Source organism: Mucilaginibacter ginsenosidivorax, assembly GCF_007971525.1.
GTDB classification, from domain to species: domain Bacteria; phylum Bacteroidota; class Bacteroidia; order Sphingobacteriales; family Sphingobacteriaceae; genus Mucilaginibacter; species Mucilaginibacter ginsenosidivorax.
This window is the reverse complement of the sequence record NZ_CP042437.1, coordinates 801,217-916,559: the sequence shown is the minus strand read 5'-3', so window position 1 is coordinate 916,559 and position 115,343 is coordinate 801,217. Positions and strand designations below refer to the sequence as shown.

The following is a 115,343-nucleotide window of genomic DNA, read 5'->3' as shown; positions in this document are numbered from 1 at the left end:
GATATGCGCAAAGCCATTCAGAACGAACGCCGTATTGAGCTGGCATTTGAGGAGCACCGCTTTTGGGATGTGCGCCGCTGGAAAATAGCCGACCAAACCGACAACATTCAAACCTACGGTATGGAGGTTGACCGCAATAATGCATCGGTTACTTATAAAACCTTCCCGGTGCGCAAGCGCAACTTCCGCACGGCTATGTACCTGTGGCCTTTCCCGCAAACGGAGGTAGCCAAATCGCCTGAGATGTTACAAAACCCGGGGTATTGATCACCATTATAAGATAAAAAGCAAATGAAAAAGAATAATATAATGCAACAGTGCGGCTTTTTGCTGGTAGCGATAGCGGCTATTTTGATGGCATCATGCAAAGCCGAAAAGGTATTGCCGGTAAAAGAATCTATCAAAGATATCACGGGCAGCTGGCAGGTGATCAGGGCAACCCGCAACGGCACCGAGCTTACCACCCTTATCGATTTTACCAAATTCAGGGTAAACTTTAAAGATGGCGGCTATACCATTGAAAACCCGCTGCCTTTTTTGGTAAATGCCAACGGCAAATTCTCGCTCGACGATCCGGAATATCCGTTTAAAATAACGTTTACGGCAACCGGGGGCACCGCTGTATCAACACCATTCAATTACCCTATTGTGAATGGCAAAAGGCAGCTGAGCATCACTTTTAGCCCGGGCTGCCCAAACAACAGCTATGTGTACGTACTGCAAAAAGTTAACTAACCATAAACCATAACATACTAATACAACAGATTTTATGAGATCATACTTACATATAAAAGGTAAAGGTTTATGGAAGTTTTGTGCCTTAACTGCCCTGGCTATTGTGCTGGCCTGCTGCGGCGAGGTGATAACCAGCGTTGACCAGCCTGCAACTGCAACAGCAGGGTCTACAATGACGGTAACTGTTCACCTATCTATACCAACCGCTGCAGATGGCGGCCCAGACTACCTGGTGTTTGGCTTTTTGGTCCCTAAAGGATGGAAAGCGGCACAAAATACCGTTGTAACCTACTCCGGCGCGCAGGGCAGCGGCAACATGACGCTGATACCCGAAGGAACCTTAGGCAAAAACGGAAACGGCCTTACCTGGACAGCCTACATGAAAAAAACTTTCCAGATAGGTGGTAACCTTATTGACGATATGGAATGGGTGGCTTATCAATCAGATAAAGCATATTCGCACACCGGCGGGCTTGAATTTAAGGGCGATATCACCATTAAAACAAAAGTGGCTGCCGATAATAATAACTACCTGGTAAAATTAGGCTACACCATTACCGATACCGGCCACGGCTTTACCAGCGATCAGTTTGGTACCTATTACAGCGAAGTGGTAACACCCTGCTTTGAAGTTACAGGCGGCACCGGCGACCTGATTGATTTTTGCAATCCGCAGCTTACCACTGTTAACCCGCCAAAATCGTTAGATAATGACATCATTACTTTAACTTTTGATGGTACTGTTGTTAACACACCGCTAAACAACGCTACCGAAACTTACCTGTGCGCTACCGCTTATACCAGCGATGGTAAAACCATCAGCGTTTGCGAGCAAACCGATAAAACCAAAATGATACAGGCGGTGCCAAACAGTAAAAAGTACCAGCTAACGTTTTGGCCCAAATCGTTTTTTAATACTACGGCCGCGCAAACCATCACCAAAATAGAGTATTTCATTACCGATAAAACAGGCACGGCAAAGGTTGGCTATGGTAACACACTGGCGCCGTTTGTTTACACTTTTAAGTGCTCGTAACCAATTATAATACAAAAGGATGCTGAATTAATCTTGTTTTAAAATAACAGGTTGAGGTAGCTGCTAAAACGATATTTAATTATTGCCAACAATTTAAATCTTATACTATGGCTTATTGCTACTTAAAGAAATGCTTTACAGGTTTCGTCATATTGATGCTTATGCTGGTAAAAACCGGGTACGCAGCTATGCAGGATACCACAGGCAGGGGTAGTACCCATCCTGGTTGGGTAAGCGGGGTTGTACTTGATGAATATGCCAACCCTTTAAACGGGGTTAAGGTAATGATAAAAGGTAAAACCGATGCCAGCTTTACCGATAAAGACGGTCGCTTCGAGATTAACGCTGCCACCGGCGACAAGCTGGTATTTACGATGCTTAACTATTACACCAGCGAAGTAAAGATCAGCAGTAAAAGCCCTGTCACCATAAGATTGCTTGATACCTATTTAAAAGCGCCCGAAACGATAAACGTATTATACGGCACAAAAAAGGCATTTGCAAACCTGGGGTCGGTCGCCGCCATTTATACCAACCAGCTTACAACTACACCGGCATCGTTGTATACCTATGCATTGCCGGGGCAACTGCCAGGCTTGTATACGCAGCAATACAGTGGTTTTGCCAGCCCGCAAACCAGCACCCAAACCGTGGCCGATTTTATTGGCAACGTGGTGCAGCACAACAATTACTCGGCAAATGATAATACCGAAATAGGTTTATCGCTGCGCGGACAAACGCCTATAACCATCATTGATGGGGTACAGCGCGAAATCTCTTCTATCGATCCGGAAAGTATCGAATCTGTATCGGTTTTAAAGGATGCCTTGTCAAACATTTTGCTGGGCATCAACAGCTCGCGCGGCGTTTTACTGATCACTACCAAACATGGCCAGGCAGGTGCGCCCCGCATTTCGTTTACGGCCGAAGCAGGTTCGCAGCATCCCCTGGATCTGCCGAAACCACTGCCGGCCTACCAGTATGCTTATTTATATAACGAAGCGCTGCAAAACGATGGCAAGCCAACTATTTACACCGCCGATGACTTTAACGCCTACCGCAACCATACCGATCCTGCTCATCATCCGGATGTAAACTGGTTTAATACCTTGCTGCGTAACAGTTCGCCAATTAGCAGCTACAAACTGAATGTTAACGGCGGCAGCAGCGTGGCGCAATACAGTGTGTCGTTAAACTATATGGATCAGCAGGGCATGTTTAAAACCTCGCCGGCTGCAACGTATAATACCAATAACGAACTTAGCCGCTACATTATCAATTCCGATTTGAGTGTAAACGTTACCAAAAAGTTTACGGTTGATTTGCAATTGTTTGGCCGTATTCAACAGGCCACTCAGCCGGGAACAGGCTACTCGGGCATCTTGAACACATTGTACAATACGCCAAACAACGCTTACCCCGTTTATAACCCTAACGGATCATTCGGCGGTACTACCTTGTTTACCAATAACCTGTTATCGCAATCGCAGTTTTCGGGCTACCAGCGCACCAACAGTAACGATGTAATGGCCAACCTCGATCTTAATTACGATTTAAGCAGCGTAACAAAAGGCCTCTCGGTAAAACTAAAGGGCAACCTGGCTTTTGAATCGCAGGGCCTGGTAAACCGGTCGCTGCAAAACAATACCTATTTGCTTAACAAAGATAGTTCATACTCGGCAGTGGGTACACCAATATCGCAATCAAACGGCTTTGCCACGGTATCAAGCGCCCGTTATTCTTTTGCGCAGGCCGCTTTAAATTACGAGAGACAGTTTGGAAAAGGCACCGTAAGCGGCATGTTATTGTACGATACCCGGTCGGTTGTTTTAAATTATGACTTATCTGGCGTTACCACCAACAGGGCGGCCAAATTGGGCTACAACTACGATGGCAAATACTTTATTGAAGCATCGGCCAATAGTAGCGGCTACAACAGGTATCCGCCCGGTAACCAGTATGGCATGTTTTACGCGGTTGGCTTAGGCTGGCAAATGGGGCAGGAGCGCTTTATAAAAGATATTAGCTGGATAAGCTCATGGAAATGGCGCGCTACTTATGGCAAAACCGGCAACGCCAATGTTGATAATTTTGGCTACTATAACTTTTTGCAAACCTACGGTACGTCAATCGGCTACCCGTATACACTGGGTACTGCCCGCAGCGTAATTCAAAGCTATAATGAAAATACCCTGGCCAACCCTTACATCCGTTGGGAAAACGCCAAAAAACTGGATATTGGTACCGATATCTCCCTGTTTAAAGATCATTTTAAAATTACTGCCGATTACTTTCATGACAGGTACTACGACCTGTTACAAACCCGCGGTAATAGCATAGCCTTGTTAGGAACCACCTACTCGGCGGAGAATATTGGTGTGAAGTTGTATAAAGGTACCGAGCTTACCTTAACCTACCAGGACCACGTCGGTAATTTAAATTACTTTATTACCGGTAATGCAACCCGCCAAACATCAACCAATGTATTCAGCGATGAAGAGCCCGCGCCGTATCCATGGTTAAGGCACACCGGCTTATCAAACGATGTGATATTTGGCTATACTGCTTTGGGTTTCTTTAAAAACGCGCAGGATGCGGCCGCCAGCGCCACCACAGTGGGCTACACGCCACAGGCAGGAGATGTAAAATACAAAGATCTTAACGGCGACCACGTTATTAACCAGTTTGATCAATCGGCTATAGCCAATACCAAACCTTTAATTTATTACGGCTTATCGTTTGGTGTTAACTATAAAGGTTTTAGTGTAAGCGTAATTATGCAGGGCGTTACCAACCACCAGATTATTTACAACAACAACCTGGTAAATGGCTTTGCAGGCATTGGTCCGTTTGGTAACATTTACTCGGGCCAGGGCTATGACGCCTTAACCGGAAGGTGGACACCAGAAACCGCCGATATAGCTACCCTGCCGCGCTTATCATCAACCGGCAATGTTAACAATGGTTTGCTATCAACATTGTATATCCGGTCGGCAAATTACATGAGGCTTAAAAATGCCGAAGTGGGATACAGCCTGCCGCTGGAGTGGGCACGCAAATTAAGATTATCGGGCATCAGGGTATTTGCCAATGGCGAAAACCTGTACACATTTTACGGCTACAAAGGCGTGGATCCGGAAGTGTATGGTTTGGCATACCCCATACAGCGCGTGTTTAATGCAGGTATAAACATTAAGCTTTAATTATTGGCCAACATTAAAATTATGATCATGAAGAGAATTAAAAATATACACATAGCGGCCGTACTTATTTTGGTAATACTGGCAGGATGTAAAAAATATGAGCAATTTCCGGTTGATAAGGTAGGCATTCAATACGTGTTTGATCCTAAGGATTCCTTAGGCAGCAGCGCGCAGGAATTTTTGTATGGCATTTACCCGGTAATGAAAAGCGGGCATAACCGGGTAGGCGGCGATTACCTGGATGCCGCATCTGACGATGCTATGTCATCGGCATCGGGGCCAACAAACCAGGTAACCATTTTGGGTACCGCCGCATACAACTCATACACCATTCCTGCCGATGAAAACCTTTGGGCATACTATTATGCAGGCATCCGCAAGGCCAATATTTTTGTGAATAACATTGGCGTAGTGCCGGTGATGGCCAAATACAAAGGCTATTCGCAAAAGTACGTGTGGAAAAGCGAGGCCCGTTTTTTAAGGGCGCTGTTTTACTTTGAACTGGTAAAACGTTATGGCGGTGTGCCGTTGCTTGGCGATAAAGTATTTACCATAAGCGATAACGTATCGCTGCCCCGTAACTCATTTGCCGATTGCATTAAATACATTACAAGCGAATGCGATGCCATTAAAGATACATTGCTAACCGCCCCGGTTGATAACCCAAATGCCGACGCGCACCGGGTAACCAAGGGCGCCGCGCTGGCCTTAAAGGCAAGGGTGTTATTATACGCCGCCAGCCCCTTATTTAACGGCGGTAACATTGATGCCGCAAACCCGCTTACCGGTTATACCGATAATAGTTTGGCCCGCTGGGCAGCTGCATCGGCGGCGGCAAAGGATGTCATGAACCTGGGCGCTTACTCGTTGCCTAATGATTTTAAGGGTGTGTTTTTGAACCAGAATAATAGCGAAATGATACTGATAAGGCAAACGGGTTCTGATAACGCGATTGAAACCGCCAATGCGCCGATAGGTTTCCCGGGCGCGGCTGCCAAAGGCCAAACCAGCCCAAGCCAGCAACTGGTAGATGCTTTCCCGATGAGTAACGGCCTGGCTATTACCGACCCGGCATCTGGCTACGACAGCAATAACCCCTACGCCAACCGCGACCCGCGACTTGGTTATACCGTGTTTTATAATGGCGCCCGCTGGCTTAACAGCGACCTGCAACTTTATGAGGGTGGCCAAAGTAAGCCAAATACCAGCCTGCAACAAACCAAAACAGGCTACTACATGCGCAAATTTATGGGTAACGAAGAAAACGCGAACAGTTTCCAGGGCCATAACGCCGATTGGCTGGTGATACGCTATGCAGATGTGATATTAGGGCATGCCGAGGCGGAAAACGAAGTAAATGGCGCTACCAGCGATGTTTATAACGATATGATCAGCATTCGCAAGCGGGCAGGCATTGCAGCCGGCGGCAATGGCCTATACGGCTTAAAAGCAGGTATGACCAAAGATGAGATGCGCGATGCCATCCACAACGAACGCCGGATAGAATTTGCCTTTGAAGAGAGCCGCTACTGGGATATCCGCCGCTGGAAAACAGCCGATGTGGTCATGAACCAGCCATTGAAAGGTATGTCTATCAATAAAATAGGATCGAGCTTAACCTATAATATAGTTACAGCGCTGGATACCAAATTTAACCAGCCTGCTATGTACCTGTACCCTATACCCTACGATGAAGTGTTAAAGAACCCGAATATGAAACAAAATCCCGGATGGTAATCCTTCAATCAATTTAACCAAATTAATTAAGCAGTTATGAGAAAATTCATACTTTTCTTTCAAATAATAATAGCCATGCTCCCGGTGGTGGTATTTGCGCAAAACAAAACCGTAACCGGTACCGTGCGCGACCTTACCGGCGCTTTGCCGGGCGCATCAGTGGTTGAAAAAGGATTGCCAACCAACGGGGTAATTACCAATGGCAACGGTAAATTTAGCCTTATACTTAAAGGGCAGTCAAACACTATCATTGTTAAATTCATCGGTTATATACCGCAGGCCTATACGTTTAAGGATGGCAACACAGCCGATATTATCCTGCAAACCAACAGCAACGGTTTAGATGAGGTTGCAGTAGTAGGTTATGGCAAAAGATCGAGGCCTACCAATACCGGCGCTGTAAGTTCCATTTCGGCGGCTGATATACGTACTGTGCCAACGGCTAACGTGCAGAATGCTTTAACCGGTAAATTGCCGGGCTTTTTCTCGCAGCAGGCATCGGGCCAGCCGGGTAAAGATGCATCTGACTTTTATATCCGTGGCGTAAGTTCATTAAACCCCGCAGGTAACCAGCCCTTAATTATTGTTGATGATATTCAGTATAGTTACGACCAGCTGCAGCAGATCAACGTAAACGAAATTGAAAGTATCTCGATATTAAAAGATGCCTCAACCACGGCTATTTACGGTATTAAAGGTGCCAATGGTGTATTGGTGGTAACTACCCGTCGTGGTAAAAGCGGAGCGCCAAAAGTAAATTTAAGGGTCGAGACCGGCTTGCAGGCGCCTACCAAAACGCCAACCTTTTTAGATTCATACAACTCGGCAGTATTAATTAACGAAGCCTACGGTAACGATGGGCTTAACAAACCATTCACGCAGGCAGATATTGACCATTTTAAGGCCGGCGACGACCCTTACGGGCACCCGGATGTCGACTGGTATAACAAAATATTCAAGAAAAATACCTACCAGGCCAATACCAACCTGGATATATCGGGCGGTAACAACGCGCTTAAGTATTTTATCTCTGGTGGTATCCTGAAACAAAATGGATTGGTGCGTGACTTTGCCGATCCGCAGAGTTTGGTAAACACCAACTATTATTTCAACAGGTATAACTTCCGCTCCAATCTCGATTTAAAAGCCAACAAAACGTTAGACCTTCGTTTAGATGTAACCACCCGTTTTTCTGACTTGAATCAGCCTTATAACGAGAATGCCGTGGGCGAGATCTATAATTTTACCAAAGAGACGCCATTTACCGCGCCCTACATCAACCCCAATGGTTCGTACTCTTATGCTTACTCGCCGTTTAACCCCGAGCATTTGCCAACGCTGAATGCCAGGCTGGCAACCGGTGGCTACCAGCACTCGCGCCGTACCGACTTTAACTTCCTGTTCGGTGCTACCCAGAAACTGGATGCGTTAACCGAAGGTTTATCATTAACCGGCAGGGTTGCTTACTCCAGCATTGAGCAGTTTACCAAGCAAATTTTTAATGGCGGTATCCCGGCTTATCACTTTGATCCAACAACTAATCAATATGCTTTAAGGCCGGGTGCCACTTATGTATATACACCTTACGCGCTTACGGGTAATACTGATATCAACAGCAACAACTATGATGTACAGCTATATGCCAACTACGATCATAATTTTAGCAACTCGCACCATGTAACCGGCTTGCTGTTGTTTAACCAAACATCACAAACCTACAATGCGCAGTCGCTGCTGGATGCCTCGCTGGTTGCGGTGCCGCAAAAATTCCAGGGCATATCCGGCAAGTTAGGGTACGATTATAAGCAGAAATACCTGTTGGAGTTTAATATTGCTTACAACGGTACCGATAGGTTTGCAGCCAATCACCGGTTTGGGTATTTCCCGGCTATAAGCGTAGGGTACAACCTGGTGAAAGAGAAGTTTTTTACTGATAAGTTCCCGGTGTTTAGCCTGTTCAAAATAAGAGGTAGCTATGGCCTGGTAGGCTCAGATGCTGCGCCAGGTAACCGGTACGTGTACAACCAGGTTTATAAACAGGGCGGTGGCTATTATTTTAACGAAACGCCACAGGGCTACGGCACTATTTACGAAGATGCCCTTAGTAATCCCAATGTAGTTTGGGAGCGCGCCAAAAAAACCGACGTAGGTTTGGATATGAACTTATTTAACGATAAGATCTCGGCCACTATCGACTTTTTCCACGATATCCGCTACGATCAGCTGATTGTTCCGGGTAGTGTGCCCGAAATTATTGGTGTAGCCTTACCAGCGGTAAACATTGGTAAAACCCGCAACCAGGGTTTCGACGGGCAGATATCATACCACAGTACATTAGGAAAAGTACAATACAATGTAGGCCTGGTATTTTCATACGCCAAAAACAAAATTCTGTTCCAAGATGAGGCATCGCCTGCCTATCCGTGGCTGGCTTCAACCGGCAAACCAATAGGGCAGCAGTTTGGCTACCATTACCTGGGTTACTACACGGCTAATGATATATCGGCCATCAACGCCTACCAGGCCGCTCACGGCGGATCAAACGCGGGTAACCCTATAGCCGTGCCCGATAACGGCCTGCCGCTGCAACCCGGCGACCTGCGTTACCAGGATTTGAACGGCGATGGTATCATCAATGTGTTTGATAAACGTGCAATTGGCAATCCTAATTTGCCTAATACATCGCTGGGCTTGTCGTTGCAGGCGGTGTATAAAGGGTTTAGCATCAGTGCGCTGTTTGCCGGTTCGTTTAACTATAGCTTCGCGGTGCTGGGCACCGGTATCGAGCCGTTTCAGAGCCAGTTTCAGCCCATCCACCAGGAACGCTGGACACCGGCAACTGCAGGTACCGCCAACTTCCCGAGGTTAACCACCAACCCTACATCGGTTAACAGCCCTACATCTTACTTCTCGGATTACTGGCTTATTAACGCGCATTATATCCGCTTAAAAACAATTGACGTGGGTTACCAGCTGCCTACCAAATTGCTGCCATTTAAAATTAATAATGCCCGTATTTACTTAAGCGCATACAACCTGTTTACATGGACAAACTTTAAAAAATACCAGCAGGATCCTGAGGTAGCCACCAATACCGCAGGCGACGCATACATTAACCAACGGGTGCTTAATATTGGTATCCAGGCCGGGTTTTAACAATGAGGGGTGGGGCATGTCGGCGAAGACTCACCCCGACTCGGCTACGCCCGTCGGCCCTCTCTCCAACTTCGTTGCAAAGAGGGCTTGAAAAAAATATGTTGATACCCTCTTTGCGGCGCAGCCGGAGAGAGGGTCGGCCAGCGCAGCGTAGCCGGGGTGAGTAGTGGCCGGTGTGCAATCTGCCGCCATGATATATCCAATTTTCCTGTCATCCTGAGGCACGAAGGATCTATCGGCTGTGCATGACCGATAGAAAAGTTCGCGAATAGATGCTTCGTTCCTCAGCATGACAGCCTTTTATTTTGGTTATGGAATCATTTAATAAGTAAATTAGTGCAATGTTTCCAACTATAGGCCACCTCATTTATTACCTGTTCGGCATCAATTTTACGTTTCCTGTTCAAACGCTGGGCTTGTTTGTGGCATTGTCTTTTTTGTTATCGTATATTGTATTTAGCTCGGAGTTTAAACGGTACGAAGCCCTGGGCAAGATTAAAGCGTTTACCCGTAACGTAGTGGTAGGAGAACGGGCATCTGTTGCCGAAATCGGTATCAACTCCATTCTCGGCTTTTTATTAGGCTTCAAGGCCTTTGGGGCTATGTTTAACTATACGGTGTTTAGCGCCAATCCGCAAGGGTACCTGCTGTCGCTTAAAGGCAACCTGGTTATGGCCATACTCACCGGTGCTGTATTTGGTTTATGGGTTTATGTAGATAAAAAGGAAAAGGAGCTGGAACAGCCTAAAGTCGAGGTGCAAACGGTTCATCTTTACCAGCTGATGGGGCTTATTGTTTTTTCGGTAGGTTTTTTTGGCTTTATTGGCGCCAAGTTATTTGACACGGTAGAACATTGGAGCAATTTCAGGTACGACCCTATGGGGACCTTATTCAACGTGCGCGGCTTTTCTTACTACGGGGGATTGATATTTGGCGCTTTAACTTACCTGTACATTGGCCATAAAAAAGGCATGAAGCTGGTGCATTTGGCCGACATCGGTTCGCCGGGTATGATGCTGGCTTATGGCATTGGCCGTATAGGTTGCCAGCTTGCCGGCGATGGCGACTGGGGTATTGCCAATAACCATCCTAAGCCGGGTTTTATACCAGGGTGGATGTGGTCGTTCACCTATCCGCACAATGCCATTAACGCGGGCCTTCCAATACCAGATTGTGCCGGCAATTATTGCAACCAACTGGTACATGGCGTTTATCCCACACCCTTTTACGAGGCTACTATATGCCTGCTTTTTTTTGCGCTGATGTGGGTGTTCAGGAATAAGATTATTAAACCCGGTTTCATGTTCTTTTTATACCTTATGCTCAACGGCGGCGAAAGGTTTTTGATCGAACTGATCCGCATTAACCCCAAATATCAAATTTGGGGAATGAACTTTACCCAGGCCGGCTACATTGGTTTATTAATGGTAATTGGCGGCCTGGTTGGCTTTGTATGTTTAATTATAAAAACTAAAAAAACGGGCAAGCTACAGCCCGCAACGTAGGTTGTAAACCGTATTAATCGAATTACTATATGAGAAAATTTGCAGTTATCACCTTGTTTTTTTGCATTGCAGCAAATCTGCAAACTATAGCACAAACCAATGGTAAAACGGTAAACCTTACCGATCTTAATTTCACTGTTGAGGCGGCACCCGAATGGAGCAGCCTGCTAAAGCGAGAAGCAGGTTGGTTTGGAGGCGACGGGATTTATACTATCCCGTTAAACGGAGTAGAAAATAAGCAGGCGAAGGTCAGCGACAAGATCCTGTTTATTTTCAGCGATTCGATGATTGGCAAAATAGAAAACGGTACCATGGTGCCGGGCTTTAAAATGATCCATAATTCGGTGGCCGCTCTCACTGGCAACCAGCCTGCCGATGCCCAAATGAAGTTTGCCTGGGATACCGATAAGGCAGGCGCCGCCGAATCCTTGTTCATTCCGCATACTGCCCAAACCGCCGCGGGCGATTACTATTGGCTTGGCGATGGTTTTGTAAACCAGGAATTGAATAATGCCATTTATATTTTTGGCTACCGGGTACGTAATGTTGGCACTGGTGCCTTCGGGTTCAGGGAGGTTGGCAACACGCTGATAAAAATTCCCGCAAGATCGCAGCCGCCGTATAAAGACCTTAAGCAAATGGATACGCCCTTTTACCTCACGGATGCAAAAGGTGATATCGGGTCGTTCGGGGCCGGTATTTATGTAAATACCACAAAAGCCGGCGCACCTAAACCCGATGGTTACGTTTACGTTTACGGGGTGCGCGGCATCGGCAAAAATTTGATGGTGGCCCGCGTGTTACCTAAAGATTTTGAAAAGTTTGACAGGTGGACTTTTTACGATGGCGCCAACTGGATAAAAGACATGAACAAGGTAGCCGATGTTACCAATAGTGTATCTAATGAGCTAAGCCTCACCGCGCTGCCTGACGGTCGTTATGCCCTCATTTTCCAGGTAGGAGGGATGAGTACCAATGTGGGTATGCGGATAGGTGCGACACCGTACGGCCCTTTTGGCCCGGTAATAAAGATATGGGATTGCAAACCCGACCTGGAAGAGAAAACCTTTGTAGTTTACAACGCCAAAGCACATCCAAGCCTATCCGCCCCCGGCGAACTGCTGATTAGCTATAACATTAACTCTGTTGATTTTATCCCCGATTTGATGAAGAAGCCCAACCTGTACAGGCCAAGGTTTATCAGGATGAAGATTAGTAGCAAGTAGTTAGTATCAAGTATCAAGATTTTTAAAATCTACTGTCCCCTTAATTATTAAGATGGCCGCAACGCAAGCAAACATGGTTAACAAAGGTTAACATAATTTTGATTTATTTTCACTTAAGTGTTTTTAATCAGTTTGTTAAGTGTAAAACATGGTTAACATGTGTTAACCATGTTTTACAGTCGCTTCAGGGTTTCTCCAATGCTATTAAGTTAAGCGTTTCAACCCCGTAGGGGTATAACATTTGTAGAAAAAATAGAAAATAATGCTCCGTGCCGTAGGTACGGAACTTATGTGGCGTACCTACGGCACGCAAAAATTGTTAAATTACAAAGTGCTACAAATGTTTTTCTCCGATGGAGCAACTTGTCAATCCCTTAACTTAATAGCATTGGAGAGACCCCGCGGGGACGAGAAAACTCAAAGCATACGTTGTGAAAAATATTTAAAACGTAAAATCGTATTTCTATCCCGGATAAAAATAAAGCAAAACAACTTTCATTCTTGCTACTTGCAACTCAAAAGTATATATTCGCTAAATCAATTTAGCTAACCCAAATGAAAAAATTCTTACTGTTTGCCGGCATCATCATGCTGTGCAGTTTTCAAACTAAAAAGCCAACCAAAGTGGTATTCTTTGGCGATTCCATTACCGAGTATGCGGTGCAGCCCAACGGTTTTATCACGCTGATTCAGCAACGCCTTAAAGCCGAAAAAAAGGAGCAGGATTATGAAGTTGCCGGGGCAGGTATTGGCGGTAATAAGATATATGATTTGTACCTCCGCTATGAAGATGATGTATTAACCAAAAATCCAGATGTGGTAGTAATTTGGGTAGGGGTGAACGATGTATGGCACAAGCGCATGTTTGGTACCGGTACCGATTGGGATAAGTTTGGCCGTTTTTACACCGCGCTTATCAAAAAATTACAGGCAAAAAACATCAAAGTGCTTATATGCACCCCTGCCAGCGTAGGCGAGAAAACCGATTACAGCAATGAACTTGACGGCGACCTGAACAGATACTCCAACATCATCCGCGACCTGGCCAAACAGAACAATTGCGACCTTTTTGATTTCCGCACCCTGTTTCATGATTATAACGTTAAAAATAACCCCACCAACAAAGGCGAAGGCATCCTGACCAAAGATGGCGTGCACCTGAACGACGAGGGGAATAAATTTGTGGCCGATTTGTTTTATAAAACCTTATTCAAATAGAATAAGGTTTTTAATTAATCTTTTGCTAAATCGATTTATTAATTATATTTGCTTATCAAATGCCGATATCCATCACCGGTATAAACCACATTATATACACCAAATGAAAATACGGTTACTTACATGCGTTCCGGCGCTTTTATGGGCCAGCGCGCTGTTTGCGCAAAACGATAACCTGGTTAAATACGTAAACACCCGCCAGGGTACCAACACCAAGTATGAGTTTAGTTACGGTAACACTTACCCCGCCACGGCGCTGCCTTTTGGCATGAACACCTGGACGGCCCAAACCGGTAAAAACGGCGACGGATGGAAGTACCAGTATTTTGAGAATACCATCCGTGGTTTCCAGCAATCGCACCAGTGCAGTTCATGGGTTAATGATTATGCCGTGTTTTCGTTGATGCCTGTAACCGGCAATTTGGTGGTTAATGAGGATAAACGCGCTGCCGGCTTTAAACACGAAAACGAAACGGCCCAACCCAGCTACTACAAAGTAAAACTGGATAACAATATCACCACCGAAATGACGCCTACCGAACGCGGTGCACATTTACGCTTCAGCTTCCCTAAGGGGCAAGGCGCTTACCTGGTGCTGGATGGCTACACCAAAATGAGCATGGTGAAGATAATACCAGCCGAACGTAAGATCATAGGCTGGGTTAACAATTGCCGCTGGGCGCCGCAGGGTTTTAAAAATTACTTTGTAATAACCTTTGATAAACCCTTTGCTGCTTACGGTACCTGGGAAAACAAAAAAGATCAGCTATCGCCCAAAAACTTAACTGCCGAAGGCGATGGCGTTGGCGCTTACCTCAAATTTAAGGATGGCGAAACGGTGCAGGCCAAAGTAGCATCATCCTACATCAGCCCCGAACAGGCCGAACTTACCATGCAAACCGAATTGGGTAAATACAAAAATTTCGACGATACCCGCAAAGCGGCAGATGCGGTTTGGAATACGCTGCTTGGCCGCATGAAAATTGAAGGCGCTACCGAGGATGATAAGGCCACCTTTTACAGCTGTTTGTACCATGCCAACCTGTTCTCGCACCAGTTTTTTGAGTACGGTAAAGATGGTAAGCCGTATTACTACAGTCCGTACGATGGTAAAACGCATGAGGGTTTTATGTATACCGATAATGGCTTTTGGGATACCTTCAGGGCGCAGTTTCCGCTGAATACCATCATCCATCCCAAAATGCAGGGGCAGTATGTGCAAGCCCTGTTAGATGCCCAGCAGCAATGCGGCTGGCTGCCGGCCTGGTCGTTCCCCGCCGAAACAGGGGGGATGCTCGGCAACCACTCCATATCGTTATTGACGGATGCCTGGGTTAAGGGAATCCGCACTTTTGATCCAAAGCAGGCTTTGGCAGCTTACTACCACGAGGCTACCAACAAAGGCCCGTGGGGCAGCGCTAACGGCAGGCCCGGCTGGAAAGAGTATTTTGCCGATGGGTACGTGCCTTACACACCGCAAACCTTAGGTTCAACCGCCTGGACACTGGAATTTGCTTATGATGATTTTTGCGGCTACCAGTTGGCCAAACAAACAGGTAATGCCTACTATGAAAACGTATTTGGCCGGCAGATGTACAATTACAAAAACCTGTTCGACCCTAAAACGCGCTTCATGCGGGCCAAAGATGCCAAAGGCAATTGGATAGAGCCTTTTGACCCGATGGATTGGGGCGGCCCCTATACCGAAGGCAATGCCTGGCACTGGACCTGGTCGGTTTTCCAGGATGTACAGGGACTGATTAACCTGATGGGCGGCGACAAGAATTTTACCGATAAGATCGATTCTGTATTTACCGAGCCCGGCACTATTAAAGTAGGCGGCTACGGCCAGGTAATTCACGAGATGACCGAAATGGCCGCCTTTAAAATGGGCCAGTACGCTCAGGGTAACGAGCCTATTCATCACCTGTTGTACCTATATAACTACGCCGGCCAGCCATGGAAAGCCCAGCAGCACCTGCGCGAGGTGATGGATAAAATGTACAACGCCGGCGAAAACGGCTACCCCGGCGATGAGGACGAAGGCCAGATGTCGTCGTGGTATGTGCTAAGCGCGGCGGGTATTTACAGCGTTTGCCCGGGTACTGATGAGTATGTAATAGGCAGCCCCGCCTTTAAAAAAATGACCATCACGCTGGAGGACGGTAAAAAGTTCATCATCGAAGCCAATAACAACAGCAAGCAAAACGTGTACATCCAATCTGCAACGCTCAACGGCAAGCCTTATACACACAATTTTATTAAACACAGCGATATTATGGCCGGCGGTATCCTCCGCTTTGAAATGGGCGATAAGCCCAACACCACCCGCGGCCTTGCAGCTGAGGATAAACCGTTTTCGCTTTCAAAAAATATATCAAACTAAATGGAAATGAACGTTATTATTTCGTGTTTAACCACGGTGTTTTGTGTTGTTGAGTTGGGTGGGCTTGTCAGTCTGAGCCTGTCGAAAACTCGTGCGCAGAGGCTCTTGCCCGCGTGTTTCGACAAGTTATCCCTTACATGTTGGGGTTTACCCAAACATTTCGGTTGAACGCAGGCTACGACTCACCCGGTCGAGGCTGCTCCCGTCGGCCCCTCTCTCCGGCTGCGCCGCAAAGAGGGTAAACCCATTTTTCGGCCCCTCTATGCGCGAAGCGGAGAGAGGGGCCGACGGGAGCAGCCTCGTCGGGGTGAGTCGACTCGCCGACATGCGATATATTATTTTCAAACTAAACATCACCTCATAATGCCATTTAATCTTTCCCCCTTTTTAAAGCGATCAATGTTCATAATCTGTGTTGCCGCCTGCACCCAGGCGTCGGCACAAAATATAACTTACCTCGGCAGTGCCAACCCGCAAACCAGCTGGAAAGTAAAAGCCCAGGCCGATGTAGGCGCCGATAGCGCCAATATGTACAAACCCGGTTTCGATGCAGGCAGTTGGGTTAAAGGCGTGGTACCGGGTACCGTTTTTAATGCCTACGTGGTTGCCGGGCTGGAGAAAGATCCCAACTTTGGCGATAATATTTACAAGGTTGATAAAGCTAAATACGACCGCAACTTTTGGTACCGTACCGAATTTAACATCCCGGCAAGTTATACTAAAGAAAAGATCTGGCTAAACTTTAAGGGGATCAACCGCAAGGCTGAGATCTACCTGAATGGCAAACAAATTGGTGTTTTGGATGGCTTTATGCAGCGCGGTAATTTTGATGTTACCGGGTTGGTGAGTAAAAACACTGCTAACGTTTTAGCCGTATTGGTGTACTGCCCGGTTAACCCCTTGGTTAATTATGCAAGCCCAACCTACATCCCCTCGGCCAGCTGGGATTGGATGCCTTATGTACCAGGATTAAATTCGGGCATAACTGATAAGGTATATTTGAGCAATACGGGTAGTATCACCTTGCAGGATCCCTGGATCCGCACCGATTTGCCCACCAACGCGCGGGCCGATGTCTCGGTAGCGGTCGGTGTAAAAAACAGTACATCCAAATTTCAAACCGGGTTGTTAACAGGCACTATTCAGCCGGGCAATATCGAGTTTTCGCAAAAGGTGTTTGTGGGGGCCAACACCACCTCTGAAATTAAACTGGATAAAAAACGCTTTGAGCAGTTAGCCATCAACAGCCCCAAACTATGGTGGCCAAACGGCTATGGTGAGCCGAATTTATACACCTGCAAGCTAAGCCTTAAACTGGGCGACGAGGTATCTGATAGCCAGAACATCAAATTCGGCATCAAAAAATATAGTTACGATACCGTTGGCAATGTGCTGCATGTTTTTGTGAACGGAACCAAAGTATTTTTAAAAGGCGGTAACTGGGGCATGGCCGAGTACATGCTGCGCTGCCGCGGCAACGAGTACGATACCAAGCTAAAGCTGCACCGCGAAATGAATTTCAACATTGTGCGCAATTGGATAGGATCGACCACCGACGATGAATTTTATGATGCCTGTGATAAATACGGCATGATGATCTGGGACGATTTTTGGCTCAACTCTATCCCCAACCTGCCTAATGATGTCAATAATTTTAATGTTAACGCGATAGAGAAAATTAAACGTTTCCGCAATCACCCATCTATTGCCATCTGGTGCGGCGATAACGAGGGCACACCCATGCCGCCATTAAACGGCTGGCTGGCCGAAGATATCAGCAATTACGACGGGGGCGACAGGCGTTATCAACCCAATTCGCACGCCGGCAGCTTAACCGGCAGCGGCCCTTGGACTAACTTTGATCCCCGCTGGTATTTCAGCCGGTTCCCGAATGGTTTTGGCGGATCGCCAGGCTGGGGCCTCCGCAGCGAGATTGGTACTGCTGTTTTTACCAATTACGACAGCTTTAAAAAATTTATCCCTAAGGATAAACTATGGCCCCGCAACGAGATGTGGAACCTGCATTTCTTTGGTCCATCGGCAGGCAATGCCGGGCCGGATAGGTATGATGATGGTATTAATAAGCGCTATGGCACAGCAACAGGTATCCAGGATTATTGCCGCAAGGCGCAGCTGCTCAACATAGAAACCAATAAGGCCATGTACGAGGGCTGGGAAGATAACATGTGGGAAGATGCATCGGGCATCATGACCTGGATGAGCCAATCGGCCTACCCATCGCTGGTATGGCAAACCTACGATTATTATTACGACCTCACGGGGGCTTACTGGGGTGCTAAAAAAGCCTGTGAGCCCCTGCATATCCAATGGAATCCGGTAAATAACTCGGTTAAGGTAATTAACACCACAGGTAGTAATGTGAATGACCTGACGGCCGAAGTGGCCATTTATAACACCGACGGGAGTCCTGTGAGTGACTACCATCAAACCAAACAGGTAGATGCCATTGCCAACGCGGCGGTAAACTGCTTTACCATCAACTTTAAAGAGGAACACAACAATTTAGCCCTGAACAAACCTACAGTAGCATCATCGTTTGAAAATATGGAGGCCACTTTGGCTACCGACGGCAACAGCGGAAGCCGCTGGGCCAGCAGGCAAAACGATAATGAGTGGATTTATGTTGACCTGGGCAGCGAGCAGGTAGTGAATGGCGTAAAACTGAACTGGGAAGAAGCTTACGGCAAAGCATTCAAGATACAGGTATCAAACGATGCCAAACAATGGCGCGATGTGTATGATACCGAAGATGGCCACACCGGCGTACAGCAGCTTACGTTCGACGAAACCAAAGCCCGCTATGTAAAAATGCAGGGCATACACCGCGGCTCGGGCTGGGGCTACTCGCTTTGGGATTTTGAAGTGTATGGCGGCGAGCCCAAAAGCAACGGTTTAAGCGAAGTGCATTTTATTAAACTGAAACTAACCGATAAAGCCGGTAAACTGGTATCAGATAACTTTTACTGGCGCGGCAACAAGCGTACCGATTTTACCGCGCTTAACAGCCTGCCCAAAGTAAACCTGAAAGTAACCTCGAAAATAACTAAGGCCGATGGTAAATACTATATCAATGCCACTATTACCAACCCGGCATCATCCCCGGCGGCAGCATTTGCTATACGGGCACAGGCAGTGAGGAAAAGCAATTGCGAGCAGATATTACCTGCCTTGATGAACGATAACTATTTTAGTTTGATGCGGGGCGAGTCGAAAAGTATTAAAATAGAGTTTGACGCCGATGTATTGGGTAACGATAGCCCTGTATTATTGGTACAGCCTTATAACGATGCTATTAAAGCAGAGTAAATGTTAGCATGCTTTCAATTTCATAAAAAAATAAGATTTTAAAATAAATCGATTTACTGCTGTGGAATTTAAAACATTTCGATTAATTTGAGGCCGCCAATTGAAAAACCGATTAAACCCATATAATGAGCAACACCGCTAAATTTACCGAACGCAAGTACCTTGTAGTTTTAATATTCGTAACCTCGCTATTTTTCCTTTGGGGCTTGGCTATGACGCTTGGAGATACTTTAAATCAACATTTTCAAAGTGTTTTGCACATATCAAAATCAAGATCGGCATATGTCCAATTATCGCTTTTTGGCGCATATGCTGTAATGGGCATTCCTGCCGGTTTGTTTATGAAAAAGTTTGGCTATAAGAACGGAGTGCTTTTAGGCCTAAGTTTATATGCGATAGGTGCTTTTTTGTTTATCCCGGCCGCAAATGCAGAATCGTTTACCTTTTTCAGATTCGCACTATTTATTTTAGCATGCGGCCTCGCTACACTTGAAACAGTAGCCCATCCGTTTGTTGCCTCATTAGGCGATCAAAGAACCAGCGATCAGCGGATCAACTTTTCGCAATTTTTTAATGGGGTAGGGGGAATTATAGCACCATTTATAGGTGGATATTTTATTTTGAGAGGAGGGCAGGAACACTCCAACGATTTGATTGCAGTTAAAAACCTCTACACAATAATTGGAGTGGTCATTGCCCTGATTGCTGTTGCGTTTTCCTTTTTAAAAGTGCCTGTACTTGCTGATCCTCATGTTGAGATAGATGATTCTTATGCAGTTGCTGGAGCAGAGAATATTGAGAGGAAACTTTTTCAGCACAAGCATTTTGTATTTGCCGCTGTTGCACAATTTTTTAATGTCTGCGCACAAGGGGGGACATGGGCTTACTTTATTAACTATGGCCATAACATTATGGGTTATAAATCATCAGATGCAAGTTACTTTTTTGGGGTAAGCATCTTTATGATGGTCTTAGGCCGTTTGATTGGTACACTTTTAATGCGTTATGTATGGTCGCCAAACAAGGTGTTGTGGATTTTTGCACTTTGTAATATTATTATGTGTTTAATTGTTGCTCAACATTTAGGAGTTACGTCGTTTATAGCATTAGTTATGATTAACTTCTTCTTCAGCATCATGTTTCCTACCATCTTCAGCCTCGGCTTAAAAGATATGGGGGGCAAAACCCAACAGGCCTCTTCGTTTATCGTAATGGGAGTTGTAGGCGGGGGTGTTTTTCCATTGTTAATGGGCCGCATAGCAGACCATAACGTTGCTACTGCATATTATTTGCCTATTATTTGTTACCTTGTTATATTTGCGTTTGGTTTTAGCTATCCAAAATTAAATAAGCGGTCGGCATAGCCAATTTCATTTGTACTTTTCGGGCAAATCCTTTCCAGTTAATCGATTTACTAACAAAATAAATCGATTAACTTTTGGCTAAACTCATATAATTTAATATATTCCCCGATATTTGAAATAACTAATATAAACGGGTGAAAAAGAAATTATCTATCGTTGACATCGCGAACGCGTTAAACGTATCAAAAACTACGATATCATTTATTTTAAACGGCCGGGCCCAGGAAAAACGTATAGGTGCCGACCTGGTTGAAAAAGTGATGAAATATGTGGCCGAAGTAGGGTATAAGCCAAACTCCCTGGCCAAAAGTTTACGAACCGGCAAATCAAATACCATTGGGTTGATGGTGGAAGATATCTCAAACCCCTTCTTTGCCAGTATAGCGCGCCTGATTGAAGACCGTGCCTACAAAAACGGCTACAAAATTATTTATTGCAGTACCGATAATGATACCAGCAAAACCCAGGACCTGATCAACATGTTTCGCGACAGGCATGTAGATGGCTACATTATGGCTCCGCCTGAGGGGATAGAAGAGGATATCGAATCATTGATAAAAGATGGGATGCCCGTGGTTTTATTCGACAGGCACCTGCCCGGCGTTAAAACCGATGTTATTGAGGTTGATAATCTTTTCAGTACCTATAATGCCACCAGGCATTTAATGGATCAAGGCTTCAAAAATATAGCCTTTGTAACCTTTGCATCGCACCAAACCCAAATGATGGATAGGGTAAGGGGTTACCAGGACGCTATGAAAAGCAACGGACTTAGGCCAACGATTGTGAAAGAGATCGTCTTTAACCAGGATGAAGAGCAGATTATGGGCCCGCTTCGCGATTTCTTTAAAGGCAATCCCGACGTAGATGCCATCCTTTTCGGCACCAACCACATCGGCACCTGCGGATTAAAGATCATGCACGAAATGGGCCTTAAGGCACCCACCGATATAGCTGTTATCTCCTTTGATGATTACGATGTGTTTAAACTTCACTCGCCGCCTATAACAGCCATAGCGCAACCCGTGGAGGAAATAGCCGATAATGTGATAACCGTATTATTAGAAAAACTGAACGACCGCTCATCATCGCCTAAGCTGCAATCGATTATCTTGAAAACGGATTTAAAAATCAGGAACTCGTCGCTAAAAAACGCCATCTGAATTTTACCGCACCATCAATAAAATATAATCGTTTTTAAGATTTCGGCGGCGATTTCTATGATATAATTGCATTGAACGATATCGCGTCTGATACTAAGTCAGTAATTTTTATCGCGCAAAGAGCGCATAGCGATTGACCTAAGGATTTAATGTAGTGCAAGCGTTTCAAAATCCCCTCTCAAGAGGGGGCGCGACGGGAAAGAGCGGGGCAGGGGTGTGTTATGCAAGCGACAAGCCCGAGTAGAATAACACACCCCTCCACCCCTCTCAAGAGCTACTGTGTACACATCTCTCTAAGTAAAGAAAATTGTCATTTCGATAGAGCATGCGTGGGGTTGTGCGGCAGAGCGAAAGAGAAATCTTATACGATTTGTATCGCACCGCGCAGGTTCGCAGGCATGTCGTATAGGATTTCTCCTCACGCCAACACTCAAAGCCCTCCCCGGTTCGTTCGAAATGACATTTTTTTTATTATTGGTACGTTTCCAAAAGATGTGTACACGCAGTAGCTCTCAAGAGGAGAATCGCACATTCCCCCAGCTTATGAACAGTTTATTCCTTAAGTTACTGTCTTTGCGCAAAATAAGCCTCCTTTTTTTACTCCCTTTTCTACTTTAAATGTTTAAAGGCGATTGGCTCAGTTCAATGGTTAGCGGCAACGGTTTTCCTTCCAAAAATATAATTTATTGCTAAAACGATTTATTTTGCTTTTTATGCGGTAAATGTATATTATTGTTCAACCAATCAGATAAACCATAATGAAACTTTTTTTTGTTACCATAGTATTTGCCCTGGGCTTATTGCCGGCAAAGTACGCCGTTGCGCAATCGTCGGTTAGCAATGCCGCCCCAAGGCAATGGAATGCAGCCTGGATAGCTTTGCCTGGCGACAATGGCATAAACTACGGCATTTATTACTTTCGTAAAAACATTGATATTGCAGGTAAGCCGGCAACTTTCATCGTGCACATATCGGCAGATAACCGCTATAAATTGTATGTTAATGGCAAGCTGGTATCATTAGGGCCGGCCCGGGGCGATACCTATTATTGGAATTATGAAACGGTTGATCTGGCACCGTACCTGTCGGCAGGGAAAAACACCATAGCCGCGCTTGTTTGGAATGAGGCCCAATACAGCCCCGCGGCGCAAATAAGCGTACGCACAGGCTTTATTTTACAGGGTAATTCGGCAAAGGAAGAGGTTTTAAACACCAACAATACCTGGAAGTGCATGCGCGATATAGGGCATCAGCCTGTACCGGGGTATTTTTTTGCTGCCAGCAGGGGAGAGATGGTAGATATGCGACAGGCCGTTAAAGGCGACTGGACAGCTGCGGATTATGATGACAGCGCCTGGTTTGCTGCAGGTAAGGTGGCCGACGGCAGGCTTAAAGGCACAGCCTGGGGTATTGAATGGGCGTTGGTGCCATCGTCGCTGCCGCCAAGGGAAATGACCTACCAGCGGCTTGTTCAATTACGAAGAGCAGATGGTGTAACCGTTGCGCCGGGCTTTCCGGAAAAAAAGACGCCGTTAACCATTCCCGCAAATACTACGGCTACCCTGGTGCTCGATCAAACTTTTGAAACAAATGCCTATGTAACGTTGAATTTTAGCGGCGGCAAGGATGCAGGCATATCGCTTGGCTACGCCGAATCGCTTTACGCCAAAGGCAGCAAGGGCGTTATTAAAGGTAACCGGAATGAGGTAGCGGGCAAGGAGTTTGTAGCAAGGATAGACAGCCTGATTGGCGATGGCAGCCAGGGGCAGTCATTCACAACGCTTAATTTTCGCACGTATCGTTATATCAGGCTTATCGTACAAACTAAAAACGACCCGCTGGTAGTTGATGACCTGTTCGGCACCTTCACGGGTTATCCTTTTAAACGCATATCGGTACTGAATACAGATAATGCCGAAATGAAGCAGATGCTGGATATTGGCTGGCGCACCGTAAGGCTTAATGCCTGGGAAACTTATACCGACTGCCCGTATTACGAGCAGCTGCAATACATTGGCGATACGCGTATACAGGCCATGATATCGTACTACAACACCAGCGATAACCGGCTGGCGCGCAATGCGCTTAACCAGATGGACCACTCGCGCTTACCCGAAGGCGTAACCGCCAGTTGCTACCCATCAAGAGGCACGCAGGTTATATCCACGTTCTCCTTATGGTATATCTGCATGTTGCATGATTACTGGATGTACCGCGGCGATAACGATTTTATTAGGAATAAGCTGCAGGGCGAACGGGGCGTACTCGATTTTTTCAGTAAATACCAGCAGGCCGATGGCTCGTTAAAAGATACCCCGTACTGGGCGTTTGTTGATTGGGCCGGTAACATGTGGGGCGAGGTGAAAGGTAAAGATGGCAGCGCCGCAATTTATGACCTGCAACTGTTATGGGCATACCAATGGGCGGCAGACATGGAAGCCAAAATAGGTTTGCATGACTATGCCGTTTTATACAACAAAAAGGCCGCCCAGTTAAAGGCTACCATACAAAGCAAATACTGGGACGCCGGCAGAAAATTGTATGCCGATACAAAGGAAAGAAAAGGTTTTTCGCAGCATGTTAATGCGTTGGCCATACTTACCGGCATGGTGAGCAACGCCAACATACCCGCAGTGGCTAAAGGATTACTTAAGGACACCAGTTTAACCCAATGCTCGGTTTACTTTAAATATTACCTTAACCAGGCGCTGGTAAAGGCAGGTTTGGGTAACGATTACATGAACTGGCTGGGTATTTACCGCCAAAATATAGCCATGGGCCTTACTACCTGGGCCGAGTATTCTGATGTTAACACTACCCGGTCAGATTGCCATGCATGGGGAGCAAGCCCCAACATTGAGTTTTTCAGGACTGTTTTAGGTATTGATAGCTACGCGCCGGGTTTTGCCAAAATAAAGATAGAACCCCATTTAGGCACTTTGAAGCACATCAGCGGCGAAATACCCCATCCAAACGGAAAGGTTTTTGCCGGCTATAAATTTGAAAAAGGCCGATGGCAAATAAATATCAATTTACCGCATACAACCACCGGTATATTGGTGTGGAAGGCAAAACAATATATATTAAAAGCGGGCAACAATTCATTTGTAATTTAAAGATAGGTGAGAAGGGCCTCAAATTTGGGGCTCTTTTTATTCAAACATTTGCAGTGCGCGGAGCTCGAAATCAGACCTCCGCAAGCATGGAAAGCGCAGGCCACCATTGCCTTCGGATGGAAAGACGAATGGGAAACCCAGTTTAAACAGGCACAGATAGATTCTCCGAACCTTAAATATTAAACGGTCTGCCCTGGCTGTGTTTTAAACGAGGTGTATAAGCTGGCTGGATATTTATCCTTTACCGAAATAAAGATGATATTTTAGTGGAATTAGCGAAATGTCGTTACTTATATAGCGTTGTTTTTTTTAATTGATTGATATTTAGTGATTTACGATTGGGTTCGGATTTTGTAGTTTTGCTAAGACAAACTACCTCCAGTTTTTTTCCCGGATTGTTGAGTTCAATTCGTAACTTAAACGGAGATTGGCGACAATACCTACACTATCATGTTGAAAAAACTACTATTGATCCTATTATTAGTTGCGGGCTCCTTAGCATGTAATGCACAAATAACCAGCAGCACGCGCGCAGATAAATCCCGGATGACGGGTGATAGCATAACCATAAGTGCGCATCCGGAATACGATCAGGTAAGCGGTATCCATCGCTGGTTGTTTGGCGAAAATTTTCGTAAAGACTGGGCCCAACCGGTAAAGCTGCCCATCATCCGGCTATCAAAATTTAAAGGGGGGCTTTCGCCGTTAAAACAGGGCGGGGGGATGGAATCAAAATCGTTGCGGCTGGAAGATAAAGATGGTAAAGAGTGGGTGCTTCGCAGTGTAGAGAAAGCCCCGGATAAATTACTGCCCGAAAATTTGCAGGGAACTTTTGCTGTTGACTGGATAGGAGATGAGTTTAGTGGCCAGCACCCTTATTCGGCGCTGATTGTGCCGCCGCTGGCCGAAGCCGCTCATGTGCCTCATGCCAATCCCGTAATAGGCGTAGTTGCAGATGATGTTGCCCTGGGCCAGTACAGCAAAGTTTTTACCGGCCTGATATGTTTGCTGGAAGAGCGCGAGCCTGCCGGCCCGTCAGACAATACCCTTAAGATGGAGCGGGCGCTCAACAAAAGTTATGACAGCAGGATAGATGGCGAAATGTTTTTGCGTGCCCGCATGCTCGATATGTTGATAGGCGACTGGGACCGTCATGAAGATCAGTGGCGATGGGCAGGCGATATCAGTGGTAAACAAAAAGCTTACATACCGGTACCGCGGGATAGGGACCAGGTGTTTCATGTTAACCAGGGCCTGTTGCCATCCATTGCTGCACTACCCTGGATAGACCCTGTTTTGGGTAATTTTACAGCCGATATCCCCAATGTAAAGTATTCTATCTTCAAAACGAAATTTTTGAATGCCATACCCGATGTGCAGTTTAGTTATGCGCAATGGATGAATATTGTTAATGATTTTGTTAAGTACGAAACAGACGATGTTTTGGAGGCTGGCCTTAAGCTGCTGCCCAAAGAAAATTACCGGTTAAGGCATACCGAGCTGCTGGCGATACTAAAAAAACGCAGGGACAATATTCCGGCGGCTATGAGCCAATATTTTTATTTTATAAACCGGATTGTTGATATCCATATAACCAATAAAGACGAATTGCTTACTATCGCCGGTGCCCCGGATAAAACCCTGCGGGTTAAAATTGATAAACTTAACAAAAGCGACGATGTAAAAGGATCATATATGGATATAACCTATGATCCGGCCGTTACCGAAGAGGTAAGGATTTATGTTTCGGGAGGGGATGATCATATTGTGGTTGATAACAGTACATCGCCTATAAAATTAAGGTTTGTTGATAGCACCGGGCATAAAACTTACGATATCAAAAACTCGGTAAATACCATACCTGTTTACGGCTCAAAAGATAGTATCACTTTCACCGGCAAAACCAATCGCTTAAGCAACCGCTTGTCGGCCGATACCAATGCCACCAGGTTTAGGCCTACTAATTTATATAATGTTTGGATGCCGCTGGCAACAGCCGCTATAAATGCCGATGATGGTTTTCTGTTAGGATTGGGCTTTAAGTATACAGGGTATGATGGTTTCCGTAAGTTGCCCTATGCTACCCGCCAACAGTTGTTAATCAGTCATGCATTTGCCACCAACGCATTTAGGGCCAATTACAGCGGCGAATGGTCGCAGGTTGTTGGAAAAGCCGATTTTGTAATGAAAGCCAATATCCTGGCGCCCGATAACACTACCAACTTTTTTGGCCGTGGGAATGAAACCATATTGATTAAAAACGAGGGATATCGTAAATATTACCGGGCAAGGTTTAATACCCTTGAATTTGATGCTGCTTTGCGCTGGCAAACAGGTAAAGGCAGCTTTTTAAGCGCAGGCCCATCTGCCCAGTTTTATCACTATAACCCCGACGATAATGCAGGCAGATTTATTTCGCAGCCATCACTCATCAATTCTTATGATAGTACAAGCGTAAATAAAAACAAGATCCACCTGGGTTTGATGCTGAATTTTACCAGTAATAAGCGCAATAATAATGTATTGCCATTTAAAGGATATTATTTTGAAGTTGCTTTGGCAGGTTATGAGGGGCTTAACACCTATTCGAAAGCCTTTGTGCAAATTAAACCCGAGTTTACCTACTACCTGCCACTGGATGCCAAAGGAAACATCGTACTATCCGACCGGATAGGCGGAGGCATCAGTTTTGGTAAACCGGCGTTTTATCAATCTATGTTCCTGGGTGGCCAGGGAAACCTTTTGGGGTACCTGCAAAACAGGTTTGCAGGCCAGAATATGTTTTTCAATAACCTGCAGGGCAGGGTAAAAATTGCCGATATAGCCAGTTATATTTTACCGGGCCAATTGGGTATTACCGGTTTTTACGATACCGGCCGGGTATGGATCAGTGGCGAACATTCAGACAAATGGCACACAGGTGCAGGCGGCGGGCTCTATTTTGCACCCGCAAGCTTAACGGTATTGCAGCTGCTTGCCGGGCACTCAGACGAAGGCTGGTACCCTTATATTTCGCTTAATTTCAGGCTGTAGGTATATTGACTTTGGCGCTGTATTTTTACATAGATGCAGGTTAAACAAATATCTTCTGCCAGCACCCGATATGAATATCGGGTGCTGGTAGGCTTTTGCACAAACATTTGGGTTGAACGCGGGTTGAGACTCACCCGGCCGACGCTGCGCTGGGCCACCCTCTCTCCGGCTGAAGCCGCATAGAGGGTAAAAATCATTTTTTCTATTTTTTTGCCCCACTATGCGCGAAGCGGAGAGAGGGGTGACGGGCGTAGCCTCGTCGGGGTGAGTCTTCGCCGCCTGCGATATACGTTATTCCCCGTTCAGAATTTTGCGAAATTTTACAACTACCCACGACAAGTTCTATTTTCGAGGTGCGCAGGCCTGTCACCCTAAGCCTGTCGAAGGGTCGCGCGCGGAGAGGCCTTTGCCCGCTATGGTTCGACAGGCTCACCATGACAGCCCTTTTAACGATGTCATTCTCCCTTCAGAATTTCGCGAATTTTTACCGCTCAGGATGACAGTGGTTTATTTTATAAAGAAAAATAAAAATTGAATTTCCAAGCCCCTCTTTCCGGCGAAGCCGAAGAGGAGGGTGACGGGCATAGCGTCGCCGGGTGAGTTGATTCGCCGACACGCGATATAAGTCATTCCCCCCCAGATTTAGCGCTTGTTTTAAGTAAAATAATCCATCGCATTCAACAGTTTATCCATTTTTTGAGCTGAGGGCATCAGATAAATTTACCATTCTGAAAACCACATTGTAAACCACCGCTCAAATTCTAAAATGTTACCAACAAACCTCATCTCTTGCTTTAAAATTGTTTTTGCCATAATCTTCGGGATGTTGTTGTGCAGCAACTTAAATGCACAATCAAATTTTGTTTACCTCAACAGCTCAAACACGCAGCAATGGAAGATAAAGCCGCAGGCCGATGTGAGCGATGCGGATAAGATAAAAGTAGCAGGTTTTAATACGGATGGCTGGGTACAGGCCATAGTTCCGGGAACGACATTTGCATCATACGTGGCTGTCGGCTTAGAAAAAGACCCCAACTTTGGCGATAATATTTATAAGGTTGACCGCGCAAAATACGACCGTAACTTTTGGTACCGTACCGAATTTAAGGTGCCGGCTAATTACGCTCAAAAAAATATCTGGCTAAACTTTAAAGGTGTAAACCGTAAGGCCGATATTTACCTTAACGGTACCTTGCTGGGCAGCCTGGATGGTTTTATGATGCGCGGACAGTTTGATATTACATCACTTGTAAAGGGCCGCGATAAAAATGCGCTGGCTGTATTGGTATACCTGCCCCTTCAACCGCTGGCCAATGTGGGCAGCCCCAATTATGTATCAAGCGCCGGCTGGGACTGGATGCCTTATGTACCTGGGCTAAATTCGGGTATTACAGATAATGTTTATTTGAGCAATACCGGCGATATCACCATCAAAGATCCCTGGATACAAAGCAGCCTGCCAACCAACGCCCGGGCCGATATATCGGTGTCTGCCGAACTGAAAAACAATAGTGCAACTTCGCAGGCAGCCATCATCAAAGGTGTTATCACGCCCGGCAATATCGAATTTTCAAAAAAAGTTTATGTAAACGGTAACAGTAGCACTAACGTTAAGCTGGATAAAAAGGATTTTGAGCAACTGATGATTAATAGCCCCAGGCTATGGTGGCCCAATGGCTATGGCGAGCCAAATCTGTATAATTGTAAGTTAAGCGTGGTTGTTGGCGACGAAGTGTCGGATGTTCAGAATATTAAATTCGGCATTAAAAGGTATAGCTATGATACCATTGGACACGTATTACATGTGGCTATTAACGGGGTTAAAGTATTTATAAAAGGTGGTGACTGGGGCATGTCGGAATATATGCTGCGTTGCCGTGGGGCCGAATACGATACCAGGGTCAGGCTGCACAAAGAGATGAACTTTAACATGATCCGCAACTGGATTGGGTCGGTAACCGACGAGGGATTTTACGATGCCTGTGATAAATACGGTATAATGGTTTGGGACGATTTTTGGCTGAATGCTAACGAAAACCTGCCTGCCGATATCAATGTTTTTAATGCCAACGCGATAGAAAAGATAAAACGTTTCCGTAACCATCCCTCGATAGCTATATGGTGTGCCGAAAACGAAGGCTGGCCAATGGCTCCATTGAATAACTGGCTTAAAGAAGACCTGGCAACTTTTGATGGGGGCGACCGCCACTACCAGCCCAACTCGCACGCCGAAAACCTGACCGGTAGCGGGCCCTGGGCCAATAAAGATCCGCGCTATTATTTCACAGCCTCCCCAACCGGCCTGGGTGGCAATAAAGGCTGGGGCTTGCGGTCTGAACTGGGTACTGCTGTGTTCACCAATTTTGATAGCTTTAAAAAGTTTATGCCTGCGGATAAATGGTGGCCGCGTAACGAGATGTGGAACCAGCACTTTTTTGGTCTGCTGGCGTTTAATGCCGGGCCCGATTATTATGACGAAAGTGTAAGTAATTATGGTATGCCTAAAGGAATTGAAGATTATTGCCGCAAGGCTCAGTTTGTAAACGTCGAAACCAATAAAGCCATGTTTGAGGGCTGGCAGGATGCCATGGGCGAAGACGCATCGGGCCTGATGACCTGGATGAGCCAATCGGCCTACCCATCAATGGTGTGGCAAACCTATGATTATTATTATGACCTCACAGGCGCTTTCTGGGGAGCAAAAAAGGCTTGCGAACCTTTGCATATCCAGTGGAACCCGCTAACCAACGCCATCAAAATTATCAACACTACCCGTGCCGATGCAGATGGCCTAACCGCCCAGGCAGATGTATATAACCTGGATGGCTCCTTAGTAAAACAATACAGCATCAGCAAAACAGCCGATGCGCCTGCCAATAGCGCGGGGCAGGTGTTCGACCTTAAATTTAATCCATACAAAGCCGATCTGGCTAAAAATAAACCCGTTTTTGCGTCCTCATCAACCAATGGCAACGCATCGGACGTTAACGATGGTAAAAGCGATACCCGCTGGGCCAGCAGCTACAATGATGCAGAGTGGATCAGTATTGATTTGGGCAAAGATGAAGTGATTAACGGTGTTGGCCTAACCTGGGAGGATGCTTATGCCAAAGCATTCAAAATTCAAATATCAAATGATAACCATACCTGGCACGATGTTTACAGTACAACCGATGGCCGGCAGGGCCAGCAAAAGATCACCTTTCCGGAAGTAACTGCAAGATATGTGCGGATGCAGGGGGTAGAGCGGGCAACTTACTGGGGCTATTCGCTGTACAATTTTGAGGTTTACCAGGGCGATGTAGCCAGCGAAGGCTTATCGGCAGTACATTTTATTAAACTAAAACTCACGGATAAAAACGGCAAACTGGTTTCTGATAATTTTTACTGGCGCGGCAACAAACGCCGGGATTATACCGCGTTGAATACCCTGCCAAAAGTAAATTTGAAGGTGACCTATAAAACGGTTAAAGCTGATGGCAAATATTATATCACCGCCCAGGTAACCAATCCCGTATCGTCAAAAGCGGTTGCGTTTGGTATTAGGGTACAGGCGGTGAAAGCATCAACCGGCGAGCAGATTTTACCGGCGATAATGAGTGATAACTATTTTACGCTGTTAAAAGGCGAAACCAAAGAAGTAAGGATTGAATTTGATGCAGAGGCGTTGGGGAGTGAAAGTATTAAACTGTTGGCTGATGCTTATAACAATAGTATTCAGCGGTAATTGTTGGGGGATGTGCTAAGCCCGCATAAAGCACACTTAGCATGTTGGGTGCTGAAACAAGTTACAAATGACGTATCCTATTTTCCTGCCATCCTGAGGTACGAAGGATCTATCAGCCGTGCATGACCGTTAGAAAAGTTCGCGAATAGATCCTTCGTACCTACCAATGACATGTTTCTTTTTCTGTCATCCTGAGCGATAGCGAAGGATCTATTCTACGCCATGCATAACCGCCAAAAAAGTTCGCGAATAGATCCTTCGTTCCTCAGGATGACAGTCGTTTATTTTTGATTGTTCTCCCTTCAGAGTTTCGCCAAATTTTACTACCCGCATGACAAATCTGTATAGAGGCATGGCCCCCTCAATTTTAGAGCTACCTTATTTCACTTCCGCCCCAAAAAACTTTAACCCTAAAATACCGGTCATAATCAGCGTCATAAAAAAAACCTCCATCCAGGATAGTTTCTGGTGAAAGATGGCCATCTCGGCAATTTTGATGAGTACAAGGGTAACGGCTGTCCAAACAGCATAAGCAACGGCAGTAGGCACCAGCTTAATGGCCAGCGAGAAAAAGTAGATATTACCTATCCCAAACAAAATGTACCCGGCAAAAGGCAACCAAACCGGCAGGCCGTATTGCAAACTCAAAGCCGAATGCCAACGCAAGGCTTTCAGGTCGCTGAATTTCATGAATTTGAGCGAAAATGTCCAGGCGGCTTCAAATGCCGCAGCTATAATGAGATAAATCCAGGCCAAAGTTAGTTTTGTTGTATGAGGTTATCTTCGGTTGATACTTGTTTTATAGATAGGGGTGTTGGCTGCAAATCAATTACAGGGTCATTGTATTTAGCCGGCAGCCTTTTTTTAAGCCAGCTAATCAACCTCGGGCGAAGGGTATAATACCATTTAAACCAGGAATATTTAAGCAGTTTTTGCTCGTCGAAACGCTTTACGCTGAAGGCATGCTGTAAAAAGTAATCCTTTGGGTAATCATAATAAAGCCCCCAGTTTTCAGGATTGTTGCCCGGCGCGTGGCCAGGGTCATACACGGTGCCAAACAGGTAATCCCATACAGATAGCTTGGTAGCAAAGTTAGCATGAAAAACTTCCTGGTAATTGGCATGGTGCCATAAATGTAATTCGGGGGTGTTAAAAATGTACTTCCACTTGCCAAATTTTACTTTAATATTGGCATGAATAAACATCCCGTACATGGCATCTATCAGTGCCTTGATGGGCACTACCATAGGGTTTGCCCCTAACAAAATGATGGGGGCAAACTCGATGGTCTGGTTAATCACAATCTCCATAAAGTGTGACCGCGATCCGGCTAAAAAATCAACCTCTTTACCCGAGTGGTGCGCTTCATGAATGCGCCAGAATACTTTATTGGAGTGCTGGAAACGATGGAAAAGGTAGATGTATAAGTCATGCGTTACCACAAAAAACAACACCTGAACAGCCAGCGGCCAGCTGCCAACAGCACTCCAACCCGATAGATTGAAATGCTGCTGTAGCGGTGCAATGATATAGCTGAAAATCAGGATCTTCAAAAAATAGCTTTGTATCAACGTATACCAAACCAAATCGACCCAGAACCCTTCCCTGAAAAATGGAAGGCCTTTACGGTAGGGCGATATCCGTTCCCAGGCGATGATGAAAATCACCCAGCAGGCAAGGATAATGGTTGTTATGGTGTATACTTTGTCAAGCGGCATGCTAAACTATCAGTTTTTATTTTTGAACTAAATTGCTGTCCATCCTCCGTCAACTACCAGGTTTGCGCCCGTCATATAAGCCGAAGCCTCGCTGGCCAGGAATATAAGCGAACCCTGGTAATCAGATGCTTTGGCCATGCGGCCTAATAAAGTTTTTGCCGAGTAATTACTTATAAAATCTTCCGTTTGCCCGTTCTCGACCCCACCCGGCGATAGCGTGTTTACCCTTACCCCAGTATGCCCCCAGTAAGCTGCCAAAAAGCGGGTAAAGTTAATAATAGCCCCCTTAGTTACCGGGTAAGCCGCCGATTTATAAAATGTCTGCTCGCCCGCGGCGTTACGGTATATCGTTTGATCGGGGCCTACCATTCCGTAGGTGCTTGCAATATTAATGATACTGCCGCTGCCCTGTAAAGCCATATGCGTACCCAATATCTGCGAGCTTAAAAACACTCCTGTTACGTTTACATTTAATGAACGTTGAAAAGCCTCCAGCGGATAGTTTTCAAATGCCGAAAGTTCTTTGGCCATTGCCGGGTCTTCAAACTTATCATTTATGGCTGCGTTGTTCACCAGGATATCAAGCCCGTCGTATTTGTTCAGTATAGCATTTAGCGCGTCAATCAGCGATTGCTTGCTGGTAACATCTACACCTAAGCCTAAATGGTTTTCGCCCAATTGTTGCGCAAAAGTTTGCGCGGCTTGGGCATCCATATCGGTTACTACCACATTGGCGCCGGCTGCTGCCAGCGCTTCGCAATGTTTTTTGCCAATAAGGCCGAGTGCGCCTGTAACTACAGCCGTTTTTTGATTTAATGAAAAAAGGTTTGTCATTTAGCCGGCTATAACGCTTTTAGGTTTAATGTTATAGTTGCTCACCTTGCGGAAAACAGCTTCCAATACTTCGCCTTTTAAATAGCTTTTAACGCCGCCGCTTTCTATAGCCCCTTTCACAATTGGCAGCACTTCACGATATGCTGCAAGAATGTAGTTAATATCTTCGGTACTGTGGCTGTAGCACATATTATGGAAGCCGGCCCACAGCACGCCGCGTTTTATCATTTCCTGCTGCATCAGGGTTTTAACCTCTAAGGCATTGCCTGCTTCGGGGGTAAAAGTTACCATGCTGCGGCAGTTAAAGCCCACACAGCGGGTATATTTATCCATGCCGGTTTCAATTGCCGCACGGTTATACCCATCTTTTAACAATGCCCCATGTGCATCTAAATAAAGCGGTACATTTTTATGGCGTAATTCGTTAATAGTTGCTATGCACGCTGCTAACGATAGCGCCTCGCCGCCAAACGTAGTATAACTAAACACTTCCGAGTTAAATAGCTCCATTACATCGGCCCGGCCGGTTAGTAAAGCAATAGGCATCCCATTGGCGCAGGCTTTTGAAAACACGGCCAGATCGGCCTTAACGCCAAAATATTCCTGCGCGCCGCCAACGGCCACGCGGAAGCCTGTCCACATTTCATCAAATATCAATAATGTGCCATTGGCTTTGCATACCTCGGCCAGTTGCTGCAGATAACCGGGTTTTGGAGCTTCAAAAATAAAGGGCTCCAGTATTACCGCAGCCACGGTTTCATCCAGGGCGGCTTTTACCGATTCAATGTCATTATACTCAAAAGTATAGGTTAAATCCTGTATGGCTTCGGGCACGCCGGCGTTGCGGCTGGTTATGCCTATATACCAATCGTGCCAGCCGTGGTATCCACAGCAAAATATTTTATCGCGGCCGGTAAAAGCACGTGCCACACGCACGGCTGCCGAACATACATCGGCACCGGTTTTACTAATTTTAACGGCTTCGGCATTAGGTACTACTTGCTGTACCAATTCGCTCAATTCAACCTCCAGCGGATGCATCAATGAAAAGGTAATGCCATCTTCCAGTTGCCTGCGGATAGCTTCGTCAACGGCAGGGTAGGCGTAGCCCAACGAGATAGGGCCTATGGCCGAGTTAAGGTCGATATATTCGTTATCATCCGCATCCCACACGTGCGATCCTTTGCCTTTTACAATATATTTAGGTGCCACGCCATTCGTAAACTGGCCAGGGCCTTTGGCCAGGGTTTGCGTAACGGGTTTTTGTACTTTTAAAGCGCGTTGGTATAGGCTATCAGATTGGCTGATATCGGGGAAATTATTGTTGAGCGCTATTTTATTAGCCATATTGCTGTTTTTATTCTGAAAATTCAGGTGTTAAAATCTCTGGTTGGTGGTGAACAGTTTGGTAGCCCAAAATCCGTTCGGCAATTTGCTTGCCTGTAAAGCCTTCATGCTGCAAAACGTCAGGCAATAATGCAGGCCTGAACCATTTATTGTTTAAGGCGATGGGCAGCACTTTTGCTGTGGTTTGGTTTTTTAATAATACCTCGGCCACAATGCTGTACAAGCCGCCGGTTATAAAATGATCTTCGAGTGTAACCACCAGGCTGCTTTGTGCACAGGCTTGCAGTATAGCCTGCTCGTCAACCGGTTTAAGGCTACGCATATTTATCAAGCCTACAGAAAGGCCTTCTTCACGCAACATGTCAGCTGCTATAAGTGCCTGTTCAAATAATAAGCCGTAGGTTAATATGGTAACATCGCATCCCTCGGCTATAACTTCGGCCTTACCCAAAACAAAAGGCTCATGATCGTACCAGGTTTTACGGGTATTAATACGGGTATAGGCCGGATGGGCGCTGCTCCATATTTGTGGTAACATTTTTACCAGGTCATCCTCATCTGCAGGAGCAAATACGGTTACATTGGGGATGCCACGCATAATCGATATATCCTCAATAGCCTGGTGGGTAGGGCCGTTACCATCTGATAAAAGGCCGGGGATAAAACCGCTCAGCTTAACCGGCAGCTTGGGTATGCCTAAATCGGTACGTACAAATTCAAACGCGCGCATGGTTAAAAACGCGGCAAGGGCATGCACCACCGGGATGCGGCCACGCAAAGCCAAACCGGCGGCAGCACCTATCATGGTTTGCTCGGTAATGCCGGTATCAATAAAACGCTTGCCCAATATCCCAGGCAGGTTGCGCACCAGTGCGCGGTTTTCGGCAGTCATCACTATAACCTGCTCGTTGGCCAATGCCGTTTCTGTTAATAATTCTTCGTAGGTCATATTTATCTTACTACCAAAGTTTCTGATGTTAATAGGGTGTTCTGGTCGCCGTATAGCTCAAGTAATAATTGGTCTATTTCATCGGCGGTAAAATTGCAAAACCAGCGGTCGGCCCGCTCTTCAATGCTGGGCAGGCCTTTGCCGCGTACGGTATCGGCAATTACTACGTTTAGTTTTCCTTCTTCAAAAGGATAAGCGCTAAAAGCGTGGTGCAAATCAATAAAGTTATGCCCGTCTATTCGTTTTACGGCAGCGCCAAAGGCCCGGAATTTATCGGCGAGTGGCTCCAGCGGAATTAGGTCTTCGGTGCGTACATTGGCCTGGAATTGGTTACGGTCGACCACGAAGATCAAATTATCCAGCTTATAGGCATTGGCTACCAATACAGCCTCCCAGCATGTACCTTCATTTAATTCGCCGTCGCCCAAAATGCACACAACTTTATTGTTGCCGCCGCTTATTTTAAGATCAAGCGCTACACCAATGGCCACAGAAGGTAAATGACCCAACGAACCGGAATGAAATTCGATACCGGGGATGTGGGTATTGGGGTGCCAGTAAATATGATCGTTAAGGGACAGGTGATTTTTAAGCCGGTCCTTATCCAACAAACCTAACTCGGCAAAGGTGCCGTATAAGGCAGGTACATCATGCCCTTTAGACAGGAACAGGTAGTCCCTGTCGGGATGGTCAAGATTATCCTTGTTGATATTTAAAAAACGGGTATATAAATAAACTATCAAATCAACGGCCGATAGCGATGCGCCGGTAAAGCATCCGCCATCTGTCGACATGCGTATAATGTGTTCGCGTACGTTTAAGGCAATAGCCGTTAACTCCTCCTCGTTGATGTTTGGGGTATTATGCTTCACTTTGTTCAAATTGTTGTGAGTTTTCTTTCGGTGCTTTTTTGGTTTGATCGGGTAAAATGGTTTGCAGCTCATCCAGGTGATGGCGGTACCAGTTTACACCCGCATACTGTGTATTGATCTGCATTATTTCGGGCTTGCGGTTAAGCAGGTTAAGAATATCCTGGCAGGAAAACTGGTGGCAGATAGGATATAGTTCGCTATATACTTTTTCGATAAAGTAATAATCCTCGGGGTAATCAATGGTAAACCTGTGCGACATGGAATAATCCAAACCTGTTTTCCAGCTTACATTACCTATGCTAAAAATGAGCGGGTTTTCCCAGATGTATGGCGTGGTATGCTCCAGCTCCAGCGGGCGGCCGGCGTTTTCCCAGGCTTGTTTAAGGCAGGCCATGGTCATTACTTCTACATCATTACCATCGGGCCAGGTGGCCGGGTGCAGGTTGCTCACATAATCGTATTTGCCGCGGTTGGCAAAAAAATACTCCAGTACCTGGTCTATAATTCGTGGGTCTATCAGTGGGCAGTCAGATGGGATCTTTAACACAATGTCGGCTTTAAACCGGCGTGCGGCCTGGTAGTGCCTATCCAGTAAATTGCCCAGGCTGCCGCGATAGCTGGGGATATTCAATTCCAAAGCTTCTTTGACTATAACATCGTCCTCCTCATTCTCGGATGTAGCAATGATGATATCGGCTTTGTGCTGCATCATTTGCAGCCTTTCAATCATGCGGGCCAAAAGGCTTTTGCCCAATATGGGCAGCATTACTTTGCCCGGCAAACGGCTTGATGCCATGCGGGCCTGTACTATAATTACAATTTTTTCTGTCATGGTATTTATATTTATTACCAGTTTGCTATCTGTTGGTTGGTTAACTCCTGCTGCTGCTGTCCGCTAACCAGGTGTTTGTAAATAGCCAGCTGCGGATCGAAACTCTTTTTATTCCCGTTGTGGTTTAAGTATTCGCGGCAAAGCGCGGCAATTGTTTTGGCCGATGTTCCTTCGTTTTGCAATGGCGCAAGCTCCTGCAGTTCGTTAATATCAAACCAGGAATGTACTTTTTTGCCTAGTGCAATGCCGGTATATACCACGGTGGAATACTGCGTAATTAATTCGCAGCAATTGGCTATCATGTGGGCGGTATTACCGTCTTTATAGATCATCGTGTTTGCCGGTGCATGTTTGCGGATCTCCCTTTCGGCCCTGGCAAAATTCTCATTTGGATGAAGTTTGAAAAGCAGCGGCCTGCCTGCCGCTATTTTAACAGCATTTTTAATAAATGCCACCCTATTCTCTATCCGGAAGGTTTCGCGCATATCGGTGGTAGCCACCATTACATAATCGCGGTGGGGGAAATCATTATTTAAATGCTGCTTCTGGTTATCATAGTTGGGTATGCCGGTTACAACTATTTTGTTAATATTGGTGCCTTTGGCGGCAAACTGTTGCTTATAACGTTCAGATGCCGCGCAATAGACATCGCATATATTGGATGCCCCGTTTAGCGATGTGTTGCCACACATGGTTGATGGCAGCCGCAGGGTGTGCACTATTTTACTCCATAAGGTATAGCGGTCTATCATGCCTTCTTGTAGCCAAATGGTTTTGAACTGACGCATACGCCTGGGCACAATCATATCGGTGCAGTACACTACCAGGTCGTACTGGTTTTTTTGGGCCATAAAATCAACCTGTAATGCGTTTTGATATAAATACCTTTCAGATTTTAACCTGAATTTGCGCGATAACACCGTGCCATTAAAAATGGGGGTTTTGGCAAGCAGGTGGTTTAAAAGAGCATTATCGGTAAACAGCTGGCTAAACCAGCAGTCAAATTCGGGCAACTCATTTGCAATCTGGTGCATTTGGGTTGTTTGGTTAATTGAACCAGTAATGAATAATATTTTCTTCATTCCTTTACTTTCAATTAAAGTGTGTAATTTAAATTCAAGGGTTGAATGCTTTACTTGTTATTTAAATTATAAAGCGTTGCCATGCCTTTATAATTTGTTAAAAGTAATCGCGCAACTTTTAGATAAAGCGAAGCCAGTGTTATGAAATTATTAAGAGGTGTTTTTTGGGGAAGAATTTATTAACAATGCAAGGTGGAGAGTCAAGAAATTAGAGTCAAGAATCAAGAAAGAAAAAAAGTAAAGGTTTATTGCAATAAGTTTTAACGGAGAAATAACATGTAAATCAATGGTTTTAATGTTTTAGGTATTTATCTTGATTCTTAACTCTTGATTCTTTCTCTCAATCAACTTTTGCATAGCTTTTAGTGCCTGCCTGTAAAAAGTTTTTAAGTTCAACCAGTCTATCGGTATTAATGAGGTCTACGCCGCAGTTTAGTAATTCGCGCCATACCACTTCGTTCTCTGGCGAAGCCCAAAGCCTCACTTTTTTGCCAAATTTGTGGGCCAGCAGCACATACATACGCAGGCGTTGCCTTTCGAAAGGCGAAAAATCGCCTTTGCCATCCCATTTTAACAGATGTGAGTATTTGCAGCTTGCAGTTTGATATAAATTTCTTGAAACGGTATCCTGTTTTACCTGCATCAAATCTTCGTCAATAAAAGCCATCCTGCTGTTTTGAGCTTTAATCAAGCCGTACGGGCGATGGCCGGTGATAACAACGGTTACCTGCCGCTGGGTGTAAATGCCATTGTCGTAACCCGAGAGGATTGGTTTATACTTTTCAAGTAGCAGTTGTAATGCTTCGTAGGTTTTGGCGCCATCGGATTTTATGTCGATCATGAGCGTTAACGGATAGGTAGGGCATTTGATCTCTTTATTGGTGCCGTTGATACATTCCATCAGGGGGGCCAGGTACAGGCGCTCCAGGGTCCTTTGTTTTTTTAAAAAAGGGAAGATATGCGCCACAATGAGTTTATTGTTCCTTAAGTATACATCGGCCTCAATGTTTGTAAAACCGTTATCCAAAGCATCGTACAAAGGGCGTTTATGCCAGTAGTCATTGTGGGCAAAACCGTTAGAGATGGCGGGGATTTGGGGGTAGGCATTATGGCCGATAAAGATCAGCAGGCTCAGGAACAATAACTTAAGGTGCTTAGGGCAAAAAATTGCTGTTCGCATCGATAATTTTTTTGTTTCCCCAAATGTACCTGTCCAATGTTGCATAAATGTTACCTAATTATGATGATAGTTTTTTAACGCGACAAGGGTTTGATACTGGCTTCTTATACGACAATTGGCGGTACATTGTTATTCACGGTTAATAAATTTTCGTATTTACTTCATGAATTATTCATGCTTCTGCGTGCTTGTAATGGTGGTAAAGTTTAGCTAAAAAAGCCTTTTGCTTAAATGGTTGAGGCAGGATAAAGAAAAAAATAACGGGCTCAGGCAACGTATTTGTAAAAGTGGCAGTAATACATGTAAATGATTATTTACTAAAACCACGTCAAATGAAAGTTCTATCAAAATTAATAGCCGTTTCAATTGTTGCCTCAGCTATATTTTTTACCACAAACACGCAGGCACAAACAGTAGCGGCTAAACAATTTACATTTAGCCTGGGAGCCGAAACCGGCTTGCCAACCGGTGTTGCCCGGCTGGGTACAAACTTTGTGCTTGGTGCCACCGGGCAGTTTCAATATGGAATTACCAATAATTTCGCAGTAACATTTGCTGCAGGCGGATATCACTTTTTTCCGAAGAAGAACCCAACTACCGGCGAAAGGTATGGCAGCTATGGCGAAATTCCGATTAAAATAGGTGTTAAACAATTTTTTATACCCAATGTTTACGTTGGCGTTGAAGGCGGTTTAGCATGGGAAAAATTAGAAGATGGACAAGGGTGGGCACCTTTTCACAGGCGCGACCTTGCCGGACGAATAGGGTACGCAAACAAACACTGGGACCTGAGTGCGCGGTATGAGGATTTTTACATGAAGGATTATCACACAGGCCTGGTGGCTTTGCGTTTAGCTTATGGCTTTGGGTTGTAAACTAAAAGCTTAAAGTAGAAAGCTAAACTAAAAGGGGAGCGATGATTTTGTCGCTCCCCTTTTTTTTAATGGTGGATATTTATAGTTTTTCTATTTCTTCAATCGGGAGTTTAGTTGTTCTTGCTATAAATTCATTAGCTAAGCCTTCCTTTTTTAATTCACGGGCAATATCTAATGCCTTTTTATATTCACCTTCTGCTTTTGCAGTTGAAACCGCATAGTCCAACACATTCTTATTATCCCATTTGTATTTTAAGCTGCTGTCGTACATTGTTTTTTCCTCCTTTGATAGGTTTGTATATTCTGCAATACTGAATAATTCTCAAATATGGGCTTCCGTAAAGGATCGATGTATCTCCCAGGAACGGGCGGCTTATTGTTTGGCATAGTCAAATATAAAAGTTTATTCCTTATTCAACTCTGCAACAGATGTAGCCTGTATAAAACAAAAACGCCCCGCCATAACTGAATATAACGTGGCGTTTTTGCTGTGTACCTGCTATTACCCTTTACTAACAGGCACAGTTAAGCTAATTGTCAATTCGTCGGGCGATCCGTTACGGGTGATATTAAAATCTTTAGGCTTTACTTTAAAGTTGCCTTTAAATATGCCTTCGTTGCCTTTATCATCAAAAGTAAAATGAATGGTAACTGGCTTGGTAACGCCCTTCATGTTTAGGTTACCTACAGCCTGGTACGCGTTACCGTTTTTGCTTACCGCCGTAGAACTAAAGGTGATGGTGGGATGATTGTCGGCATCCAGGGCATCTTTGGCGTGGTTGTTTTTGATAAAAAAACCGGTAGCAATGCTTTCCACATCAATAGATGCCGAAATTTTTGATTGCCCGGGATCGGCTTTATCAAATTGGATATTGGCCTTTAGCGTTTCGAATTTGCCACTGATACGACCGCCCTCAAATTTAACTTCATAAGGGCTTTTAACTTTATAAGTAACAAGCGATAGGGCAAATGCCGAAAGGCTAATAACCAGCAGGATAATTAACGAATACGTGATCTTTTTCATATTATTCTTTACATTAATAGATGTCCCGTTTTATTACAGGTAGATATGTAAAATACGTTTTACTTAACAGGTAGGTTGCCTTAGTTGTTAAACTTAAAGATGTGACTGTAATAAATTGATTTGGTTTATTACATTTTACTCCTAATATGATATATGTGCAGGTCAATTATCTTAAGAAGAACAGAATATTAGTCAGTACCCTCTTCCTGTTCACTTTCTGCATATTGCCAATTTTCATCAATGCTGCTTCTCCACGCGCTCCAGCCATATTGCAAATGGTATATCTCGTTTATAGTCGGATCGAGCTTGGTAATCTCTTCAAGGCATACTAACTTTGCATCATTTAAATCGGGGTTGTCGCTGGTATGAAACTGCCAGTCGCCGTCTTCGTTATGGTAAACGTATAATATTGGTTCACCTTCAAATGCCTGTTTTGTAGTATATACACCCAGGTTTTTTTCCTCATAAAATTTAAAACCGGTATCTCTGTCTAAAAGTGGTTGTTTGAATCTCCAGGCCGGATTAAAAGCTTCATCCCAGGGGAATAGCTGCTGTTTATCGGGCCAAACCAATTGCAAAACGGGGTAATCATGGCTATAACCGTAGAACCAGCTTGCATAACCGAGGTAATTGGGGTAGAAGGCTTTATCAACTTCAATAAACTGAACCTGGTAACCCTGTAAATAGCCGGGATATAATATGTTAGGAAGGATGGCGCCGCCATCTTTTGCTATATCCCTGACATGATTTAAAATACTGGCCATGACGTTGGCATTCAGCCCGAAACACATAATTTCTGGATGCCCATAATTTTTATATAAGCCAATAGTGTAAACAAAACCTGGAAGGTAGTTGTCCGGTTCTACCAGCGCCAAATGGCATCCGTATTTTTCGACATCGCTAATGATGATGGCTTTGGTATCGGCATCGTGTTGGCTGTGGTTTTCATCCATGATAAAAAGAATTTGGCAGAAATATACAAAGTTTTAGCGTGTACGTAATTCAAAATATCTTTTCTACATTTGCCGCAGATTAAATCAATCTGTCAACACTTTGAGCCATGTAATTTCATTAGCATAAAAAATGTTTAATGATCTTCCCCAACACCCGCGGGGAGGAAACAGATTTACTATTTCCATTTCTTAAATTTTACAACATGGCTATTTCACAAAAATATGGTCGTACGTATCATTACCCGTTTTCGCCAGGTACTACCAGCGACGACAGGATACAGCACGACTACTGGGGGCATCTGCAGCAGATACCCCAATTGATACATACCGAAAAACTGGATGGCGAAAATAATTGCCTGTCGAAATATGGCGTTTTTGCCCGGTCGCACGCCGCGCCAACGGTTTCGCCATGGACAGAAAGTATCCGCCGCTTTTGGCAACTGGTAAAAAATGACCTGGGCGACCTGGAGATTTTTTTAGAGAACCTTTACGCGGTACATTCCATCGAATACCATAACCTGGACAACCATTTTTATGTATTTGGCATCCGTGAGCATGACCGCTGGCTAAGCTGGGACGAAACCCGGTTTTATGCAGCAATGATAGGCCTGCCAACCGTGCCCGAGCTTGCTGTTATACCAACACCGGCAAACCAGCAGCTTTTTGAAAGGGACGTAGTGGCTTTAACCGCGGGTAGGGGTACGCTGGAACCGCACGATATTATTACCGGTGCGCCTACAACCATTGAGGGTATTGTTACCCGTAACGCCAACAGCTATGCTGTTGACGATTTTGCCCATAACGTATTTAAATACGTACGCAAAGGGCACGTTAAAACTGACGAACACTGGACGCGCAGCTGGAAACGCGCCCGCTTAAAAAATGAAGGAGGTACCTATGTGGGCCATTAATGAACGTAAAGACTGGGACAGCCTGGCAACCCGTTTTGAATGGGTAAGCAGGATGGAAGGGGTGCAGCAAGACCCCATTTACCATGCGGAAGGTAACGTGGCTATCCACACGCAAATGGTGCTGGCAGCTCTGGTTGCGCAACCCGCGTACCGGCAATTGGCGGCACAAGAGCAGGAGATATTATGGACTGCTGCGCTATTGCATGATGTTGAAAAATACAGCACCACGGTGGTTGAGCCAGATGGGCGTATTACATCAAACGGCCATGCGCGTAAAGGCGCCATGACGGCCAGGCAAATTTTGTACAGGGATGTACCCGCCCCGTTTGCAGTTAGGGAACAAGTAGTGGGCTTGGTGCGCTACCACGGCCTGCCGCTTTGGGTGTTTGAGAAACCCGACCCGGCAAAAGCATTGATTATGGCCAGCATGGAGGTTAATACTGAATGGCTTACTTTATTGGCCCGTGCCGATGTTTTGGGGCGTACCTGTACCGACCAGGAGGAAATGCTTTTTAAAGTAGACTGTTTTGAAGCCTTTTGCCGTGAGCAGAACTGCTGGGGAACTGCCCGTAATTTTGCCAATGACGATGCCATGATGTATTACCTGCAGCACGACGATGCCTACGCGGATTATGTACCTTTTGAGCAGGCCGCCTTTGAAGTAATACTAATGAGTGGCTTGCCGGGGGCGGGTAAAAATACGTTTATTCAAAAACACTACCCGGATATGCCGGTGGTGTGCTTAGACGATATCAGGACAGCGCGGGGAATTTCGCCAACGGATAAGTCTGGTAATGGGCAGGTAGTACAGGAGGCTAAAGAGCTGGCCAGGATTTACCTGCGTAAGCAAACCGGTTTTATATGGAACGCCACCAACACTACCCGCCAAATGCGGCAGCAATTGGTTGATTTATTTACAACCTATAAAGCCAGGGTTAGGATAGTTTATGTAGAAGTACCATACACCCATCTGCACCGCCAAAACAAAAGCCGCGATGCCGCTGTACCAGATGCTGTACTGGATAGGCTGATTGATAAGTTGGAAGTACCCGCACTTTGGGAAGCACATCAGGTTGAATATAACTCCGCCCCTTATTAATTAAAGGGGCGGGGTTTGGGTATATAATTTCTGTTTTTTTAGTATACCCGACTGTAGACAGACAAGGCGGTTACCAGTTAAGGATAACCGCCTTGCTTATTTAAAAGTAAACGTTTATCAGCAGGAAATTTAACTCCCAAACTGGGTTAAGTGATGGTTTACATGTTTATAAAACATGTTGTTCCATTCTTCGATCTTTAAAGGCCCAAATGAATGCGACATTTTTCCGTCGAACTCCTTTTCGCCCAGTTGCTGCGTTTTTTGGATGTAGCCAATCAGCCTGGCTTTTTCCGTCTCAAAATCTCTTTCGGTGGTGATGATGAAGGCTGGGGCAGTGGGGCTATTTTGTTTGTAAGGCTTTTCGCTTACTACTTTATTTTTGACCAGCAGCTTCAGGATCAGCTTCATAAAGCCGTTAGGTTTGGGGTGTTTTTCCGGCTCGTAAACCATTTCGTACGATACACAACAATGTGCAAGCATTTGCGATACTTTCATTTTACCCCATTGCGGGGTGGTTGTTGGCGTAAGGGTATTAATCCTCTGGATTACGCCATCTGCAACAGGCTGCGAAAAAATATTGGGTAAGGCCATAATGGTTGTTTTATGTTGATTTATTGAATTTTAAGCTACGACGATGCTGTATTTCGATATGGGACAAAAGGTAAAACTTTTTTTATTACTGCCAATACTTTTTTTCCATCAGCCAGGCAGCCAGATCTTTATTGTAATTAAAGAATGATTGTGGCGGGAGTTTCTTTGCATTAAGAATCATAAGCGGCACACTAATTTCATAAACCGAGCCATGGCTGCGATAAGTTGCCGGTAAATCTTCGGTAGCATGGTTTTCGAGGTCGCCAAAAACGGTAGTGGAATCGCCGAGGACGATAAGATCGCCAATGCGATTAAGGGGCAAGTGATATTGTTTAGCTGCTTCGGTACGGGTTAGTACCTTTTGTACTCCTTTTAATTGATATAGCGCCGTTTTTACCGTTTGTAAATCGATGGCATTGTTTAAGTAAACGTATGATGCCCCGCCAAAACCACGATGATGTTTAAAGTATTTATCTTTTTCGGGGCTCAGCGCTAATTTTATCCTCACGTGCTGTTCAAGCAGCGCTTTTTGAATATCAATACACCGGCTTTTATGGTTTACATCATGATCGGCCGTGATCAGGATGGTGACATCCGGCGCAACTTCGTTAATCTGGCGGATGTAGTTATCCATGTTTTGAAGATGTTTTATCGAGCCGCTGTCTGTTGGTGCCCAGGTATGCATGGGATAATCGGTAGTGTGAATGTAAATACAACCAATATCCCTACGATTATTCAATAGGTAAATGGCCGCCTTCATCGACCAGTAATTTACCCCGGCGCTATAAATACTGTCGGGTTTGCCAATTTTATTTACCCATGAAGTATCTGCAGTTTCGGGTGATACCACAATATCGGCGCCTTCAGAAAGCAGGGTGGTGCTTTTCTTTTTGCTCGATATCAGTGCCGATTTAATATGATATTTTTTGAGTTTTTGAAAAATAGTAGGGGCAAGCACCAGGTGCTTATCTTCCATAAATTCCTCCCGGCCTTTGTCGTTCAAAAAAAAGTTGCCGCTTATACCGTTAACTTCGGGAAAAGTACTGGTGCATATCGATGTATTATTGGCGTTGGTAACCGTAGGCATTAAAGCGCTTACCGGCTTAAAAAAGCCTTTTTGAATCATGCCTTTTAAATAAGGCATGGGTGCGTTATTAAAATAACTCATCCCAAAACCATCAAACATAATAATAACCACCCGCTTGCCGCCATTGAATTTTAAGGCTTGGGTCTGCGCGCCGGCATACAGGCATGTTAGTATAAATGCAATAACTATTAACGGGCGGCATATAAAATTCATGGCTTTTTTGCCCGAAATTATCAAGGAATATTTAGCTGGATTGACTGTGTGCGTTATTTAACAGAAAGATAATGTTCGGGTAATCGTGAAATTGATTTTGTTTAGTCGCATTTAGGCATTCACCTGTTTTCCATATTTTTCCAGCATACCAATAATTTCGGTGAGCTTCATTGGTTTGCTCAGGTAATCGTCCATGCCGGCTTGCAGGCAGGCTTCCTTGTCTTCTACCATAGCATTGGCTGTCATGGCTATAATTATTGGCTGAATGGCTGCGTTTTTCCTGATGTAACGGGTTGCTTCCAGTCCGTCCATTTCGGGCATCTGGATATCCATCAGGATAATATCGTACTGCTTTGTTGCCACTGCATCAACGGCTTCCCGTCCGTTTATAGCAATATCGGGCTGATAGCCCATTTTATTGAGTATTTGCCTGGCTACCTTTTGGTTTATCAAATTGTCTTCGGCTATTAAAATGTTTAATGGGTATTTAATAGCCAGTTCTTTTGATAGCGCATCTTTTTGAGGCTTTTGATCGGCTGCAATGGTTTTATCATTTTTTAACTGATCTATAATATGTTTAAGCAATATATTATGCTTGGCCGGCTTGGTTAATATTACGTTAAACAGGTCAAAATCGCGTTTGGTTTGTTTATCAATGGAGCTTAGTAATATGAGCGGCAGGGTGGGGTGTGCGGCTTTTATTTTACGGGCCAGCTGGGCGCCGTCCATCTGCGGCATGTGCATATCAGTTATAACAAGCTCAATCTGGTTATTGCCGGCTAAAATGCTTAAAGCCTCATCGCCGGAACTGGCTATCAAAGGAATAAATTTCCAATGCTTTAGCTGGTTTTCCATTATATTGCGATTGGTTGCATTGTCATCAACTACCAATACCTGTTTATTTTCCAGGTTGGCGGTATCCAGCTTAAAATTGCTTGAATTTGTTTTTATCCCAACCCTGGTTTTTATGTTAAAGCTAAACGTGGTACCATGTGCAAGCTGGCTGCTTACTTTAATTTGGCCCCCCATTAAATGAATTAGTTTTTCGCTGATAACCAAACCAAGTCCTGTGCCACCGTATTTACGTGTTGTGCTTGAATCTACCTGCGAAAAGGCTTTAAAAAGCCGCGATAATTTGTCTTCGGGTATTCCAATGCCGGTGTCCCGAACGGTGAACGATAATTCAAAATCATCATCATCTCCCGTAAGCCTGTCTACATTAATAAATATTTCGCCTTCGGTGGTAAACTTAATAGCATTGCCCACCAAATTTATCAAAACCTGCCTCAGGCGCATCGAGTCAGCAATGATATGCTCCGGTACACCAGGTTCTATCTGGTAAATAAGGTCGATATTTAGTTTTGATGCTTTATCAGCAAAAAGATCGAGTACGCTTTCTACACAATCCCTGATGTTAAAGTCATGCTCCTCTAACTCCATATTGCCCGATTCGATCTTGGAAAAATCGAGGATATCGTTGATTACCGTCAACAGGGCATCGCCCGAATGTTTAATAGTTTCGGTGTATTCGGCCTGTTCGTCGGTAAGGTCGGTGTTGGCCAATAAGGTAGCCATTCCTATCACACCATTCATTGGTGTGCGAATTTCATGGCTCATGGTAGCTAAAAATATACTTTTGGCTTTGTTGGCATTTTCAGCTTCCTCGCGGGCTTTCTCCGCCGCTTCGCGCGATCTTCTTTCTTCTATAGTAAGTTGGGTGATGCTTTCTGTGCGCTCTTTTACCTGTATTTCAAGTTGTTCTTTTTGTTGCCTTACAGCGCGCATCCGGTATTTGAAAAAGCCATAAATTAAACCTGCAAAAGCCAAAACAGCAAGAGTATCAAACCACCAGGTAAGCCAGAATGGCGGTATAATGGTTATTTGAAGGGGAGTAGTTACCGGCGACCATAAACCCTGGCTATTGCGGTATTTTAGCCGCACATGATAAGTACCAGGCGCAAGGTTAGTATATAGGGCCGTATTATGGCTGCCAATATAATTCCACTCCTTATCAAATCCATCTAAATAATAAGCATATTGCTTTCGGTCTGCCGATGCGTAATCAAGCGCAGCAAATTCGAATGAAAATACAGATTGTTTATAGGATAAGGTAAGATTGCGGGTATCTGTAATATCATTTTTTAACGGCGACGGGTCCTGTGCGTTGGTAGCTATAGTAAGCGGTTTGTTAAATAGCTGAAATGATGTGATAACCAGGGGTGCAAACCCTGCTTTTTTTAACACATTGCCGGGCAAAAAACAGTTAAAACCATTAATGCCGCCAAAGTAAAGGGTTTTGTCGCTGGCTTTTAAAGCCGAATGGGGTTTGTATTCGTCGCCCTGCAGGCCGTCTTCTGTGGTGTAGTTATAAAAGGTTTTAGTTTCGGGATCAAATTTAGATAGGCCTCCGTTGCTGCTGATCCAGAGCTTGCCGGCATCATCTGCTCTTACGGCATAAATAATATTGCTTGGTAAACCGTCTTTTTTGGTAAACGTAGTAAAGTGTTTGTTTACAGGGTTAAACAGGTTAAAGCCCGAAAGGGTAGCCAACCACAAGCGGCCTTTATTATCCTCAAAAATATCTGTTACACCATTGTTGCTGATGCTGTTTGTTTTTTCGTCGTGCACAAAACGGGTGAAAGTGTTTGTAGTGCTGTTAAAAAGGTTTAAACCACCGTCGGAAGTACCAATCCATAGGTTGCCTTTTTTGTCTTCAAACATCACATAAGGTCTTGGGCTGCTTATTCCATTTGGGTTGTTTACATCAAAACGATAGTGGGTAAATATTTTAGTCGTGGGGTCGTAGCAGTCCAATCCGTCATTAAAAGTGGCTAACCATGTTTTCCCGTCGCGGGTATGCAAAATGTAATAAATATTGTTGCCGCCAATTCCCTGCGGTTTGGCATCGTCGTGTTTGTAATTGGTAAAAACATTTGTTTTAGGGTCAAATATGCTTAAGCCATCGCCCCAGGTACCTATCCATAGTTTGCCTTCGTCATCGGGTTTTACAGAAAGCACGTAATTACCCGTTATACCGTTTTTGCCGTCAGACGTTTGTTTATAGTTCTTAAACGTTTTAGTTACAGGATCAAACTTGTTTAAACCACCGCCGTCGGTGCCAATCCAGATTTTATGGTCTTTATCCTCGGCCAGGTCAAGTACATAATTGTTTGAAAGGCTTTCGGGATGGCTGTTATGGCGATATAAGGTAAAGCTGGAGGTTGTTTTTTTTGATAGGTTGATACCGCCGCCAAAGGCGCCAACCCACATATTCCCGGTACGGTCGCGGCAAATACCGTATACCGAATTGCCATTGATGCTATTGTTATCTACTTCGTCGTGCTCGTAAATACTGAATTTGCCTGTTTGGTTATTTAATACGCAAAGACCACCATTTTCGGTACCAACCCACAGATTGCCGGCAGCATCGCTGTTTAAAGCATAAATTGTGTTGGATGATATGCCTCCCGGGTGGGTTTTATTCTGCACAAAACGTTTGAAAGTTTTATTGTTGCGATCAAATAAAAAAAGACCATCGCCCTGGCTGCCAATCCATAATTGATGAAACTGGTCTTCAAATATGCACGGAATAATTTTGCCCTGCACCGTTCTTGTTACAGCATCATAGTAGGGGAAATGGCTAAAGGTGTTTGTATTGGGATTATAAAGGTTTAACCCTCCGCCACCTGTTCCTATCCAGATGCGTTGCTCCGAATCTTTATAAACCGTACGTATATTGTTATCACTTAAGCTGCCTGCATCTTTATCGTTATGCTCAAAGTGATAAAAAGTATTCGTTTTTAAATTGTAACGGTCGAGCCCGCTGTTTTGGGTTGCAATCCAAAGGTTACCGTTATCAAAAAGCAAACGGGTAATAATATTGTCATTAATACTTTTCGGGTTGCTGTTATCGTGCGTATAACGGACAAAATGGCCTTTATTGCGTTGAAACATGTTTAAACCGCCCTGGGTTGCCAACCACATGTTGCCGTTATTGTCTTCCACAATGTCTGTTACATTATTGTTGCTTAGGGAGGTGCTGTCCTTATCGTCGTACCTATAGGTAGTAAAGCGATAGCCATCATACTTGTTAAGGCCGTTTCGGGTGGCAATCCACATGAACCCACGGCTATCCTGAAAAATGCAGTTAACATTTATTTGAGATAGCCCTTCGGCGGTGCCAACATGCAAAAATTTAAGACTCTCGTTTTGGGCATAGCTGCTAAATGGTATTATAATGCAACTTAATAACAAGGTGCGGATAATACTTTTAAACTTATGGCATTGCCTATGCATATAACGTTGCTGTTACAATTTAAATAAAGAAAGCTGCCAAATATGGGCGCGTTTATAATTAAAGGTTTTATACGGTTACGGTAGCAATTAGTTGCCGTAAGTTTAACAAGTTAAGCAATTAAAACAATATTTAGTATCGGTGGTAATACAAAAATGTACTGTTTTTGACTCATTAACCTTTTAAGACAGAAAGTTGAAGCTAACCTGCTGTTATTATTCAAATGTTTGTGAATGAAGCCTGTTAGCAGCCAAACAGCGGTAAGCTTTATTGTAAAAATTATTTGGGGCATTAATGTTGTAACACCTGTGCCAGGTGGCCGAAAGGCAAACCTTGTATTTAAACACAACAATATGAAAACAAATTTAAAAAAAGCCACAATGCTCCTTACCGGACTGATGGTTGGTAGTAAATTATTCGCTCAAACTCCAGATACATCTGCCGCGGCTAAAGATTATGTAAGGCCATTCTCGGGTGGCGACAAACTGCGTACCTGGTCAATAGGTGTACATGGTGGTTTATTAACTCCTTTTACTGTATTTGGAAGTAATAATAAACAAGATTTTACCCATCCACAGGAACAGGTTGGATATGGAGCCTATATCAAAAAACAAATTTTGCCATCGTTGGGCCTGCAGGCCGATTTCCTTCGCGGTAAAGTTAAAGGAACCAGCAGCCAGCCAGATGGGTTAGGAAATACCGTTTACTCGCAATATGAAACCAATATTAACTGGTCGGCAGCTTTAAGTGCCAATATCACATTGGCCAATATTAACTGGAGGCATGAGAAGCCATTTATTCAACCATACTTAACTGTAGGTGCAGGTACCATGAATTATACGCCCAAAATCACCCCGGTTGGTGGTCAGCAGGTTAATTTCAAAAATACAGGAAACGGGTCAATTAATGAGGTGTATATTCCTTTAGGTTTAGGTTTGAAGTTTGACCTGGCTCCCGGAGTAAATCTTGATCTTGGTTACCAGGTTAACTTTGTTAACTCTGATAATTTCGACGGCTATAAATACGGATCTGGTAACGACAGGTTTTCTTATGTCTATATCGGTTTAGAATTTGCCCTGGGCAGTAAAAAGAAACCGCAGATGGCTACACACAACCCGGTAGCATCTATGCGCACTGAGTACATGTGGCAAAACGAACAAACCAAGAATGCTTTGCAACAACAAATTGACGCTGAAAAAGCTAAAAACGATGCACTTAGAAATGATTTGAACACTACGAATGCAAATCTTGCAAAATTAACCACAGATAGCGACGGCGATGGCGTGGTAGATGTTAACGACAAATGCCCTAATACACCTGCCGGCACTAAGGTAGACGGTTCTGGCTGTCCGTTGGCTAAACCCGAGGTTAAGGTATATGTAACCGAAGAAGATAAAAAAGTAGTTAAAGATGCTATTAAAAATCTTGAATTTGATTTGGGTAAAGCTACCATCCGCGCCCACTCATTGCCAAGCCTTGATAGGGTTGCACAATTGCTGGTTGATAAAAACTTTAGCTTAAAACTGGCCGGACACACCGATAACACCGGTTCAAACGAATTGAATATGCGCCTGTCAAAAGATCGCGCCGAATCAATTAAAGCTTACCTGGTAAGCAAAGGGGCAAACGCCTCACGTATTGAAGCTACCGGTTATGGCCAAACACAACCAATTGCAACTAATAAAACTGCCGCCGGCCGCCAGGCTAACCGCAGAGTTGAATTTACGTTGCTTTAGTATTACAATATTACTTTAATATAGAAAGCCTTTTGGATATTCCGAAAGGCTTTCTTGTTAATACTCATAAATTAAGCAAAATGGATCAAGAGTTGCTTTAAACTTGGGAAAAAATGCCAAAATGATTGTTTATTTTCGTTAATATTAAAAAAATATCAAAACAATGGATGTTTAATTTGTTGTTTAAGAATGAATTACAATCAACCCACCGATGTTTTGCTCATTGATGACGATGTGGTTAATAATTTTATTGCCGAGACACTGATCAAAAGGGCAAGTAAGCATACCAATATAACAGTGTGTTTAAATGGCCGCGATGCTATCGAAAAATTATTGAGTATTAAGCAGGAATCGGGCAAATTGCCTGAATTTATATTTCTTGACCTGGCAATGCCAGTAATGGATGGCTGGAAGTTTCTGGATGAGTACCATCGTTTGAATATTGGCGACGGCAGCAATAGCGAGATCATTATACTATCCTCATCTGTATTTAGGCGCGATATAGATCGCGCTTTGAAACATAGCGTTGTTAAGGAATATATCAGCAAACCTCTTAATATAGAATTGATCAGGAAAGTTTTAAAGATTGATCATCATACCAATTAATATGCCCCGGTAATATTACCTGCAGATGCCGCCTTTGTGCTGTACCGGCAAGCGTTGTGAAATCTGTTTACAATATTTACCATAGCATAATTAATTGTATGCCGGAAATGCCGAACTTGGGGTGAATTTAATTTTGAATATGAGTACACCGCTGAAAAACTTTATCAGTAACTATGTAAAGCTGGATGATGCCGAACTGGATGATATTGTTGGGAGGTTTAAAAAAAGACAAGTAAAAAAAAATGAGTTTTTGCTAAAAGAGGGCGATACCTGTAATGATCTTGTTTTTGTTGAGGAAGGATGTTTAAGGCTGTTTTACCTCACCGGTGATGTGGAGATATCTGTGTGGTTTGCATTCAAAAACTCATCGGCTATTGATATTTATAGTTTTATAAGCGAAAAAGCCTCCGTTTATTTTTTACAGGCAATTGAGGATAGCGAGGTGATGTATTTGCCTAAAACAGAGTTGCTAAAACTATATCAAACACATCCCAAAACACAGGAAATGATGCGTAACTTTTGGGAAGATGCTGTGCTTAACCTTATTGACAGGTTTACTGCTTTGCAAAGAGATTCGGCCGAGGAACGTTATCTTCAGTTACTGTCAAAGCCACCATACATCCAAAAGATCCCGCAAAAATACCTGGCTTCTTTTATAGGCGTTACCCCCACGTCGTTAAGCCGTATACGTAAAAATATCAGGTAACTATTGTTAAGTCGACAGTACTGAGTCGTAAGTTCAAAGTCGAAATTTTTCTTTTTTGGCTTAAACTTAAAACTTTTGGCTAAAGATTATCCGTCAATTTATGTTGACATGACATCGGCTTTTACCGTGTTTTTTTACCGTAAGCCGCTGTCAAAACTGCCAATAAAAGTTCAATGTTAATGGGTTTTGATAGATAATCGTCCATACCGGCGGTAAAGCAATTGTCCTTGTCTTCGCTAAGCGCGTTGGCGGTAAGGGCAATTATAATGGGTTTGGCGCCATATTTTTTTCGGATAAGCCTTGTAGCCTCAAGCCCATCAATATTAGGCATTTGGATGTCCATTAAAATAATTTCGTAGGGTTTTTGCTCCATCATTTGCAATACTTCTTTGCCATCATTTGCCAAATCGGGCTGGTAGCCCAGTTTGTTTAATACCCTGATGATAAGTTTTTGATTCATTAAGTTGTCTTCGGCAACAAGCATCTTAAAAGGGTAGTCGGATGCAAATTTTTCTGATAACAAACTTGCTTTCTTTTCGGTACCTGCAATGGTTTCATTTTTTAACGCCGTCTCAACAACATTGTAAAAGTGCTGTTGCTTAACAGGTTTGGTAAGTATCGAGGTAAACAGTTGAGGGTGAGTTTTTTTGCTGTCGTTGCCAATTGAACTCAATAATATTACGGGACATAAAACCGGCAGGGCTTTTATCCGGGCACCCAGGGTGATGCCATCCATATCAGGCATTTGCATATCGGTTATAATCAGGTCGATATGCTTTGTGTTTGATAATGCCGATAAAGCCTGCTGCCCTGATGATACAGCAATAACTTCAATTTTCCATTTTTCAAGCTGTGTTTTTAAGATTCGTAAGTTGGTTTCATTATCATCAACCACCAACACTTTTTTTCCCTGGGCTATGTTGCTATTGGGTATTAACATATCCTGTGGTAATTGCGCACAAGCGTTACAGATAATACTGAAGGTAAATGTACTGCCCAATCCTTTTTTACTTTGTACGGTGATTTGGCCCCCCATTAATTTGGCCAAACGTTCGCTAATAACCAGGCCAAGCCCGCTGCCGCCGTATTTGCGTGTTACAGACGAGTCTATCTGGTTAAAAGCATTAAATAAATTACCAAGCTGGTCATCAGAAATTCCGATACCGGTGTCCCTTATCGCAAAGGTTAGTTTTAAAGTATCATCATTAATAGTTTGTGAGGTTACGTATACAAACACTTCGCCTTTGTGGGTGAATTTTATGGCGTTGCCCACCAGGTTTATTAAAATTTGCCGCAAGCGCAAGCCATCGGCAAAAATGTAAGGCGGTACCTGGTCGTCAATTTGATAAATCAGGTCGATGCCGGCCCGGGTAGTTTTTGAAGCAAACAGGTCAAATACATCTTCAATGCATTTTCTGAGGTTAAAATTATGCGGATCGAGCTGCAGGTTACCCGATTCGATTTTTGAGAAATCAAGAATATCGTTAATAACGGTTAACAGCGATTCGCCGCTATTTAATATGGCTTCTGTATACTCCCGTTGTTCGGTATCCAGCCTTGTATCTGCAAGTAACGATGCCATGCCCAGCACACCATTCATGGGCGTACGAATTTCATGGCTCATGGTGGCCAGGAAAGTACTTTTAGCCAGGTTGGCCTTTTCGGCCTGTTCGCGGGCTTTTTGTTCCTTTTCGCGTTGCTCAATTAACTCTTCTGATTGCGATTGCAATTCTTCCGATTGTGCCTGGTACTGTTCGGCCTGTATCTTTAATTCTTCGTTTAAAGTTTTTAAATCGCTGCTTTGCTTGCTTATCTGCGAGGTTCGCTCATCAACCAACTTTTCAAGTTCGCGTTTTTGTGCATTGAAAAACCTGACCCTTAGTTTATAGGCTACGTATGCGCCACCCAAAATAAGTATAGCTGCCAGGGTACGAAACCACCATGTTTTCCAGAAAGGAGGTATAATTATTACTTTAACAGATGTTGCAGTATTGTTCCATACGCCATCGTTGTTTGATGCTTTCACTAAAAAAGTATATGTTCCGGCATCAAGGTTGGTATAGGTAACCGCATGCTTGTTTCCTATATATCGCCATTCGGGGTCAAAGCCTTCCAGTTTGTAAGCATATTTATTTTCCTGTGGGATGGTATAATCAAGTGCCGCGAATTCGAAAGTGAATACTGATTGGAAATGGCTAAGCCTGATTTGGCCGGCAGAGAAAGTGTTTTGTTTTAAAGCAGGGTTTAAGACTGGTAAAGGAGCCGGCTTATTAAATAAATTGAAGCCCGTTATCCTTACAACCGGAACGTTATTGTTAAAACTTAACTTCGTAGGGTCAATTACATTAAAACCGTTTATGCTGCCAACAGCAATTCGCCCGTCATTCAGCCTGGTTCCGCTTGCCAGGCCAAACTCCAGGCTTTTGATGCCATTATTCTCGCCAAAATTCCTAAAGGTTTTATGAACAGGATCAAAACGTGTAATGCCCTTTAAGGTGGTAATCCATAAAAAGCCTTTAGCGTCGGCAGTTACATAGTTTACCGTGTTATTTATAAGTCCGTTATCTTCTGTATACGCGGTTATTCGCTTTGTTCTTAAATTATAGCAATTTAAACCACCTTCCATGGTGCCTATCCACATGTTGCTGTTATCTTCATAAAAACAACTAATTACGTTGCTGGTAAGCTTACTGTTTTCAGTATTAATCCTTGAAAATCTGCTGCTGGCAGTGTCATAAATACTTACCCCGTTTGAATAGCCACCTATCCAGATATGGCCATCGCGGCTTTCATATAGTGCCTGTATCGAGTTGTCGGCAATTGAGCTTGGGTCCTTTGGGTTATTAATCCATTTTTTTATTGTTTTGGTTTTTGCATCGTAGGTATTAACCCCTCCCTGGTATGTGCCCATCCATATGTTACCTTTACGATCTTCAAGCAGGGCATAAACTGCGGTGCTGTTGATATCGGTAGGTTTGGTTCCCATTGTAAAATGGGTAAATAGCTTTGTTTTAAGGTCGTACCTGTCGGCACCATTGCTGTAAGTGCCCAGCCATACCGCGTCATTTGCTTTTGTCATCAAAATGCACGAGGTATAATTACTTATCAGGCTGTTTTTTGCCGAACTATCGTGCGAATAAGTAATACCTGTGCCGGTTGCCAGGTTGAAATGAACCAAACCTGCATCGGTAGCTAAATAAAGCTGCCCTTTATTATCAGGCGCTAAACCCCTTATAATATTTTTTGCCGATGGCGTATTGGTAGGCGAGGATTTGAACGACGGGAAAATATTAAGGTTTTTGTCGTACTTTAAAATACCTTCGCTTGAAGTGCCTATCCATAGGGTATGTTGCTGGTCGGTAAAAAGGGAATAAATGCCATCATTAGGCATGTTTTCATTTTCCGGAGACGGCTGATTTATAGGGATAAATACTTTTTTATCCACGTTTAACAGCTGTAATGTAGTATTGGTGCCAACCCAAAGTTTTCCAGCTTTATCTGCCGACAAACTATAAATGGGGTTATTGCCGGTAGCGCTATAGCGATCTGCTTCGTTAGCGTAGCGGGTAAATGTAAGGCTGCTTCTGTTAACTAAGTTTAAGCCGTTGTTTGTTCCTATCCAAACGTTGTGATGTTCATCTTCGGCAATGGTATTTATTGAATTATTGCTGATGCTTTTGCTGTCTTTAGGGTCGTGAATGAATCTTTTAAAACCTCCTGTTTTTTTGTTGTACAAATTCAGGCCGCTATCTGTACCAACCCATAACTGGTGATAACCATCTTCACAGATGGAAAAAACAGAAGAACTGCTTAGGCTATTGGGGTCTTTGGCATGATGAATAAAGTGTTTGAAGCCGCTTTTGCCGTTCATAAGCAGGTTTAAACCATTATCGGTGCCAATCCAAAGGTTGTTTTCGGCATCATTAAAAAGGCTTATAATATTATTATTGTTTAAAGCCGACGGGTTTTTTTGATCGGCCTTAAAGTTTATAAATTCATCTTTTGCCCTGTCGTATTTACTAAGGCCGCCCATACGTGTACCCACCCAGATGTTGCCTTTTTTATCTTCGCAAATGGTTAAAATATTGTTGGCTTGTAAGCTTTTGTTGTTTTTTGACTGATGTTTATATACCGTAAACTGGTACCCATCAAACTTGTTAAGACCATCCTGGGTACCAAACCACATAAAGCCATAACTATCTTTTAGTATGCTTGATATTGAATTTTGTGAGATGCTGTTTGAACTGTTGACCCGGCTCATTTTTAAGCCTATGTCCTGCGAAAGGACTTTGCCATTTAACAACAGCAAAATAATGAGAAAGGCAAACGGGTGTTTATTGGACATTATTCAACGGTGTTCAACGCGTTGTTTATACGCTAAGTTTAATTCAAATGTTTAACCGCTTAAATTACAGGTAAAATTTTATAATTGTGGCAGGCAGTACACATCAAACATCAGTTTAATGTTAACCATGATTAAATGTTAAATTATTGATTATTAGTTGATTGTATTGTATTTTTCTGAAATGTGTTAAGTTATGTTAACCCGGTTTAATTGCTTTTGCTCCGGAGTAAACAACTAAACCTTCCAATAATTGCCGCTGAGCATAATCATGTTTAACATTTTAATGCTATTGTCGTAATAATCGTAATCTTTTAGTTTAAAATGCAGCAGGTAATCCCAGGTGTGGTTGAGCCATTGCTGGTTTTTGTTATTTGTCATCGCAGCAACCGCAAATGGGGCAATAAAGCTCAACGCTTCAAAGTGACGGGTAGGCAGGTCGTTACCAGCTAATGTGTAGCCAGCAGATATATTATCAGGATTATCACTGCTTGTCAACCGGATCCAGCGGTTTATTTTGGTTGTTATCAATTTAGCCCTTTCATCGCCATATAACAAATAATCGGCGGTTATACGCCAGGGTACACGGCAGGCATTATAGTTATAACAGCCATCATACTTCGATTCCAGGTACATGGGCCTGGCAGGATGTGGTTTTTTGTGTACCTGCTGTATAAAATCGGGCACCAGACCTGCGTCCGGACTGTATTTTTGCTGCATGCGGGTAAAAAGGCGATAGGTATTGTCGGTTACCTTATCCCAGCGTACGTCGCCGGTAGCCGCTCTGAATGCTTTAAAGTGCGATGGCATAAAATCAGATGTACGGGTGTCGAAATAATCTTCGCTGTCGGCTTCAACATCATTGCCAAGCAAAATGGTAAACTGCTTCCGGTTAATTTCATACTTCATGATATCGGCTATCAGCAGTTTGGCTGCCTTTAAATAGTTAATGTTGCCACGGCTGCCCCATTGTTTATTGGCCAGTAATAGGGAATAGGCAATGTCCATATCGCCGTCTGTTGCCGAGGAGCGGTCGGTACTAAGGCCATTTTTGTTTTGCGCCCAGGCCATCAGGTATTGCCCCTTCCGCGCAGGATGCAGTTGATAATACCGGAACAAAGCATCGTAAACGATTTTTGCAGATCGATCGGCCCCGGCCATCAGGGCAACTATGATCATGCCGTAGCCCTGTCCTTCGGATACACATTGTTTATTGCCAGGTCGTTCAAACCAGATGTAGCTTTGGCTTTTATCAGCCGCCTGTTTTACATAGCGGTTTTTCCATTGCCAATAAAAGTTAAGTGTGCTGTTGTCAAGGCTTTTTTGGGTTAGGTGGTTGGGCAGGATAGCACCTCTTGTATAAATTGTATGCTGCGGGAAGGGTTTTGATGCAGTTTGCGCGCTTAAACCATTACAGGTAAGTAATATCAGCAGTAATGTTTTTCCCGTTTTTAGCATAGCTTGTAGTAAAGATACCTAATCAATGTTGGGTGTGCCAATGCCAGGTAAAAACCTTTAGCCTTTCACCCTTTACCTTTCGCCTAAATAGCTATTCCATCCTTTTCCTGATCAGTTCCTTCCGGTACCTTTCCTTCAGCGGGAACTTGATATCGGTAAGCAGGTAAATACCGGTGCCTTTTTCGCGGGCGAGGTAGTACTCCACTTCGCCCATTTTTTTGTAGGAACCTATCATGTTACCGGCCACAAACTGCCGAATGTTTTCGCCGCCGTTGTCATCCACATAAATCATGTATTTACAATTAAGCGTATCCGGCGCCCAAAGGGTGAAACTGCTGTTTAGGGATACTACATCGGGATAGTTATATTGTTTGCGGTAGTGGTGCAACGCGCCAGCTTCGCCATAATTATCGGCGTATACTATGGTTTGTTTTTGCTGTTCGGGAGTAAGACTATTGTAAGCGGTACCAACTTTTTGGGCCATTTCGTCCCATCCCAGCATATCGGCATAATCTTGCGTAGTGGCGTGCAGCTTTTGATCTTCCCAGGTCATGGCAAACCTGAACGGAGGCAGATTTTTGCCGGTAAACTTAAAAAAAGTCAGTGTTTGCTGCAACGGTAAAATGGGCAGCACCAAAGGCAGCAACAACATATTGGGGATGGTGAAGCAGGCAATAGTTAACGTACGCAAAGCATAACCGCTTGTTTTTAACCATCGTTCAAACCCAAAGCCGCCAGCGGCAAACAACATAGGATAAGCCCCAAACAGGTAGTAGTTTTTGCCATCCATTTCCAGTAAGAAAATGAATATCAGTACGTAAGCAATGGCCAGAAACTGAAAATTGCGTAGCTTAAACGAAAAGATTAAAAACACGAAACCCGTGAACCAAACAAACAAAGCAATGCCGTGAACGATGAGTTGCTGTTTGATAAAGTCGCCGGTAGTAATATAATCAAGTTGCTCTGCACGAAGCGCTTTCATGTGGGTTATCACCGGGAAATGGTGTGTTACCTGCCATATAAAGTTGGGCAGGAATATGAGCATAGCCAAAACCATAGCACCTAAAATATGCCGGTTAAATAATAACTTACGCTGCTTGCTGATGAGCACTCCTATGATAAGGGCCACCGTGAAAAACAACATGGTATACTTGGTAAGCATACCAAAACCAACAGTCATCCCCAGCCAGTATAAATACCTTACATCGGTTGTGTTGAGGTACTTAATAAACAGCCAAACGGTTAAAACCCACCAAAACTGATCAAATACAACAGGCTGAAAGAGGTAATCGCTTGCAGCAAATGCGGGCGAAAATATCAGGGCCAGGCAGGCCAGGGTAATGGCAAACCTGCGGCCTCCAAATTCAACTACAATACGGCCGGTAAACCAAATAATGAGCCCTGCAAATATGGTGGGGAAAATGCGTGCGGCAAAAACGGAATTGCCAAATAGCGTGATAGTTAGCTTAGCCAGCAGCGCTATAAATGGCGGTACTTCTTTATACCCCCAATCCAGATGATCGGCCAGTACAAGATGCAAAAACTCGTCGCGGTGAAAGCCGAAGTGCCCAATGGCGAACAGATTTAAAACGACCTTTATAAATACAAAAATCAATATGAAATAAACGTACGTCGACTTCCGGTTTCTGTAGGGCATGTTTTGGAGCTTAAGGCTGAAAGCAAAAAGCCGAAAGCTTTATGCTGCTGGAGGGTAAAGATAATTCTTTACCAGTAAAAAGCAAAAGGGGCAGAGGGAGGTAAAAGGAGAAAGGTTAAAGGAGAAAGGTTGGAAAACTCTTTGCAGCTACCTTTCACCCTTCGCCTTTTACCTTTAACCTAAATACGCGTTATATCAGCTCCTAAGGCTTTTAAACGGGTATCAATGTGCTGATAACCACGCTCAATTTGTTCAATATTGTAAATGGTTGATTTGCCCTGTGCCGATAGTGCGGCTATAAGCAAGGATACCCCGGCGCGAATATCAGGCGAGGTCATGCTGATGCCGCGTAGCTGAACCTGCTTATCCAGGCCGATAACCGTGGCGCGGTGTGGGTCGCAGAGGATGATCTGGGCGCCCATATCCAATAGCTTATCTACAAAGAACAAACGGCTCTCGAACATTTTCTGGTGGATTAAAACCGATCCTTTAGCCTGTATGGCCACCACCAATACAATGCTCAGCAGGTCGGGGGTAAAGCCGGGCCATGGGGCATCGGCAATGGTCATGATAGAGCCATCGATGAAGGTTTCAATTTCATAATGATCCTGTGCAGGAATGTAAATATCGTCGCCACGTAGTTCAAGTTTGATACCCAGGCGTTTAAATACATCCGGGATCATGCCTAACTCTTTGTAATGTACATCTTTGATAGTGATCTCAGATCCTGTCATCGCAGCCAGGCCGATAAATGAGCCAATCTCGATCATATCCGGCAGCAAGCGGTGGTCGGTGCCGCCTAATTTGGTAACACCCTCAATAGTAAGCAGGTTTGAGCCGATGCCGCTTATTTTTGCACCCATGCGGTTAAGCATTTTGCAAAGTTGCTGCAGGTATGGTTCGCAGGCGGCGTTGTAAATGGTGGTGGTGCCTTTGGCAAGCACGGCTGTCATCACAATGTTGGCGGTGCCGGTTACAGATGCCTCATCCAGCAGGATATATGTGCCTTGCAGGTTGGAAGCATCTACATTAAAAAAGCCATCTTCTGGGTTATAGTCAAAGCGGGCACCGAGTTTCTCAAACCCTAAAAAGTGCGTATCCAGCCTCCTGCGGCCTATTTTGTCGCCGCCGGGTTTGGGGATGGATGCCTTGCCGAAACGCGCCAGCAGCGGCCCTACAATCATGATTGAACCCCTTAAGCCGCCACCCTTGGTTTTAAAAGCTTCCGACTGGAAAAAATCCTGGTCGATATCTTTGGCTATAAATGTATAGGTTGATTCGTCGGTTTTTTCGGTGATAACGCCCATATCGCCCAGTAGCTCAATGAGTTTGTTAACATCCTTAATATCAGGTATGTTGCTAATGGTAACTTTCTCTTCAGTAAGAAGTACTGCCGAAATTACCTGTAATGCTTCGTTTTTGGCCCCTTGAGGGGTAATTTCACCTTTTAGCGGTTTCCCGCCGTTTATCACAAATGCGTTAGTCATGGGTGTTTATAATTGATAGGTCAAATGCTTCAAATGTTGTGAACACCCGAAGGTGTTAAATGTGTTTTTATATCCGGCAAAGATTATAATTTTTCCTGATTGTTTGTTCATTAGTTCACTGGTTCATTAGTTCATTGGTCTTGTGTGGTGGATTTGGGGGTTAAACTTTTTAAACAGGTCTTTTTGTGACTAAAAACGTAATAAATGCTCAAAAAACTGCTAATAACACACTATTAATCGGCAATTAATTTGTACAAATAGTACAAAAAACTGCAACTTTTTTTAATTTAAAAAGTCAGTAAAAGAAACAACCCCATTCTTTATTATAAAGAACAGGGTTGTAATATTTATCGTAATAAATAACCGGCGCATCAACCACCGATTGTAAAAATCATTATCCAAAAAATCCATCAGACAAGACCAATGAACTAATGAACCAGTGAACTAATAAACCAAGCAGAACTAATATTTTTTAGCACCCTGGTTACGGTTGCGGTTGTTTTGGTTATTGTTGCGCGGGCCGTTGTTATTTTGGTTATTGTTGGCACGGCCGCCACCGCCACCACGGTTGTTATTATTGTTGTTTTGCTGGTTGTTACGGCCGCGGTTGTTATTGTTGGTGCTTTGCTGGTTGTTGTTAGGCCTAAACTCAACGCGGTTAAGGTTAACGTTTTCATCCAGTTTTAAGGTTCCGCCAGATAGGGCGTACAAATCAGCAATAATACTTTCGTCGGTAACAGAATCTTTGTTCCATTGTACATAGGCCATTTTCATGAAATTGGCTATGGCCTGTACCATGTGGCGTTTGCGCTCTGGCTCGTCAATGGCTTTGGCCTTTTCAATCATCAGCTCAATGGTTTTGCCATAGTGCTTGTATTTAATGCGCTGGTGCGGGTAACGCAGTGGCTGCGGTTTCAGATGGATAGCCTCGGGCGTTGGTTTGGGGTAGGGGGCATCTACATCAATCTGGTAATCAGATATAATGTGCAGGTGATCCCAAAGTTTGTGTTTAAAATCGGCCACATCGCGCAGGTGCGGGTTTAAAAAGCCCATCAGGTCAATTACCACCTGTGCGTAGCGGTTACGTTCTTCTTTAGTAGGCAGCGCAACTATGTACTTAACCATGTTTTGTACGTTGCGGCCATATTCCGACAGGATTAATTTATTCCTGGTTGAATTATAGTCAAATATAGGCGTGTTTTCTTGTGCCATGCAATTAATAATGTTTTTAAGAAAGTTTTAAGTTAGCCATGCGTCTTTTCCCTGTGTAACAAGGGCCCAGGAGGCTAAAATTGAATTGTATTTGAATAGTAGTAACGCAAATATAACATTATAGTTATATAGTGCAAATAAAAAAAGAGTAGCCTCACCTAAATCCTCTCCAAAGGAGAGGACTTAAAAAAGTGTAATTTGCTGCGACGCATTACATCCCTGTCATGCTGAGTTGTAAAATTTAGCGAAATCTGAGGAGGGAATGACGTATATTGCGTGGCGGCGACGACTCACCCCAACGAGGCTGCGCCCGTTTGCCCTCTCTTCGACTGTGTCGCATAGAGGGGCAAAAAAGAAGAAATTGGAGTTACCCTCTTTGCGGCGTAAGCCGGAGAGAGGGTCGGCCAGCGCAGCGTAGCCGGGGTGAGTCGTAACCAGCGTTCAAGCCAATATTTATATAAAGTCCGGTACGTTATTGCTGGAAGCATCTGTTTATCACCAAGCATGGCCAATATGCAAAGTTTGTGATAAATACTTCGTTCCTCAGCATGACAGGGTGGGCAGAGAAAGAAATACCGTATCCATGCAACACAAAATATTCATTACCCATATCGACGTTTATCGTTTTAGCATCCCCATGGAGCCTTTTACCATTGCCACCGGCACTATGGACCATGCCCAAAATGTGTTTATCCGGGTGCATACCGATGCCGGGTTTTATGGGGTGGGCGAGTGTTCGGCCTTCCCGATGATCGTGGGCGAAACACAGGATACCTGCCTGGTAATGGCTAAGGATTTTGCCCGGCTGTGGATAGGGAAGGACGCGCTTGACATCTCCGCGCGTATGCAGCAACTGCACGCTGCTGCTGCCGGTAATACCACCATCAAAAGCGCCTTTGATATTGCCCTGCATGATATAGCCGCCAAAAACGCCGGCTTGCCCTTGTACCAGTTTTTGGGCGGGGAGAAACGCGTTGTAGAATCGGATATTACCATTGGCATTGATAGCCCGCCAACCATGGCCATGAAGGCTTTGTACTTTAAAGCCTCGGGGGCAAATATCCTGAAGGTGAAACTGGGTAAAAACGCTGCTGCCGACGTGGAACGGGTTAAACAGATCCGCGAAGCGGTTGGCCACGAAATGCGCATCCGTATTGATGCCAACCAGGGCTGGAGTTTTGACGATGCCGTTTTTGCCCTGCAGGCGATGGGCGAGTACAACGTTGAATTTTGCGAACAGCCCATGCGTACCTGGCACGATGACCGTCTGCCCGAACTCATGCAGCTATCCCCCGTAAAAATCATGGCCGACGAAAGCGTGTACAACCACCACGACGCCCGCAAGCAGATCAACAGCGGCAGCTGCCACTATATCAACATCAAAATGGCCAAATCGGGTGGACTGCTGGAGGCTAAAGCCATCCACGACGAAGCCGCATCAAAAGGCATTGCCTGTATGATGGGCGGGATGCTGGAAAGCCGGATAGCCCTGAGCGCCAAACTGCATTTTGTATATGCCAGCCCCAATATCAAATTTTATGATATGGACACCTGCATGCTGGGCCACCTGGTTGACCCATGTGTGGGTGGCGTTACCTACGACGGCTATAAATTAAATATAGACGACGCCATTGGCATTGGCGCCGATGCGGATGAAGGGTTTTTGAAGGGCTGTGGGCATTTTAGAGTGTAAAACAATCATTAATCCGAATACAGACGTTAAAGTAATATCGAATAATGAATTTTGAATATCGAACACCGAAGTTTTTGGGGTTCATTATTCGACATTGGACATTCGGTGTTCGATATTATATCTTTCTAAATTTCTTATACTTAACAAATATAAACATCCCACCCATGCTCATCCGCCCAGCCACCCTCAATGATATCCCAACCCTGCTGCAATTTGAGCAGGGCGTTATCACCGCCGAGCGCCCTTTCGATCCAACCCTGGTGCCCGGCGCCATCAAATACTACGACCTGGAAATGTTTATTACCTCGCCCGACGTGGAACTTTTAGTGGCCGAATTGGACGGCCAGCTTATTGGCAGCGGCTACGCCCGCATTAAACAAAGCGAAAAGGTATATTTTGATTTTGAACGCTTTGCTTACCTCGGCTTTATGTACGTTTTGCCGCAACACCGGGGCAAAGGCATCAATAAACTCATTATCGACCGATTAAAGGAATGGGCCAAAGCACAAGGCCTTACCGAATTGAGGTTACAGGTTTATGCCGGTAACGAAGGCGCGGTAAGGGCTTATGAAAAAGTGGGATTTGGGAAACATATGGTGGAGATGCGGATGGGGTTGGAGCGAGGGGATGACAACAAAGCATAAATGATGGACAGGAAAGAATTGGAAGTGCTTTTAGCTAATAAAAATATAAGGCGAGATGCTTATTCACTCAATGGCGGCTTGCCAAATGAAGCTTATTGTCTTGATGGAAAAAATGGTATCTGGAAAACTTATTACAGCGAGCGGGGATCGGCGGTATCTGTAAAAGAGTTCGATACGGAAAATGATGCCTGTGAGTATTTTTTAAACTGGATAATACACTGAACAAATTGCCTCGGCTAACTACAGATAAAGAATAAAAAGCTTTTATGATACCACAACGATATTACAAGCCGGAGTTGGACGTCCTTAGGCTTTGTGCCTTTCTATTTGTATTCTTCACCCACCGGATGGACCTTGCACCGATTGATCCGGCGCAATATTATTGGGGGTATCACATAAGTTTGACAGGGGTTTTTGGCGTACCGCTTTTCTTTTTCCTTAGCGCCTTTTTGATAACAGAATTGCTTTCCAAAGAACAAGAGTATTCGGGCAAAATTAACGTGAAATCTTTCTACACAAGAAGAATACTTCGTATTTGGCCATTGTACTTCACCTTCTTTTTTGGGATGGTGTTAGTCACGCACCTTTCAGATAAATTTGGGTACATTTCACCAGGTACGCAACTTGCATTCAGTTTGTTTTCCGGTAACTGGTATATTACTTTCAATGACTGGCTTCCGTCATATCCAATTAATCCGCTCTGGAGCATTTCTGTTGAAGAACAGCTTTATATTTTACTCCCATTGATGGTGTTTTTTACCGGTAAACGAGGGTTAAAGCTATTTTCATTTCTTGCACTTTTGGCAGCTTACGTAACTATTATATACTATGCACAAAATCCCACGAAAGGATTTAGCGGTGAGTGGACAAACAGTTTTGTGCAATTTCAATTTTTCGCGGCAGGTATCCTTTTATCCGTTTATTTAAAAGGCTGGCAGCCCCAATGGAACGTAGTTACCCGGGTTGCCATATTTATAGCAGGGCTGATATGTTGGCTACTGGCCTCAATAGCATGTGAAGTTCATGCCGATGCTCCACACCTTGCAACCGTTCCACAAGCAATAGCCGGCTGGATGTTGATACTTACCGGCGTTATGCTGTTCTTCTTTTCTTTTTATGGGAGCCAATCAAAAAACATGCCTGCCCCGTTAGTGTATCTGGGGCGAATATCTTATGGTATGTATGTGTTTCATATCACTATTTTTTGGTTGGTGTATCAAATATTTAAGGATGAACTGGCCGCATTTAGCACCATGATTGGTCTGTACGAATGGAAAAACGATGTTGGCTTCGTTATTGCTTTTCTGGTCACGGTTATTATATCGATCTTGTCTTATACTTTTTTCGAAAAGCCGTTTCTACGTTTAAAAACCAGATTTACGATCATTCCGTCAAGGGATTAGTGTCCAGACTACAGGATATTTAAAGCAATCATTTTCGCGAATAGAGTGCGTTATACTGTTCAGAAATCGAACAGCTGAACACTACGAACAGCACGGCGCCCTGTAGTCAGAGACTACAGGCATAGTGGTTCGAAGTCGGAGACTTCAAACAGCGGTTCGATTTTTTCTTTTATTCAATCTGTAGTTTTTACTATAGGTTGAATAAATGGTAAATCCAGTAGGAGGTACAGGGTCATTCAGTGACGCTGGGAACACTGGTTATTTCAAGGCAAAAGAAATAAATTCAGATAATAATACAACCTGATCACATGAATTTGGACATGGGTACGGGTTAGATCATCCTAATAAAACAGGAGACTCGCGAGGAGGACAGCCTGATATTATGGTTCCTCAGAATTCAACGTCGATACTAAATATCAGAAGGATCCAAAAGCTATACAGGAGTCACATAGTCACATCCTAATGGAACAATTGATCCGGCTAAACGGAAGGTTACAAAAATGAATATCGATGATTTACATTTAGAAAAATTGAACTATGATAAAAATGGTAAAGCAAAGTTGGGCAGTTTTAGCAATAGGTATCACGCTGCCCCATCAAATTAAAAATACAGCAATATTATTACTGACCTTGACGATATTTTCCTGTTCAAGCCGGCAAAAGTTAAATACTCAATCATTCATTAAAGGTTTTAGAGTGAATGATTGGAAGAAGGACAGTCTCTGTTGCGATGAAAGGCGCCCTGAGCTTGTTAAGGTATTGATTGAAAATCGGGTTAAATTGATTGGTTTAAAGAAGAATGACTTAATCAAATTTTTAGGTAGGGCTAATATTGTCGGCAGTAAAGGTAAATCTTATGCTTATTTCATAGAGAAGGGTACACAATGTCAAAATATCCACGATAAATATCGTACAGATATTCAGACTAAAATGCTAATAGTTGACTTAGAAAATGATGTCGTGACGGATGTGCATGTCATTGTTCCTTAGACTGACTCCCCCTGGACGGCTATGCCCGTAGTCTCCAGACTACAGGCAAATTTAAAGCATTTTGAATGTGACAGTATGTTATAACGTTTGAATTTATGACAGCTAAAGACTACGGACAGCGGGTTTTTAAGTATTCTTCATATGCTCCAAAACCGAAGCAAAGTAACTTTCTAAATTTAAATACGGCTCTTCGCCGGGGATCCAGTTTGCGAATTTCCAGTATTGCCATTTGCTATTAGCTCCCTTCGGCGGAATCAGAAAAAAATATTGTTCATCATTCAATCCACCAATTACTATGGCTTTGTTTAATTGCTCACCTACATTAATTAATATGCCCTTATTCCACACCTCCAATAAAAAGGCGTCTACATATTTCAGGTAATTGATTTTGTCTATTGTTTCAAATGTTGGCTCGGTAGCATTGCTTGGTGTAAAAAAAACATTCGTGATTGATAGAAAACTTTTATAATCGTTGGGTAATTCAATTCCTAACCTACTTTCTGCTGCAAGTATTGCTTCGTTAGAAGCAGCTGTTGTCCCTAACCAGTTTGATTTTATTTGTTCATCAGTAAATGTTGTTTTATGCAATTGAATTGCCAACTTCGAAATTTGCTGGAGGATAGTTTTCATAAAAAATTAGGAGCCATAAGATTTATCCCGATACCGAAAGATACAGAATCTTCCGAGGAAAGCTTAACATCACCTTTTTTAATCCTTTTCTTCTCGCATAAAATGTGTTTTAGCCAGTGGTTGGTTTTATCAGGCTGAATGCTCCTTAGCCACAACCAACACCATTATACCTACCCCACCAACCCAATCATTATTACCAATCCATGACCTCCGCCCACCACCCGTTTCCTTACATTTGTCCGTAAATAATCGAAATTAATGATGAAGAAAATTGGATTTTTATCATTCGGGCATTGGTCAAACCATCCGGCGTACCAGGCGCGTACCGCCAGCGATACCCTGCTGCAGTCTATTGATTTGGCTGTTGCCGCGGAAGAAATTGGGTTAGATGGCGCTTATTTTCGGGTTCATCATTTTGCGCGGCAGCTGGCATCGCCGTTTCCGCTGCTTTCGGCTATCGGGGCAAAAACCAGTAAGATAGAGATAGGCACGGGTGTTATAGATATGCGGTATGAAAACCCGATGTATATGGTAGAAGATGCCGGCGCTGCCGACCTGATTTCGGGCGGGCGCTTACAATTGGGTATCAGCCGCGGTTCGCCCGAGCAGGTGATTGAGGGCTGGCGTTATTTTGGTTATGAGCCTGCTGCCGGAGAAAACGATGCAGATATGGGACGAAAAAAGGCTTTAGATTTTTTGGATAAGTTAAAAGGAGAGGGGTTTGCCCAGCCTAACCCTTACCCAATGTTCCCGAACCCGCCGGGCTTATTACGCCTTGAGCCGCATTCGGAAGGTTTACGGGAACGCATCTGGTGGGGAGCCGCCTCAAATGCAACAGCCGTTTGGGCTGCCGAACAGGGCATGCACCTGCAAAGCTCGACCCTGAAATTTGACGAAAGTGGCAAGCCGTTCCATATCCAGCAGGCAGAACAGATAAGGCTATATAAAGAAGCCTGGAAAAAAGCCGGGCACCAGCGCGAAGCGAGGGTATCGGTAAGCCGCTCTATTTTTGCACTGGTAACCGAGCAGGACAGGCTTTACTTTGGCCAGCAGGGAAAAGGCGCCGATAGCTTTGGTTACATCGAAGCCGATAAAAGGGCGGTCTTCGGCAGAAGCTATGCAGCCGAACCTGACCAGCTCATCAAAGAACTGGCTCAGGACGAAGCGATACAGGAAGCGGATACACTGCTGCTTACCATACCGAACACGCTGGGCGTGGAGTACAATGTTCATGTGCTATCGGCCATTTTAGAGCATGTTGCCCCGGCATTGGGCTGGAGATAAAGCAAGTTATGAGTGTTGGGAAGAAAAAAGCGGGTAATGTGCGATTCCTTCCCTGGGGAAGCTACTGTGTACCCACATCTTTTTAGTTAAATAAAGTTGTCATTTCGAACGAGCCAGAGGTGGAATTGAGTGGGCGGGGCGAGGAGAAATCTTCGACGCTTTTCATTACAACGGCCTTTTCGAAGTGCAGGGTTTAGAAGATTTTTCGCTACGCTCAAGAGATAGTTTCTCCTCGTTCCTCGTTCGAAATGACAAAAGTGCTATTTTATAGTAGAATGAAAAGATGTGGGGACACGGAAGCTTGGGAAAGGGAAGTAGCGGGGTATTGCGCGTTTACGTAGCTTATTAATTCGTAGCGCGGCGAAACCCCTCCCTGCCTTTGCGCTCATTTTCAACCGCACCCCTCCCGTTGGGAGGGAATCTAAAAAATCTACCGGATATCATCGATAAATCCCCATCAAAGCCAAATAACCAGCAGTAAAACCGCCGTATACCACCCAATTCAAAATAACACCTGCCATATTCAAATCAGCGTATCTTAACCATGGTTTAAAAGCTTTACTTTGGTTTATAAAATCAAAAGGAGCTGATGCGCGGTATCGTCATATTTATATTTTTTGGTTTCCTGGGGCTTTGCTGCCAGGCGCAAAAACCGGTAATGTACCTGGATAGCATCAACCCTGTCATTAAATACGATAGTCATGGCGACTCTATCAGGAAATATTTTTCCGTGACATTTTTTAATTACCAAAGCTTTCACCCTAAAAATAAAAAGGTGGTGCTTACCGCATTTTACTCCAATAAACTGGCGGTAAACTATCGCCAGGCTATACAAAAAATTCCGCGGTTAAAGGAATACGGCAACTCCAGGTCGCAAGCTTATATCCAAATGGTAGATGGCTATGCAGGCAGATATGCCATCCCTGTTTTTGATTCGTCGGGAATAATTATAACCGTTAACGGCATCAACCCGCAAAACGTAAACCTATTTCAATTCAGGGTTATAGAGGATAAACAGAAAGTGGTGTTGCCATGGACAAAGCCAAAGTTGTTTTGCAAAGCCTACCTGATGACTCAAATTGCCGATGCCGGTAAGATAGACGAGTTATCTGCCTATTTAGGCCAATTTAAACAGGACTATGGCAAAGCACTTACCTTCCAGGTACGCCGGATTAATGCGCCCGACAGTATTGAATCTTCGATATCTGCTTATTGGGTAAAATGGCAGCCAAGGGTTGTAGGCGTTTTCACGTTTTCGCAGCTGCCCGATTTTTTGAGTCTTTTTAAAAAGCAATGGACAAGCCCGATGGAAGACCCCAATCAAAGCGACTGGAGTAAGGATACCGTTTTGTTAAAGTTGAAAAAAGACTTCCGGTACAACGAAAATAACCTGATTTTTTATTTAGATGATATTATTAAATCGAGAAGCATTATTGAATATAACCTGGTAAACGGCAGGGACAGCACCGGTTGGACGGTTAATGATTTTGATTTTAACTTGGTGTGGCTCAAAAACCTGTCGCCTGGGCATTACCAGTTAAAAATACGGTATAGCGTACAGCGCAATAATATTTGCAGCTATGCATTTACGGTAACAGCGGCCTGGTATCAAACGGTATGGGCAAAAGCTGCCTTAAGTTTGCTTGGTATATTGGCAGTAGGGTTTGTGCTGTTACTATGGCGATCGGGGAAGCAGGCAGCAAAGCTTAAAGAAGAAAGTACCCTAAAGCAATTGGTGCAAACCGAGCTCAGGTCTATCCGGTCGCAATTTAACCCGCATTTTGTGTTTAATGCCCTTAGTTCCATACAAGGGCTTATCACCAAAAACGATTCGCAGAACGCGTCGAAATATTTAATTGAGTTTAGCAATCTAATGCGCGATTCCCTAAAAGCCAGTGACCGGGAATTTGTAAACATTTTTACCGAAATAAAGATATTGGAGAACTACCTGGCACTGGAAAAACTGCGGTTTGGCTTTGATTATCAAATTAAAGTGAGCGAAGAAATAGATGCCGGCGCCCTTGAAATACCCGCCTTGTTTTTACAGCCCCTGGTAGAGAATGCGGTAAAGCACGGTATATCGGCCCTGCAGGAAAACGGGCAATTGATGGTATTGTTTGAGAAATTGGATAACGACATGGTAGTTAGCGTAAATGATAATGGCAAAGGCTTTAACCCTAATGATGACGCGAAGGGCTTTGGCCTGCAGTTAACTAATGAGCGCATAAAACTACTGAACCAGACATTGAACGGGCAGCATATAGAATTTTTGGTAAAAAGGACGGATAATGTAACCCAGGTTATTATCCATTTTAAAAATTGGTTAATATGATACGAGCGGTAATTATTGACGACGAAAAAAACAATATCGAAAATATTGTGCACCTGCTAAAAAAGCACGAACTGCCGGTAACCGTTGTGGGCACAGCCACCAATGCCGATGACGGCGTAAGTTTAATTACAGCAAGCCATCCCGATTTGTTGTTCTTAGACATCCAGATGCCGGATAAAAACGGCTTTGAAGTGCTTAAAGCTGTGCCGCACTACCAGTTTGAGGTGGTTTTTGTTACCGCGTTTGATAATTACGGCATACAGGCTGTCAAATTTTCGGCGATAGATTATTTGCTGAAGCCGATAGATCCGGAAGAGTTAAAAGCATCGGTAAGCAAGGTAGGGGCTAAGCTGATGCAAAAGAAGGCCAACCTGCAGCTTGAAAACTTAATGGAATTTATAAAGGATAAGGATGCCAAAAAGGAACACAAACTGGCCCTGTCTTCAACTAAAGAGATCAGGTTTGTGCACACCGGGGACATCATTCGTTGCGAATCATCAAACGCTTACACGCAGTTCTTTTTATCGGACGGAACAAATATCATGGTATCAAAACCAATTTTTGAATACGAGGAGTTATTAAGCAGCTACGATTTTATCCGGTGCCACCAATCGCACCTGGTGAATATAAAGTTTATCAAAAGCTTACTTAAGGAAGATTCGGGCTATTTGTTAATGGATGATAACACCCGCATCCCCATCTCCAGGAACAAAAAAGAGAACGTCATAAAACGCTTACACACTATAAAAAAATAAAAAAATCATATCATGAAAAATCTATTACTGGCAGCATTAATTTGCTGCAGCAGCTACTTAAGTGCCCAAAATTCGCCTCCGTTTGCCATCGAGGATAAAAAAATGGACACTTATCTCACCAACAGAAAACCCGCAACATTAACCGTACAAATAAAAAACCTGCCCGATAGTGTTAAAAAAGTAAATATTAAATATACCCTTGTACAACTTGGCGGCAGTATACAGGCTACTAAATATACAGAAACAGATTCAGCCGGCCAGGCAAACATAATTCTTGATGAGAATTTACCTTACCAGCAAATATGGTTAGATGCATGCAATTACCTGTATACAGGCATATATGTGGATAAAGGGCTTACGGTTACAATAAACGCGCAGAAAGTACCTAAAGACGGCGCTTATATGATAGGCGAGGGTGTTACCTATTCTGGTTACGACGGGGAATTGAACACCGTAATGAACAAAAAGGTGTTGTTTAAAAAGAAAGAAAGGGAGAGTTTGGTTAATGATGTTCGGGCCGTATGTAATTCAAGAAAAAAATATACGGCAGATGCCTTCGCTTTTAAAACCGATTCTGTTTTAAAGTTATTGAAAAATATAGACAGCGAATTTATAACCAGCTATCCTAAATATGGATGGGCTGTTAACAATGAAACCTTATCGGAGTTTTACGGGGAAATTTGCATAGCCTATTGGAATGACACTATGCCCGGCCAGCTTATTAAGCAGATAAACGCGCACCGGCCCATGTTTACAAGTAACGATGGTGTGATGTTTTACAAGTACCTGGGCGTTTATACTATGGCCAAAAAGCGCTTTAAAAAAGAATCGGCGCTTAACGGCACTTTGATGATGTATGATAGCTTATATACGCAGCAGCGATCAGATCTATTAAAGCTATTCCTTTTAGAGTCGGAGAAAGATAACTATGCCCGCAGTTACCCCATAATCACCAGCAGTATCAAAACAGCATGGTGCAAAAAAATCGCTGCAGACGAAATGATTAAGGTTGATGCTAACCAAAAGAGAATAGACAGTGTTTTAGCATTATCAACAAAGTTAGAAAAGGCGGATATCGGTACCCCCTTAATGCGGTTGCCTTTTGATGCCAGCTTATACCAGTTAGATACTTTAGCAAACATCGATAGCTTTATATTAAATTTAAAGGCAAAATTCCCCAACAAAGCGCTTATTATTGATTTTTGGGCAACCTGGTGTGCCCCCTGCATAGCCGACATGCCTTTCAGCAAAAGTGTGCACCAAAAAAATAAAGACCTGCCCATTGAGTATATCTATCTGTGTACCAACAGTAGTTCAAGTATCGACATATGGAAAAACAGGATAGGAGATATGCAACAGCCGGGTACCCATATTTACGTGAATGATAAAATTATATCCAGGCTAAAAACCGCGTTTAATGCAGAGGGGGGATTTCCAACTTATGTGGTTATTGATGTAAACGGTAAAGTAAACAAGTCAAAAATTACCAGGATGGCGGCTTTGGACAGGGAAAGTTTAAAAAAGACTGTGGGGCTTTAGCTTATCGCAGGCTTAAAGCTGTTTCATAACCAAGAGGAGCTACTCCTGCCATTTGGGCAACTGCTGTCAAATGGTTAATATAAGGCTCTGCCGTGCGTTTTATGAGCTGTCCCTGGTGCTTCTGTTTTACCCAGGTAAGTAATTTGTGTTCGCGGCTCATTTGATCTTATCAAGTTTAAAATAACCTAAATGGATCTCGTCTTCAGGTAAACCGGTGCCGTCGCCAAATAATATCCTGTATTGCGCTTTTATGGCGGGTGGTATCAGGTCATCAATTTGGTGTACGCTATCGACATCAACACCATATTTTTCGTCGATGTGCGCGGTAGCAATACCTTTTAACGAGTTTGTTTTAAAGAACAAACTTTTCTTCGCCGCCTGAACCGCTTTTAGCCGGTCGGGCTGAACGGTGAGTACGGTATAGTGTTGTTCTTCCAGTTTTCCGGAGGTATAACCGCCAAGGTTTAAAAAGAATAATTTATGGGTGGATGCCGGAATTGCATCATCGGCGCTGACGATGCTCACGGAATAATCATCTACCCTGGTTACCTCGCGCCAGCCGTCAATGTGCAGGCTGCCGCCGGCTTCGGGCCAAAAGGCTTTCACATCGGGTACCAGCGCTGCCAGGCTTTCGGCAATGCCAAAAAAATAATCATGCTGTTCAACTACCCTTCCGGGGGCTTCGGCTCCTAACAATAATAAATAAAGCTTCATGCCATTAACCGTTCAATAATGGTACCAGAAGCCTCCTCACTAAAATCCAACCCCGAATAATCCGGGTTATATCCGCCGATGTATGGCACCGCCATCATGTATATCCGCTCGTTATAAGCTCCGTAGGCATCTACCACCTGGAATCCATCATTGATGGCAATGCCGGCAACCGTAAGGTAATAATCGCCATTACTGTCCTGGGTTACAGGTTTACCTTCGTTTAAGGCTTTAAGCCCTTCTCCGGCGCTGCTGAATTTAAGTTTAGCGGGGCTCACGGTACGATTGTTCAACAAACTTTTAAAAGGGAAATCTTTAAACGCCAGGTGCGGCTGGCCTACGCAATCAACATAAGTGTTAAAGTGCACGGCTTGCTGAACGCCTGTTTCATCGGTATAGTGGTAAATAGCGCCCCCTTGCTCCTGAGGCTCTACTTTGCTGTCATCGCCAACGGGAATCAGTTCCAATACCCCGGCCTGGTGTAGCGCCAACAATTCTTCGCTTGAACTTTGGGGGATATAGGCTATCACGATTGATATAAGCGGGCTTAAGGAATTTTGAAGCCTCTGCATATCTTCGGCCGAAAGATGTTTAGCGGGATAATTTAGTGCAAAGCTTAGTACGCCCAGCATCTCTTTCCAGTAAACAGATTCTTTCCGTTTTATTGATTTTTCTGCTTCGGCATACTCGGCTTTTAACAGCTGGAACGGATCAAGGCGTTCGCGCAGTTCCATCATTGCGGCTACAAATTCTTCCAGCCGCATGTGTTTAATTTGTTGGTAAAACTCCGGCTGTTTTACTTGGATGGGCTGTTTGAAATCCCGCTCGAAGATATAATCTAAGGATAAAAAACCGTTATTGGCTTTAATGTGCGCCTTGATTTCATCTTTGCTTAGCAGGCTGTCATTTGCCAGGTGCGAGTCTTCGAGGTGAAAACGAACTGCGGGCAACATGCCATTGCGCGTGTGCAGCACCATTTTAAAACCAGCGCTTTGGTCCAATACTTTGTAATGCAATTTGCCGCTTTGGTCTTTATCAAAAATTCCGTTATGGCGGGCCAGCGTCCTGATTGCATCTACCGCGGTGAGTGATGAGCCCTTAATGGCTACGGCGTGGTTAAGCTGTAAGCCCAGCTTTGCAGGGGGGTAGGGCGAATCAAAATAATTGGGAACTTTGCCCTCATGTTTACGGGGCCAGTTATGCCCGGTACAAATAACAACATGGTCAAATTCAAATTGGTCCTGCTCATTTGCCTCTACCAAAATTGTACCTTTTTCGGGCTGGTCAATAATGTCGGTTACGTTGCTGTTATAATGAACGGCGTATTCAATACCAATTTCCTTAGCCCTTTTTTGAAGCAGATCAAACTGTGCGGTTAAATATTGGCCAAATAACAGGCGTGGCAGTACTTTGTATTCGTTAAAACGCCCGGCGTCCATGTGGTATTTATCCAGGGTATCTTTCGGAACGGTTTTAACCCAGTCATTTAATGAGGTGACCAACGGTGGAATTTCATTTCCGGATACGTTGGTGATGTGCTCGTCATTAGCGCCTTCGGCACTGTAGGGCATGCCCGCGCCTAATTTCTTTTTGCGCTCAAATATGGTTACATCAATATCTATATTGCCGGTTTCTACCAATCTTTTAAACATAAAAAGCCCGCTTGGGCCACCGCCAATAATGGCTATTCGTTTTTTATTTTTCAAGTTGATTTATCGCTTAAAAGATTTAAAAGAAGATTGTTTCACCAACATCAATCAGTGTTTAAATGTTTTTAAATTGTATCTGTAATTTTAATTTATTGCCATAGATAATAATTAAATATATTTCCTAATTTGAAAATGGTTCTTTACCTTTCCTCTTTAATTCAACTTTGCCAAGTTTGAATAGTATGGTTTAATTTAGTACTTAGCCTGTATCTTCATCCATGTCATTTAAAACCCATCAATTGCTACAAAAAAAGAAAAAAAACATCCTTGAACTCTGGATGAAAAACCAACTGGCTGATGAAGGCTTGCGGGAAGACCTGATCAGTAACGATGAACTGAGAAGCCAGTCTGAAGAGTTAGTTGACGCTTTAGTTAGTAATCTTTCGAACGAAAACTTTACCGACCTTAATTCTGATGAATGGAGTCCGGTTATCGAAATTTTGGGGGGCATTGCTATCACCCGCGCACGCCAGGGCTTTAGTCCGCGCGAAACGGGGAATTTTGTTTTCTCTTTAAAAGAAGCCTTGTTAGAGGTTTTACAGGAGGAGATAAATGATGACGCTAAGCTGCTGTTTTCCGAAAGCATGAAGGTGAACCGCTTGATGGACAGCCTGAGCGTTGTAACTTTTGAAACTTTTATAAAAGGCCGCGAAGAGGTAATTTTAAGGCAAACTGATGAAATTTCCGAAATCTCCACACCGGTTATCCGTGTTTGGGACGGTATTCTTGCCTTACCCATTATTGGTACCTTAGATAGTGCCCGTACGCAAATTGTAATGGAAAACCTATTGCAGGAAATTGTAGAGACAGGTTCAAGCATAGCCATTTTAGATATTTCGGGTGTGCCGGCGGTTGATTCGCTGGTTGCACAGCACCTGATAAAAACAGTGAGCGCTACCCGCTTAATGGGTGCCGAATGTATTATAAGCGGTATCCGCCCCGAGATTGCGCAAACTGTTGTGCACCTTGGTATAGATCTTTCTAATATTATCACCAAAGCTACACTTGCCAGTGCCTTATCTTATTCATTTAAGCTGATGAAGCTTGAAGTAAGAAAATCAAGCGTAGTATCTAAATTTTAATTTTGTTTTATAATGGATAAGATCCCTATTCTGCGGTTAGGCAAATTCTTGTTGGTTACCATACAGGTAGATTTATATGACCGGCTTGCCCTTAACCTGGAAGCCGACCTGGTGCAAATGGTAAATAAAACAAATGCCAAAGGGGTTTTGATAGATATATCGGCAGTTACCATAGTAGATTCATTTATGGGGCGTATTATTGGCAACATTGCAAGTATGTCAAAAATTCTGGATGCCGAAACCGTTGTTGTTGGCATGCAGCCTGCTGTGGCTATCACACTAATTGAATTAGGCCTGCCGCTAAAAGGCGTACATACCGCTTTGGATATGGAACGCGGCATGAACCTGCTAAAATCGATGATTGATATAGATGATGAAGATGTAGATCAAGATTCGAACGACGATGATATTATCACTGAGTAAGGATACCGTACAGGTTTTAAAAGAACAGGACGTTGTTTTTTTAAAAAACCGGGTAAAGGAGGTAGCTGTAAAAATAAAAATGGGTTTGGTTAACCAAACCCGCCTGCTTACCGCCGCAAGCGAACTGGTGCGTAATATGATGCGCTATGCTAATGGCGGGGTTTGCCAGATTGAGGTAGTATCAAGCGGACGGAATAACGGCATAAGGCTGGTGTTTTCTGATAAAGGCCCCGGTATACCTGATATTGCAGCAGCCATGCGCGATGGTTTTTCGACAGGGAAAAGCCTTGGCCTTGGTTTACCGGGTACTAAACGATTGGTTAACGAGTTTGATATTAAAAGCAAGGTTGGCGAAGGCACAACGGTAACTATAATAAAATGGGCCAATGGTTGATGCCACACATATTAGCTTCGCGGCAGATGACCGAAGTTACTTTTCGCTAATAAAAAAAGAGATCCACAGAATAGCTGCCGAAGCGGGTATTAACGCGGTAAGGATAAATGAACTGGATTTGATTGTTGCCGAAATGACGTCAAATCTTTTTAAGTACAGCGATGGCGGCGAGATTCTGGTAGGCGCTTTTCCCAACGGAGGATCGCCGTACGTGGAGCTCATCAGTATAGATAATGGCCCTGGTATGGCCAATCCCGCCCGGATGATGGTTGATGGCGTGTCTACCACCAACACTTTGGGCCATGGCTTAGGGAGTATGAAAAGACTTTCAGACACGTTTGAGCTTTACTCGCAGCCGGGCTGGGGAACAATAGTGCTTAGCCGCGTATACAACGACCCTGAAAAAATAAAAACAGCCGACGAAATTACCATACGGCCGATTGTTGTATCTAAACCAGGCGAAAAAACAAGCGGCGACGGGTTTGTGTTTAAAAAGAACGATAAGTATTTAAAAATAATGCTGGCAGATGGTTTGGGCCACGGCCCGGAGGCCAATAAAGCCATAAATGAAGCCGCCGCCGCATTTAAAATATTTCCGGATTACAGCCCTACCGAAACGCTGCGCTTTATACATAGTGCTATAAAAAAAACAAGGGGCGCGGTTATCAATGTAGTTGGGTTCAATTATGCAGATAGAAAATGGTCGTCCGCTGGTATAGGCAATATAGCGGCACGCCTGTTTGGGCCGGTGAATTTTAAAAATCATATGTCATACAACGGTATAGTGGGGCACAATATCCCAAACACTATGAACGACCAGCAATACCTGGCCGAGGAATTTAACCAGGTGATGCTTTGTTCTGACGGAATAAAAACCCGGATTGACATGAATAAATATCCACAGATATTTAGATATGACCTATCGGTTTTAGCGGCAGCTATTTATAAGGATCATGCACGAAAGAACGACGACATGTCGGTTATAATAGCAAAAATAAAATAGGATGACTGAAGTGGTGATCATATCGCTGGAAAACGAGATGGACCTGGTGTTGGCCCACAAGCGATCAATGAGGGTGGCCGAAAAGCTGGGGTTAACAGTTGCTACACAAACCACTTTTGCCACCGCGGTATCAGAGGTAGCCCGAACAGTTATTGAGTACACAGATAACGGCAGCCTTACCATTGGCGTGGAGCAGAACAAAACCCGTTATGCCCTGAAAGCAAAAGTTGTTTTTAACAGCGAAGCGCAGCTTACCAGCAATAACGAAGGATTTTATTACGCGCAAAAACTGGTACCCGAGTTTGATATTGATGCCAAAAACGGCGTTTACACCATTGATATGAAGCTTGGCCTGCCACGTTCTTTAAAACTCGATGCGTTGAAGATAAGCCAGCTGAAAAAGTTTTTTCACGATGAACAACCTTTGAACCCATATGAGGAAATTAAAAGGCGAAACCTTGATTTGCATAAATTAACAGGCGAACAGGAAGAAGAGATCAGGCGCTCAAGGTTGGTTGACGAAAAGAAAACAGAATTTATATCCATTGCCAGCCACGAGCTTAAAACACCATTAACGGTGCTTAAGGCTTATACCCAAATGGCCAAAGCTGTTAAAGAGCCGGTATCTGATCGTTTGCAGGGCTTGTTATACAAAATAGATTTGCAAGCCACTAAACTTAACTCGCTGGTGCAGCAGTTGCTTGACATTTCGCGTATCGAAAACGGTAACCTGCAATATAACATGCAGCAAATGAAGTTAAATGATTTTATAACCGACCAATTGTCTGTTATGCAAAACATTATGCCCGGCCATATCATTAACTCAACTTTGGGCCAGGATGTTGATGTAATAATAGATGCGCTAAGGATGGAACAGGTTTTTTCGAACTTATTAAGCAACGCTGCCAAATATTCGCACAATAATACCACCGTCGAGATTAGCTCAGGTGTTAATTCCGACGGGCTTATAACGATATCTGTTAAAGATCATGGGATAGGTATGTCGCCTTTGACGATGAAATCAATATTTGATAAGTTTTATCGCGCCGAAGATGTAACCAAAACCCATGCAGGTTTAGGGATGGGGCTATATATTACGTCTAAAATAATTACAGATCATGGCGGCAAAATTTGGGTGGAGAGTAGTGAAGAGCAAGGCTCTATCTTCCATTTTACGTTACCTGTATGTTCATGATAGCTGTATAAATCGGGTTAGGCATTCTTAACGTTGGTTACCACATGTTATTTAAGCCCGTAACTCATAAATACCTTGCCTGGTGTTAATAATAAAGCAGGCCGATACCCAGCCTGCTTTATTAAAATATACTAATCCCGAGGGTCTGCATAGGTGCTCCATTGGGCTACGCCCGCCGGCTCGGCCTTTTTTTCCTCACCGCTTTTCAGGGCGCTCATCTCTTTATTTAGTTTTTCGGTTGCCTGTAATTCTTTTTTCATCGGATTGGGCAATTCGGTGTTTCCTTTTGTGTCCCTTGCCTGGGTAATAGGGTCGGCTACGTAGGCAAAATCTTTGCCTAAGCCAGGCATTTCGCCTTCATTCCAGGGGCCGCGAACCGTACCTGCCGATAGGTTATAGGTATTTTGTAAAAAACGCGGATCGGCTGCCAAAACGCCCGGAGGGAAATTGTCTGGAATGCTGTTTAAAGCCGCCTCAAACATTTTGTAATGGGTAACTTCCCTGGTCATTAAAAATGACAGCGTTTCGTGAATGTAAGGGTCGTCGGTAAATTTCATGAGGTGCTCATACACCAATTTAGCCCGCGATTCTGATGCTAAATTAGTTCGCAGGTCAACCGTCAGGTCGCCGTTGGAGTTTACGTATGATGCGCACCACGGTATGCCCTGGCTGTTACGCGGTGTAACACCACCACCCGTAATTATAACAAATTGGGGGTTAGCGGTAAGTGCCTGGTGTATGATGTTCTCTTTTGCTGCTTTACCATCCATTACCTGCATAATCTCCGAGCTGTCTGCAGCGTTTTTTAAATCGCCGTTTACGCCTTTTAATAGCATCTGGATAGTAGCGCCAACAATTTCCAGGTGGCTAAACTCCTCTGTGGCAATATCCATCAGCATATCGTATTTATCCGGATGCGCAGCCTTGGCGCCAAATGCCTGGGTAAAATACTGCATGGCTGCGGCCAGTTCGCCGTTTTCGCCTCCAAATTGCTCCAATAGCAGGTTGGCAAAGCGTGGGTCAGGGCGCGATACCCTGGCATTAAACTGTAGGTCTTTAACGTGATGAAACATAGTGTGTTGATTTAAAAGATGTGTGGTTTTTTACAAAATGTAATGGAATAACGCACTATCTTACACTATTGTTCTAATTAAATAAATTAAATTATAATTTATTTATGGGTTGATTTATTTCCGAATAGGCGAAACAATTTTGGCATAAAATGATTGTACTGCCGTATAAAACGGAACCCGGTGTAAGCGCTGTTTAAAAGCTGTAAGTAAGGGCGGCACTGAAATATGAGGAATAAGTCAACTAAAACCCAAACGTGGCATGGTTGAAGGCAGGGATGGAACAGTAAGATATTTATCAGAGCCCGGCGACTTGATAAAAGCATGTAAAACCCACGCTACGCAGAAGTTGAACCATGGGCAAAAAAAATTTTAGCTATTTCATTCGCCGCTTAAAGGTTGGTCGCGGGCAGCGCAATTATAAATTCCGTAAATTCCCCTTCCTGCGTTTGTATATCAATTTTACCACCATGCCCTTTTACAACGATATCATAACTTAATGATAAGCCCAGGCCGGTACCTTCGCCTGTTGGCTTTGTAGTAAAAAACGGCTGCATAATTTTGCCCTTCACCTGCTCGGGGATGCCTATACCATTATCTTTTACGATGATAACAACAGCACCATTTTTTTTCATGGTAATTAACTCGAGTGTTGGCTTATAATTTGCGTCTGCCTTCTTTTGCTTTTGCTGCAGCGCGTAAAAAGCATTGTTGATGATGTTAAGCAGCACGCGTCCGATATCCTGCGGAATAATGGTTATTTTAGGCAGATTTTTATCAAAATCGGTTACCAGGGTTGCGTTAAATGATTTATCCTTGGCGCGCAAACCATGGTATGCTAAACGCAGGTATTCATCAGCAAGGGCATTAATATCTGTAAGCTGTTTATCGCCCGAGTTATTACGCGAGTGTTGCAGCATGTTTTTTACAATAGCATCAGCACGCTTGCCATGATGTAGTATTTTTTGCAGGTTTTGTTCAATATCACTGGCAAGCTCTGCAGCATCATCTGTATTTCCGGCTGCAAGTTCCTCTCTCATTTCGGCCGATAGTTCAATGCTTACCTCGCTGAAATTATTTACAAAGTTGAGCGGGTTTTGAATTTCATGGGCTATTCCGGCAGTAAGTTCGCCCAGTGAAGCAAGCTTTTCCGACTGGATAAGCTGCTGCTGGGTGGTTTTTAACTCGGTCACGGTATCGGCCAGCTGATCGCGCTGGGCTATTATCTCTTCGCTCTGTTCGCCTAATGCCTTGTTGGCCTGGCTCAATTCGTGGGTTCGTTCATTTATTTTTTCTTCCAGTAAGCGGTTCTCTTCTTTTAAATGCTTTTGGCGATAGTTGATATAACTATAACCTGCAAGCACCAACACCACACTATAAAGCCCCCAGGCCCACCAGGTTGACCACCACGGCGGCGAAATAACAATCCCGATACTGTCGCCCGTATTATTCCATACGCCATCGCTATTAGCGGCTTTTACATGAAAGGTATAACTGCCGGCGGGCAAATTGGTGTAAGTAACGCTGCGTTGGGTGCCGGCATAAATCCATTGCTTATCATAACCATCCAGCTTGTAAGCATAGGTGTTTTTAGTTGGATCATCGTACTGCAGGGCCACATAGTTAAACTGTACCCTGTTTTCGTTATAAGCCAGCTTAATTGTTTTACGCCCGTAACACACCACCTGGGTTGCCATTTTTTCGTCGGCAAGCGGATCGTTATAAGTAATGCTTTCCAGGTGTACCATTGGCGGGTAGGGGCTATCGTCCAAATCGTTCGGATTAAAAACCGCATAGCCATTACGCAGCATGAAACCAAAACGGCCGCCCGGTAGCCTGGTTAAAATAGATAAGCCCCTGCTTGCATCGTTATTGGCCAGTACATTGCTGATATCAAAGTTTCTGATGCTCCAATTTTTGGGGTCGATGCGCGAAAGGCCTCTTTCTGATAACATCCAGATACGGCCTTTATCATCTTCATTTATACCCACTTCGGAGTTAAATAACAATCCCGAGCTTTCATCAAAATGCTTTGTCCAGGTACCTTTATCCCTGTCAAATACAAAAAGGCCTGTTAAATAAGTAGCAACCCAAAGCCGCCCGGCTTTATCTTCAAAAATATCATCCACACAATAAATCTTCCGGTTGCCGGCATTAAAATACGAGGTGAATTTTTGAGTTTTACGGTCAAATCTGTTTAACCCGCCATTATTGGTACCCACCCACAATACACCTTTGCTATCCTCAAATATCGAGAGCACATGGTCGTCATCAAGCTTGCCATCGTTGTTACCCATTGCGTACGACTGACTTTTGCGGTGCGGGTAATGCTTAAATTTTTTTGTTTTAGGATCAAACGAACTTATACCACCATTATAGCTGTTACCTATCCATATAAGCCCGGTATGATCCTGGTAAGTGGCCGTTATTTGGTTATCGGCCAGGGAGTTTGTATCGGCGGGATTATGCCCATACGTTTCGTGTTTGCCTGTTTTGGTATCAATAATCGTTAAACCGTTGGTCGAGCCGGCATATAACAAGCCGTCCTTGCCGGCTTTGGCCATATGATTAAAGCTGCCGCCGGCATCGGGCGAATAAAGCTTTATAAACTCATCTTTTTTGTGGTCCCATTTATAAATACCATGCTCGCCGGTTGCCCAGCTAAACTCATTAGTTCCCGGCGATACACTTAAATTTTCGGGATATTGGTTTGGCCTGGCGGGGTCATATTTATATACTTTGAAAGCGCTCCTGGCATAGTTAAGCCTGTCGGCCCCTGCCGATCTGAAACCAACCCATAATACACCTGTATGATCAACCAGTGCCGATACCGAGTAATTGGAAGCCAACGCACCGGGGTTGGTACTGCTGGCCGCATATCTTTTAAACTGTTTTGTGTTAGTGTCAAAATATAGCATGCCAACCTGCGACGAGATCCAGAAATTACCGTTCCTGGTTTCATAAAAAGACACAAGGTTATTTGCGCTTTGTGTTTTTGTGTCGTCGCCCGGTACATAACTGCTAAACTTGCCGGTTTTTCTGTCAAGCTTAATTAAGCCCTGCTCGGTAGCAATCCATAGCTGCTGTTGCTTATCTTCTTTAATGGCGTTTATATAGGCATTTGGCAGGCTATCCGGCAGTTTAGACGGTACATATTCTTTCAGGGAGTTATTGCGCATATCAAAACGCGACAGGCGTAAATCAATGTTATGCCCATGAAAGGTATTCATCCACAAAATTCCGGGCTGCGACGGCGCCTCGTAAATGGGGTTGGCACCGCGTTGCTTTGCGGTATCCGTTTGTGTCATGAAGCCTTTTAATGGCTTATTGGGGCCATTATACCGGTAAAAACCATTAGTGGTAGCAAACCAAACATCTCCCGACGCAGTTTTCAGGATCTGCGAAGAATAGTAGGCATTTAAATAATGTATTCCCTTTTCCTTATCACCAAAAAACTCAAATTTGTTTTCTTTAACAGCATATTTAACCACCATCGACCGGCCATCGTATGTAAACGCGCGGCCCCAGATGTTATCATGATCGTCGGCGACAGCAATTACCAGGTTGAAAATGGATTTATCTGGTGGTAAAACAAACTGTTCAAAAGTATCTGAATACCTGTTATACCTGAACAGGCCGTTATTAATAGCCGTTGCCCAGATGGTGTTATTTTTATCAATAACCATACTTTCGATATTGGTTACCGGGTCTTTATTTAGCTTGGCCGATCCGAGGTAATAAATTTTCGAGCGGTAACCATCATAACGTACCAGCCCGTTTTGTGTGCCAATCCAAATATAGCCCAGGTTATCTTCCAATATCACCCTGGCTTGTCCTTCGGGCAAACCTTTTTTTACATCAAAATGGTCGAAATAGATATCGGGCTTTTGGGCATAAAGCGTTGTAGCCGCATGGAGCGTAAAAAAAATCAGGATAAATTTTAGGTAGCTGTTTTTCATGCAATCAAAGAATCGTTCTTTTTAAAGGCCCGGTTGCTGTAGTATGCTGCTATAAAAATAATGAAGTTTTAATTGCCGGCCGGTTTATTAGGGCACAAATTATAATTAAAATTCTATATTAACATTAATTTCGACCAAACAATTTATGCGTATAAAAATATTTTTCGGGGGCCTATTGCTTCATCTGTGCATTTTAGCAAGTGCACAGCAGCCACACCGGTTTAAAGGAAGTTTAACTTATACCCTGGGTCCGGATACCACCGCAACGGGCAATTTTGACCTAAACGGAAACGAGTTTGCACTGACGATAGTTTCCATGAGCCCGGGTGTGAATGTAAGTAAACTAAAAGGAATTTTTTTTTCCGATGGCCAGCTCATGCGACTGCAGGGATTTAATTATGACCCGGCAAAGGGCCAGGATTCATTGATATACGCGTACACTTTAACTTACGCCAGGGATACTACTTTTATTGAAACAAAAAGCCCAACCCGGAGCAGCATACGTAAATATCCTGTCAAAATTATGGAAACCAATGCATTCGGCGGCGATGTGCTTGTTTTTATGCCCGCGTTGCTGGCCCATTTTGCGCCCAAAAAGATAGGCGACAGTGTGTTGAGCAGTCATATTGCGTTTAACAGTGCCAGGAAGTTTATGATCAAGAAAACGGACAGCCAAAAACTGCAGCTGGGCAGTGCTGTAATGGGCATGTTTACTATACTTTTGGATAAAAATGGCGGTATACAAGCGGTAGATGGCATTGGCACGTCGTTTAATATTAAAGGTAAGGCGGGTGCGTATTTAAATATTGATTCTGTAATAGCTGCAAACGTTAACCATCAGCGCCAGCATTCGCGGCTGGCTATTATCAACAAGCTCGATTCGGTAAAAGCAACTATTAACGGGGTCGATATTAAAATTGAATATTCCCGTCCGTCGGTACGGGGCAGGGTAATTTTTGGCGAAGTTGTGCCATGGAACCGCATTTGGCGAACAGGGGCGGATGCCGCTACAAAAATTTATTTAAACAAGCCACTTTACTTCAGCGGGAAAGAACTCCCCACCGGTGCCTACTCCATATTTACCATTCCTACTCCAACCGGTTTTACGTTGATATTTAACAAGCAAGCCAACATTTGGGGAACAGAGCATAACGCAGATTATGATTTTTTAAAGATCCCGATGCAAATGCAAACCTTAAATCGGCCAGCAGAGTTGTTGACATTTGAAATAGTTACTGCCGGTGCTAACGGCGGGGTTATAAGTTTTAGCTGGGATAAGCTGAAGGCTTCGGCGGGTTTTACAACACAGGCTTAGTTTAATATATTATAGAAAAGCCCTTGGGGTAACTGGTGTGCCGCTGGCTCATGCTTTGTTCAATATGATTTATTACGGGGTGTAGTGTAAAGTACAAGTGAGCCATCGCTCAACCCATAGCTGTATAAAAACTATTGAAGATATCCTATAGTCTGGAGACTACAAGCATAGTGGTTCGAAGTCAGAGACTTCGAACAGCTGCGGACTTCGAACAGCGGCGTTTTTCCATTAATTGTATTGCTGGGCTAATCCTATCCTTTATCAAGCCAAAACTTAACCTTTGGTTGCGATAGCGTTAGCTTTTGATAATCTTTTGAGTTTATTTCATGCTTAAAAACGTCTTTTATGAGTAGTTGGCTGACGTTATCTGCCCAATAAATGATATCATTACCCCACATCGAGAGTATGGGATTTTCAGGCACATCTATCATTATAAACCGATGTGCAAAAACCGGGAATATCCTGCTTATACCTGATTTTATAATTTCATTGTGGCTAATTTTGTTTCTATTGTATATCCACTCAATCATCTCTGCAATTAAATCCAAATCATCAGGAAAAGAGTAAAATTTGGACTCGAATGCTGGTTTATCGCCCGAAATATCAATGCCTGGCCTATCGAGCCCATTCATCACTTTATAGAAATTTTTTAGCGGAACAGGAAATGAAAAGCCCATGATACTTTCAAACTTTATCAGGTCGCTATCACTTAAGCCTTCTTTCCATTTTGAACCCGGCTGTATTTGATATCCATAAATCTCTTTTTCAAGGGTTACCGTTTGCCAATAAGACTCGCTTGCACGTTTAAACTCTTCGAAGAATGATAGGCTATCGTCCGCCGGCGGGAGTTTTATCGAACCAGGTTTGTTAATTTTCTTAAACAACATGGCTTAAATATCGGTTGTTTTAGCCCAATTTTAAACGATATTTCTTTTCTATCCTTTTAAGACTCCGAAAAGGTACGCCGACAAAAACTGCCACAAGGTTTTCAGCACCTTCATAAAACCCTTTTCCTATCCTGCAAAAAGGTGTTTTTAACCCTGTTGGGTAAAATTACAACACGCTACTTTGCAGCAACTTAAAAACTTCAGATTATGACGATGCCAACAATTAAATTATTGCCGGATCCACCGGCCCCCAACGGAATTAACGACTTTCCGCTTCCGCCGCCCGCGAAGGTAATTATGAAAATACCCTTGCCTGATCAAACCATCGTTATAATGGCAGGCTCGTCGATGGGCTTAACGTTTAGTATAGAAAAGCGGCTTACCAATCAGCAATTAGAATTCAAGCAACAATGGGTACGAGTAAACAGTTGCACCATTACGCCCGATACACCTTTTTCGCAGGAAGACTCTGTAAGCATTGGCGTAGCGTTAAGTGTTGGCGCCCGCGAGGAATTTTCGAGCTCGCTTGGTTTAAAGGTGGGCTCGTTTATGGATATAGGCGCAAAACTAACCCTGGAGCTTTCGGCGGAAGTGACACTTGCCGAGGTGGTTACTAAAAAGAAGACCTTCAACGCCAAAACGCAGGTGCCACAGGCATCGTATATGTGGTGGCAGCTCAAAAGTACCTACACAGTTACCGGACATCGTGTGATGGCTTCAATACTGAATGGCAATGAGAAGATTGGGGAAGATACCGACTTTAAAAATCCGCTGGTATGCGACGAGGATGTTAGCATGAGCACCCAATTTCCTGCTTCGGTAAAAGCAGAATTTACGGTTTTCGACATCTGACATACCCCCGTACGGTAAAATATCGCAAAGGGTTAGGCGGTAAACGATAAAGCCTTTGATTGAAAGATCAAAGGCTTTTATCGTTAAAAATTTATGTCATAAATCAGACACTTAAAATTATTGCTAATTTGGTTAAAAACGATTTACTTACGACCTTTGAATTAAATGTTGTAACATTTAATTCAGGAATGATATCATGGAAATAGGAATAGATAGCTTCGCTTCGGCGATGTACGGTAGTAATGAGTTGAACAGCGTTGACGCGATGGAGCAATTGCTTGATCGTATTGCATTTGCCGATGAGGTGGGGCTGGATGTTTTTGGCATAGGCGAACATCATAAAAAAGAGTTCCTGGATTCGGCCACAGCGGTTATCCTGGCTGCTGCCGCCGCGCGTACCAAACGTATTAAACTTACAAGCGCGGTTACCGTATTAAGCGCTGCCGACCCGGTACGCGTGTACCAGAGCTTTGCCACGCTTGATCTGATATCTAAAGGCCGGGCAGAAATGGTGGTTGGCCGCGGCTCATCTATTGAAGCCTATCCTTTGTTTGGTTTCAGCCTGAACGACTATGACGCGTTATTTAAGGAGAAACTGGATTTGCTGCTTAAAGTGAGGGATAATGAATTTGTAACCTGGTCGGGCAGGTTCCGTGCGCCATTAGCCGATTTGCCGGTGTATCCAAGGGCCTTACAGCCAAAGCTGCCGGTATGGTTGGGCGTGGGTGGTACGCCCGAGTCGTTTGCACGTGCGGGCACCTTGGGGCTGCCTTTGATGGTTGCCGTTATTGGTGGCGAAACGCACAGGTTCAGGCCCCTGGTTGATCATTACCGCGAGGCCGGCCGCAGGGCAGGTTTCAGCCCGGAGCAATTGAAAGTAGGCCTGCATTCGCCAGGTTATGTGGCCGCCACTAATGAACAAGCCATTGCCGATTATTACCCTGGCTATGTGGAACTTTGGACTAAACTGGGTAAAGAACGCGGATGGCCGCCTGTAACCAAAGCACAATTTGACAGCGTGTCGGCACCAAAAGGCGTATTGGTGTTGGGCGGCCCCGAACAGGTGGCCGAAAAACTGCGGCGCCATAGCGAAGCATTGGGCGGGGTAGATAGATTTACCTTCCAGATGGATAATGCAGGGTTAACGCATGCGCAGTTAATGAGTTCTATTGAATTGATTGGTAAAAAGGTTATTCCGCTGGTTAACGGTAATTAGCTGAATTGTGATATAACCGGCATTGGCAAAACAATGCCGGATTGTGATTATCCCTGAATAGTCCTGTCACTGCCATCAATGGTCCATTGTGGTTTATACGTAGGGTGTGTTTCTTTGTAACATTTATTTAGTAATTTGATATGCGGATAGTTACACTTGAAGAACATATTTCGTTACCGGAAATGGCCGGTAAAATCCCCAAACAAGCATTGGGTGGTTTCGGTAAATCAGAAGTTATGCAACGGTTTGCCCCAAAATTGGCCGATATAACCGGCGAACGTTTAAAATCCATGGATGCCAATGGTATAACGATGCAGGTACTCTCTGTTGATAGTTCGGGCGCTAATTTGCTGAGTGCCACAGAAGGCCCGGCTTTTGCAAAGCAATACAATGAGTTGATTGCAGCAAGGATTGCTGGTTTCGGGAACAGATTTACAGCTTTTGCCCATCTACCTACAACGGCCCCAGCTGCCGCGGCCGATGAATTAGAACACGCTGTAAAAGAATATCATTTTCGCGGCGCCATGATAAGGGGGCTTACACAGGATAAATTTTTAGATCAGCCGGAATTTGCACCGATATTTGAACGTGCCGAAAGGCTGGACGTTCCAATTTATCTTCACCCCGGCCTGCCGCCAAAAGGTGTTGCCGATATCTATTATAGCGGATTACCCAATTATTCGGGCATAGCCGAAGCTTTAGCTTGTTACGGCTGGGGATGGCACTCAGAAACGGCACTACATGTTTTACGCCTGCTTTTTGCCGGTATTTTTGATAAATATCCTAAGCTAAAATTAATTATTGGCCATATGGGCGAAATGCTGCCGATGATAATGGCAAGGGCCGAGCGGGCATTTAAACCCGGGGCAGGGGGCGCTAACCAACGAACGCTGACCGATACTTTTCGGGACCAGGTTTATATTACAACCAGCGGTTTTTTTACACAGCCGCCATTGAAAATAGCTTTAGATACTTTTGGTATCAATAATATTATGTTTTCTGTAGACTATCCGTTTAGCACGAACGAACAGGGGATTGAATTTTTAAATGCGATTGAGCTTCCTGACGAGCAGAAAGCAAAGATTGCTCACGGGAATGCAGACAAGTTGCTGAACTTGAAGATATAAAGGTATTTTTGTTTAATGAAAAGCATACCGGTAGACCAGTTACAAAATAAGACAAGCGCGGGCCTGCAGATCAAAGTTTTCGGGCCCGGAGATAGGCAGCAATACGAAAGAGAAATAGCTCACCGGGACGACCATTATATTTTTTTTGTGCTTACCAACGGCTCCGGACAACTAATGGTTGATTTACAGGATATTGTTGTTGTTGCAGGGCAGCTTTACTATATATTGCCATCGCAGGTTCATTACCGTATAAAAACTGATGGCGCTGAAGGGTGGTTCCTGGCAGTAGATACCTCAATAATTGCACCGGATTTGAAGGCAGTTTTTGAGAATGTTTTAAATGTACAGCTCCCGCTTACCCTAAAGGATTATGAATTAAAGCAATATTCAAAATTGTTGACTTTACTACATGAAGAGTTTATTGCGCGGCAGCATGATGAGTATTACCGGCTTGTTATTCATGCCCTGGCCCAGTCGTTTTTGGCTATGGCCGCCAGTAGCTATCAATCTGTAGATATTATAGGGAGTAAACATACCCGACCCGTTGAACTGGTGCGTCAATTTAAGATTTTGCTTGGCGCACATAGCCATATTGTTAAAAGTCCTTCCGCATATGCTTCAAGGCTTAATGTATCAACAGGCTATTTAAACGAGGCAGTTAAAAAGGTTACCGGTTCAACAGTAAGCTACTGGATACAGCAGGAAATATTCAGCGAAGCAAAACGCCTGTTATTTTACAGCGACGCCGATGTAAAGGAAATAGCCCATAAATTGGGTTATTCAGACTATGCCTATTTTATTCGTCTTTTTCGAAAGGCAGCCGGGGTGTCCCCATTAAAATTCAGGATGCTTAACAGCAAAGCTTAAGCGATGCGGCGTTTTTGGGGGTATACAAACCAAACTATGTCATCTATTATCAAAAATAAACTCCCGGCAATTACAAGTTATAGCCGTTGAAAGCTGGGCACCTGTAACAGCCCATAAATCATTCAAAACTGCACAGGATGGTACATTTGTGCAGCACCTGTGGCAGGTTTGATAGTTTTTATTTTACGACGATTTGGTTAGAGAACATTGATATAATCTCGGTATTGCCGCGGTGGGCGGTTACTTCGAGTGTAGTTGTACCGCTTCCTTTTGCGGTAAAGGTCCAGATGTCTTTGCCAAAATCGCCAATCATGCCGGCGTGTACACCTACATTTTCCTTGTGGCTCACCAATGTTAATACCGAGCTGTTGTACTTGGGATCGTTAAACTGGTAGCCACCATCGCCGGGATTGCCTAAGGTTAAAGAAATGGTTTGGCCCATACTAACCGTGGCTGTGCTGCCCGAATCAGTTGAGGTTAGTTGCTTAATGGCGCTATCTCCGGTGTTTTTATCTTTATGGCAACTCATTATGGCCAGGCAAGCTATGATACATGTACATTTATAAATTAACTTCATGATAAGTTTAGTTTATTGATTTATCAAAATCAGGCATTTATTATATATAACGCAGCAGGGTTGCCAAACGCTACAGTTATAAATAATTTCAAGCCCGCTGCCGGAGTTATCCCCATACCTAATCCCGCGACCGTAAGCAGTAATCGCATCGCCCGTAAACGGGTGCAATTTAATATCCTGGCAGATTAATATATTGTAGGTTAGCTCTTCAAGAGGTAAGGAGAATGGAATAGCCGCGGTGTTTTGTGTATGTGCCTGATTAATTGAGTGATCTGTACTCATTTGGCGAGTAACCTGTATTTTTCTTAAATGTGCGTGTAAAATGTTGGGGGTATTTGAAACCGAGTTCATAGGCTATTTCGCTGATTGACTTGCTGGTATCTAAAATACGTTCCTTAGCCAGGTTCATTACCTTCAGCTGAATATATTCTATGGCTGTTTTTCCGGTTTCCTTTTTTACCATATCGCCGAAGTAGTTAGGCGAAAGGTGCAGCTGTGTGGCACAATAAGTAACTGCAGGCAGGCCAATGGTTTGTGGCTTATCTGAATGGAAATACTCTTTAAGCAGGTTTTCGAATTTTTCGATATTGCTGCGGTTTACATTGTTGCGCGTAATAAATTGCCTGTCATAAAACCGCACGCAATAATTAAGAAATAATTCGATGTTTGCCGCAATTAGTGTTTTGCTGTGCTTGTCCGTTCCCTGTTCCAGCTCATACCTTATCTTCGAGAAACAGTCTAAAACAATCTTTCGTTCTTTTTCTGATAAATGCAGCGCTTCTTTTGATTCATAAGCAAAAAAGCTGTAGTCATGAATATGCCGGCCAAGCGGCGTACCCGATAGCAGGTCGGGGTGAAAAAGGAGCGCAAAGCCCTGCGGTTTATAATCCTGGTCAATGCTAACATTAATGACCTGGCCTGGCGCAACAAATACCAGTGTACGGTCCTGGTAATCATAAGTAGCACGGCCATATTTGATATCGCCACAACGTACATCTTTCAGATAAACCGCGTAGAAACCGAAACTCATTTTTGATGCATATACCTCAGGTGCCGTACCTTCAAAATTAATTATGCTTACCAACGGATGCAGGTTTTCCTGGTGGTAAAATGCATCGTGCCCGCTCACATTATCTATCCTCAATATCTTTTCCATCATTTTTACTGTTAACTGATTCAAATTTAGTAGTTATTATCCTGCAGATTACACGCTGAAAAGATAACCTGTAAAAATGGTAAGCTAACCTGTAATCTGTATAAGCATAATCTACCCCAACAGCCCCACCTTTGTAGATATCAAATGTTAAATATCAGGTTATGAAAACAATGGAAGGGAAAGTGGCACTGGTTACCGGCGCAGCGTCAGGTTTAGGATTAGCAACTGCTAAGACATTTGCCGAGGCCGGCGCCGCGGTAGCGTTGGCCGATTGGGATGAAAAGGCAGTTAACGTAGCCGCAACGCAACTGGCTGCGGCGGGCTATAAAACCCTGGCCATAAAATGTGATGTATCTGACGAAAAACAGGTACAAGACATGGTTGGTAAAACCGTTTTGGCCTTTGGCGGCCTTGATTACGCTTTTAATAATGCCGGCGTGCAGAACAAACTGGCAGAAGCTGCAGACCAAACCCGCGAGGATTTTGATAGGGTTAACGGCATAAACTACCGGGGTGTTTGGAGTTGCATGAAATACGAACTACAACAAATGCGTAAACAGGGAAGCGGCGCCATAGTGAATTGTGCTTCAATAGGGGGCATCCGTGCGGGTGCTCAACGCGGTGTTTATCACGGTGCAAAGCACGGCGTTATCGGGTTAACCATAAGCGCAGCCGTTGAGTACGCCGGCCGGGGTATCCGTATTAACAGTATTAGCCCGGGGCTTTTTCAAACCGCAATGTCAGACCAGATGATTGCCGCAGGGCAAAAAGAAGCGCTTGACGCTATGTTGGCCATGGTGCCTATTGGTCGTTTAGGCCGCGCAGAGGAGATTGCAAGCACTGTACTGTTTCTTTGCAGTGATGCGGCAAGCATGGTAGTGGGGCACAACCTGGTAGTAGATGGCGGGTTCACCATCTGATAATTTAACCAAACTGGCAGCAGGATAAGATATCAGTTGAAAAAAACGGTTAAATAAACTTCATGTTAGGTACAACCTGGTAACTTAGCCAGCCTGGCTGAATAAGGTACCGGCTGAAAGAATTATATTATATGAAAACAAGGTATTCAATTTTTGTATTAGTTATTTTAAGTATCATGCTCAACTTAGGTTTAAATTCGGCCGTTGCGCAGCAGGGCGAAAGAAAAGTAAGGATTGCCAGGATTGAAATTTACCCCGCCTACTTAGATGAATATAAGGCGGCGCTTGCGGAGCATGCAAAAACCGCGGTAAAGGTTGAACCTGGTGTGCTTGCTTTGCAGGCGGTATATGATAAGGCGAACCCCACTAAGGTTACCGTTTTTGAAGTATACGCTAATGAGGCGGCTTACCAGGCCCATTTACAAACGGTTCATTTTTTGAAATATAAAAGCGGGACATTAAAAATGGTAAAATCGCTGGAGCTGGTTGAAGTTGCACCTATTGCAATGGAGATAAAGCCCGCTTTAATAGAAAATAAAGATTAGCAATAATTGGTGAAGCACCTGTGTTAATCAAATAAAATAAACGAATACAGAAATGGAAGAGCGAGACAAAAACAATACCGCACCCGAGGGATTTGGCCCGGTTGCTGCCCAATATTTTACAGGCACTGCATGGCTAAAAATGCGGGTTGTTCCGGATGCAATCACCAACTGCGCAATTGGCGAGGTGATATTTGAACCCGGATGTAGGAATAACTGGCATACGCACCCAAGTAACCAAATACTTATTGTAACCCAGGGCGTGGGTTATTACCAGGAAGACGGTTCTGCTATCCGTGAAATTGGTGTGGGGGATGTTGTAAACGTTTTGCCGGGTACTAAACACTGGCACGGGGCAACACCAAACGGCAGATTTGCACATTATGCAGTGGGTATTAATACCGAAAAGGGAGTTGTAGATTGGCTTGAACCCGTTACAGACGAACAATATTACAGCTTCAAATAATTGCTCATGCTATATGGACGATATGCCGCATGCAGTTTAAAAACACCATCCCCGGGACTTAAATGCAAAGTTGTTAACCGCAAATATATTTTGCATCGGCGTTGAAAATTTATTCTCCGATGTAATGTGTACAGCTGCTATCCCGTAGGCGCCTTGCCAAACTTTTTCTTAAAGGAATGCGAGAAGTGCGAGAGGCTTTCAAAACCCAGGTCGAGGTAGATGGCGGATGGCCTTTTGTTTTTTGTTTCGATGAGGTGGCGGGCTTCCGTCAGCCTTTTTTCCTGTAGCCAATGCCGGGGCGCCATGCCAAAAGTTTTCTGGAAATCGCGCTTGAACCCGGCGAGACTTCGCCCGGTGAGTTGCGCAAATTTTTCGACAGGGAGGTTAAAATGAAAATTGCTGAGCATGAATTTTTGCAGGTCGATCTTATAGGGTTCAGAGAAATCGAACAGAAAGTTCCTGAGCTCGGGCATAATATGCAGCAGCAGCTTTACACCCTCATTTACTTTTAAAATACCCAACTCAGTAGTCAGTTTTTCTGCCGGATTCCGTACATAGGGTATTACAGACTGAAAATAGCCTTGCAGAAAATCGTTTGCCGGGATAAGAATGTTGGCCGGGCCGGTATATTTATGCTGTATCTCTATCTGCTCTTCCAGCGCTATCTTACGGAGTAATTCTTCCTGCAGCGAAATTACAATCGTTTCATAATCTTCATCGGGCAGCGGGGTTTTGGTTATCTGGCCCAGCTGATTTTTGCCTATCAGTAACATTTCCCCACGCTTCATCGAAATTTTTTGGCCAGCAGTTTCCAAAGTAAATTGCCCCGATACCTGCAATACCAGGGTGTTGTGCGACAGAAATCCTACGCGATGCTTTTGCCTGGTAGAGAGATAGGAATAAAAGAGAACTCCTGGTATTATTTCGGTTGGATTTATCATTACATAAAGATATAAAACAGGCGGGGCTTATGGCAAACCGTAGTAAGCAAAAAAGTAATATCGAACACTGAATGTCGAATGTCCGACACCGAAGTTTTTTCTTCGTTATTCGATATTCGACATTCAGTGTTTGATATTTCAATAGTTCCTTTATGAGCAGCCCACGTTATCGTTGCAGGTATGTGCCGCCAAGTATTGCACCCGGCGAAAATTGGGTATTAAGGGTATCCATCTCAGCCGGCGTAAATTCAATCTCCATGGCTTGCATGTTCTCTGGCAGGCGGGTTCTTCGGCTCATGCTTACCAGGGGCATGATGTGATCGCCTTGGGCATTAACCCAGGCTATGGCCAATTGGGTGGGGGTGGTGCCTTTTTCCCTTGCCATTGTTTTTAATACTTCCACTTTCTCCAGGTTTTTTACAAGATTATCCCCCTGGAAACGCGAGAAATGATTGTGGTAATCATTGGCGGCAAGCGGTGCCTTCATTTCGCCGGTAAGTAAGCCTTCGGCGGTGTTGGCAAAGGCTACTATGCCAATGCCCAGTTCTTTGGCTGTAGGCAGCAAGTCGGTTTCTATCTGTCGGTCGGCCAATGAATAACCTATTTCCAGCGCCGTTACCGGGTGTACACTATTGGCCTTACGCAACTGATCGGCAGTTATTTCGGAAACACCAAGGTAGCGTACCTTGCCTTCTTTTATCATGTCGGCAATGGTGCCTATCACATCTTCCACCGGAACGCTGTTGTCAAGCCTGCAGGGCTGGTATAGGTCGATGGTATCTATCCCCAAACGCACCAGCGAATAGTTGATGAAGTTTTTGATGGCTGTAGGGCGCAAATCTAACCCTATCCATTGGCCGTTATAGAAGATAGCGCCAAATTTAACACTGATGAAGGCATCGTCCCTTCGGCCTTTTATGGCTTTGCCTACCAGCAGCTCGTTATGGCCGCTGCCATAAAAATCACCGGTGTTCAGGAAATTAATCCCGTTATCTAATGCCGCCTGAATGGTTGCAATACTTTCACTTTCGTCATTAACCGGTCCGCCCCAAACTGACGACATGCGCATGCAGCCTAAGCCGAGTTTAGAAACAAGCGGCCCATTGTTGCCGAGGTTTATTTTTGTTATGTTTTTCATAGCTGATATTTTATCTTTTAACAATACAAATATCAGCCTAATATCCTAATGCCTATGTCTTTTACGGCTCAATTTACTTGTCTGTATGGCTCAAGCTTGCAGGGACTGTGTAATGTGCTTTAGCCTCAAAATAGCGCCCCAATAGTGGTTGGTATCGTTGGCGGGGTGGCTTATAATTACAAAAGCCTTCAGTAAACGCCGTTATAAAAACTCTTTTTAAACCTTACCTGCATAATAGCATGCATCAACAGTTGAATGCCGATATAAAAAAAGCCAAACATCCACCAGCGGCCCATCTGTACTGTTTTAGGCGAAAATAAACCGGTAATTAAATTCGCTGCGAAAAATAAAGGGACTGCACATACAAACCAATAAACAATTCTTATCAAATACAGCGATATGATGTTTTTTGGTAAGGAGAATTTTACGCCGTTAATAAATAATAACTCCAGCCAATGGCCGCCAAAAACAATACAAAACACTACCGACCAAATCATTTCAAACAGCACAAGTTTGCTTTTTCCGCCTGATGGAAATACGTGCACCCAATATAAAATGGCAGCAATTATAGTTGTAGTAATAATGGTGCGGATAACTGTGTGAATAAATGACTCCGTATTTTTTTCTGGATTTTCCATCTGTTAAGCTTAGATTTGGTTTATAGCGGCTTGATAAATCTGTTAACGCAATTTAAGCTATTTAACCTTTTTTAGTCTGCCTAAATAAACGAAAGTTTTTTAAAAAATATAAAGCTTGTAAGCTGGTGTTTTTTACCGGTTTAAAATTTGAATGGTGGACCAAAGCAAAGAGCAAGGTACTTTCGGAGAAACATAAAAGAAGCGAATTGGTGAATGGCCAAAAACAAAGCCAGCTTTTGAAAAACTGGATTAATCAACCCATAATTCAATATTTGATATGAACGTACAAGAACAAATCAAAACGTATATTGCCAGCCAGCCCGAACCCAAACGTGGTGAAATGCAGGAGTTGCATGAGTTTATACTACGGGTGTTACCAGGATATAAACTATGGTTTCTTGATGGTAAAGACAGCGAAAATAAAACGGTTTCAAATCCTAATATAGGATACGGGTCTTACACTATTAAATATGCCGATGGCAAAACCAGGGATTTTTATCAGATTGGCCTGAGCGCAAACACAACCGGAATATCTGTTTATATCCTCGGCATCAAGGATAAAACGTACTTAGCCCAAACGTTTGGAAAAACATTAGGCAAGGCGAGCGTGACTGGCTATTGCATTAAGTTTAAAACAGTAAAAGATATCAACCTTGGCATACTTGAAACAGCAATACGCTATGGCGTTGCGGCTACAAGTGAAAGTTAAATTTCAAACCGGGATATTTACCTGTAATGTAAGCTTGGTGTTGCTGGCATCCTGGTCGAAATTATTGCGCGGCACCCGGCACAGTAAGCTTTTGTCGTTCCTTTAAGGTTGGCTGCTTAAAGTATTCGATGAGTTGGGGTTTATCCGGCTACCACAATGTTTTTGCGGCCCCAATCGGCCAGCAACTGCATAACATCGTTTAGCGATTGTCCTTTTTCGGTAAGCGTGTACTCTACTTTCGGTGGTACCTGGGCATATACTTTCCGGGTTATAATGCCATCGGCTTCCAGTTCTTTTAAATGCCTCGATAAAACTTTCAACGCTATGCCTGGTATTGTTTTATGTAGCTCGCCAAACCGCTTAGGGCCGGTTATCAAAATCCAGATGATAACGGGTTTCCACTTGCCGCCTACAATGCCAATAGCCGCCGTTATGGGGCAATCGCAAACCGGGTCGATATATTTTTTATTTATTTCTGCTGCTAACATATTGGTATTTAACATTAGTGACAAATTTGTCAATACTTGACAACAGTGCCATTACTTGACAAAAGTAAAGTATTGGCTTAATATTGTTAAAAAAAAGAAAGCTATTATGAAAATAATTATTGTAGGTGCCACTGGCACAATTGGAAAACACATTACCGAAGCATTACAAAAGGACAATGAACTGATAAAAGCCGGATCAAAAAGCGGCGACCTGCAGGTAGATATCTCTTCGCCCGAATCGATAGAAAACCTTTACAAGCAGGCAGGCAAGTTTGATGCCTTGGTTTGCGCAAGCGGCGATGGCCATTTTGGGCCCCTGGGCAGTATGAAGGATGCCGATTTCAGGATAGGTGTTAACAGCAAACTGATGGGGCAGGTTAACCTGGTATTGATAGGCCAGCACTACATCAACCCCAAAGGATCGTTCACATTAACTTCGGGTTCATTGGCCGAGGATCCGATTGTGCTGGGGGCTAATTTAAGCGCGATGAACGGTGCCATCAACGGTTTTGTACGCGGAGCAGCGGTTGAACTTGAAAACAACGTACGTATAAATGCTGTAGCACCTGATGTGGTAGAAGAATCGCCGGCCTATTTCCCATATTTTCATGGGCATATCCCGGTGAGCATGCACCGGGTAACGCAGGCGTACCTCAAAAGCGTGCTGGGCAGCCAAACCGGGCAGGTTTATAAAGTACTGTAATAAGGGCGGTAGCGCTTTATGGATAAATGCATTTGGCCTGCGGCTGGCTGAAATACCAGCCCCGGGCCGAATGCATTTGAGCAAAAATACAATCCCTGAAATACACACTTAATGGTATTGTTACAAATATTAAGCGCTATGTTTTATACATTGTGCCCATAAACCAGTTTCATGATGTTGTTTAAAACCAGGATACTTTACCCAACTGTTGCGTTGTGGTTGTGCTCATTTGCTTCATTCTCACAACAAATAAACTATCCGCCTGCTGATAAAGTGGCTGCCGATTTTAAAAAGCTGCTTGAAAGGCCGCGGGTTCCGTTAAATCCTGCTTTTGAGGTAACCAAAACAGATTCGGTTATCATTGAGCATGGTTTTATTTACAGCGAAAAAAATGAAAGGGTACCCATGCTTATTTACAAGCCGGTTACCGGAACCAGGGCGCACCCTGCGGTTGTTTTTTTACATGGCACGGGCGGCCGCAAAGAGGATAATAAAAAAATATTGTACCAGTTAGCCAAACGCGGCATCATGGGCGTGGCTATTGATGCCCGTTTTCACGGCGAACGTATTGCCGGCGGCGCGCATGGTTCAACAGAGTATGTGGCAGCCGCTACCGCGGCCTGGGAAAATAAGGACAAAGCCCGCCAAACTCACCCATTTTTGTTTGATACCGCCTTTGACCTTTGGCGGATAACCGATTACCTGGTGAGCAGGCCGGATGTTGATGCAAACCGTATTGGTATGGGCGGTATCTCGATGGGGGGGATCGAAACCTGGCTTGCGGCCTCGGCTGATAAGCGGATAAAGGTAGTTGTGTTGGATATTTCGGTACAAAGCTTCAAATGGTCGTTAGATAATGATAAATGGCAGGCGCGTGCAGGTACTATCCAAGGCGCTCATTTACAAGCTGCAAAAGACCTTGGCGATTCGGTTTTAAATAAACGCAACGTGAAAGCCGTATGGGATAAATTGCTGCCCAATATTACCGGCGAGTTTGACTGCCCGTCCATGCTTCGGCTGATGGCGCCGCGGGCGCTGTTGGTTGTTGGTACCGAGAACGATCCTAATTGCCCATTGCCCGGCGCAAATATTGCCTATGCATCAGCCATGCAGGCCTATGCCGCCAAAAAAGCGACGAGCAGAATTAGCCGCGATGTAACGCCGAAGCTTTTTCATACATCCACGCCGGAACATTTTAAAATGACGCTGGACTGGTTTAGTAAGTGGTTGTAGGTTAAGGTTTGCAGTTTAACAAAATAATCCAACGGCTAATGAAAGGATAAGTTTTTAACTTTGGTGTTTCAAAACATCATCAATGAAAAACTCATCAGGAATAGCACAATTAGTTTTACGTATCGCGCTCGGACTGGGCTTTATACTGCCGGTATTGGACAGGCTGGGCGTACTGGGGCCAAATGGATCAGCCGGAGTAGCCTGGGGCGATTGGAAACATTTTGTTGACTATACCAATACATTAACACCTTTTTTAAACCGTACTTTGGCCAATGTAATGGCAGCATTGGCCACGCTCGCCGAAATTATTTTTGGCATTTGCCTTGTAATAGGTTATAAAACTAAACAGGTAGCTTTAGGAGCGGCGCTGCTGACCCTTGCGTTCGGCTTATCTATGGCTGTTTTTTTGGGTATCGGAGCCCCGTTTAATTACCCCGTTTTTGTTTTTACCGGTGCCGGATTGGTTTTATCTGGCATAGGCCGTTATAAATGGAGCATTGATGATTTTACGGGTAATAAAATATAGTACCGCCACGCGTTAATGTCATTTGAAATATTTATGGCAGTGACATTAAAAAAACGGATAATCACTCGTACTTAATATTTTTATAAAAACGTTCAAACATCGCTATGTTTTTGTCATAAGTACCGGGTGTCGCCATAAAGTTTACAACATAGCCAATCCCGTTTTTGAAGATGTAGTATGATTTTCCCTTGTATTTCAGTCCGTTAGTTGATGTACTGATGATGAGTGAATTATCATTAGTGCCGTTGGTTTCAAATGAAGTAGTAGCCGGATTAGTTCTTTTTTTGTCAACTTCAATTAATTGTGCCAATGAATTAATTCCGGTTCTTTTATAAGCTGTTATGGATATGGAATTTTCGATGTCGGCATTTTCCAACTCGCTGTGGGTTAAAGGCAAGCCCCAATCTGCTATTGCGCGGTGCTGGCTGGTGTCGTTTTGTATCTGTCCGTACAGTTTCCAATCGCCCGGGATTTTTACTGCAAATTTGTAAATGTCATTTCTATATTCATGGGCGGTGCTGCGTTTGGTTTGGCCAACAGCATTTGACAAAATAACTAAACTGAAAATCAGGTATAGGTTAATCAATTTCATGCTTACTGCACAGTTATTTTTAATTAAAAATTCCAGACCAATCTTTACGGCGAAGCCTAAGAGTGGGTAAAGGGTGCAGCCACACCGGGTGAGTAATAACCGCAGTGCAATATACATCACTCACCTTCAGCGTTTAGCTAAATTTTAAATTAACTATGATCTTTTTATCATAAGGCGTTATTTCAACTGTTCGCCAAAAAAATCAATCGTACGTTTCCATGCCAGTTCGGCGGCGGCTTTATCATACCGGGGTGTGGTGTCGTTATGAAAGCCGTGGTTTACGTTTTGGTAAATAAATGCCTGGTACTTTTTGCCATTCTCTTTTAGCGCCGCCTCATAGGCGGGCCAGCCCTCGGTAATCCTGGTATCCAGCGATGCATAATGCAGCATCAGCGGGGCATTAATTTTAGGTACATCTGATACAGCGGGCTGGGCACCGTAAAAAGGCACGGCAGCTGCCAAATCGGGCACGCGTACAGCCATGGTATTGGCAATACCTCCGCCGAAGCAAAAACCTACCACACCTACCTTGCCGTTACAATCTTTATGGTTTTTTAGGTAATTGAAAGCTGCTATAAAGTCTTCTTCCATTTCGCCCTTATCGCGTTTGCTTTGCAGGGCACGGCCGGCATCGTCGTTGCCCGGATAGCCGCCCAGCGGTGTAAGTGCGTCGGGTGCCAGCGATATAAAGCCTGCCAGGGCCGCCCTTCGGCCTACATCTTCAATATACGGGTTTAGGCCGCGGTTTTCATGAACTACAATAACTCCACCCAGTTTATTTTTGGCCTCTGCCGGCTTTGATAGCAAACCTTTAATTGTTCCGCCGCCTTTTGGCGATGGATAATTAATGTATCCGGTTGTTAAACGTGGGTCATCGGGCTTAATTTGCACATTGCCCTGGTAATCAGGCATCAGGAAACTCATCAGGGCAGGTACAGTTAAGCCGCCAACGGCATAAAGCGATAACCTTTGCACAAAATCGCGTCGGTTAAGCCGGTTGTGTGCATAATCATCATACAGGTCAAACACCTCCTGTTTAATGTCGTCTTTGTTTATCTGGCTCATAAAAAGGTTTTATTCAAATTTAGTAATTCGGGGTAATGGTTTGTTATTCAAATGGTAACAGCTTTGCTACGTGCAGATGTTTTAATTATTTTGATAGATATTGTGCGGATGCAGGCGACTGCAGGAAATAAGTTTAGCCCAATGCTGAGTAGCGGGGCAAAAAATATAAATTGTTGGTGTGAACGTTACATATGCAGTAATCATTCATCAAGATGGGGATAAGCAATGCAAATTATAAACACAAAAAGCCCGTTGGCTTAAGTTAAACAGGCTTTTTGTGTGGCGCGTTTAAAGCAAAGGCTTTTTCTTGTACCTTTTGGCAATAACTTTCGCTGCGTCGGTTTTTTCCTGTTTAATAGTTTTAGGGTCGCGCATTTCTTTAGTGGCCTCGTTCTTTTCTTTCTCCCTGGTTTCCATAGTAGCAGTGTTTTAATTGTTATTAAGATAAGTTGCTTTCAGGTTAATTGTTTTTATTTTTCAATATTATAATGTCATTTTAATATCAAAAACAGGAACGTTTTTAATTTATAAGGGTGTTTTTTTGCTTCGGTATATGTATTACACGAATATATTAAATATATAGTTAATAACGAAGAGAAATAAATAAAAAAAATAGGCTAACTAATTATGGATGTGCAGTTTGCAAATGTGTAGATACTGTCTGAACCTGAATTTACCGAATTAAAGAATTTTCAGGATTTTAAGTTTGAACCAAATTCAATGGGATTCTAAAAATCAGTCAGTAAACATCTGCACATCTGAAATCTGAAATTTGCACATCCTAAAGCCCATTGTTAGTATTTCTATACTAATCTTACTTTCCCCTTTCGGCACAAAACCTTAATTTCGCTGCTTTAAGAAAAAGAGGAAAAGATTTTGGATTATTTACAGGGTTTAAACCCCGAACAAAGGGCAGCGGTAGAACAAACCGACGGACCGGTGATGATTATCGCTGGTGCCGGGTCGGGCAAAACAAGGGTGATCACATACCGGGTGGCGCATCTTATCCGCAAGGGTGTCGACTCATTTAATATACTGGTTTTAACATTTACCAACAAAGCCGCCCGCGAAATGCGCGAGCGTATTACGCATGTAGTTGGCCCCGAGGCCAAAAACATCTGGATGGGTACCTTTCACTCGGTATTTGCCAAAATTTTGCGCGTGGAGGCCGAAAAGATTGGTTACCCCAGCAACTTTACCATTTACGATACCGATGACAGCAAAAGTGTATTGCGCGCTATTATTAAGGAACTTAACCTTGATGATAAATTATACGCGGTAAACTTTGTGCTTAACCGTATTTCGGCATCAAAAAACAACCTGATATCTTTCAGGGAGTATAATAAAAACGAGCAGATACAGGCCGACGATACAGCTACAGGGCGTGGGCAGCTGGGCAAAATTTACGAGCTGTATGCTACCCGGTGCTTCCGTGCCGGAGCTATGGATTTTGACGATTTACTTTATAAAACCAACGAATTACTCAAACTGCACCCCGATGTGCTGAATAAATACCAGCACAAGTTTAAATACCTGATGGTGGATGAGTACCAGGATACCAACTTTTCGCAATACCTGATTGTGAAAAAACTGGCTGCAGTTAACGAGAATTTATGTGTTGTGGGCGATGACGCACAAAGTATTTACGCATTTCGCGGGGCAAATATTCAAAACATCCTGAATTTTGAAAAGGACTACCCGGATTTGAAGGTGTTTAAGCTGGAGCAAAACTACCGGTCGACCCAGAATATTGTGAATGTTGCCAACAGCATCATCAGCAATAACAAGGAGCAGCTTAAAAAGAATGTTTTCAGCGAAAAGGAAGCAGGCGATAAAATAAAGATCATGCGCGCCTTCAGCGATAATGAAGAGGGTAAAATGGTAGCCGAGTCGATTATGGAAGACAGGAGCCGCCTGGGCAAAAACTGGAATAACTTTGCCATCCTGTATCGCACAAACGCACAGTCGCGCTCGATGGAGGAGGCCCTGCGCAAGCTGGGTATTCCGTATAAAATTTATGGAGGCTTGTCATTCTATCAGCGAAAAGAGATTAAGGATTTAATTTCCTATTTCCGCCTGACGTTTAATCCAAATGACGAGGAAGCACTAAAACGTGTTATTAACTACCCCAAACGCGGTATAGGCGATACCAGTGTTGATAGGATAATTGTAAGTGCCGATGCCCACCAGGTAACCCCCTGGGAGGTAATTGCCGAACCGGCCAAATATTATGATGGTAAACCCCCATCAACCCTGGCGGCCTTTGCAACCATGATTCAAAGCTTCCAGGTGCTTGCTAAAACCAAATCGGCTTATGAGTCGGCTTTGTATATTGCGCAGCACTCAGGGCTTTTAAAAGACTTGTATGAGGATAAATCTGTAGAAGGGCTTAACCGTTACGAAAATATCCAGGAGCTGTTGAACGGGATCAAAGAGTTTAGCGAACGTGAAGACATCGAGGAGAAAGGCCTGGATATTTTCATGCAGGATATCGCCTTGCTTACCAATGATGATAAGGATAAAGATAAGGATGCCGATACCGTGTCGTTGATGACTATACACTCATCAAAAGGACTTGAGTTTTCGCAGGTAAACGTGGTCGGACTCGAGGAAAACCTTTTCCCATCTCAAATGTCGCTCAACTCGCGCAGTGACCTGGAAGAAGAACGCCGCTTGTTTTACGTGGCCGTAACGCGTGCCGAATCAAAGCTCACTATTAGCTATGCCACATCACGTTTTAAGTTTGGAACGCTTATTAGCTGCGAACCGAGCCGCTTTTTAGATGAAATAGATGCCAAATACCTTGAACTTGACTATAGCGCCAAAACAACAACCAGTAACAATCCATTTTTTGACGATGAGCGCAAGGCCTGGACAGGAGGGGGGAATAAGCAGGCCGATGCATTTTCGAAACCCAAGCCGGCAACATCGGCACCAATAAAAACAACATCGATATTGGCTAAGGCTCATGTGGTGTCGGCAGGCTTTAAACCGTCCGATACCTCAAACCTACAGGTAGGTATGGAAGTTGAACACGAACGTTTTGGCTTTGGCAAGGTACTTAGCCTGGAGGGTAACAAACCCGATGTTAAAGCAACCATTTTTTTTAAAGAAATTGGCCAAAAGCAACTGTTACTTAAATTTGCCAAGCTGTATATAATCAATAATATAAACTAACAGTTAATCCCACATTTTGTGGAATTGTTTCCCCGTTCTCGCTCCCGTCCCCAATCGATTGTGCGGGACGGGTGTATATTTTAAGGTAAATTAACAATGGCATAACGTTTGGTTATGTTTTTGAACTAATTTATTATTGATACCCCACAAATGAGCGAGATTACAAAAAAGAAGACAAATAAGTTTGTCGGCAAAAACATTCGTACCCTACGCCACCAGCATGGTTGGAGTCAGGAAGATGTAGCAAACCGGTTAGGTATTTCTATCCCGGCGTTTTCAAAAATAGAAACAGGTGTCACGGATATCAACTTATCGCGTCTTGAACAAATTGCAAATATATTTGAACTGAATGTGGTAAACCTGCTTGCACTTGATGCAGAAGAAATTGACCTTACCCCATCAAACCTCAGCGTAGCTCAAAAAAAACTTGTTGATCGTGAAGCGGAGATTGCCAACCTGCAACGTAAGGTAATATTGCTTTATGAAGAACTGCGCAATAAAAGCGCGGTGGCCGTATAATTTAATAGTTGTGCTATAAACCTAACACATGTGGGTTTATCATACAGTAATTGCTACACTTTGCTCATAACGAGTTTTTTAGATGTTAAATATTGATTAATTATATTTAACTAAAGGAAACTTTTGTAAAATTTATAAGCGGTATAAACATAAAAGGTTTATGCCGCTTTGTTATTTAGGTTTTTGGAGTAAAAATTGTTGCCTGTTTTTTACCCTGAAAAACAATATACTGTTATGTCCAACTACCTGATATCCATTTCAAAAAACGAAGCTTTAAAAGACGGCACCATTCATGATCCGAATAGCAAGCTAAAAGTTAAAGCGTTTGATATGCTAAGGTCAACCTTTAAACCCAGCAAGGGCGAAGTAAGGTTTTTTGTTACTGCCGGCAATGATACCATTGCGTTTGAAACGCAAGGTTACAAAAGGCACCGCCAGTTGCTGATACTGCAAATGATATCCTGGTACTGTATTTACCTGGGGCTTTTTGAAGCACAGATACACAGCACGCTACCAATGGCCTTTAATTTTAATTAGCGCAACCGCTTTGTTATTTGACGATAGGAGAGGGGTACAATTTGAAGCTGCATCGCCATAGCATTTATCATGCGGCAACGAAGGTAAATCCCGTTTTGATTTTACATCGCCGGCTACCACTTACCAGCACCCGCGTTTAATTTTGACTTTTGATTTTTTAATTTCGACTTATCAGGCCCTTGCCGGCCCGTGTAGCATATCGCTCATCTCGATAATCTTTTCATCAATTTCAGATACACATTTATCCATCATGGTGATGCATTCTTTTTCGTCAACAAGGCCTTCTCTTTCCAGGTTAATCAAGCCGCGCAAGGTTGCTATCGGCCCGCGAATCTGGTGCGAGAGGTAAGAGGAGTGTTCGGATAGTTTTCGGTTTTTTATCTGGAGGTCTTTTGTGCGCTCATCTATAATCTCTTCAAGATGGTGGTTTATTCTATCGAGGTTATCCTTTTGCCTTGATACTTCGCCGTTAAGCAGGGTAAGCTGGGCATTGGTTTTTGCCTTTCGTTTTACGTTGCCAAACAGCAGCCCTATTACAATAAGCAAAAGGCCTGCAACTATTGTTACGGCCCAAAACTTGGTACGGTCATATGCCTGTCGTTCGGCAATCCGTTCGTTCTCTTTTACTTGTTCCTCCTGCTTTCTGGTGGCCTCAATCAGTTTCATTTGTACCGATGTGTTGGTTTTAAAAGTGGCGCTATCCACTTTATAAATTTCGCGCAGGTAAAACATGGCCTTGGCGTAATCTTTACGATTATATTCCAACTCGTAGCTGGTATGTTTATAATCGTATTCCAGTTTAGGGTCTTTTACCAGCCGGGTATAGTTTATTCCCTCGTTTACTATTTTTTCGGCATCATCAAATTTTTTCTGGTTCATGTACAACGATGCCAGTGTTAAATCAATACTGGCAATTGATTCGTTCAAATCCTGTCGTTTAGCATTTGCATTAGCTTCCAGCAGCATGGCCAGCGCTTTGTCAAATTGCCCAAGTTTAAAATAAACCACACCAATATTCTGCGCACACTGTACCAGGTTTACCGAGTCTTTGAGCGACCTGAAAATTGCCTGGCTGTTGTTGTAATATTTTAAAGCCTGGCTATAGCTGTTTTTGCGGGTATAAACGTTGCCTAAGTTGAGGTTTAGCGAAGCAATTAAATCTATATTGTTTATTTTGTTGGCGATAGCCAGCGATTTAAAAAAATAATCAAGCGATTTATTGGCATCATGGTCGCGGTAAAGGTTGCCCATGTTATTATATACCTTGGCTTCGCCGCCCAGGTTGCCGGCTTTGGCAAAAAATGTAGCGGCACTCAAATAATTTTCGAATGATTTTTCTGGCTGGTCCAGGTAATAGTTGGCAAGGCCCAAAACGCGGTATGCCTCGGCTATGCCGTTGTTGTAGTTTAATTTACGCGACAGGTCCATAGCCTTTGTAGCGTCGATAACTGTTTGCTCGGGATCGGTTAAGCGGTTGGCCAGGGCTTGTTTATTTATGCGGATAATTTCACTGGTATCGGCCTTTGCATCTCCATCAAGATCCTTTGCGTATAAGGCAAAAGCGGTAAAAAAATATAAAAGAAATACGATGGTTCTTTTCATTAAAGCGCTGTTACGATGTATTGAAAGTGAAAGTTATAAATTATACCGAAATATATTGGCAAACGTAAAGAAAAAGATGTTGATAATTATTTTATAGAATTTTCTTGAAAATTAAAAAACATATCTATATTTGCTTTGTTAATTGATTGATATACAGTTGATTAATTTGTATTATAATGCGTCTTAATTAATATTTTTGAACATGAAAATTGAACTTCAGGCTGCTTTTTGGCAGTGAAAAATATTTAAAAGACGTTATATGTGTGTGATACGCTGCCTGTTGCTTAAATATAGTTAATAAAGTATAAAGTTGCTTTATTGATAACCGCAGGTTATCGTGTTTAAATCTAATAATTTATTTTATAAAATATGTAAAAAAGATGGCAAAAAAGCAAGATGTTTTTAAATTATTGCAAAATGTTATCGAAAAAAAGATGATAAAATATAGCTAAAAGCATTTTACAGGCTAATGAAAAAAGCCTTTACAAGTTTTTGGGTTCCTACTGTTAATTAATACTTAAAATAATAGAATACTAATATAAAATATTTATAAATATGAAAAAATTAACACTCTTAACATTGCTTGTAGCAAGCACAGGAGTTTTGTCATCTGCGGTTTTAATATCACAAAAAAAAGCTGAACAGCCCCGGGCCGCGGGTTTCATAAAAGTGGATTCGGGTTTTAAAAAAGACCTGGCAAATGCCGACTGATTATTAGGGCATTAAAAACGAACAAGAATTAGATTATTAAGCAAGTACACAGAAAATAACGATCATGAAAAAATTTATCACTATCACCCTGGCAATTTTGTTCACCGGATGCATCTTTTCTTGTAAAAGAGAAACCATAACCCATGAAACAGCTTCGCTGCACTCTTTTGAAAACAGCGCACGCAGGGACCTTGGTAGTGCCGACTAAAATTTCAATTGATCGACAAAAGCATTTAAAAAACTCAAAAAAATTAAAAACGACATGAAAAAATTCATCATCATAACCATTGTAAGCTTAACTGCAGCTACTGGTATTTTATCATCACAAACTTCTGTTAAACAAACAGCAAAACCAGAGGCTATATCCCTTGCCCCATCAACCTCGGCTTTCAAAAAAGATTTGGGCCAGGCCGACTGATAACACACACCGAAAACATTTATATAAGTAAACAAAATATTAAATCCCCTTCCTTAAAATAAAATCATGAAAAAGCAATCAATCATAGCAGTATTAGCACTGAGCACTATCCTCACATCATTTGTAAACGCAGATAAAAAAGCAGAAATTTTATCTAACCAAACAGCATTCACCGGCGGCCCAAAAAGAGACTTGGGTAATGCGGATTTCACAGGCGGTCCGAAAAGAGATTTAGGCAATGCAGATTTTGCTTTCACTGGCGGCCCAAAAAGAGACTTAGGTAATGCAGATTTTACAGGTGGCCCAAAAAGAGATTTAGGTAACGCAGATTTTGCTTTCACTGGCGGCCCAAAAAGAGACTTGGGTAATGCAGATTTTACAGGTGGCCCAAAAAGAGATTTAGGCAACGCTGACTTTGCTTTCACAGGTGGTCCAAAAAGGGACTTAGGCAATGCAGATTTCACCGGCGGCCCGAAAAGAGATTTAGGTAACGCAGATTTCGCTTTCACAGGTGGCCCAAAAAGAGACTTAGGTAATGCAGATTTCACAGGTGGTCCAAAAAGAGACTTAGGCAACGCAGACTTTGCTTTCACAGGTGGCCCAAAAAGAGACTTAGGTAATGCAGATTTTGCTTTCACAGGTGGCCCGAAAAGAGATTTAGGTAATGCAGATTTCACCGGCGGTCCGAAAAGGGATTTAGGTAATGCAGATTTTGCTTTCACAGGTGGCCCGAAAAGAGACCTGGGTAATGCAGATTTCACAGGTGGTCCGAAAAGAGATTTAGGCAATGCTGACTTTGCTTTTACAGGTGGTCCAAAAAGAGATTTAGGTAATGCAGATTTCACCGGCGGTCCAAAAAGGGATTTAGGCAATGCTGACTTTGCTTTCACCGGCGGTCCAAAAAGAGATTTAGGTAATGCAGATTTCACCGGCGGTCCAAAAAGGGATTTAGGTAATGCTGACTTTGCTTTCACCGGCGGCCCAAAAAGAGACTTGGGTAATGCAGATTTCGCTGCGTAATTGATTGCTTAGCAACCCGGTTTTTATAAACATCCAATATACAACATCATGAAAAAGATCATCATCGCGATAGCCATCATATTAACATCAGGCATTACAGCCTACTCCTTAAGTACTAAAGAAACAAAATCGGCGCCTGTTACAACAAAAACCGAAGCCGAATCATTCACAGCCAAGGCAGGCCATGGCCCCAAAGCCGATTTGGCTACAGCCGATTAATTTACAAACTGATGCAGGTTGATGTGTTCTTCAACCTTTTTAGATGCATCGGCATCATTTTTTATGAAAAACACTTTTGCGTTCCCTGGATTTTCGGGGAATTTGTGTTTAAAAAGGGATACGATAATTTCAAATTATAATTGCACAAATACCTACCCAGGCCCACGCTGTAAACTTTCCTTATAGCCGGCGGGGCGCCCGCCTTTAAACAGCTATTGGAATGAGTGACATAAGCATCAAACGATAACTTAATTGCACGATCATTTTAGTGTTAACCATGTTTAAATTTAAGATATTTATTATCAGATAGTTATAAATATTTATCTGAAATGTGTTAAGTTATGTTAACCCAATCAGATGCGTTGACCCTGTTGCCGCCGGCGCATCGTTCGCCCAAATCAATAAACATCAATATATTTGCGCCAAACTAAATACCATGCAGCACATAAAGCAATATGTTGATGAGCACAGGCAACGTTTACTCGACGAATTATTTGCCCTTTTGCGTTTTCCTTCGGTGAGTGCCGATCCCAAATACAAAGCCGACGTTTTAAATACTGCCGACCACGTGGCCCAAAAACTACGCGACGCCGGCGCCGATAATGTAGAGGTATGCCAAACAGCGGGCTATCCGATTGTTTACGGCGAAAAGATAATTGATGCTGCTAAACCAACGGTGCTGGTTTATGGGCATTATGATGTACAGCCAGCCGATCCTATCGAGCTATGGCACACACCTCCGTTTGAGCCCACCGTGCGCGATGGTAAAATTTATGCCCGCGGTGCCTGCGATGATAAAGGCCAGTTTTACATGCATGTAAAGGCATTTGAGCTGATGATGCAAACAGATACATTGCCCTGCAATATTAAGTTTATGATTGAGGGCGAAGAAGAGGTTGGCTCATCAAACCTATCCATATTTGTTAAGGCCAATAAAGATAAATTGAAAGCTGATGTGGTGCTGATATCAGATACATCTATGATCAGCATGGAGCACCCATCTTTAGAGACCGGCCTGCGCGGCTTATCGTACGTGGAGGTGGAAGTAACCGGCCCTAACCGCGATTTGCATTCCGGCGTTTATGGTGGTGCAGTGGCCAACCCGATTACTATCCTGAGTAAAATGATTGCCGCGATGCATGATGAAAATAACCATATCACTATCCCCGGCTTTTACGATGAGGTAATTGAATTAACTCCGGCCGAGCGTACCGCCCTTAACAACGCACCTTATGATGAGGCTGAGTACAAAAAAGATCTTGATGTTGTTGAACTTTGGGGCGAAAAAGGCTATTCAACATTTGAGCGTACCGGTACCCGCCCAACTTTAGAGGTTAACGGCATTTGGGGTGGCTACATTGGCGAGGGC

At 43.7% G+C, this 115,343-nt stretch carries 94 protein-coding genes (2 of these 94 only partly in view); 56 read left to right on the top strand and 38 right to left on the bottom strand.

The features are described 5' to 3' along the window. The 15 genes from FSB76_RS03780 to FSB76_RS03710 form a co-directional block, all read left to right on the top strand. Positions 1-267, top strand: partial view of a RagB/SusD family nutrient uptake outer membrane protein gene (locus FSB76_RS03780; RefSeq protein WP_147052263.1) — the final stretch only. Its footprint begins 1,485 nt before the window's first position; only the last 267 of its 1,752 coding nucleotides appear in the window; its start codon lies beyond the left edge, outside the window; the stop codon is at positions 265-267. 24 nt (positions 268-291) lie between these two features. Further along, positions 292-735: a DUF5004 domain-containing protein gene (locus FSB76_RS03775; protein ID WP_225976409.1), complete on the top strand. Its 444-nt coding sequence runs from the start codon at positions 292-294 to the stop codon at positions 733-735. Between the two features lie 34 nt (positions 736-769). Beyond that, positions 770-1,771: a DUF4961 domain-containing protein gene (locus FSB76_RS03770; RefSeq protein WP_147052262.1), complete on the top strand. Its 1,002-nt coding sequence runs from the start codon at positions 770-772 to the stop codon at positions 1,769-1,771. Between the two features lie 107 nt (positions 1,772-1,878). Further along, positions 1,879-4,974 (top strand): SusC/RagA family TonB-linked outer membrane protein, encoded by a 3,096-nt coding sequence (locus tag FSB76_RS03765; protein WP_147052261.1) that lies wholly within the window; start codon positions 1,879-1,881, stop codon positions 4,972-4,974. A 27-nt stretch (positions 4,975-5,001) separates the two neighbouring features. After that, the gene (locus tag FSB76_RS03760) at positions 5,002-6,711 is read left to right on the top strand and encodes a RagB/SusD family nutrient uptake outer membrane protein (RefSeq protein ID WP_147052260.1); all 1,710 of its coding nucleotides are present in this window, start codon (positions 5,002-5,004) and stop codon (positions 6,709-6,711) included. A 36-nt stretch (positions 6,712-6,747) separates the two neighbouring features. Continuing rightward, entirely contained in the window at positions 6,748-9,867 is a 3,120-nt protein-coding gene (locus FSB76_RS03755; protein WP_147052259.1) for a SusC/RagA family TonB-linked outer membrane protein, read from the top strand. 341 nt (positions 9,868-10,208) lie between these two features. After that, the gene (locus FSB76_RS03750; RefSeq protein ID WP_147052258.1) at positions 10,209-11,372 is read left to right on the top strand and encodes a prolipoprotein diacylglyceryl transferase; all 1,164 of its coding nucleotides are present in this window, start codon (positions 10,209-10,211) and stop codon (positions 11,370-11,372) included. Positions 11,373-11,401: 29 nt separating this feature from the next. Beyond that, positions 11,402-12,598 carry a DUF4185 domain-containing protein gene (locus tag FSB76_RS03745; protein ID WP_147052257.1) on the top strand — a complete coding sequence of 399 codons (1,197 nt, stop codon included), beginning with the start codon at positions 11,402-11,404 and terminating at the stop codon, positions 12,596-12,598. A gap of 555 nt (positions 12,599-13,153) precedes the next feature. Continuing rightward, positions 13,154-13,816, top strand: coding sequence for an SGNH/GDSL hydrolase family protein (locus FSB76_RS03740; RefSeq protein ID WP_147052256.1), 663 nt, complete (start codon positions 13,154-13,156; stop codon positions 13,814-13,816). A gap of 103 nt (positions 13,817-13,919) precedes the next feature. After that, the gene (locus FSB76_RS03735) at positions 13,920-16,202 is read left to right on the top strand and encodes a GH92 family glycosyl hydrolase (RefSeq protein WP_147052255.1); all 2,283 of its coding nucleotides are present in this window, start codon (positions 13,920-13,922) and stop codon (positions 16,200-16,202) included. A 399-nt stretch (positions 16,203-16,601) separates the two neighbouring features. Next, a complete protein-coding gene (locus FSB76_RS03730) occupies positions 16,602-19,529 on the top strand; it encodes a discoidin domain-containing protein (RefSeq protein ID WP_225976408.1) in 2,928 nt (975 codons plus the stop codon). A gap of 125 nt (positions 19,530-19,654) precedes the next feature. Beyond that, positions 19,655-20,893: an L-fucose:H+ symporter permease gene (gene fucP / locus FSB76_RS03725; RefSeq protein WP_147052253.1), complete on the top strand. Its 1,239-nt coding sequence runs from the start codon at positions 19,655-19,657 to the stop codon at positions 20,891-20,893. A 134-nt stretch (positions 20,894-21,027) separates the two neighbouring features. Then, positions 21,028-22,056, top strand: coding sequence for a LacI family DNA-binding transcriptional regulator (locus FSB76_RS03720; protein ID WP_147052252.1), 1,029 nt, complete (start codon positions 21,028-21,030; stop codon positions 22,054-22,056). A gap of 758 nt (positions 22,057-22,814) precedes the next feature. Then, complete coding sequence (locus FSB76_RS03715; RefSeq protein ID WP_147052251.1) at positions 22,815-25,172, top strand: alpha-L-rhamnosidase-related protein; 2,358 nt, start codon at positions 22,815-22,817, stop codon at positions 25,170-25,172. Positions 25,173-25,622: 450 nt separating this feature from the next. After that, a complete protein-coding gene (locus FSB76_RS03710) occupies positions 25,623-28,205 on the top strand; it encodes a BamA/TamA family outer membrane protein (RefSeq protein WP_147052250.1) in 2,583 nt (860 codons plus the stop codon). On the opposite strand, the gene FSB76_RS03705 is transcribed toward FSB76_RS03710, so the two are convergent. Further along, positions 28,178-28,402, bottom strand: a complete 225-nt coding sequence (locus FSB76_RS03705) for a hypothetical protein (RefSeq protein WP_147052249.1) — start codon at positions 28,400-28,402, stop codon at positions 28,178-28,180. The genes FSB76_RS03710 and FSB76_RS03705 overlap by 28 nt on opposite strands. A 569-nt stretch (positions 28,403-28,971) precedes the next feature. Here FSB76_RS03705 and FSB76_RS03700 point away from each other — a divergent pair. Continuing rightward, entirely contained in the window at positions 28,972-31,932 is a 2,961-nt protein-coding gene (locus FSB76_RS03700; RefSeq protein WP_147052248.1) for a discoidin domain-containing protein, read from the top strand. A gap of 378 nt (positions 31,933-32,310) precedes the next feature. Here FSB76_RS03700 and FSB76_RS03695 read toward each other — a convergent pair whose 3' ends face one another. From FSB76_RS03695 to FSB76_RS03655, 9 genes are all read right to left on the bottom strand, one after another. After that, complete coding sequence (locus FSB76_RS03695; RefSeq protein WP_147052247.1) at positions 32,311-32,688, bottom strand: DMT family transporter; 378 nt, start codon at positions 32,686-32,688, stop codon at positions 32,311-32,313. A 2-nt stretch (positions 32,689-32,690) separates the two neighbouring features. Next, a complete protein-coding gene (locus FSB76_RS03690; protein ID WP_147052246.1) occupies positions 32,691-33,650 on the bottom strand; it encodes a sterol desaturase family protein in 960 nt (319 codons plus the stop codon). Positions 33,651-33,677: 27 nt separating this feature from the next. Further along, complete coding sequence (locus FSB76_RS03685) at positions 33,678-34,484, bottom strand: SDR family oxidoreductase (protein WP_147052245.1); 807 nt, start codon at positions 34,482-34,484, stop codon at positions 33,678-33,680. Beyond that, a complete protein-coding gene (locus FSB76_RS03680; RefSeq protein ID WP_147052244.1) occupies positions 34,485-35,831 on the bottom strand; it encodes an aminotransferase class III-fold pyridoxal phosphate-dependent enzyme in 1,347 nt (448 codons plus the stop codon). 10 nt (positions 35,832-35,841) lie between these two features. Next, positions 35,842-36,780: a transketolase family protein gene (locus tag FSB76_RS03675; RefSeq protein ID WP_147052243.1), complete on the bottom strand. Its 939-nt coding sequence runs from the start codon at positions 36,778-36,780 to the stop codon at positions 35,842-35,844. A gap of 2 nt (positions 36,781-36,782) precedes the next feature. Next, positions 36,783-37,652 (bottom strand): transketolase, encoded by an 870-nt coding sequence (locus FSB76_RS03670; RefSeq protein ID WP_225976407.1) that lies wholly within the window; start codon positions 37,650-37,652, stop codon positions 36,783-36,785. Beyond that, positions 37,642-38,484, bottom strand: a complete 843-nt coding sequence (locus tag FSB76_RS03665) for a cytidylyltransferase domain-containing protein (protein ID WP_192910124.1) — start codon at positions 38,482-38,484, stop codon at positions 37,642-37,644. The genes FSB76_RS03670 and FSB76_RS03665 overlap by 11 nt, the downstream gene beginning before the upstream one ends. Before the next feature lie 14 nt (positions 38,485-38,498). Beyond that, positions 38,499-39,566, bottom strand: a complete 1,068-nt coding sequence (locus tag FSB76_RS03660) for a UDP-N-acetyl glucosamine 2-epimerase (protein WP_147052241.1) — start codon at positions 39,564-39,566, stop codon at positions 38,499-38,501. Positions 39,567-39,906: 340 nt separating this feature from the next. Then, positions 39,907-40,746: a phosphatidylinositol-specific phospholipase C/glycerophosphodiester phosphodiesterase family protein gene (locus FSB76_RS03655; protein WP_147052240.1), complete on the bottom strand. Its 840-nt coding sequence runs from the start codon at positions 40,744-40,746 to the stop codon at positions 39,907-39,909. Between the two features lie 332 nt (positions 40,747-41,078). Here FSB76_RS03655 and FSB76_RS03650 point away from each other — a divergent pair, with 332 nt between their 5' ends. Next, positions 41,079-41,621, top strand: coding sequence for a hypothetical protein (locus tag FSB76_RS03650; RefSeq protein WP_147052239.1), 543 nt, complete (start codon positions 41,079-41,081; stop codon positions 41,619-41,621). Positions 41,622-41,700: 79 nt separating this feature from the next. Here the strand turns inward: FSB76_RS03650 and FSB76_RS03645 are convergent, their stop codons facing one another. From FSB76_RS03645 to FSB76_RS03635, 3 genes are all read right to left on the bottom strand, one after another. Next, a complete protein-coding gene (locus FSB76_RS03645; protein WP_147052238.1) occupies positions 41,701-41,892 on the bottom strand; it encodes a hypothetical protein in 192 nt (63 codons plus the stop codon). A 231-nt stretch (positions 41,893-42,123) separates the two neighbouring features. Then, entirely contained in the window at positions 42,124-42,645 is a 522-nt protein-coding gene (locus tag FSB76_RS03640) for a YceI family protein (RefSeq protein WP_147052237.1), read from the bottom strand. Positions 42,646-42,833: 188 nt separating this feature from the next. Beyond that, positions 42,834-43,598, bottom strand: a complete 765-nt coding sequence (locus FSB76_RS03635; protein WP_147052236.1) for a DUF4262 domain-containing protein — start codon at positions 43,596-43,598, stop codon at positions 42,834-42,836. A 203-nt stretch (positions 43,599-43,801) separates the two neighbouring features. Between FSB76_RS03635 and FSB76_RS03630 the strand changes: the two genes are divergently transcribed. Together FSB76_RS03630 and FSB76_RS03625 are read left to right on the top strand one after the other, a co-directional pair. Continuing rightward, positions 43,802-44,509 carry an RNA ligase family protein gene (locus FSB76_RS03630; protein WP_147052235.1) on the top strand — a complete coding sequence of 236 codons (708 nt, stop codon included), beginning with the start codon at positions 43,802-43,804 and terminating at the stop codon, positions 44,507-44,509. Continuing rightward, on the top strand, positions 44,481-45,608 hold the full coding sequence (locus FSB76_RS03625; protein ID WP_225976406.1) for an AAA family ATPase: 1,128 nt from the start codon (positions 44,481-44,483) through the stop codon (positions 45,606-45,608). The genes FSB76_RS03630 and FSB76_RS03625 overlap by 29 nt, the downstream gene beginning before the upstream one ends. A 129-nt stretch (positions 45,609-45,737) precedes the next feature. Here the strand turns inward: FSB76_RS03625 and FSB76_RS03620 are convergent, their stop codons facing one another. The 3 genes from FSB76_RS03620 to FSB76_RS03610 all read right to left on the bottom strand — a co-directional run bounded on the left by FSB76_RS03620 (position 45,738) and on the right by FSB76_RS03610 (position 51,795). Then, positions 45,738-46,199, bottom strand: a complete 462-nt coding sequence (locus FSB76_RS03620) for a DUF1569 domain-containing protein (protein WP_147052234.1) — start codon at positions 46,197-46,199, stop codon at positions 45,738-45,740. Positions 46,200-46,284: 85 nt separating this feature from the next. Then, positions 46,285-47,499 carry an alkaline phosphatase family protein gene (locus tag FSB76_RS03615; protein WP_147052233.1) on the bottom strand — a complete coding sequence of 405 codons (1,215 nt, stop codon included), beginning with the start codon at positions 47,497-47,499 and terminating at the stop codon, positions 46,285-46,287. A 111-nt stretch (positions 47,500-47,610) separates the two neighbouring features. After that, a complete protein-coding gene (locus FSB76_RS03610) occupies positions 47,611-51,795 on the bottom strand; it encodes a hybrid sensor histidine kinase/response regulator (RefSeq protein WP_147052232.1) in 4,185 nt (1,394 codons plus the stop codon). A 351-nt stretch (positions 51,796-52,146) separates the two neighbouring features. On the opposite strand from FSB76_RS03610, the gene FSB76_RS03605 reads away from it, so the two are divergent. The 3 genes from FSB76_RS03605 (at position 52,147) to FSB76_RS03595 (ending at position 54,841) form a co-directional block, all read left to right on the top strand. After that, on the top strand, positions 52,147-53,529 hold the full coding sequence (locus FSB76_RS03605) for an OmpA family protein (RefSeq protein ID WP_147052231.1): 1,383 nt from the start codon (positions 52,147-52,149) through the stop codon (positions 53,527-53,529). Between the two features lie 189 nt (positions 53,530-53,718). Beyond that, a complete protein-coding gene (locus tag FSB76_RS03600) occupies positions 53,719-54,135 on the top strand; it encodes a response regulator (protein ID WP_147052230.1) in 417 nt (138 codons plus the stop codon). Between the two features lie 139 nt (positions 54,136-54,274). Then, on the top strand, positions 54,275-54,841 hold the full coding sequence (locus FSB76_RS03595) for a Crp/Fnr family transcriptional regulator (protein ID WP_147052229.1): 567 nt from the start codon (positions 54,275-54,277) through the stop codon (positions 54,839-54,841). Between the two features lie 121 nt (positions 54,842-54,962). Here FSB76_RS03595 and FSB76_RS03590 read toward each other — a convergent pair whose 3' ends face one another. The 5 genes from FSB76_RS03590 to FSB76_RS03570 form a co-directional block, all read right to left on the bottom strand. Then, positions 54,963-59,186, bottom strand: coding sequence for a hybrid sensor histidine kinase/response regulator (locus FSB76_RS03590; RefSeq protein WP_147052228.1), 4,224 nt, complete (start codon positions 59,184-59,186; stop codon positions 54,963-54,965). A 234-nt stretch (positions 59,187-59,420) separates the two neighbouring features. Continuing rightward, positions 59,421-60,641: a glycosyl hydrolase family 8 gene (locus tag FSB76_RS03585; RefSeq protein ID WP_147052227.1), complete on the bottom strand. Its 1,221-nt coding sequence runs from the start codon at positions 60,639-60,641 to the stop codon at positions 59,421-59,423. A gap of 91 nt (positions 60,642-60,732) precedes the next feature. Next, on the bottom strand, positions 60,733-62,298 hold the full coding sequence (locus tag FSB76_RS03580) for an ArnT family glycosyltransferase (RefSeq protein ID WP_147052226.1): 1,566 nt from the start codon (positions 62,296-62,298) through the stop codon (positions 60,733-60,735). A gap of 179 nt (positions 62,299-62,477) precedes the next feature. Beyond that, positions 62,478-63,785 (bottom strand): UDP-N-acetylglucosamine 1-carboxyvinyltransferase, encoded by a 1,308-nt coding sequence (murA, locus tag FSB76_RS03575; protein WP_147052225.1) that lies wholly within the window; start codon positions 63,783-63,785, stop codon positions 62,478-62,480. Positions 63,786-64,247: 462 nt separating this feature from the next. Next, positions 64,248-64,997: a DUF4290 domain-containing protein gene (locus FSB76_RS03570; protein ID WP_147052224.1), complete on the bottom strand. Its 750-nt coding sequence runs from the start codon at positions 64,995-64,997 to the stop codon at positions 64,248-64,250. Positions 64,998-65,580: 583 nt separating this feature from the next. Between FSB76_RS03570 and FSB76_RS03565 the strand changes: the two genes are divergently transcribed. The 5 genes from FSB76_RS03565 to FSB76_RS03545 all read left to right on the top strand — a co-directional run bounded on the left by FSB76_RS03565 (position 65,581) and on the right by FSB76_RS03545 (position 69,727). Continuing rightward, entirely contained in the window at positions 65,581-66,690 is a 1,110-nt protein-coding gene (locus FSB76_RS03565) for a mandelate racemase/muconate lactonizing enzyme family protein (RefSeq protein WP_394349420.1), read from the top strand. 164 nt (positions 66,691-66,854) lie between these two features. Further along, positions 66,855-67,334, top strand: a complete 480-nt coding sequence (locus tag FSB76_RS03560) for a GNAT family N-acetyltransferase (protein ID WP_147052223.1) — start codon at positions 66,855-66,857, stop codon at positions 67,332-67,334. Then, entirely contained in the window at positions 67,335-67,556 is a 222-nt protein-coding gene (locus FSB76_RS03555) for a hypothetical protein (RefSeq protein WP_225976405.1), read from the top strand. It begins immediately after the preceding gene. Positions 67,557-67,600: 44 nt separating this feature from the next. After that, complete coding sequence (locus FSB76_RS03550; RefSeq protein ID WP_147052222.1) at positions 67,601-68,737, top strand: acyltransferase family protein; 1,137 nt, start codon at positions 67,601-67,603, stop codon at positions 68,735-68,737. 537 nt (positions 68,738-69,274) lie between these two features. Further along, positions 69,275-69,727: a hypothetical protein gene (locus FSB76_RS03545; protein WP_147052221.1), complete on the top strand. Its 453-nt coding sequence runs from the start codon at positions 69,275-69,277 to the stop codon at positions 69,725-69,727. 126 nt (positions 69,728-69,853) lie between these two features. Here FSB76_RS03545 and FSB76_RS03540 read toward each other — a convergent pair whose 3' ends face one another. Then, positions 69,854-70,357: an SMI1/KNR4 family protein gene (locus FSB76_RS03540; RefSeq protein ID WP_147052220.1), complete on the bottom strand. Its 504-nt coding sequence runs from the start codon at positions 70,355-70,357 to the stop codon at positions 69,854-69,856. Between the two features lie 261 nt (positions 70,358-70,618). Here FSB76_RS03540 and FSB76_RS03535 point away from each other — a divergent pair, with 261 nt between their 5' ends. The 4 genes from FSB76_RS03535 (at position 70,619) to FSB76_RS03520 (ending at position 76,267) form a co-directional block, all read left to right on the top strand. Continuing rightward, positions 70,619-71,641, top strand: coding sequence for an LLM class flavin-dependent oxidoreductase (locus FSB76_RS03535; RefSeq protein ID WP_147060853.1), 1,023 nt, complete (start codon positions 70,619-70,621; stop codon positions 71,639-71,641). Positions 71,642-72,230: 589 nt separating this feature from the next. Next, positions 72,231-73,973, top strand: a complete 1,743-nt coding sequence (locus tag FSB76_RS03530; RefSeq protein ID WP_147052219.1) for a sensor histidine kinase — start codon at positions 72,231-72,233, stop codon at positions 73,971-73,973. Then, a complete protein-coding gene (locus FSB76_RS03525) occupies positions 73,970-74,728 on the top strand; it encodes a LytR/AlgR family response regulator transcription factor (protein WP_147052218.1) in 759 nt (252 codons plus the stop codon). The genes FSB76_RS03530 and FSB76_RS03525 overlap by 4 nt, the downstream gene beginning before the upstream one ends. 12 nt (positions 74,729-74,740) lie before the next feature. After that, complete coding sequence (locus FSB76_RS03520; protein ID WP_147052217.1) at positions 74,741-76,267, top strand: TlpA family protein disulfide reductase; 1,527 nt, start codon at positions 74,741-74,743, stop codon at positions 76,265-76,267. A 1-nt stretch (position 76,268) separates the two neighbouring features. Here FSB76_RS03520 and FSB76_RS32045 read toward each other — a convergent pair whose 3' ends face one another. From FSB76_RS32045 to FSB76_RS03510, 3 genes are read right to left on the bottom strand one after another with little or no spacing between them, the layout of a single operon-like run. Continuing rightward, complete coding sequence (locus FSB76_RS32045; RefSeq protein WP_158642831.1) at positions 76,269-76,427, bottom strand: hypothetical protein; 159 nt, start codon at positions 76,425-76,427, stop codon at positions 76,269-76,271. After that, positions 76,424-76,981 carry a DUF1543 domain-containing protein gene (locus tag FSB76_RS03515; RefSeq protein WP_147052216.1) on the bottom strand — a complete coding sequence of 186 codons (558 nt, stop codon included), beginning with the start codon at positions 76,979-76,981 and terminating at the stop codon, positions 76,424-76,426. Before FSB76_RS03515 ends, FSB76_RS32045 begins: the two co-directional genes overlap by 4 nt. Beyond that, entirely contained in the window at positions 76,978-78,684 is a 1,707-nt protein-coding gene (locus FSB76_RS03510) for an FAD/NAD(P)-binding protein (protein WP_147052215.1), read from the bottom strand. Before FSB76_RS03510 ends, FSB76_RS03515 begins: the two co-directional genes overlap by 4 nt. A gap of 221 nt (positions 78,685-78,905) precedes the next feature. On the opposite strand from FSB76_RS03510, the gene FSB76_RS03505 reads away from it, so the two are divergent. From FSB76_RS03505 to FSB76_RS03485, 5 genes are read left to right on the top strand one after another with little or no spacing between them, the layout of a single operon-like run. Further along, positions 78,906-79,769 (top strand): STAS domain-containing protein, encoded by an 864-nt coding sequence (locus FSB76_RS03505; protein WP_147052214.1) that lies wholly within the window; start codon positions 78,906-78,908, stop codon positions 79,767-79,769. Positions 79,770-79,781: 12 nt separating this feature from the next. Further along, complete coding sequence (locus FSB76_RS03500) at positions 79,782-80,192, top strand: STAS domain-containing protein (protein ID WP_147052213.1); 411 nt, start codon at positions 79,782-79,784, stop codon at positions 80,190-80,192. Next, a complete protein-coding gene (locus tag FSB76_RS03495) occupies positions 80,173-80,586 on the top strand; it encodes an anti-sigma regulatory factor (RefSeq protein ID WP_147052212.1) in 414 nt (137 codons plus the stop codon). Before FSB76_RS03500 ends, FSB76_RS03495 begins: the two co-directional genes overlap by 20 nt. After that, positions 80,579-81,589, top strand: a complete 1,011-nt coding sequence (locus FSB76_RS03490; protein WP_147052211.1) for an ATP-binding SpoIIE family protein phosphatase — start codon at positions 80,579-80,581, stop codon at positions 81,587-81,589. Before FSB76_RS03495 ends, FSB76_RS03490 begins: the two co-directional genes overlap by 8 nt. 1 nt (position 81,590) lies before the next feature. After that, on the top strand, positions 81,591-82,784 hold the full coding sequence (locus FSB76_RS03485) for an ATP-binding protein (protein ID WP_147052210.1): 1,194 nt from the start codon (positions 81,591-81,593) through the stop codon (positions 82,782-82,784). A 131-nt stretch (positions 82,785-82,915) separates the two neighbouring features. Here FSB76_RS03485 and FSB76_RS03480 read toward each other — a convergent pair whose 3' ends face one another. Both FSB76_RS03480 and FSB76_RS03475 read right to left on the bottom strand, forming a co-directional pair. After that, positions 82,916-83,857: a manganese catalase family protein gene (locus FSB76_RS03480; RefSeq protein WP_147052209.1), complete on the bottom strand. Its 942-nt coding sequence runs from the start codon at positions 83,855-83,857 to the stop codon at positions 82,916-82,918. Positions 83,858-84,246: 389 nt separating this feature from the next. Further along, positions 84,247-87,813 carry a sensor histidine kinase gene (locus tag FSB76_RS03475; protein WP_147052208.1) on the bottom strand — a complete coding sequence of 1,189 codons (3,567 nt, stop codon included), beginning with the start codon at positions 87,811-87,813 and terminating at the stop codon, positions 84,247-84,249. Positions 87,814-87,958: 145 nt separating this feature from the next. Here FSB76_RS03475 and FSB76_RS03470 point away from each other — a divergent pair, with 145 nt between their 5' ends. Further along, a complete protein-coding gene (locus FSB76_RS03470) occupies positions 87,959-89,128 on the top strand; it encodes a DUF2911 domain-containing protein (RefSeq protein ID WP_147052207.1) in 1,170 nt (389 codons plus the stop codon). Between the two features lie 251 nt (positions 89,129-89,379). Here the strand turns inward: FSB76_RS03470 and FSB76_RS03465 are convergent, their stop codons facing one another. Next, positions 89,380-90,015: an SMI1/KNR4 family protein gene (locus FSB76_RS03465; RefSeq protein ID WP_147052206.1), complete on the bottom strand. Its 636-nt coding sequence runs from the start codon at positions 90,013-90,015 to the stop codon at positions 89,380-89,382. Positions 90,016-90,222: 207 nt separating this feature from the next. On the opposite strand from FSB76_RS03465, the gene FSB76_RS03460 reads away from it, so the two are divergent. The 4 genes from FSB76_RS03460 to FSB76_RS03445 all read left to right on the top strand — a co-directional run bounded on the left by FSB76_RS03460 (position 90,223) and on the right by FSB76_RS03445 (position 94,077). Next, positions 90,223-90,867, top strand: a complete 645-nt coding sequence (locus FSB76_RS03460) for a hypothetical protein (RefSeq protein WP_147052205.1) — start codon at positions 90,223-90,225, stop codon at positions 90,865-90,867. 196 nt (positions 90,868-91,063) lie between these two features. Continuing rightward, on the top strand, positions 91,064-92,083 hold the full coding sequence (locus FSB76_RS03455; RefSeq protein WP_147052204.1) for an LLM class flavin-dependent oxidoreductase: 1,020 nt from the start codon (positions 91,064-91,066) through the stop codon (positions 92,081-92,083). Positions 92,084-92,223: 140 nt separating this feature from the next. Beyond that, complete coding sequence (locus tag FSB76_RS03450) at positions 92,224-93,210, top strand: amidohydrolase family protein (RefSeq protein ID WP_147052203.1); 987 nt, start codon at positions 92,224-92,226, stop codon at positions 93,208-93,210. Between the two features lie 15 nt (positions 93,211-93,225). Then, positions 93,226-94,077 carry a helix-turn-helix domain-containing protein gene (locus FSB76_RS03445; protein WP_147052202.1) on the top strand — a complete coding sequence of 284 codons (852 nt, stop codon included), beginning with the start codon at positions 93,226-93,228 and terminating at the stop codon, positions 94,075-94,077. 178 nt (positions 94,078-94,255) lie between these two features. On the opposite strand, the gene FSB76_RS03440 is transcribed toward FSB76_RS03445, so the two are convergent. Then, positions 94,256-94,654, bottom strand: coding sequence for a protease inhibitor I42 family protein (locus FSB76_RS03440; protein WP_147052201.1), 399 nt, complete (start codon positions 94,652-94,654; stop codon positions 94,256-94,258). 259 nt (positions 94,655-94,913) lie between these two features. Continuing rightward, positions 94,914-95,834, bottom strand: a complete 921-nt coding sequence (locus FSB76_RS03435) for a helix-turn-helix domain-containing protein (RefSeq protein WP_317131366.1) — start codon at positions 95,832-95,834, stop codon at positions 94,914-94,916. Between the two features lie 137 nt (positions 95,835-95,971). On the opposite strand from FSB76_RS03435, the gene FSB76_RS03430 reads away from it, so the two are divergent. From FSB76_RS03430 to FSB76_RS03420, 3 genes are all read left to right on the top strand, one after another. Then, the gene (locus FSB76_RS03430; RefSeq protein WP_147052200.1) at positions 95,972-96,730 is read left to right on the top strand and encodes a glucose 1-dehydrogenase; all 759 of its coding nucleotides are present in this window, start codon (positions 95,972-95,974) and stop codon (positions 96,728-96,730) included. A 131-nt stretch (positions 96,731-96,861) separates the two neighbouring features. Then, positions 96,862-97,275, top strand: coding sequence for a putative quinol monooxygenase (locus tag FSB76_RS03425; protein WP_192910123.1), 414 nt, complete (start codon positions 96,862-96,864; stop codon positions 97,273-97,275). A gap of 52 nt (positions 97,276-97,327) precedes the next feature. Then, entirely contained in the window at positions 97,328-97,738 is a 411-nt protein-coding gene (locus FSB76_RS03420; RefSeq protein WP_147052199.1) for a cupin domain-containing protein, read from the top strand. A gap of 137 nt (positions 97,739-97,875) precedes the next feature. On the opposite strand, the gene FSB76_RS03415 is transcribed toward FSB76_RS03420, so the two are convergent. From FSB76_RS03415 to FSB76_RS03405, 3 genes are all read right to left on the bottom strand, one after another. Beyond that, a complete protein-coding gene (locus tag FSB76_RS03415; RefSeq protein ID WP_147052198.1) occupies positions 97,876-98,679 on the bottom strand; it encodes a helix-turn-helix domain-containing protein in 804 nt (267 codons plus the stop codon). A gap of 166 nt (positions 98,680-98,845) precedes the next feature. Then, positions 98,846-99,817: an aldo/keto reductase gene (locus FSB76_RS03410; protein WP_147052197.1), complete on the bottom strand. Its 972-nt coding sequence runs from the start codon at positions 99,815-99,817 to the stop codon at positions 98,846-98,848. Between the two features lie 188 nt (positions 99,818-100,005). Next, on the bottom strand, positions 100,006-100,455 hold the full coding sequence (locus FSB76_RS03405) for a hypothetical protein (protein ID WP_147052196.1): 450 nt from the start codon (positions 100,453-100,455) through the stop codon (positions 100,006-100,008). Between the two features lie 277 nt (positions 100,456-100,732). On the opposite strand from FSB76_RS03405, the gene FSB76_RS03400 reads away from it, so the two are divergent. Beyond that, on the top strand, positions 100,733-101,164 hold the full coding sequence (locus FSB76_RS03400) for a DUF1801 domain-containing protein (protein ID WP_147052195.1): 432 nt from the start codon (positions 100,733-100,735) through the stop codon (positions 101,162-101,164). Between the two features lie 140 nt (positions 101,165-101,304). Here the strand turns inward: FSB76_RS03400 and FSB76_RS03395 are convergent, their stop codons facing one another. After that, positions 101,305-101,652, bottom strand: coding sequence for a winged helix-turn-helix transcriptional regulator (locus FSB76_RS03395; RefSeq protein ID WP_147052194.1), 348 nt, complete (start codon positions 101,650-101,652; stop codon positions 101,305-101,307). Positions 101,653-101,758: 106 nt separating this feature from the next. Between FSB76_RS03395 and FSB76_RS03390 the strand changes: the two genes are divergently transcribed. The 3 genes from FSB76_RS03390 (at position 101,759) to FSB76_RS03380 (ending at position 104,114) form a co-directional block, all read left to right on the top strand. After that, positions 101,759-102,355 (top strand): short chain dehydrogenase, encoded by a 597-nt coding sequence (locus FSB76_RS03390; RefSeq protein ID WP_147052193.1) that lies wholly within the window; start codon positions 101,759-101,761, stop codon positions 102,353-102,355. A gap of 171 nt (positions 102,356-102,526) precedes the next feature. Beyond that, positions 102,527-103,588, top strand: coding sequence for an acetylxylan esterase (locus tag FSB76_RS03385; RefSeq protein WP_147052192.1), 1,062 nt, complete (start codon positions 102,527-102,529; stop codon positions 103,586-103,588). A gap of 82 nt (positions 103,589-103,670) precedes the next feature. Then, positions 103,671-104,114 (top strand): DoxX family membrane protein, encoded by a 444-nt coding sequence (locus FSB76_RS03380; RefSeq protein WP_147052191.1) that lies wholly within the window; start codon positions 103,671-103,673, stop codon positions 104,112-104,114. Between the two features lie 61 nt (positions 104,115-104,175). On the opposite strand, the gene FSB76_RS03375 is transcribed toward FSB76_RS03380, so the two are convergent. The 3 genes from FSB76_RS03375 to FSB76_RS32675 form a co-directional block, all read right to left on the bottom strand. After that, the gene (locus tag FSB76_RS03375; protein WP_147052190.1) at positions 104,176-104,706 is read right to left on the bottom strand and encodes a hypothetical protein; all 531 of its coding nucleotides are present in this window, start codon (positions 104,704-104,706) and stop codon (positions 104,176-104,178) included. 177 nt (positions 104,707-104,883) lie between these two features. Next, complete coding sequence (locus FSB76_RS03370) at positions 104,884-105,771, bottom strand: dienelactone hydrolase family protein (protein WP_147052189.1); 888 nt, start codon at positions 105,769-105,771, stop codon at positions 104,884-104,886. Between the two features lie 288 nt (positions 105,772-106,059). Then, positions 106,060-106,188: a hypothetical protein gene (locus tag FSB76_RS32675; RefSeq protein ID WP_262713502.1), complete on the bottom strand. Its 129-nt coding sequence runs from the start codon at positions 106,186-106,188 to the stop codon at positions 106,060-106,062. Between the two features lie 459 nt (positions 106,189-106,647). On the opposite strand from FSB76_RS32675, the gene FSB76_RS03365 reads away from it, so the two are divergent. The 3 genes from FSB76_RS03365 to FSB76_RS03355 all read left to right on the top strand — a co-directional run bounded on the left by FSB76_RS03365 (position 106,648) and on the right by FSB76_RS03355 (position 110,004). Beyond that, a complete protein-coding gene (locus FSB76_RS03365) occupies positions 106,648-108,948 on the top strand; it encodes an ATP-dependent helicase (RefSeq protein ID WP_147052188.1) in 2,301 nt (766 codons plus the stop codon). A gap of 150 nt (positions 108,949-109,098) precedes the next feature. Next, on the top strand, positions 109,099-109,467 hold the full coding sequence (locus FSB76_RS03360) for a helix-turn-helix domain-containing protein (protein WP_147052187.1): 369 nt from the start codon (positions 109,099-109,101) through the stop codon (positions 109,465-109,467). A 234-nt stretch (positions 109,468-109,701) separates the two neighbouring features. Next, on the top strand, positions 109,702-110,004 hold the full coding sequence (locus FSB76_RS03355; protein ID WP_147052186.1) for a hypothetical protein: 303 nt from the start codon (positions 109,702-109,704) through the stop codon (positions 110,002-110,004). Between the two features lie 171 nt (positions 110,005-110,175). On the opposite strand, the gene FSB76_RS03350 is transcribed toward FSB76_RS03355, so the two are convergent. Next, positions 110,176-111,606 (bottom strand): tetratricopeptide repeat protein, encoded by a 1,431-nt coding sequence (locus FSB76_RS03350; protein ID WP_147052185.1) that lies wholly within the window; start codon positions 111,604-111,606, stop codon positions 110,176-110,178. A gap of 775 nt (positions 111,607-112,381) precedes the next feature. Here FSB76_RS03350 and FSB76_RS32040 point away from each other — a divergent pair. The 5 genes from FSB76_RS32040 to FSB76_RS03340 all read left to right on the top strand — a co-directional run. Further along, entirely contained in the window at positions 112,382-112,525 is a 144-nt protein-coding gene (locus tag FSB76_RS32040; RefSeq protein ID WP_158642830.1) for a hypothetical protein, read from the top strand. 54 nt (positions 112,526-112,579) lie between these two features. Further along, positions 112,580-112,735, top strand: a complete 156-nt coding sequence (locus FSB76_RS32035; RefSeq protein WP_158642829.1) for a hypothetical protein — start codon at positions 112,580-112,582, stop codon at positions 112,733-112,735. Positions 112,736-112,801: 66 nt separating this feature from the next. Continuing rightward, positions 112,802-113,755 (top strand): hypothetical protein, encoded by a 954-nt coding sequence (locus FSB76_RS32325; protein WP_192910122.1) that lies wholly within the window; start codon positions 112,802-112,804, stop codon positions 113,753-113,755. A gap of 48 nt (positions 113,756-113,803) precedes the next feature. Beyond that, positions 113,804-113,974, top strand: coding sequence for a hypothetical protein (locus FSB76_RS32030; RefSeq protein ID WP_158642827.1), 171 nt, complete (start codon positions 113,804-113,806; stop codon positions 113,972-113,974). Between the two features lie 436 nt (positions 113,975-114,410). After that, positions 114,411-115,343 carry the 5' portion of a dipeptidase gene (locus FSB76_RS03340; RefSeq protein ID WP_147052184.1) on the top strand. It continues 441 nt past the right edge of the window, so only the first 933 of its 1,374 coding nucleotides appear in the window; it begins with the start codon at positions 114,411-114,413; the stop codon falls past the right edge of the window.

Coding starts and splice junctions, on each gene's coding strand:
- FSB76_RS03775 (WP_225976409.1), top strand. CDS start 292: ATGAAAAAGAATAATATAATGCAACAGTGCGGCTTTTTGCTGGTAGCG.
- FSB76_RS03770 (WP_147052262.1), top strand. CDS start 770: ATGAGATCATACTTACATATAAAAGGTAAAGGTTTATGGAAGTTTTGT.
- FSB76_RS03765 (WP_147052261.1), top strand. CDS start 1,879: ATGGCTTATTGCTACTTAAAGAAATGCTTTACAGGTTTCGTCATATTG.
- FSB76_RS03760 (WP_147052260.1), top strand. CDS start 5,002: ATGAAGAGAATTAAAAATATACACATAGCGGCCGTACTTATTTTGGTA.
- FSB76_RS03755 (WP_147052259.1), top strand. CDS start 6,748: ATGAGAAAATTCATACTTTTCTTTCAAATAATAATAGCCATGCTCCCG.
- FSB76_RS03750 (WP_147052258.1), top strand. CDS start 10,209: ATGTTTCCAACTATAGGCCACCTCATTTATTACCTGTTCGGCATCAAT.
- FSB76_RS03745 (WP_147052257.1), top strand. CDS start 11,402: ATGAGAAAATTTGCAGTTATCACCTTGTTTTTTTGCATTGCAGCAAAT.
- FSB76_RS03740 (WP_147052256.1), top strand. CDS start 13,154: ATGAAAAAATTCTTACTGTTTGCCGGCATCATCATGCTGTGCAGTTTT.
- FSB76_RS03735 (WP_147052255.1), top strand. CDS start 13,920: ATGAAAATACGGTTACTTACATGCGTTCCGGCGCTTTTATGGGCCAGC.
- FSB76_RS03730 (WP_225976408.1), top strand. CDS start 16,602: ATGTTCATAATCTGTGTTGCCGCCTGCACCCAGGCGTCGGCACAAAAT.
- fucP (WP_147052253.1), top strand. CDS start 19,655: ATGAGCAACACCGCTAAATTTACCGAACGCAAGTACCTTGTAGTTTTA.
- FSB76_RS03715 (WP_147052251.1), top strand. CDS start 22,815: ATGAAACTTTTTTTTGTTACCATAGTATTTGCCCTGGGCTTATTGCCG.
- FSB76_RS03710 (WP_147052250.1), top strand. CDS start 25,623: ATGTTGAAAAAACTACTATTGATCCTATTATTAGTTGCGGGCTCCTTA.
- FSB76_RS03705 (WP_147052249.1), bottom strand. CDS start 28,402: ATGATTTTTACCCTCTATGCGGCTTCAGCCGGAGAGAGGGTGGCCCAG.
- FSB76_RS03700 (WP_147052248.1), top strand. CDS start 28,972: ATGTTACCAACAAACCTCATCTCTTGCTTTAAAATTGTTTTTGCCATA.
- FSB76_RS03690 (WP_147052246.1), bottom strand. CDS start 33,650: ATGCCGCTTGACAAAGTATACACCATAACAACCATTATCCTTGCCTGC.
- FSB76_RS03685 (WP_147052245.1), bottom strand. CDS start 34,484: ATGACAAACCTTTTTTCATTAAATCAAAAAACGGCTGTAGTTACAGGC.
- FSB76_RS03680 (WP_147052244.1), bottom strand. CDS start 35,831: ATGGCTAATAAAATAGCGCTCAACAATAATTTCCCCGATATCAGCCAA.
- FSB76_RS03675 (WP_147052243.1), bottom strand. CDS start 36,780: ATGACCTACGAAGAATTATTAACAGAAACGGCATTGGCCAACGAGCAG.
- FSB76_RS03665 (WP_192910124.1), bottom strand. CDS start 38,484: ATGACAGAAAAAATTGTAATTATAGTACAGGCCCGCATGGCATCAAGC.
- FSB76_RS03660 (WP_147052241.1), bottom strand. CDS start 39,566: ATGAAGAAAATATTATTCATTACTGGTTCAATTAACCAAACAACCCAA.
- FSB76_RS03655 (WP_147052240.1), bottom strand. CDS start 40,746: ATGCGAACAGCAATTTTTTGCCCTAAGCACCTTAAGTTATTGTTCCTG.
- FSB76_RS03650 (WP_147052239.1), top strand. CDS start 41,079: ATGAAAGTTCTATCAAAATTAATAGCCGTTTCAATTGTTGCCTCAGCT.
- FSB76_RS03645 (WP_147052238.1), bottom strand. CDS start 41,892: ATGTACGACAGCAGCTTAAAATACAAATGGGATAATAAGAATGTGTTG.
- FSB76_RS03640 (WP_147052237.1), bottom strand. CDS start 42,645: ATGAAAAAGATCACGTATTCGTTAATTATCCTGCTGGTTATTAGCCTT.
- FSB76_RS03635 (WP_147052236.1), bottom strand. CDS start 43,598: ATGGATGAAAACCACAGCCAACACGATGCCGATACCAAAGCCATCATC.
- FSB76_RS03630 (WP_147052235.1), top strand. CDS start 43,802: ATGGCTATTTCACAAAAATATGGTCGTACGTATCATTACCCGTTTTCG.
- FSB76_RS03625 (WP_225976406.1), top strand. CDS start 44,481: ATGAAGGAGGTACCTATGTGGGCCATTAATGAACGTAAAGACTGGGAC.
- FSB76_RS03620 (WP_147052234.1), bottom strand. CDS start 46,199: ATGGCCTTACCCAATATTTTTTCGCAGCCTGTTGCAGATGGCGTAATC.
- FSB76_RS03615 (WP_147052233.1), bottom strand. CDS start 47,499: ATGAATTTTATATGCCGCCCGTTAATAGTTATTGCATTTATACTAACA.
- FSB76_RS03610 (WP_147052232.1), bottom strand. CDS start 51,795: ATGCATAGGCAATGCCATAAGTTTAAAAGTATTATCCGCACCTTGTTA.
- FSB76_RS03605 (WP_147052231.1), top strand. CDS start 52,147: ATGAAAACAAATTTAAAAAAAGCCACAATGCTCCTTACCGGACTGATG.
- FSB76_RS03600 (WP_147052230.1), top strand. CDS start 53,719: ATGAATTACAATCAACCCACCGATGTTTTGCTCATTGATGACGATGTG.
- FSB76_RS03595 (WP_147052229.1), top strand. CDS start 54,275: ATGAGTACACCGCTGAAAAACTTTATCAGTAACTATGTAAAGCTGGAT.
- FSB76_RS03590 (WP_147052228.1), bottom strand. CDS start 59,186: ATGTCCAATAAACACCCGTTTGCCTTTCTCATTATTTTGCTGTTGTTA.
- FSB76_RS03585 (WP_147052227.1), bottom strand. CDS start 60,641: ATGCTAAAAACGGGAAAAACATTACTGCTGATATTACTTACCTGTAAT.
- FSB76_RS03580 (WP_147052226.1), bottom strand. CDS start 62,298: ATGCCCTACAGAAACCGGAAGTCGACGTACGTTTATTTCATATTGATT.
- murA (WP_147052225.1), bottom strand. CDS start 63,785: ATGACTAACGCATTTGTGATAAACGGCGGGAAACCGCTAAAAGGTGAA.
- FSB76_RS03570 (WP_147052224.1), bottom strand. CDS start 64,997: ATGGCACAAGAAAACACGCCTATATTTGACTATAATTCAACCAGGAAT.
- FSB76_RS03565 (WP_394349420.1), top strand. CDS start 65,581: ATGCAACACAAAATATTCATTACCCATATCGACGTTTATCGTTTTAGC.
- FSB76_RS03560 (WP_147052223.1), top strand. CDS start 66,855: ATGCTCATCCGCCCAGCCACCCTCAATGATATCCCAACCCTGCTGCAA.
- FSB76_RS03555 (WP_225976405.1), top strand. CDS start 67,335: ATGATGGACAGGAAAGAATTGGAAGTGCTTTTAGCTAATAAAAATATA.
- FSB76_RS03550 (WP_147052222.1), top strand. CDS start 67,601: ATGATACCACAACGATATTACAAGCCGGAGTTGGACGTCCTTAGGCTT.
- FSB76_RS03545 (WP_147052221.1), top strand. CDS start 69,275: ATGATAAAAATGGTAAAGCAAAGTTGGGCAGTTTTAGCAATAGGTATC.
- FSB76_RS03540 (WP_147052220.1), bottom strand. CDS start 70,357: ATGAAAACTATCCTCCAGCAAATTTCGAAGTTGGCAATTCAATTGCAT.
- FSB76_RS03535 (WP_147060853.1), top strand. CDS start 70,619: ATGAAGAAAATTGGATTTTTATCATTCGGGCATTGGTCAAACCATCCG.
- FSB76_RS03530 (WP_147052219.1), top strand. CDS start 72,231: ATGCGCGGTATCGTCATATTTATATTTTTTGGTTTCCTGGGGCTTTGC.
- FSB76_RS03525 (WP_147052218.1), top strand. CDS start 73,970: ATGATACGAGCGGTAATTATTGACGACGAAAAAAACAATATCGAAAAT.
- FSB76_RS03520 (WP_147052217.1), top strand. CDS start 74,741: ATGAAAAATCTATTACTGGCAGCATTAATTTGCTGCAGCAGCTACTTA.
- FSB76_RS32045 (WP_158642831.1), bottom strand. CDS start 76,427: ATGAGCCGCGAACACAAATTACTTACCTGGGTAAAACAGAAGCACCAG.
- FSB76_RS03515 (WP_147052216.1), bottom strand. CDS start 76,981: ATGAAGCTTTATTTATTATTGTTAGGAGCCGAAGCCCCCGGAAGGGTA.
- FSB76_RS03505 (WP_147052214.1), top strand. CDS start 78,906: ATGTCATTTAAAACCCATCAATTGCTACAAAAAAAGAAAAAAAACATC.
- FSB76_RS03500 (WP_147052213.1), top strand. CDS start 79,782: ATGGATAAGATCCCTATTCTGCGGTTAGGCAAATTCTTGTTGGTTACC.
- FSB76_RS03495 (WP_147052212.1), top strand. CDS start 80,173: ATGATATTATCACTGAGTAAGGATACCGTACAGGTTTTAAAAGAACAG.
- FSB76_RS03490 (WP_147052211.1), top strand. CDS start 80,579: ATGGTTGATGCCACACATATTAGCTTCGCGGCAGATGACCGAAGTTAC.
- FSB76_RS03485 (WP_147052210.1), top strand. CDS start 81,591: ATGACTGAAGTGGTGATCATATCGCTGGAAAACGAGATGGACCTGGTG.
- FSB76_RS03480 (WP_147052209.1), bottom strand. CDS start 83,857: ATGTTTCATCACGTTAAAGACCTACAGTTTAATGCCAGGGTATCGCGC.
- FSB76_RS03475 (WP_147052208.1), bottom strand. CDS start 87,813: ATGAAAAACAGCTACCTAAAATTTATCCTGATTTTTTTTACGCTCCAT.
- FSB76_RS03470 (WP_147052207.1), top strand. CDS start 87,959: ATGCGTATAAAAATATTTTTCGGGGGCCTATTGCTTCATCTGTGCATT.
- FSB76_RS03465 (WP_147052206.1), bottom strand. CDS start 90,015: ATGTTGTTTAAGAAAATTAACAAACCTGGTTCGATAAAACTCCCGCCG.
- FSB76_RS03460 (WP_147052205.1), top strand. CDS start 90,223: ATGACGATGCCAACAATTAAATTATTGCCGGATCCACCGGCCCCCAAC.
- FSB76_RS03455 (WP_147052204.1), top strand. CDS start 91,064: ATGGAAATAGGAATAGATAGCTTCGCTTCGGCGATGTACGGTAGTAAT.
- FSB76_RS03450 (WP_147052203.1), top strand. CDS start 92,224: ATGCGGATAGTTACACTTGAAGAACATATTTCGTTACCGGAAATGGCC.
- FSB76_RS03445 (WP_147052202.1), top strand. CDS start 93,226: ATGAAAAGCATACCGGTAGACCAGTTACAAAATAAGACAAGCGCGGGC.
- FSB76_RS03440 (WP_147052201.1), bottom strand. CDS start 94,654: ATGAAGTTAATTTATAAATGTACATGTATCATAGCTTGCCTGGCCATA.
- FSB76_RS03430 (WP_147052200.1), top strand. CDS start 95,972: ATGAAAACAATGGAAGGGAAAGTGGCACTGGTTACCGGCGCAGCGTCA.
- FSB76_RS03425 (WP_192910123.1), top strand. CDS start 96,862: ATGAAAACAAGGTATTCAATTTTTGTATTAGTTATTTTAAGTATCATG.
- FSB76_RS03420 (WP_147052199.1), top strand. CDS start 97,328: ATGGAAGAGCGAGACAAAAACAATACCGCACCCGAGGGATTTGGCCCG.
- FSB76_RS03415 (WP_147052198.1), bottom strand. CDS start 98,679: ATGATAAATCCAACCGAAATAATACCAGGAGTTCTCTTTTATTCCTAT.
- FSB76_RS03410 (WP_147052197.1), bottom strand. CDS start 99,817: ATGAAAAACATAACAAAAATAAACCTCGGCAACAATGGGCCGCTTGTT.
- FSB76_RS03405 (WP_147052196.1), bottom strand. CDS start 100,455: ATGGAAAATCCAGAAAAAAATACGGAGTCATTTATTCACACAGTTATC.
- FSB76_RS03400 (WP_147052195.1), top strand. CDS start 100,733: ATGAACGTACAAGAACAAATCAAAACGTATATTGCCAGCCAGCCCGAA.
- FSB76_RS03395 (WP_147052194.1), bottom strand. CDS start 101,652: ATGTTAGCAGCAGAAATAAATAAAAAATATATCGACCCGGTTTGCGAT.
- FSB76_RS03390 (WP_147052193.1), top strand. CDS start 101,759: ATGAAAATAATTATTGTAGGTGCCACTGGCACAATTGGAAAACACATT.
- FSB76_RS03385 (WP_147052192.1), top strand. CDS start 102,527: ATGATGTTGTTTAAAACCAGGATACTTTACCCAACTGTTGCGTTGTGG.
- FSB76_RS03380 (WP_147052191.1), top strand. CDS start 103,671: ATGAAAAACTCATCAGGAATAGCACAATTAGTTTTACGTATCGCGCTC.
- FSB76_RS03375 (WP_147052190.1), bottom strand. CDS start 104,706: ATGAAATTGATTAACCTATACCTGATTTTCAGTTTAGTTATTTTGTCA.
- FSB76_RS03370 (WP_147052189.1), bottom strand. CDS start 105,771: ATGAGCCAGATAAACAAAGACGACATTAAACAGGAGGTGTTTGACCTG.
- FSB76_RS32675 (WP_262713502.1), bottom strand. CDS start 106,188: ATGGAAACCAGGGAGAAAGAAAAGAACGAGGCCACTAAAGAAATGCGC.
- FSB76_RS03360 (WP_147052187.1), top strand. CDS start 109,099: ATGAGCGAGATTACAAAAAAGAAGACAAATAAGTTTGTCGGCAAAAAC.
- FSB76_RS03355 (WP_147052186.1), top strand. CDS start 109,702: ATGTCCAACTACCTGATATCCATTTCAAAAAACGAAGCTTTAAAAGAC.
- FSB76_RS03350 (WP_147052185.1), bottom strand. CDS start 111,606: ATGAAAAGAACCATCGTATTTCTTTTATATTTTTTTACCGCTTTTGCC.
- FSB76_RS32040 (WP_158642830.1), top strand. CDS start 112,382: ATGAAAAAATTTATCACTATCACCCTGGCAATTTTGTTCACCGGATGC.
- FSB76_RS32035 (WP_158642829.1), top strand. CDS start 112,580: ATGAAAAAATTCATCATCATAACCATTGTAAGCTTAACTGCAGCTACT.
- FSB76_RS32325 (WP_192910122.1), top strand. CDS start 112,802: ATGAAAAAGCAATCAATCATAGCAGTATTAGCACTGAGCACTATCCTC.
- FSB76_RS32030 (WP_158642827.1), top strand. CDS start 113,804: ATGAAAAAGATCATCATCGCGATAGCCATCATATTAACATCAGGCATT.